The following is a 115,343-nucleotide window of genomic DNA, read 5'->3' as shown; positions in this document are numbered from 1 at the left end:
ATCGGGAGCATTGCCCAAAAATGCCATCGTAATATGATAATCGGCTGGATGCAGCCATTTCTTAAATGGAAAGTCTGGCTTTAGTTGTTCCGTAACAGCATTTAAATAGGCCTTAATATCATCAGGCAATACTAAAGCAAAGAAAAAATGAGTATTCATGTTCATTTCCATTCCTTCCTGTTTTCCCTTTAATTTTACCATAATTCCCATTGCCTATACCCTTTCTTGGGCCTCCTAATCCCCACAGGAATATTCCCCAATCTACCATACTATGAAAAAAGCCCATGACGGATCATACGCAGTTCCTGGATGTATTTTTTTCAGCTCTGGGTCGATTATAGAAAAATACAGCAAAAAAGGACCAAAAATCGGTCCTCCCCTGCAATTTCCATGTTAGCTGAACAGTGTTTCGTAAAGCAGGAACAAGTTCAGTCCAATGATAAGTACAGCTATAAGCCAAGCGGCGCCCGAGGTGATTTTATGGTTGACCAGGCTGCCCATGATTTTTTTATTGCTTGTAAACATGATCAATGGCACTAAGGCAAACGCGATGCCAAACGAGAGTACAACTTGGCTCATCACAAGCGCTTTGGATGGATTCACTCCCCATAATATTATGAGCAGGGGCGGGACGGTAGTAATGACCCTTCTTAAATAAATCGGAATATGTCTTTTAATGAATCCTTGCATGACAACATCACCTGTCATTACACCAACGGCTGAGCTCGATAAACCGGCAAATAATAATCCTATTCCAAAGAACATCGCGACTGATGGTCCAAGCATGGCCCCGAATTGTTGATAGGCAACATCCAAGTCCTCCACTAGTGCTCCATTCTTATGAAATAGGGCAGCTGAAACGATGACCATGGCGGCATTGATCGCACCTGCAATCAACATGGCGATGACAATGTCAATTAGCTCAAAACGATAAATCCTTTTTCTTTCCAAATCGTTTACTCCGACTATCCTTCTTTGAGTCAAAGAGGAATGAAGGTATATCGCATGTGGCATAACGGTGGCTCCAAGCATGCCGGCCGATAGTAAAATGCTGTCCACTCCGTCGAATTTTGGAGTGAAGAGTCCTAAAACAACGGCTGAAGTGTCAGGTTTTGCATAAAAAACTTGAGCGCCAAAAGCTATCACAACGACAAATATCATGACCGTGATCAGGGCTTCGAATGTTCGATATCCCCTGCGCTGGATTTCCAGAATGGCAAAGGAACTAATCGCTGCTATGATTGCCGATGTGATCAACGGTAAGTCAAATAGTAAATAAATCCCTAGTGCGGCTCCTATGAATTCAGCTAGGTCGGTTGCCATTATAACGGCTTCAGCCTGAATCCATAATAAGAAAGATGTTTTTTTCGAAAATTTTTCCCTGCATAGCTCCGGAAGGTTCTTTCCAGTGGCTATCCCCAATTTAGCTGATAGTGATTGGATTAGCACAGCCATTAAATTGGAGGCGAAGATAACCCATAATAACGTATAGCCATATTTAGATCCGGCTGTAATATTAGTCGCATAATTCCCTGGATCAATATAGGCAACAGCTGCTATGAAGGCAGGCCCCAGATAGGGAAGCAGATTTTTTATTCCTCTCGAAGAAGATTGATGCAACACATCGGACATATCTATTTCTACTCCTTTTACACGTAACTCAAATTGTTGCAATAGGTAAACTTTTTAGGTTATTAGCAAGTATATTCCTGGTTTTTTAAAATGTCAAAAGAGAGGATTGCATATCGATGTAATTAACGTGATCGGGAATTCGGGGAAGGCCATCTCGCTTCCGGCTACACAGATAAAAAAACCCCCTTGCCATTAGTGGCAAAGGGGCATTCCTCTATTTAACGGAACCGCATTGCTTCTCGATTTCCTCGGAAAACAGTTTCTGCAGTCTTTGAGTTATCGGACCGGGTTCCCCGGCTGCAATCGATTGGCCATCGACATTAATGATGGGTGTCACTTCGACGCTAGTGCTTGTATAAAGAACTTCATCGGCTGCCATCATGTCCTCGACCGTGAAGGCTTCTTCGACATAGGGAATCCCATGATCAGCGCAAAGCTTCAGCATCACCTGACGGGTAATTCCATTCAGGATCAAGTTTGTGGCCGGATGCGTTTTAAGTTGACCATCCACCACGATTGAGACATTTGACGAACTTCCCTCCGTCACCGTACCATCACGATGCTGGATCGCTTCATCACAGCCGGCTTCCACCGCTTGCTGTTTAGCCATTATATTTCCCAGTAGATTTAAACTCTTGATATTACAGCGCAGCCAGCGTATATCGTCGGTGGTAACAGCATTGACCCCTGGCTTCATTTTGCCTGTATAAGGCATTTCCTTTGTATAGGCGACAAAGGCCGGTTCCACCTCTGCAGTTGGAAAAGAGTGTGTACGCGCAGATACTCCTCTTGTCAGCTGCATATAGACGATACCGTCCTTCAGTTGATTTTCAGCGATCAGCTCTTTCATGCGGGTTTTGATTTCCTCTACAGTAAAAGGAACTTTCATCTGAATCAACTTCGCACTGTCCATCAACCGGTTCAGATGCATATCCCCTGTAAATAATTCGCCATTATAAACCCGAATGACTTCATAGACGCCATCACCGAATTGATATCCCCTGTCTTCAATATCTACCTTTACTTCGGACCTGCTTTTAAGGTCGCCGTTAAAAATGATTTTTCCCATGTCTTTCTCCCTCTTTGCCTCTTATTTAGCCAATTCATGAATGGCACGTGCATAAATGGACGTAGCCTTAAGCATATCCTCAATATCAATATATTCATCTTTCTGATGCGCAATGTCTTCGCTGCCTGGGAAAAGCGGGCCAAATGCAACGCCTTCTTTCAATGAACGGGCATATGTGCCGCCGCCAATCGAAAGAAGCTCGGCTTTATCACCTGTCTCCGCTTCATACACTTCCTGCAACGTCTTGATCAAGAAGCTTTCACTGTCCACATAATGCGGAGTTGAATGCGAATTGGTCTTCACTTTCAAATTATATGCCGCAAGCCTTTCTTCCAGCGCCGCCTTTTGCTGTTCCCACTCAAACGTGACCGGATAACGCATGCTGAAGCCGATCGAGCTGTCGCCTTGTTTAGAATAATTGAAAACGCCGGCATTGATCGTCAATTCTCCTGTTTGCTCATCCGAATACGCCACACCTAAATTATTTCCGCGGGAATCTTCGAACAAACGATCCTTGATGAAAGTGAAGTAGGCTTTCGCATGCGGATCAAGAGTGAGATCAGCTAAAAATACGGCTAAATGCAGACCTGCATTTCTTCCGTTGTTCGGCTCCATCGCGTGTGCCGAAACACCATTCATTTCAAGCAGCACTTGATTTTTTTGCGGAACGGCTTGCCCCTCCAATGAGTACTTTTGCAAATAATCCTGATAGTTTGCAGCCACTTCAGCAGTGTTGTCCGTTTCCACAATAGCCGTCGCAAAATCCGGTACCATATTCGTCCTTCGACCTGAAGAAAACTCGATGACATTCACATCTGAGTTCGTGCCATTTCCTGCATCGGCAGGATGGATAACCGAGAAATCCCATATTCCTTTTTCCGCACTGATGATCGGGAAGTCAGCATCTGGTGCGAAGCCGATCGAAGGCATTTCCTCCACTTCAAAGTACCGGTCAACGCAGCGCCAGTTCGATTCTTCATCGGTTCCAATGATCATCCTTACACGTTTGTTCAAAGGTTCTCCTAGCTCCCGGACCAGCTTCATCGCATGATAGGCAGCCATAGTCGGCCCTTTATCATCGATTGCCCCACGGGCATATATGCGGCCATTGCGGATTTCAGCACCAAACGGATCCGAACTCCAGCCATCTCCCTCTGGTACCACGTCGACATGGCATAAAATCCCGATTAACTCCTCGCCTTCCCCCATTTCGATATGACCAGCGACATTATCGACATTTTTCACAGTAAAACCGTCTTTTTCGCCTAATTGAAGCATGAAATCAAGCGCTTCCTTCACCCCTTTACCGAGTGGGGCCTCCTCTGTCGGGTGTTCTTCATCAAGTACACTTTTTATTTTCAATAAGTTTTGTGTGTCAAGCAATAAGTCCATTTTCCGTTTTTCAACTTCTTCTCGCCAATTCAATTCACTCAAAATATGACAACTCCTCTTTTATATATATTTTTCATTTTATCACTTTTACTACCACATTCGCCAAGCCTTGCTACCTATTCTTCGTATTCCCGCATTATTGCTAACATCAAACTACCGATAAAATTCCTTACAAAAATAAAAAAACACCCTCTTTTATTAAAAAGAGGATGATTTCATTAGACTATCATTCATTAACACTGTTACTTTTCTGTTCAGTCTTGGGATATATAATGCTAAAAACAAAGAACGTCCTAAACTGAAAGCCAGGAATGCAAGCCATAAACCATGATTGCCATGATTGCTGACTGCTGCGTATTGGACTATTAAAAAAGCCATCAGTGCCAGAAGCATAGAGTTCCTTACTGGAACGGCTTCAGTCGCACCGGTAAACACTCCATAAAAAATGAGTCCGATAAAGGCACTGAATGGGAATAGGACTATCCAAAGTCCATATTCATGGGCCAATTCGATGACGCCGGGAATATCCGTGAATAAGAGAATGACCTCATCGCTGAAAAGATAGTAAGATGCGGCAAGTATGAACGAGGCATACAAGCCCCACCGCGCCGATAGTGAGAGTGTTTTTTTATAAAGGTTTATATCTCTCGAACCAATCGCCTTCCCGACCAGAAGGCTTGACGCGTTCGCGAAGCCATCAAAGCAATAGGCCATCAGATAATGGATTTGAATGAGTACGGCATTGGCCGCAAGGGTCTCTGTCCCGAAAGTCGCTCCCTTGGCCGTAAAAAGATTGAAAACCGTGATCAGGCAAATGGTCCTGATGAATAAATCCCTGTTGACCACCATCATTTTTTTCAGGGAAGCCCGATCGAACCCCTCCCGGAATGAAAAAGATTCCGGTACGTTAACCGCTTTCCGGATGACCCACAAGCCCAGTAAAAAAGCGGAAATCTCTGATATCAGTGAAGCGGCAGCAACCCCTGATACAGACCATGAAAAACCATTAACGAAAACGAGGCATAAGATTATATTCATCACGTTCATGAAAACTTGAATGAACAAAGACGTTTTTATCCTCGATTTCCCGATTAACCAGCCTAAGATGACATAATTCAATAGAGCAAAAGGAGCGCCCCATATCCTGATGCCAAAATAATCTGCGGCAAAGGCGGAAACGTCCGATTCCGGACCGATTGCGCCTAACGATACATTCAAAATGGGCTTTTGGATCACGATAAAAAGCAGACCGATGATCGCTGCAATGAAAAAAGGCCGAATCAAGGCCATCAGGGTTTGCTTTTCATCCCTTGCCCCTTCCGCTTGTGCAGCGAAGGCAGATGTACTGACCCGAAGAAAACCAAAAAGCCAATACATCGTATTAAAAATTATCGTTCCGACAGCCACCCCGCCAATATAAGCGGGATCACTCAACTTTCCAACCACAGCCGTATCGACCGCACCGAGCAAGGGCGTACTCATCGTCGAAATCGTAAGCGGGATGGCCAAGGAAAGATATACTCTGTTATTCATAAAATGATGACCTCCTATGTACATAAAAGTTCTGAAAAGTTAGAAATGGAATGTCGTTATAAAAATTTGTATTCAAAGTACAAAAAGATTGCAGTATTCAATTTTAATCACTAGAATTGTACATATGGTGCTCCCCAACATGCAAGAGATGCCTCTACAAGATTACTTATGGAACGTTTTAAATAGAACGGGTAAAAGCCATTTAAATATGCCTAATTTACGTATCAAAATTTAAAGATTGAAAGATTGATATCGCTTTCAACCCGCAGGGGTTATGGGAAGTCCATTTTTATCCAGCAAGAAAAAGGCATTTCGCAAGCCGGAAAATAAAATGCTTGACGGATTCCTGAAGGAGTTATAGTATTGCTCGTTGATAATATAACTTTTGAACTATGCTTGAACATATATTCATCGTTATAACAACTAATTGGGAGTGATCATGATGGGAAGATTGACTGATAAAGTAGCCATTATCACTGGCGGAGCATCTGGTATGGGCAGGGAAATGGTAGACCTATTCAAAAAAGAAGGAGCTCAAGTCATTGCTGCCGATATCAATGAAAAAGCTGTAGCTGCCGTAAATGAACTGGATAACGTCCATGGAACTGTACTTGATGTATCTTCAGACGAAAGCTGGAAAAAGGTGACGGATGAAGTTATCGCTAAATTTGGCAAAATCGACATTTTGGTAAACAATGCCGGCATCTCAACGGAAAAAGGCATTAACGATACGACTTTGGCCGATTGGCAGCTAATGTTAGGCATCAATGGATTCGGACCATTCCTTGGAATGAAACACGTTGTTCCTCACATGGCTAAAGAAGGGAAAGGCGCAGTTGTAAACATTTCTTCCTTTACTGCTCAAATCGGAATGGGCTTAAACTCTTATTCAGCTTCAAAAGGTGCCGTCCGTGCTATTTCCAAGGCTGCCGCAACGCAATATGGCCGCATGGGCGTCCGTGTCAATGCCGTATTCCCTGGTATCATCGAAACACCGATGACTCAAAAATTAGAAGAATCAAAAGAGTTAGTGAACCAAATGATCAAGGCTACTCCATTACAACGTTTGGGTCAGCCGGCGGATATTGCAAATGCCGTGCTTTATCTAGCATCCGATGAAGCTTCATACGTAACTGGTGCCGAGCTTGTCATCGACGGCGGATACTCCGCTCAATAATAAAAGCAGAATGGAAAATCCCGTTTCTAATACTCAGAAACGGGATTTTCTGATTCAATAAAGAAATTTTGTAAGTTGTAATGAGTTAAGTTAACACACCGATGAAATAGCCAAAAGTCGTAAATACCAAACACCAGCTGAATGCCCCTGCTCCTGCAAAGATAAAATACTTTCGTTTCCCCATTCCATTCATACCGGAAATGTAACTGGCGAAGTGACGGACTCCTGGAATGAAATAGGCTATGATAATCGTCCATGGACCGTATTTATTGAACCATTTCTCCAATTTTTCCAACCTCGCGGGGGTCATTTTGATCCACTTACCATACTTCCTCAAAAAAGGCTTCCCCACCTTTTTCCCGATGAAATAACTGACAAGCATCCCGGATATCGAGCCAAGGAAACTGACAAGGAATGCTCCCTGGACATTCAAAACGGAAATGGATGACAAATAGCCGACAAATGTCATCATGAACTCATCAGGTACCGGCAAGCCAATAATCCCAATGGCCAACAATCCATATATCGCAAAATAACCATAGTTTGATATTAAATCTTTTACTATATCCATCTAAAGTACTCCATCTCAGCACCCTTTATTAAAGTAATCCATTTTCTTAGGCGGGCCTGGGTAACGTGATTACTTCTTTTTAATAGGATAACCTAATTTAACCCAAATGAGTTGATTTTCACAAAAAAATAGAAAAAAAAGAAGAATGGACACGTTTTTTGTTGAAATACCTGTATGACAGTTTCCTCTTTACGGATGAAAATCGGCAACAATAAAAGCGGACTCGATACCTGAGTCCGCTTCTTCTTATTTCACAATCTTTATTTCATTGATCGGCCAATACACTAGATTCGCCTTGCCCACGATTTCATCGACGGATATCGTGCCAATTTCACGGCTATCCAAACTATTTTGGCGATTGTCCCCCATAAGGAACAACTGGTCTTCCGGCACTGTCATGCTGCCTGTAATATCTTCGAGCTTGAAGGATTCAGTCAGCGGCATACCTGATGCCATCTGATTCTTATATTTGTCCAAGTATGGTTCTTCATAAGCCTTCCCATTAATATAAAGCGTATCGTCTTTATATTCAATATGGTCACCTGGCAGACCGATAACCCTTTTTATATAATCTTTATCTACCGTTGCATGAAAAACGACAATATCAAACCGGTCTATATTATCGATATTCGTTCCAAACTTGGTAAGAACAATTCTTTCGTGGTCTTGCAGAGTCGGCATCATTGACTCACCGTCCACGACAATCGGTGCAAAAATATACGTTCGAATTAAAAAAGCTAGAATGACTGCAATCAATATCGCTTTTATCCATGAAAAAACTTCTTTTCTTTTTTCCAATCGAAGTCCCTCTCTCTGTTTTTTATTCATGCCATTATAACATAATCCTTTCATGATCACTTCATACAAATACCCACATTTTACACATTATCATTTACTTCCATTTTTCATACTGGATTTCGATGCTTTCCCACTCTATTTCCCTGCGCTGCATTTGGGTTGGACAAATCGCATTATATGTACGGACTTTCTCATTTATTTCATCCATTCGTTTCATCAATTCAGATTCAGTTCCATTCATTTTTTTCAATCGAACCAATTCGGCTAGCTCTTCCCGAATTTCTTTTTGCCATTTTATCCAAAGCGGTAGGAAGCCGGCATCCTTGGCCTTCGTCAAGAAGTTGTCATATATATTTCCCGACAGTGCCGACTCCGGAAGCGGTTTACCAAAGCCAGGATTATTCTTCAGCCCGCCTTCTCTTTCATATTCCTTAAAGATTTGATCCATCCAGTTCACATGCCCGTGTTCTTTGCCCATAAACAATCCCCTTTCAGATCACTCTTCATTACATGTTTTTACAATTATAACATTTTCATCAATATTCACTCCACCCTTGAAGACACTTTCTACTATTATATATGCCTATCTTTCAGCCAAACACATTCAGGCATCAAAAAAAAAGGATTCCCCTATTCAGGGAATCCTTTTTGGCCTTCTATTTAACGGTGATTTTCCTTTTTACTTCCGCCTTGTTCTTCGATTTATCCGTAACTGTGTAAGTCAATGTATAGGTGCCTTTTTTCTTCGTATTCACAGTCCCTGTTATTTTGATCTTACTTGTTAAGCTTCCATCAAGATTATCTTTTGCGGATACACCTGATTTAGTATTGAATGTCGAGTTATACGCAATGGATTTGCTCTTGGCACCGGAAATGACCGGCTTTGTGCTGTCTACCGTGATCTTTCTTGTGACAGTCGCAGTATTTTTCGATGAATCAATGATTGTATACTTTAATGTATACGTACCTTTTTTCTTTGTATTCACCGTACCTGTCACCTTTATTTTACTTGTCATGTTGCCATCCAGGTTATCTTTCGCAGATACGCCCGATTTAGGGCTGAATGTCGAATAATAGCCAACGGTTTTACTATTGGCTCCCGAGATGACTGGCTTGGTGCCATCTATCGTGATCTTTCTTGTGACCGTCGCCGCATTTTTCGATGAATCTGTGACCGTATACTTCAATGTATAGGTCCCCTTTTTCTTCGTATTGACTGTACCCGTCACTTTGATTTTACTTGTCAAATTTCCATCGGCATCATCCTTGGCACTCACGTTTGTTTTTGGATTGAATGAAGAATTAAGTTTGATGGTTTTGTTCCCGGCACCTGAAATCACAGGCTTGACTTGATCATGAACGGTTATTTTCCTTGTGACCTTGGAAACATTCCCAGCTTTGTCAGCTACCGTATAAGTCAAATTATAGGTGCCCACTTTCTTGGTATCGACCTTACCTTCAACGCGGATGACATTCGTTAAGTCACCATCTTTATCATCCTTCGCCTTTACGCCGGTTTTAGGATTGAAAGCTGAGTTGAATGGAATTGATTTACCGGCAGTCCCTGAAATCACAGGCTTATTCGTATCCTTGACAATCGATGGCCGATTGGAGATGTAAGCCGATGAAACATACCCCTTAATACTCTTATCTTCCGTTTGTACGGGATAAAAGACAAATTTATTTCCCTTAGATTCGTGATAGTCAAAATCCCCTGTGATGATCAAGCTTGTATTGGGCGGAACAGTTACTGCACCTGCCGTAGTGCTTATTTCTTTCCTGATATTCGCGCTCTCTGTCGTCACCACTTTGTCTCCTGCCCTGAACCAATAAACAGAGTCATGCGTTTGATCTGTCAAGGTGTATTCAAGATTTTTAAAGACGATATTTTCCTTGCTGTCCCGATCATATTGAAAGTCAGAAGTTTTGAATGGATATTTTGCCAGTTTCGTATCATTCAAATAACTTTGGTTTTCTATCTCAGCAAAAACTTCCTCTTGGTACGCATTCACATTTATTTTCCCGTTTTCCTGGTAAAGGGGACTGTTCACAGGTTTTGTCCCATTGTAAGCCATGACAGGGAAATACCAATTTTCGATGACCCTGCGTCCTGCACCTTTGATCTTGGGCAAATCCCTTCTTGAATACATGCCACTCAGGACCTCGACACCTGCCCCGATATTGTAGACTATATCATTTTCCAGCTTTTTCTGGTCATACCCACTTTTATTGGTAAGCTGCATTAGACCGATGCCGCCATCGTCGGATATAATCGGTTTACCATCCTCATTAAATTGCCTCCAATCCCCGTTTTCCTGCGTAGCCACCGCTTTTACCACTTCAGGGGGGATTTCAGCTTCTATTGCCGCATTCGTCAGTAAGCAGTTGATCTGCTTATGGGAAGGATTTTCATTGGGTTGAATCTCACCGAATGATGAACACGCATTGGTTATTCCAGACTCCGCAAAAGCCTGTCCATTGAACAAACCAAACGTTAAACAGGTCAGTGCCCCAATCTTCATTAAAGGTATCTTCATCGATCGAACTCCAGTCTATTTATATTTAAATCTATAATAATAGTAACATGATAGACTGGTGATTTCAGGTATAATAAGGTATTTTCTCCTAAAATATCCTTACAGCATAAAAGGAGCTTACCCGCATTATCGGGAAAGCTCCTTTGTTTTCAAATCACAAAACTATGTATGATGCCGGATCATTCGATCACTTCCACCGTTTCCCTCGGCTTCCTTACAAGGCACATGATACCCGGTATGATGAAGAAGATAAGCGGCCAAACATGAAAAATCGTCAGAATGCCCGTAATGATCAATAAGATTCCGGCTCCCTTCGCCTTGCCGCCCTTTAATAGAAAGATAGCGATCAAACCGCCTGCCAAGGCAATGAACAGCGATATGATCCCCACCCAAAGCATGCCCATGAATAACTTGATTGACATATCTACCTCAGACGAGGAAAACTCAGAATCTGACATTAATGAGTAGTCCATCATTTCTTTCAAATCGATACTGTTGAGATAGACGGCCGCTATGATCGTCACGATTAAAAAAATCGCAGCGATACTCACGCCTATGATACTTAATACGTATTCCCATGTCCGTTTCATTTACTTCGCCTCCCTGGAAAAGTCACGTATATATAATACCCAATCTGTGAAGGAATAAAAGACTTTTATTCCTTACTCCTCAAAGTTGAGTGTCCATTTGGTGAATTCGTCCAAATCCGTTTAACGCTCCCCCTGCCTCGCCCTCATTCATCCTTCTTTTTCAATCGTTCATGTAATTCATCTCTTTTATTTTCCAGGTTATTCATTTTTGTCATATGCTTTATAAAGAAACGGACCGCCTTCACAACCATAAAGAATAACAGAACAAGTAGGGCAAGGTAGAATAATTGCCATAAAATATCACCAATATTAAACATGAAGTCACCTCCTGTCCTTGAATGAATTCCGGCCAATAAAAGCAGTAAGTGAGGGCTTTTCGTACTCCGTGATGTCCCGTAATTAAATGATAACACGATTGGCCCCAACACTGAACGCCAACAATATTAATAGAAGGTGAATAACGACGCCCTCCAAAGGAAATAGACTCTGTTTTTATCAGAGTCTAACAAACATTCCTATTCACGATCAAATCCACCAATTGTTCGACAGACGGTTCTTTCGGCATCATATCAGATGTAAATCCATAGTCTTGAAGTCTATTGCCGGTACTTTCCCCGATCACCCCGATGGAGGCTTGTTTTAGCAGCGCTTCAACATCCACGTCTGCCTTGTTCCCATATTGCATCAGCATATCGACTGAATGCCGATTCGAAAATAGTACCGTTCCTACAGCTTTCCCATCCAGCATTCTCGGAAAGATTTCAAGGAATCTTTCATCGACAAATTTAGCGATTGATTGAATATAGTCTCCGTCCCCATGTGCCGGATCTCTAAGATCTCTATTTCGATCCCCAACAACTAACAGTGTTCCGGTATCCGGCATCCCGGATTTGAGCTCGGCCGTCAGACCCCGTTGCTGTAAAGCCTTTTTCGATTTCCTTGATAACACATATAGTTTTGAAGAAATCCGACGGAAATCAATAGCTTGTTCAATGAGTGAATCCAAGAATCCATGGACACTTTCAGGCGAGGTGAAGAGAATTCGATCATACGAAAGAAAAGCGAGCAGCTGACTTTCTTCTATTTTCACTTTTGCCGCATTCCATTTAGGAAACTCGATAACTTCGCCGCCAAGTTCATACAGGGCTTCCGCCAAGGCACTTTTTGCCGTCCCCGTCCGGGCCACTAAAAACCGTTGTCCATAAAGCGGCTTCCTTTCGAACCATTGCAGTTTTCCCCTTAGTGAAATGATATCCCCGACCAAGGTGATTGCAGGATTGCCAAGCGACCTTCCACTTACCCGTTCGACGATATCATCCAAGGTCCCCTCGACACTTTCCTGTCTTCCATAAGTGCCCCATTGAATGACGAGTGCCGGTGTATTCCCTGGCTTTCCATGATTGATCAAATTCCCGCGGATAGACGGAAGGTTGGCCACACCCATATAAAAGGCAACCGTATCTATACTCACAAGCCCATTCCAATCTATATCCTTCTTCGTTTGGTCATGGCCCGTCACCATCGCAAAGGAACGTCCGTAATCCCGATGTGTGACGGGGACTCCTGCGTACATGGATGCAGCAATGCTGGACGTAACCCCCGGAATGACTTCGAATGGGATTCCCTCATCTTTCAACGATTCCGCTTCCTCCCCGACTCTTCCAAAAACGGCAGGATCACCGCCTTTCAAACGGACGACCCGATGCCCTTCCAGTGCTTTGGAAACAAGCAGCTCATTGATTTCCCCTTGGCTGATGCCAGTAGCATAAGGTGTCTTGCCACAATATATCAATTCACAATCGAAGGCGGCAGCCTCCAACAGTTTGGGATTTAGCAACCTATCATATAAAATGACATCCGCTTTTTCAATCGCTTTTTGGCCTTTTACGGTAATCAGGCCTTCATCACCCGGACCTGCACCAACAAAATAAACCTTGCCCTTGGTCATGCCGCACTCACCCCTATCTGCTTGCCATTCCCTGATAATATTTCACCAGCTCCACCATCGCACTGCCCATCCGTTGATCTTCAGGATATATAACCCGCTCAATCCCTTCATCGATCACCACCTGCGCCGTTACCTTTCCGACCGCAAGAGCAATTACATCTGATGCAAACAGGCCGACTATCTTATCCTCCACGCCTTGTTCACGGACAAATCTCATTAAATTTCGCGGCTGGGGTGCACTCGTGAACACAACCGAATCGATTTTGCCTTCAAGGATTTCTTGGATCAGCTGCTGCATCGTTTCTTTTTCAGGCGCTATATGTTCATATGGCAGGATTTCTTTATGTTCCACTTTTTGTTCATCCAGCCAATTCATCAAAAGAGGCGCCGGATCGCCGTGAAGCTGCAAAGCGGCCTTTACACCTCCAGGCAGATGGCCTTCCAGATTGCGAACAAGCCCTGCCGTACTGCCATCATCATCACGGATTAATGGCTGCAGGCCAAGCTTTTTCAGCATATTCACCGTTTTATAGCCCCTAGCTGCAATTTTCATAGACTGCAAAGCCTCTATGAAACGATCTCCCGCTTCCATCTTCACTGCCGTTTTATATAATAATTCCGTCCCCACTCCCGTCGTGAGAATTATCCAATCGAACTCCCCTGCCATCAACCGGGTGACATCCTCTTCCAAATGGGAATCATCAAGGAAAACCGTCCCCTGTGCCGGGCGAACAAGCGGGACTCCCCCAAGATTTTGAACGATTTTACTAAGTTCTTCCGTCTTCCGTGCCCCCAATAAAGCAACGGTCCTGCCATCAAGCTTACTCATCCATGCCCCTCCTATATGTACATTCAATTAAATCCATCTCACCCATTATACAAATTTTCAGTCTTTGAAACTATAAAAAACTGATTCCATATCAAAAACAACGCTTTTTCTTTCTTTTATTTTATATAAATTTAGTGGAAAGATGGATTAGCAGCATTTTGCTTTTCATAAGTCCCGCCCTCATAAGTTTGGAGCAAATACTCTTTAGTTTTGGGCTTTTACTCGTGAGTTTGGAGCAGATACTCGTGAGTTTTGGGCTTTTACTCGTGAGTTTCCAAAAAAGCAAAACATGGCCTGCTTCAATTCCCTCATCTTATCTTTTCAGCCAGTACAAAAAAGCTGCCTTCAGGACAGCAATTTTCAATGATTTTGCCTTTGTTAATTCTTATTTATCGCCCTTTGGGCAATATGCTCCTGTTCTTTTTTTACAAAAACATCATATTGAGTGGTTTCATGGCGATTCTGAAAGTTTTCAGTGCCTAAATTCATAGGAGTTTTCGTTTTGAATGGTATCCCTTCCCTTTCCAGTTTCGCAACCGCCTTATAATAATTTTCATTCCCGAATGCTGTATAAATACATGTCCAATTTTTATAGGAAATTAGTTTGGCAATTACTGCACATGCAATCACGAAGACTAGTATTCCAATCATTGTATACATCTTTTAACTCCCTTTCATTTCGGACTTTTTTTGGAAAAGCCACCCTGTACACTATATTCTTTGCCATACATGACATTTCCTTTTTAAGTAAAAAAAGGAGACCCCAGTTTGAGGTCTCCTTCTTCATCTTCTATTTTTCCTTTACGTTACAAGAACCGTCCGTACAAGCGTCGCCTGTTGCTGGATCATTCACGATCGTAAGCGGATTTTCCTCAGCCCATACTTTTTTTAGCGTATCGAGGAATGCTTCCGTTGGCTGGGCGCCGGAGATTCCATATTTGCGATTAATGACGAAGAATGGGACACCTGTAATTCCAAGCAGGCTTCCTTCTTGCTCATTTCCCCTAACCTCTGCCGTGAATGCCGTTCCTGCCAGCATGGACTCCGTCTCGGACTTTTCAAGGCCAACCTCTTCAGCCAAACTTGCCAATGTAGCGTGATCGCCAATATGTTTGCCTTCCGTAAAGTAAGCTTTAAATAGTCGTTCATTCATTTCTTTCTCTTTACCTTTTGATTCAGCAAAGTGCATCAAGCGGTGTGCATCGAACGAATTCGTTAAGACCACTTTGTCCAAATGATAATCGAGTCCCAATTCTTTAGCCTGTTGAGTCAGGTTTTGGCTGTTCGCTTCCACCTGCGCTTGAGACATGCCGTATTTCTTGGCCAGCATTTCATTTTGAGTCATATTGATATCCCGCTCAGCCTCTGGGTTCAACTCAAAACTGCGAAATGAGACCTCTACCTGATCTTTATTTTCAAACTGCTTTAAAGCCTCTTCGAATCGACGCTTACCTATATAACAGAACGGACATTGATAATCCGACCAAATTTCCACCTTCATGTAAATACCTCCTCATTTTAAATGCAATTGCATTAAGCACATTATATAATCCTGGGTATCCTCTTGCAAGGATATTAGCCCAGACACTCGTTTTCAAAATTGGTGAAGTCGACTTTTTTCATGAATTCTTCCAAGGTATAGCCCTTTAGCAGGCGCAATGTTTCCTTTTCGGCTTCGTTCATGATTTCCTCCAAAGCCGTATCCAGCTGTTTCCCAATCTCTCCGCATTCGCTCGTTTCCATACAAACAAGACATTCCGGCCGTACCGCTTGATACACATCGGCCAAAGTAAGCTGAGAGGCAGGCACCTTCAAACTATAACCGCCTTCCCGTCCTTCCTTTGTTTCGACGATCCCCGCAGCTGCAAGCTGTGCCATCACCCTTCTTAAAAAAGTGGCGTGTGACTTCACCTTTAAGGCGATTGCCGAACTTGTCAGGAGCTTTTCGCTTTGTGCGAGACAAACCAAAGAGTGAACGGCAATGGCAAACCGCGGCGGTCCAATTTGATTGTTTCGATTACTTGAAGACAAGATTATCCCCCCTTACACTCTTATCCATGGTAAGGCCATTATACTATGTTACTTGCTCCCGAACAAATGCCGCCGTTTCTCGATTTTTTCGACTGCAGCGCACGATTTTACGTCCGTTTCCGGGTTCCGCTAAATAATATCCCCCTTTCGGCACCGAAACCCGGCAAAGTATCCTTTTGCCGGGTTTTCCAATACTACTGAATGATTTGTACATTTTCATATAAATAAGCTTCTTCCGGTGCCTTTATTTTCTTCGAATCTTTTAAATCGATCACCGGTACGGGTTCCCCTTTATAGCTTCCTTTTTTTAATGTCCCTGTAATCGTATACCAATCATTCGTCTTCATTCCTTCCACATTCCCGTTGACCATATATCCGTATAACGTCGCATCGACCACACAGCAGGACATGGAGAGGCGGGAGATGGCCATTTGTTTTTTCGTAAATGTATCCTCACGGTATATGAATCCGGAAATCTCTATTTCCTTCCCCTCGATCGTATCGAGGTTGTTCAGTAAATCATCCAGTACTTCAAAATAATTATCATCGGTTACGGAGATTTTCTCCCCATTCGCATGTTTCCCTGAATCATATGAACTTACCATCTGTGCCTGCTGCTTCGCCATCCCCCTTTTCGCCAGCACTTCCCCGCTTAATGTAAAGTCGGTCAGGATGAAGCCCAGAAGAATCGGAAGGAAGAACAAACTATATTTCAGGACCAGTGCGGAGGAGGAAGACTCCCCATTCGATCCGCAATCACAATGTTGTTCACCCTGTTTTTGTTTTTTCATTCGGAGCAGGCTGATCACTAAAAAAGCAAAAAGTGCCGCCAATGCATATGGGACCATCTTGGGTGCAATCAATTTCGTTAAATATCCTGAAACATACAATTTAAAGATCATGAGGCCCAATCCCAGCAGCAGCAACCCTTCAAGTCTTTGGATAAAAAAACGTTTCATCAGAAGCCCCCCTTACTGATCAATCCGCCTGCAATCAGGCATAGGCTGAAGACGACTGCGAAAATAAGCAGGACATACGTGACGACGAAGCTCCGTTTAAAACAGGACATCATGATCAAAACATTTTTCAGATCCAGCATGGGACCAAATACAAGGAATCCCAGTATCGAGCCTGGCAGAAAACTATGGGAAAAGGAGGCCGCTACGAATGCATCAGCTGATGAACAGAGTGAAAGCACAAACGCAATTCCCATCATCAACGCCGTGCCTTTTATTGGCGCCTGACCAATATCGGCCATAACGGACCGATCCATGAACACCTGAAATAGACTGGCAAACAAGGCCCCGAGGATAAAGTATCTGCCGACCATAAAAAACTCCTGCGAAGTATGATCAATGAAGCTTGTCCATTTACTGGACTGAATATTATGTTCATGCCCTTGTATCAGTTCCACCTTGTCCTCTTTCACCACATCTTTTGTGCTGAATATATGAATGAATAAACCTGCGATTATGGCCGTCAGGACACAAAGGATGATTCTTCCATATAGAATGGACGGATTATTTTGGAACGCATAATAAGTTGAGCCAAACACGATGACATTCAATATTGGGGCTGTTACGAGCAAGACCACACCTGCATGGACCGGGACACCCTTTTGAATCAATCTCCGGACGACCGGGATGATTGCACATTCGCAAACCGGAATGATCAGCGCCGCCGCTATCGCGGCAAAAATGGCCGTCAGGGGTCTTTTGGGTATCATCCGCTGAATGATTTCTTCACTGATGAACAACTGGATGAATGATGAAGCAATGGCCCCGAGGAACAGGAAAGGAATCGATTCTAAAAACAATCCCAAAAACACGACGAACACAGAGTGAAGCATCGGGTAGTCGGAGAAATCAATCGCTTTGGGAATGAACACATCGCCTAGAAAAAAGAATGCCAGCAGCAAAAACAGCAGAATCAATAACAGCAAATTTCCCGTGTAGCGTTTCAAAAGCATATTTAACCACCTCGCAAATCATAATAATTACGATTTAAGTTTGGATTCGGTCTAGTATATGCTTTTGATAGGGTGAACAGAACAGAAAAAAAGAGAATGGAAGACATTTCCCCCCCTCATTTATTCCTTCGATATAGATCCCTGCTCTTGTAACCTTCTCCTAAAATCGTTTTCATTTCCTGGCGCCGTTTCACTTGTGTCGCCTCTTGTTTTGCACTATACACGTAACGGGCCCAATCCTTGCGATACCCTGGCGTAAGTGATTGATAGAACGCAAGCAAATCAGGGGAGTCCTGCAAATCTTTCTCAATTTCAGAAATCATGCCGATATAATCATCTACTGATTGGCTTGCTTTGGTAGATGGACGGTTTCTATTTTTTGAGTCTACTTTCATTCCGACTACCGTAAAGACATCATCCAACCCAACCATACGCGCAAACTTCAGGTCACTCGAGCCGACATACCCTTCATCATCCGCACCAAGGCCCTGCATCAGATCATTACGATGAATATATGTAGCATATTTTTTATTCCCCTTCTTGGGGTACGCCAAAAATATATAGCCGTTTTTACTTAAATGATTTTTCTCAATCACCTTATCCACGATTATCTTTAAAGAATCCATATCCAATACAAAGGCAAATCATCCGCTTAACGTAATTTAATGGAACCGCCATCCACCATGATTGTTTGACCAGTAATATAATCAGAATCCTCACTTGCCAAGAATACAGCTGTACGTCCGATGTCACTTTCAAGCTCACCAAGTCTTCTTAGCGGAATTTTCGCAAGCATTTTTTGATAATATTCTGGTTGCTCCTCTGCCCATTGAAGCATGCCTGGTGATTTGGCAATCGGTGAAATGATATTGACATTGATGCCGAATGGACCGAATTCATTTGCGGCAACACGGGTAATTCCACGGATTGCTTCTTTTGCTGCTGCATACGAACCTTGATTGACATCACCATTGATCCCGGCACCTGATGCAAAGTTGATGATTTTGCCCTGTGTTTCTTTTAAATAAGGCAACGCAGCCTGCATGAAGTAGAAGGTTGGATAGAATCCGGTATTAAAGGATAAATCCAATTCTTTTTGTGTTGTGTCAGCAATGGAAGCCATTCTTGATGCGTGTGCATTATTTACCAAAATATCAATTTTCCCGAATTTATCAGCCACTTCTTTAACGATTGAAGCCAATTTGTCAAGCTCTGTAAGATTAGCTTGGATGAATATGGATTCTGGTTGATATGCTTGTAATTCCTTTATGGTTTGGTTCCCAAGCTCTTCATTTAAATCGATGATCGCCACTTTTGCTCCTTCTTTAACAAAAGCCATGGCCATACCTTTACCAATACCGCCAGCAGCCCCAGTGATGATAGCGGTTTTCCCTTGAAGTCTACTCATTTTTCTATCCCCTTTTTAATACATGTATTTTTTGAAATGCTATGAAATGCTATGAAATGCTCCTCTATGCATATTTTTATATCCGTATCATGAATATGCACATTAGCATGAACCCATAATATAAAACGTTGACTTGTAAGTCAATCAAAAAAGTATTTGCTGAAGAACGAGGATATCCTCCCTTTTCTATCGAAATAAGTTAGTGAATGTTAAAAAGCCCCATCACTATTTTTTTTGATAAACTTATATGGTAGAGTGTTTATGAAACGGAAAAATTTCGTAACCGGTCTTTTTTTTAAAATAAGCCCATTGCAACAATGATGAAATATTATTCAGCAAGTGAGGAATCAACGATGGCTCCAAAAAACGATGAACAATTTAAGATAATCCGAGATCAACGCTATGAAGAAATCAGCAGTGCTGCACTGAAGATTTTTGCACGCAAGGGCTTTGCTGCAACGAAAATCAGCGATATTACTTCATCCGTGAATTTAAGTCATGGACTGTTTTACCATTACTTCAAATCAAAAGAGAATATTTACGTTTCCATTATCTTGAACGTACTGGATATGTTTATCGAAACAGTGAATGAAGCGGAAAATAGAAAAGGCACACCGTGGGATCAACTGGTTTGGTTCACTGAACTTACTTTTTCCGGTTCACCAGAGGAAGCCTTGGACCGCCGTGTTCTTGTTATTGAAGCTCAACATTCTGACACGCTATCCAGTGAGATTAAACAAGAATTGAATCAAAAGTATGCCGCAGCCATGAGAGGGATTGCCCGTATTATCAGTAAAGGACAGCAGGATGGAATTTTTGTGGATGGTGATCCATTGGAACTGGCCATTTACTTCATTTCACTTAATCAAGGACTTTTATTATGGAATTCAAAAGATATCCATCCCATTAAGGTTTCCGTTAACCAAGTAATGCGTCAATTACAGGCATAAACTTAAGTAATGTGCATAGGCATTAGGGTAACAACGCTCCTGAAATAATGATTCTCCTGGAAATACAGACCTGACTCCAGCTCTGTATTTCTTCCTCAAAATTATGAATACCAATGAAACATTAGAAACCATGCTTCAAAACATAGTGTCACACTCCTTCAATCATCATGAATCCACTTTAAATCAGGTGTATTTTCCGTAGTTTTTATGCATTCTTTATGCAATCAGATATCCCTTTTTTTTTCCTAGATCAAAAAATTCAGTGATGCTTTCATATGAAGTGTCACAAAAGGGGAGTTCTCATGAATTATATCGAGTATGATTTGCTATTTGAATCAAGAAAACAGTTAATTGAGGAAATTACGGAGTTGGATGAAAAAACGCTCCACCATAAGCCTGTGCCTGAAGTATGGAACATCGCCCAAATTTGCCATCATTTATATCTTACGGAGCAGGTTTTTACCGAAGTTATAGCAAATGGCATTCGGGAAAGGGATTTTAATAATATCATTCAAAAAAACATTTACTTCGTTACTGATAGAACAAGGAAATTCTCATCCCCTGAGGCCATTTCACCCTCTTCAGCCCCATTTCAATTATCGAGCCTCATGGATTTGCTGGCAGAATCAAGGGATCGATTATTACAGGTTCTTTATGATATGGATTCAGATATCCTGTTAAATAGAAAGAAAGCCAAACATCCCCTGTTCGGGGACCTCTCATTGGATCAATGGATTGAGTTATTATCCTTACATGAACAAAGGCATATCAAACAGATTCAAGAAATAAAGACCGCCCTTATATAAGCCTTTCATGACAAATTAGATAATCAGCCGGAGACTTTTTAAACAAAACAAAGAGACCACGTCATTTTGTGGTCTTTTTTCATGCATGCTATGAAACGAACGTGACTGTCGGGGGCTGCACCAAGTTGATAGATTGGCAGAGCCCCTATTTCCCTAACCAGCATTCTAGTATCAAGATGATACTTTTAGTTTCCTTTTGATTTGTGTTGCGAAGATTTCAAGACAGATTGCGATGATCAGGATAAAATAAGTGATTGCTCCAATTTCACTCAAGTCAAAGTAAAATCCACTTGCCATGAACATATCGAAGCCGATTCCTCCTGCGCCTGCCGCTGCGCCCATTGCGACCGCCACTGCAAAATTGATTTCAAAGCGCATGAAGGTCCACGAAATGATATAAGTGATCGAAGATGGAATGATGACTTGGAACACGATCTGCCACCAATTCGCTCCGCTTGCTTGCAGGGCCTCTATAGCTCCTTTATCAATTTCCTCGAAGGATTCCGAGTAGGCCTTCACAAGGTAACTTATGGAGTGAAACGTCATCCCTATAACGGCCGCTACACTGCCCAGCCCTGCTGCGACTGCAAAAATGAGGACCCATAACACGGTAGGAACGGCTCTAATCAGGGCAACCGATCCCTTTATGATAATCGATAATGGCTTGGACGAGATATTTCCAGCCGCTAAAAGTCCCAACATCAGGGCAATGATCGCACCAAATATTGTTGTCAAGAAGGCTAAACCTAGTGTAATCGACACCTGATAAAGCGCTTGTGAAAAGGTAAAGTGCTTCAGATGCGGTTCAAAAAACATGGTCTTCAAATTGTCGGCAGTCAATGACAGCGCGTCCCACAGTTTAACATCCTTATAATCAAAACTGGAAAAAGCGTATATGGTCAAAACTGCCAGTACCAGCATACTTAACCTAATCGCGATTGAAGCTTTCGAGAAGGGCTTTTTCGATAATCGTTCAAGTAGCATTTTATCTAAATCCTGGCCAGTAGGAGCAGGAAATGGTTTGATTGGACCTTCTGCCTGCATTATAAAATCACCCTCCTCACATAATTTGAGATCAATTCAATAGATAATATCGAAATGATGATCGTAATGACGACAAGGCTGGCAATGTCATAACTCAAGTTTTTATAGTACAGATTAAACGTAAAACCAATGCCCGATCCTGTAAGCAGCCCGACCAATGTTGCATTCCTGATATTCGTTTCAATCATAAAAAGTACCCAGCTGATCATTTGCGGAATTGTCGAAGGAATAACAGACTGCGAAATGACGGTTAGATAACTTGCGCCGGTTGTCTGCAAAGCTTCTACAGAGCTTGAACTCACTTCATCAATCGTTTCAATAAAAGCTCTTGTTAAAAAACCGAAAGATCCGAAAAACAAGGCAAAATAACCAGTCAAGGAACTTTGTCCAAATGAGAATAGCAGAACTAATGCCCATATTGAGACATCAATATTTCTAAATAAAACGGCTATCCCACGGCTAAAACCTCCAAAAAATGCATTCACCCTTGTCGTATTGGAACCCAATATCGCAAATACAAAGGCCAATATTCCCGCTAATGTGGTTGCAGCAACGGATATTAAAAGTGTTTCTTTCAGCTTTACCAAAATGTCTGGGAGTTTGGCAAGGGAATCCTTTGTTGGATAGAAATTCGATAACGACCATTGTATGGCCTTAGGAACCGAAGTAACCCCTTTTGCTATGCTGAATTCTGTAATGATGATGGAAATTGCCGTCGCAGCCCCAATAAGCAAAAACAATAGTAGTGAATTTCTTCTCTTTTTTGCAAAAACATCAGCCGGCATGGGAACCTCCCAAATCAAAAATCAACTTTCCTTCATCTGATCCATAGATCTGATGGATATCATTTGAGGTTATATTTTGAGTTGTGCCATTGAAAACAACCTTGCCGCTATTCACACCGATGATTCGATCCGAATACTTAAGGGCAACATCGACTTGATGCAGGTTGACCACTACTGTGATTCCCATGGAAGTGCAGATATCCCTTAAATGGTCCATGATCACTTTGGAAGAATTCGGATCAAGAGAGGCAATCGGTTCATCGCATAATAGCAATTTAGGATTTTGGATAAGCGCCCGTGCAATGCCAACCCGTTGCTTCTGTCCTCCGCTCAACTGATCGGACCTTTTATAGATTAGATCTTCAAGACCGAGAATTTGGAGCAATTTAGCAGCCTGAAGTTTCTCCTCTTCACTATAAAGCCCAAGGATTCCAGCCAATGTAGATTTATAGCCTAATCGTCCATGCAGGGTATTTTCAATCACACTTAATCTATTTACGAGATTGTAATGTTGAAAAACCATCCCTATTTTCCTGCGTACTTTCTTTAACTCCCTTTTATTCACCTTGTATACATGATCATTATCAAAAATGATTTCTCCGCTAGAAGCATCGATCATCCTGTTGATGCATCGAAGGAGAGTTGATTTCCCTGCTCCGGATGGCCCTATGATCGAAACGAACTCTCCTTCTTTCACAGTGAAGTCAATATTGGATAACGCCTTTGTACCATTTCCAAAATGTTTTGAGACATTTTTCACTTCCAATAATGTTTTCATGTATGATCCTCCTACAAATTACTGCCTTTATTTAGATAATTCCCGAATTGGATTGAACCAGTCATCCTCGACTTCTACCAATCTTTCTTTTCCGCTCACCCGTTTAAATAGACCTGATAACTTAGAATCTTCCGGTACAAAAACTTTTTCGTTATTAGCTATTTCATCAGACATCAACGTTTCAAGAATTTTTTCACGTGTTTCCTCACTGACTAATTCGGTGTTAACAACGAAAAGTGCATTCAAAACTGGAGTCACTGAAATGAGTGAGAATGTCTTACCCACAACTGTGTTGAAGGGTTCAGCTGCATCCTTCTTTACCTTATACACAGCACCTGCTTTATTCTCTTCCCCATCAGCCAGCTCCACATAATTATTGACACATGTATCACAAAAAGCTGCCACTTCCGCTTTCCCTGTCAAAAGATTTACAGCCGAACCTTGGTGTGAACCGCCATAAAGCACTTCACTGAAGAATTTATCTTTCCCGCCTTCCAATAAATCCTCGGCCTTTAATTCCTTGAATTTATCTTGCTGTGAAAAATAATCAACGATTCCGGTGGAAGGAACTTTGAAGCCGGATGTAGAGCTATTTGATACGAAAGAGAACTTTTTCCCTTGGATACCGTCTATTTTGTATTCGCCGTTCATTTTATAGTCATCTACATTTTGGACAGCCAGCCAGCTATTATAGACTGCATCATCCAACGTACCTGATTCACCGCTTGGAACAACCAGGGGTTGAACACTATCGTTTTTGTTGTTTGCTTCAATATATCCTTGTGCACCCAGGAATGCTAAATCTGCGTTTCCATTAGCAATGGCCTCGATTGCAATGTTATAATCCGTAGTTGTCTTATGTTTGACTTTCTTTCCTGTGGCATCTTCCAAGATCTTCCCGATTTCATCGCGGGCTTCCCCTAAATCTTCCCCGGATTCATTTGGCAGCCATGCTACGGTCAATGTATCATCTTCATTTGCACCTGTTGAACTACTAGAAGAACAGCCTGTGAACACCAGTAAAATAACTAACATCAATATGGACATCATCGATTTTTTCACGTTAAATCTCCCCTCCAATTAAAAGATCATTTCTCATTACAGCCACTTCACATATAACCATACCGGTACAATACTAACCTGCCATTAAGGGGGCTGAATATTCAGTAAAGTTTATGTGAATTCATCGTTAAATTTTTTGAATAGTTTGAGTAAAACAGCCATTCTGCATGCTATATTCTCTAGTTACTAACCGATTCATGAACTCCAAGTCATGAAAAATGCCCAGCATTGTCGTTCCTTCATTCATTAGCTGTTCCATCAGGGTTTTCACCTTCACTTTAGAATCTTGATCCAAACTTGCTGTCGGTTCATCCAACAGGAGGAGCCGCGGCCTTTTCACCATTGCTCTTGCAATATTTAACCTTAGCTTCTCTCCTCCTGAAAAAGTAGCAGGGTAACTGTCCCATAGCTCTTTTCCTATTTCAAAGTGGCCGAGGATTTTTTCTGTTTCGATATTGGCCATTTCCCTGTTTTGTCCCATTTCAAAGATGGCCCCAGTAACGAGCTGCCTTGCTGTCGTTCTTGGCATGACATTTAAAAATTGGGATACATAGCCTATCTCATGCTTACGCAGGTAAATCATTTCCCTTTCTGTTGCTTTTGCTAGATTAATCGCACCAAAGCGGGAAGAGTCATACCAGATGTCTCCTTCTTGAACCCGATAAGTACCATAAATCGATTTTAGGATCGTTGATTTTCCGCTGCCGCTCTTGCCTGTAATGCCAATGAATTCGCCTTTTTTCACGGTGATCGTAATATTGCTGACCGCATGGATATTCTTGCGTTGATTATGTAAAATAAAAGACTTGGATAAATCATTGATCTCCAATATGTTCTCCACTTTGCCACCCGCTTTCTAGAATTTATATCCTGTAATTCGTTTTTTGAATCAATTTCCCATCTACAATCACAGTTGTTATTACAGGGAAATCACCAGAAATTTTTTCAATAATAAGTATGTCAGCCTTTTTCCCTTCGCGAATCGATCCAATTTCGTCCTCCATCTTGACTGCCTTTGCGGGATTAATCGTAACCAGCTTGAGCATATCGACAAGATCCATCCCATGGTTTTCGACTAATTCAAACATTGAATGGAGAAGGGCTGAAGGGTAATAATCACTGCATAATATGTCTATGCTTCCATCCTGAATGGCTTCAGAGGCACTTAAGTTCCCGCTGTGAGAACCTCCCAAAAGCACATTTGGTGCACCGGCTATAGTATACATCCCCATATCATGGGCCTTACGGGCAATCTCAAGTGTGATTGGAAATTCACTTATACTCGTTCCAAAGCTGTGAACCAATTCAAGCTTCTCTATTGAATCATCATCATGTGAGGCAACGGCAATATTGTTTTCTCTTGCGAGCAGTGCGATCTCCTTCATTCTTTCAATCGTCAGCTTTTCTTTCACTTGATGAGTCCGGATCATGACATCAATGGCTTCATCACTATAATCGTTATACCCTCTTAAAGTGTTTCGATAAATCTCTAGATGCCGATACTGTCCTTGTCCTGGAGTGTGGTCCATGAATGAGACCAGATGCACTTTCTTTTCTAAAACATATTCTCTTAGACTATCAATATCATCCAAATTATCGATTTCATAACGTGCATGAAACCGGTGACGCACTAGGTGCTTCATCCTATGTGTTTGATCGATCAAATCAATAAGCTTTCTTACATTCTCCGGCTCCCGAATGGGCTTATATGCGTATTCAGTGGATTTATAGAGCGATAGAGAGTGAAACATGGTCGTAATCCCGTGCGTAATCAATTCCTTTTCCGTTTCTCTTAAGCTCAAATTAAAATTCATTAAAGAAGTCGGGCGCGGCGCAGTCATATGTTCAATATAATCTGAATGGAGATCAATGAAACCTGGTGAAACATATCCGCCCATAGCGTCCAGCACTTCCATCCCAGGACTTCTCTCGATTTCTCCCACAGGTGCAATCCGGCAAATTCTATCATCCTTAATAAAGAGATCATGGTCCATCAGGATCGAGTCTTCCGTTATTATTTTTCCATTTTTAATCAGTAACAATGTCTCTTCCCCCATTTTCGGTTTCGTTTCTTTTACAGCAGCGAGTGTACTAATTGCTGGGTATAAGGATGCTGTGGATCTTCGAGTATTTGATCTGTTAAACCTCGCTCGATTATTTTACCCTCCAGCATAACGAGAGTACGGTCTGCAAGCATTCGGATTACACCCAAATCATGGGATACCAATAACATGCTAATATTCAAATCTCTTTGGAGGCCTTTAATTAAATCCAATACACTTGCTTGTACTGATAAATCTAAACCCGTGGTGACTTCATCCAAAAGCAGTATGGGAGGATTGTTGGACAATGCTTTGGCTATCTGGACCCTTTGCTGCATTCCCCCTGAGAAATTCCTTGGTTCTTCTGTCATTCGATGAATCGGAATATTGACTGCTTCAAGGAGTTCGGCGCCTCTTGATTCCATGCTGCCAACATGTCTGTTCCCGGCTGAAATCAACTTTTCGGCAATATTGCCGATCGAGGAAAAATCCATTTTCAACCCTAGAATCGGGTTTTGATAAACCTTCCCCATCAAGTGGTTTCGAACGTATCTTTTCTTCTGGGCAGACTCCATGAATACATTCTTTTTTCCTTCCTCAAAGCCAGCTACATACAGTTCTCCATCGGTCACTTCTTCATCAAAATACAAACTTTTCATTAAAGTGGATTTGCCGCTGCCGCTTTCCCCTACAATTCCAAGAACTTCACCGTGATACAAATCGAATGTCAGATCTCTGCAGGCATAAACCGTCCCGCATTCGTGACAATAGTTTTTCGTCACTTTTCCTGATTTCATATGTTTGCATGCCGAACATCCGTTACCATACTGTTTGCTCATTTGTTTAACTGATAATACGGGAACCTCAAGCACAGACATTTAATTCACTCCCAATGATTGTTTTTGATTGACCATTTCAAGGCAATTGCTTGTATCATTGCATTGGAAATATGTTTCCCCTGATTCCTCATCAACAAGTTCATCCAAAAACACATCATTGGAACCGCAGAGGATGCAAGAATGATTTGCAAAGGACTCGATTTCAAATTCATAATCATCAAATGCCAAAGATGATACATTTGTATATGGGGGTAATGCATATACCTTTTTCTCCCTGCCTGCACCTAACAAAATGAGTGCTTCATTACCGTCCAGTTTGGCATTATCGAATCTTGGTATCGGGCTTGGTGCCATGACATACCTGTCGTGAACCATCACCGGATGGTCTGCATCCGTCGCCATTATTCCGTACTTCATAATTTGTTCAAATAATATAAGCCATGCTCCGCTATACTCTCTCTCAGCATGCAGCTTTTTCGTTTCATGTTCGCTCGGCTCGAAATTCCTTAAAGGTTCCGGTAACGGAACTTGAAGAACTAATATCTGGTCCCGATGCAGCGGCACTTCCGGCACCCTGTGTCTTGACTGGATTAAAGAGGCTTCTTTTGTACGATCCGTTGTCCTCACCCCAGTGGTATCAGATACGAGTTTTTTTATGTTAACGGCATTAACGGATTCATCCGAGCCTTGGTCGATCACCTTAAGGACGTCATCCTTTCCGATCAATGACAATGTCAACTGCAGGCCGCCTGTGCCCCAACCTCGTCCAATAGGCATTTCCCTTGAAGCGAATGGGACTTGATAACCGGGAATGGCAATCGCTTTCAGTGTTGCCCTTCTAATTTCCCGTTTCGACCCTTCATCAAAGAATGCAAAATTATAAGTCTTATTCATGCAATCCAACCTCCTGCTCTGGTGGTCTTATCTTTTGACTTCCGAATGCTATCAAGCTTGGATTGGAACGTAACGTAATGAGGCATCTTCAAATGGGAGATGAAACCCGTCGATTCCACTGAATCTATATGATAAAGAACGAATTCCTCGTTGTGACTTGGAAACTCCTTGTTTGGTTTTTCCAAGCAATTATCCAAGATGCCCATAGCGATTGCTTTCGTTTCATTTTGTCCCATGCACATGCCATAGCCAACTTCAAACTCTATTTCCTTTTTGCCTTGTTCTTTTTCTACCGTAAGCGGAATGAGCATCTCTGCCTCAGTTGCTGTGAAGTCCCCAATATAATAGCTATCTTCCTCCTGCCCTTCGTCCAGCAGCGGGTGATCGAGATGGACGGGCAGCTGGCCTACACGCAGCTCTCCTACTGTCGGGTGCAGTGCACCATATCCACGGATGACTGCATAAGCAAGTGATGTAACTGCGCCGGTTTGGCCCCTTGTTAAAATTTGCAGGCGTTCACTCCGCATTGAAGGAAACTCCAGACTTTTCCTTGTCACATCCCCAGGCTGCAAATCATTGTTCTCACAGCTTGCTAATAAGCCTTCACTTCTTAAGTAGTCCAAAACTTTAGGCAGGGAGTTTAAATCAGCACTATCATTTTGATTTTCTGTTAAATGATCTTCCTCTTGAAAAGCCCGTAACCAATCTTGAATGCTTATATCCGATTCATTTTCCAGCTCCGAATCTAGTAACCGATGTGTATAATCGGTCGTGGCACCTAAAATCTGTCCGCCAGGCACATCCTTAAAACTAGCTGAAATCCGCCGTTCGACTTTCATATTTTCAGAACTGATCACCCGTGAAACATGTTTTCGCGGCAAAGTGGATCGATAGGCTCTCAAGAGGAAAACAGCTTCTTCCGGATTGCCTTCAGCCTGTTTAATGGCAAGTGCAGCCAGTGATTGATCATACAAACTGCTTTCTGACATAACCTGATCAATCAATCCTCTCATCCCGGCTTCTATCTTATGCAGTTCTATGGCCGTCCCTTTTTTGACCCGTTCATACTTTAAGCGTTTGATGGATTCCTCAATCGCCTTTGTTCCGCCCTTTACTGCAACATATCCCATAAAATCTCACCCCCATTTTCTCTAATTTGAGTCGTTCTCGGCAAAGCTATTAAACGATCTTGTTGATCAACAAAATACATATCGATTCCTAACGGGAATTCCATGTTTTTTTCGTTCCTTGCAGCCAGCCAGGCGGAGACATTCGGGAGACTTAAGAATGATTCGTCTTGAATTCCCGGTCCTGAAAGGATCATTGAGTCCCCTTTCGTAACATCCGGTACTTCTAGAATGATCATCGCCGATTCATGAGGGTTCAAAAGATTTCCTACCTTTGCTTTATTCAAGGCTTCCTTCATTTGCTCTTCGGAGGCATCATGTAAAATAAAGATAAAATCCGCTTCCGGCAAATCAACAGGCTTTGAATAAGTAAGCTGATTGATCATTCTTGACACGGCCTCCTCCGCCTTTGAAATGACCTTAAATGACACTTCATGGTCGAGTACCGTTCGTGCAAGCAGGATGGTCGAAGATAAGCATTCCATTTGAACATCCGACGTCCTGGCCTCCCTATCCAAAACCACTAAAGTTCCAGGTCTTGAAGTCGCCGTTACAAGCTTTCTATAAACAGTTTGTATATCATGAACTACATCCAAATTCATTGCTTTCCCCCCTCTTATTGAACATCCATTGTTTCGAAGTTAACCTTGGTTCTTAAGATCGATCGATTAAACTCTTGAAGATTTTTCTGTATAATCTTCTTCTCATTTTCTAAAACATGTGACCATGACCTTGTTTCGCCAAGATCAGCCTCATAAGCGGCATCAATGATCGCTAAACTATGTGCCAGTTCTTCCCGCTGTCCCTTAACGATACCAATCCCGATTGAATCCTGGATTTGTACCGTGCATTCTGTCACCAGCATTTCCCCTAGATAAAACAAGCTCTTTTTTGCCGTTTCCCTTGTCTTTAGCAACACAAGGGCACTCTCTGGCTTTTGAATGACGGTAACTTTATATTTCATGGCTATTTCCTTGGCAAATTCCTTCGCAATGTCCTCAGAGCCTTGAATCAAAATCTCGGTTCTTTCCCTTCTTCTCATTCCATTGGCCTCCAATGTTTTAGTTTCAAGCTAACATCTTCAATGTATCTTGTTGCCAAGTGAACGTACGTTAAGAAAGAGTAAATCTTTGTATGAAATTTGTTAAACCGGACCTGCACTATTCAAATTTCGTGCTTTACTCGTGAATTCGGAGCACTTACTCGTGAGTTCCGTACCTTTACTCGTGAATTCGGGGCATTTACTCGTGAGTTTCGTACTTTTACTCGTGAATTCAGAGCATTTACTAGTGAATTCGATCGATATCTGGAATGGAAGTTTTTATATAACATATGTGAAACAATCGCTCCGATAGATTATGACCGTGTGCTCAAGGACTTGATTACTCCGCTTATCCCGGCATAATGATTCCACTTGCAAAAGTGGAATCAAACTTGAACACTGCAAAATATCCCGTTCGAAAAGAGTGGGAAAAATCACATTCAGCGTGCTCCTGCTGGATCCGAACTCTACAAAGCCACGCTGCCGATAATATTGAAACATGGAGGTTATATCCGGACCGTCCTTTTCTATTTCAGGAAATGTTGATTTTGCTACAAAAGATGTATGGAGAGCAATCGGGAAATCGTCCATTAACCTAAGCCTGCCAATTTTAAAGACCTTATCATCACTTTCCACCTCAAGGCTTCGAAAAATCTTCTGATCATAAGAAATTTCTTCGCAAAAAATAGTACTCGTTTGAAAGGAAAACTGGAATTCCTTCATTTTCTCGGTGAAACTGACATCTCCGGATAGAATTAACGGAATTTGTTTCTTGGTTTCCTGGACATAACTTCCTTTACCTTGCTTCGAATAGATAAAGCCTAAATCTTGAAGCTGCTCATATGCTTTCCTGACAACCATTCTTGGTACATTAAATTGATCGGCGAGTATATGCTCTGAAGGTAACTTTTTATCCAATTGAAAGGTCCCACTCTTAATTTCAGATATCAAATGATCCACTAAAAAGTTTTTTTCCGCCAACAAAAATCCCCCTTTACATATAATTTCCTTGTTACCGTCAGTGTAATGAGAAAATATGAAGCTATCATGATTTTCTTGTAAAAAAAAAGTCCTGGTCAATTACCAGAACGAAAGGAAGCACTTATTTTATCGATCTTTTTCCATACAATCCCCTGCATGTTCATTCTTTCAAATTCCTAATCCAGCATGTAAGCATGCCGCTCTCACAGCAAAATTCCTGGTTTCATAGATCGATATTTTTCAATACCACATCATTAATGGCCATGCTTTTTTTCCTTAATTTCAAAGCATTCACACATTCCGTTCCAGGGCTCATACTGCCAAGCCGAATCGGCTTCTCCCCATAATCCCCATGAAAATCCGAACCTCCTGTTTTAATGAGATTATATTGATCTGCATATGAAATCGCTCTTTCCTCTTCTGCATGACCATGATCCGGGTGAAGAACTTCAATCCCTTCAAGCCCTGCTTTTACAAGATCAGGGATAATTTCGAAGCTCCCGTATTGTCCAGGATGAGCAAGGACCGGGACGCCTCCGGCAGCACGAATCGCCTTCACAGCCAGTATTGCATCCACATACTCCATAGGAATAAAGGCAATGCCCGGCTCTTCCCCATTTTGGCCGCGGCTGAAGATTTTCTTATACAAATCTCCATAGATAGAATCCGTATACCCCGATTCCCGAAGCGCCAGCATAATATGCTGTTTATAAACACCGGTTCCTCCCCTGAATTTAGATACCTGATCCCAAGTTATTCGATATCCTGCATGAATCAGCCGTTCCACCATTTTTTCAGAAGCTGCATTCCTCTTTTCAATCAGTGGATTACATAAATCCTCAAGGGCCTTATGACCAGGCTCAACAAAATAGCCCAAAATATGTACACGCCTTCCTCTTGCAAAGTCATAACCGGAAACTTCGATACCAGGGATGATTTCAATTCCTATTTCCTTACCCCGTTCCACCATCTCTTGCAATCTCATTGTTGTATCGTGATTCGTAATCGCTAAATGGCCAATGCTCTCCCTTTTTGCAACCTCCAATAATTCTTCAAAAGAACTGGAACCATCTGAAATGTTCGTATGACAATGTAATTCAACCTTCATGCCAATCCCCCCATTCTTATTCGTTACCCATTTTCATTTTAACTTAGTGCCATGTCGGTCAACGTTAAGATGATGTAAAAAAACGTAAAGGTGTAAAAGTCGTCCTGATTGGTGAAAATACTTAAGTATTTCAGACTGTAGACAAAAAAATACCAGTTAATTCCAGAAACCCACTCCCTTTCCGCCGACTGTCTGCCAAGCCTCCTCGACTTAAACGTCTCCGGGGTCTCGGCCAGCCAGTTATTCGGCAGGAGTGTCGCACATTTCTTCCATCCATTAAGGATTAAAAAACATGAAGGATAAACTAGTCTTAAATAAGGTTTGGAATAAGACGAACCTGCAGTTTTTTCTTTAAAAAATTCCAGTTGATTTCAGAAATCCGCTCCCTTTCCGCTGACTGTCTGCCAAGCCTCCTCGACGCAAGCGTCTGTGGGGTCTCGGCTAGCCAGTTATTCTGCAGGAGTGTCGCACATTTCTTCCATCCATTAAGGAGTACAGGAAAAAAACATGAAGGATAAACTAGTCTTAAATTGGGTTCGGAATAAGACGAACCTGCAGTTTTTTCTTTTAAAAATACCAGTTGATTTCAGAAATCCTCTCCCTTTCCGCCGACTGCCTGCCAAGCCTCCTCGACTTAAACGTCTGTGGGGTCTCGGCTAGCCAGTTATTCTGCAGGAGTGTCGCACATTTCTTCCATCCATTAAGGATTAAAAAACATGAAGGATAAACTAGTCTTAAATAAGGTTTGGAATAAGACGGGCCAGCAGTTTTTTCTTTTAAAACACAAAGGTGATTGGAACGGAAGGGACGAGACTCCTGCGGGAAAAGCGTGGCATGGGAGACCCCGCAGGCGCGCCGAGGAGGCTCCCGCCCGCGGAAAGCGAGTGCCTGGAGTGGAAATCAACGTTCCCATTTTACAAACCAAAAAAAATGTTGGCAAACAATTATTATCTTGTTTGTAAACAAAGGGGTTCTATCTAAATAAAACAAAGGTGCTTGGAACGGAAGGCACGAGACTCCTGCGGGAAAAGCGTGGCTTGGGAGACCCCGCAGGCGCGCCGAGGAGGCTCCCGCCCGCCCGCGGAAAGCGAGTGCCTGAAGTGGAAATCAACGTTCCCATTTTACAAACCCACAAAAAAGCTGTCGGCAAACAATTATTATCTTGTTTGTAAACAAAGGGTTCTATCTAAATAACACAAAGGTGATTGGAACGGAAGGTACGAGACTCCTGCGGGAAAAGCGTGGCTCGGGAGACCCCGCAGGCGTGCCGAGGAGGCTCCCGCCCGCCCGCGGAAAGCGAGTGCCTGAAGTGGAAATCAACGTTCCCATTTTACAAACCCCAAAAAAATATTAGCAAACAATTATTATCTTGTTTGTAGACAAAGGGGTTCTATCTAAATAAAACAAAGGTGCTTGGAACGGAAGGGACGAGACTCCTGCGGGAAAAGCGTGGCTTGGGAGACCCCGCAGGCGTGCCGAGGAGGCTCCCGCTCGCCCGCGGAAAGCGAGTGCCTGAAGTGGAAATCAACGTTCCCATTTTACAAACCCACAAAAAAGCTGTCGGCAAACAATTATTATCTAGTTTGTGAACAAAAGGGTTCTATCTAAATAACACAAAGGTGATTGGAACGGAAGATACGAGACTCCTGCGGGAAAAGCGTGGCATGGGAGACCCCGCAGGCGTGCCGAGGAGGCTCCCGCCCGCCCGCGGAAAGCGAGTGCCTGAAGTGGAAATCAACGTTCCCAAGTAACATGTTCATTCGTCCTTTTCAGCTCCCTACCCTGTTACGGATTTCCCATCAAGTTGAAATAAAATCAGAATAAAACCAATAAAAATTTTGACTTACTGTCAAAAATGATGTACATTACCTAATGGGCGAACAATTTTTATTAAAAAAGACAAAAATATTCGTATATAGAGGTGCTTAACATGGAAAACGTGTTTGATTATGAAGATATTCAATTAATTCCTGCAAAATGTGTAGTAAATAGCCGTTCTGAGTGTGATACATCCGTTACTTTAGGTAAACATACATTCAAGTTACCTGTAGTACCTGCCAATATGCAAACAATCATTGATGAAAAGATTGCCATTTACTTGGCTGAAAACGGTTACTTTTATGTCATGCATCGTTTTGAGCCAGAAAAACGACTGACTTTCATTAAAGACATGCATTCAAGAGAATTGATCGCTTCCATCAGTGTCGGCGTTAAGGAAGAAGAATACGGATTCATCGAACAATTATCGAATGACAACATTGTGCCTGAATACATTACGATAGATATTGCACACGGACATTCCAATGCCGTGATAAAGATGATACAGCATATTAAAAAACATTTACCTGAAAGTTTTGTCATTGCAGGAAATGTGGGAACTCCTGAAGCGGTACGTGAATTGGAACATGCCGGTGCAGATGCTACAAAGGTGGGAATTGGACCAGGGAAAGTATGCATCACTAAAATCAAGACTGGATTTGGAACGGGCGGCTGGCAATTAGCTGCACTTCGCTGGTGTGCAAAAGCGGCAAGCAAGCCAATCATCGCTGACGGCGGCATTCGCACGAACGGTGATATTGCCAAATCAGTTAGATTTGGAGCTTCAATGGTCATGATCGGTTCACTATTTGCCGGACATGAAGAATCTCCAGGTCAAACGATCGAGAAAGATGGAAAGGCCTTTAAAGAATACTTTGGTTCAGCTTCTGAATTCCAAAAAGGTGAAAAGAAAAACGTTGAAGGCAAAAAGATGTTTGTCGAGCACAAAGGATCTTTGGAAGATACGTTGAAGGAAATGGAACAAGATCTTCAGTCATCCATTTCATATGCAGGCGGTACCAAGTTGGAAGCCATCCGGAATGTGGATTATGTGGTCGTTAAGAATTCAATCTTTAACGGTGACAAAGTTTATTAAGAAGGAACATAATAAAGAACGGCCTAATCAATGGATTAGGCCGTTTTTTATCATTACACCTTTTTAACAAATTGGGATTTTAATTTCATTGCACCAAAACCATCAATCTTGCAATCAATGTCATGATCTCCATCAACTAGACGGATGCTTTTGACTTTAGTGCCCATTTTTAAGACGGATGAGCTCCCTTTCACTTTAAGATCCTTGATTACCGTAACGGTATCACCATCATTCAAGGCGTTTCCATTAGCATCTTTGATAACCTTCTTTTGATCACCATTTTCGTTTTCCGCCTCCATCGTCCACTCATGGGCGCATTCCGGGCAAACAAAAAGACTTCCGTCTTCGTATGTATATTCTGAATCACATGCAGGGCAATTAGGAAAATCAGGCATAAATTCACTTCCTCCATTCATTATGCCAATTTTAATATAATAATGGTTTACATACAACCAGTAGTCTATTACCTCCCCTCCTCTAGAACCTATAAAGGTTTTACTATATACTTTTAAGAAAAAGCTGGAAAGTGCGGTGAACCCATTGTTTAAACTATTATTGATAGAAGATGATACGACGTTATTCAATGAAATTAAAGATAGATTGGCGCAATGGTCTTATGATATTTACGGAATCGGCGATTTTAGTAAGGTGGTTCAGGAATTCACGGACATAAAACCTGATTTGGTCATCATTGATATACAGTTGCCGAAGTTTGATGGATTTCATTGGTGCAGAATGATCCGGTCCCATTCCAATGTTCCCATCATCTTTTTATCATCACGTGATCATCCTACGGACATGGTGATGTCCATGCAGCTTGGAGCTGATGATTTTATTCAGAAGCCTTTTCATTTCGATGTACTCATCGCGAAGATACAGGCCACCCTACGCCGTGTCTATAATTACAATACGGAAAAGATCGAATTGAAAACCTGGTGCGGCGCCACCGTGGATTACGAGAAGAACACGGTTTCGGCCGAGACAGGCACAATCGAATTGACGAAAAATGAAATTTTCATCTTGAAAAAGCTCATTGAACAGAAAAACAAGATCGTAAGCCGCGAAGAATTGATCAACAGCCTATGGGATGACAAACGTTTTATAAGCGATAACACCCTTACTGTTAATGTGAACCGTTTACGAAAGAGGTTGGATGAACTGGGTTTAGGTCATTATATTGAAACGAAAGTCGGACAGGGCTATATCGCCGTGGAAGAGGCAAATGCATGATCAGAAAATATCTCGTGGAAAGGTTCAGCTGGATCACCTTTTACATCCTTCTTCATCTATTCATTATCTTTGTCGCCTATCTTGATTCAGCCATTCCGTTAAAGCCCATACTGTATATTGTTTTTTTATCCTTGCTCATATTCAGTATGTTTCTGATATTCCGCTATAAAAAAGAAACATATTTTTATAAAAGTTTAGAAGTGCGGGAAGACAACCTGGATATAACGAATATAGCCGAACCAGAGAGCCCTTTCGAAAAAATCATAGAAAACAGCATCATTAACCAAACTGAATTATTGAAGCAGTCCGCTGCAATCGGTCAAATGACTTTAGAGCAGGAGAAGGATGAATTATTATCTTGGATTCATGAAGTGAAGACACCATTGACGGCGATGCATTTAATGATTGACCGCTTGGATGATGAATTGCTGAAATCACACTTGACATATGAGTGGCTGCGCATTCATCTTCTTCTTGATCAGCAGCTCCATCAAAGGCGCATGCCTTTCATCGAAAATGATTTGTATATAGAGAAAACCGATTTGGAAACAATAATCTTTGATGAGATTAAAACGCTGCGATCATGGTGCATTCAAAAAGGAATCGGCTTCGACATACAATTGGACGTAACCGAAGTGCTTAGTGATGCCAAATGGCTGGCCTACATCATGAGGCAGCTCTTGACCAACTCCATTAAATACAGTGAAAACTCAGATATCACAATTTGTAGCCATGAGCGAGCCGGACAAACGGTTCTTGAAGTGCAGGATTCCGGACGGGGAATTGACCCAAAGGATTTAACCCGCATATTTGATAAAGGATTTACATCCACGACAAACCATCGTGACAATGCGGCAACCGGCATGGGGTTATATTTAACCAAGAATGCGGCCGAGTCCCTTTTCATCTCCATTGATGTGAAATCAGAGCTTGGAACCGGGACGACCGTTACCTTGACCTTCCCAAAAAGAAATGATTTCGTGAATATCACAAGCATGTGACAAAAGTGTCACATGCTTTTATTCTTTGTTCGTCCAAACGAAGGAAAAGAAATACATGGCCTTTTATAATGAGGATATAGAAAAAAAGGAGTGTATCCAAATGAATATATTAGAAGCGAAAAAAATCCATAAAAGCTATGGTAATAAATTCAATAAACAAGAAGTATTAAAGGGTCTTGATATAAGCATACAAGAAGGCGAATTCGTAAGTATCATGGGTGCTTCCGGTTCAGGAAAAACGACTTTGCTGAATGTCCTTTCCTCGATCGATAAAATCAGCAACGGCACCATTACGATCGATGGTAAAGAGATTTCAGGGATGAAAGAAAAGAATTTGGCCGAATTCCGTAAGAACCACTTGGGCTTCATTTTCCAGGAATATAACCTATTGGACACATTGACTGTCAAAGAAAATATCCTTTTGCCTTTATCCATTACAAAAACGCCCAATAATGAAGCGGCACAAAAGTTTGATAGCGTGGCGAAGGAACTGGGCATATATGAAGTGAAGGATAAATACCCAAATGAAATTTCCGGTGGTCAAAAACAGCGTACATCTGCAGCGCGGGCTTTCATCCATGATCCAAGCATCATATTTGCGGATGAACCGACTGGGGCGCTTGACTCCAAATCAGCTTCCGATTTACTGAACAAACTGAGCGAAATGAATAAAAAACACAAAGCGACCATCATCATGGTAACCCATGATCCCGTGGCCGCCAGTTATTGCAGCCGAGTCATTTTCATTAAAGATGGACAAATCTATACCCAATTGAATAAAGGTGAAGAATCCAGACAAACCTTCTTCAAGGACATCATGAAAACACAAGGTGTATTGGGAGGGGTTCAAAATGAGCATTAATCAACTCATCTTGCGAAATCTGAAAAAGAATCTGAAGAACTATTATCTGTATGTGTTTGCCCTGATCTTCAGCGCTTCCCTGTACTTTGCCTTTGTCACCTTGCAATATGACCCAGCGCTGGATAAAGCGGAGGGGACGGTAAAAGGTGCCGCCTCCATCAAGGCTGCATCAATCCTGCTTGTTGTGATTGTTTCCATATTCCTTTTATATGCCAATAGCATTTTCATTAAAAGACGCAGTAAAGAAATTGGCTTATTCCAATTGATAGGCATGACGAAGAACAGGATATTCCGTATCCTGAGTGTGGAAAACCTAATCCTGTATTTCTGTTCCGTATTCCTCGGAATCTTTGTAGGGTTTGCCGCTTCAAAATTGATAATCATGATCCTATTTAAAATAATGGGTGTCGAGGCAATCGCGACTCTTACATTTTCTTTTCAGCCGCTAGTGCAAACCTTGCTCGTTTTTAGCGCCATCTATCTTTTAATCATGTTGATGAATTATGCCTTCATTAAAAGGCAAACCATTCTATCATTATTTAGAGTGACTTCCATGACGGAAGGAAAAGTGAAAAAGGTTTCGATGGTCGAAATGATCATCGGGATATTCGGGATCGCCCTAATCATTGCTGGCTATGTCATTTCATCCAAATTATTCGATGGAGCTTTTACACAGATGACCGAGCTTTTCATGGCCATGATCGTCATTCTGGCAACCGTCATCATCGGTACCTACCTATTCTATAAAGGATCCGTAAGCTTCATCTTTAATATCGTCCGTAAAAAGAAAAATGGCTATTTGAACATCAATGAAGTATTATCCCTTTCATCCATCATGTTCCGGATGAAATCGAATGCGATATTATTGACGATCATCACGACCGTTTCCGCTTTGGCAATCGGTTTATTATCATTAAGCTATATCTCCTACTACTCAGCGGAGAAAAGTGCACAAAGCAGTATCCCAACCGATTTTTCGATGACGGATAAGGGAGATGCAGATGCATTCAAAGAAGCATTATCAGACAGTAAAATTGATTATGACGCAAAGGTGATTGACGTCATTCAAGTGGATGTCAATGTAAAGGAAATAATGGAAACGAGCCTCGAAGGAGTGAACTTCGATTCGGACATCATGACCGTTCCCGTCATCAGTGATGAATCCGTTAAAGGAATCAACCTCGCTGAAGATGAGACCCTTTTCAGCGGATACAGTAGTATGATGGAGAAGGTCATATCCTTGAAGGATTCCGGAAAGATTGAACTGAAGGGCAAAAATGAAGTGATTCCGCAAACATATATGGGTTTGAATGATGATACCTTCCTGTCCTATTACTTCACGAGTGGCGGATTGCCCGTTGCCATTGTAGACCAAACGATATTCGACCGTTTGAAAAAGGATGTCGACCCGAAAATCCAAAAAGTATCATCCGTTAATATCGGCATTGATGTGAAGGATGAAGCTGAACTTGAAAAAGCGAATGATCTATTCAATAAAATGAGTTTTAAAGAAGAACATGTGAATGATTCCCAATTTGAAATGTTCAACACCCAGAAGAAGAATATGGGTCTTATCATGTTCATCGTCGGCTTCTTGGGATTAACCTTCCTCATCACATCCGGTTGTATCTTGTATTTCAAACAAATGGATGAAAGTGAAGGGGAAAAATCCAATTATACGATTTTAAGAAAACTAGGATTCACGCGTGGTGACTTACTAAGAGGAATCCAAGCAAAACAAGTTTTCAATTTCGGCATTCCTTTAGTCGTCGGGCTTCTCCACAGTTATTTCGCAGTCCAATCAGGATGGTTCTTTTTCGGGACCGAAGTTTGGACACCGATGATCATCGTCATGGCATTATACACGGCACTGTATTCGATCTTCGGAATCCTATCCGTATTTCATTACAAGAAGGTCATCAAAGAATCTCTATAATTTCGAAGATACTAAAAGCTCCAGGGCCAATGAGGCCCTGGAGCTTTTAAACTGTAGAAAAATCCGAAGAAAAGTCAGTTTGCCTAAAATTTTTCTAAAAAACATTCCAGTTGACTGGAACGGAAGGTACGAGACTCCTGCGGGAAAAGCGTGTCCAAGGGAGACCCCGCAGGCGCAAAGAGCGCCGAGGGCGGACCGCCCGCGGAAAGCGAGTGCTTGGAGTGGAAATCAACGATCAAATTATACAAACCCTCAATGAAGTTCCAGCTGCTTTTTCAGAAATCCGCTCCCTTTAAAGTACCCCAGCCGGTTTCATCATTTCCTTGATCAATTCCCTGTTGCGCTTTTTAAAGATTTCATTATGGGAAGAAACCATCCCCACTCCGTGAGCGTCAGGCTGGATATATTGTTTTGCCTTGTTTACGGCATTTGCTGCATCTTGAAAAGTGCCTGCTATCAGGTTCAATTTACCTTCATGCTTAAGGATATCACCGGCTGCGTATATCCCATCCATCGAGGATTCACTTGAAGGAGTACCTTCAATATAATAGTTGTCAGCTATGGCAATGTCCACTTTACTATTTCGAAGCAGCGATGTATCACGCTCATAACCATGATTGATGATGACTTCATCGATCGGTAAGTAAGATACCTCTCCCGTTGCGTGATTCGTCAGTTCAACATGTTCAATTGATTCATGATCATCGCAGGCGATCAATTTTGTAATCGTCGTATTCAAGAAACAAACAGCAGTGCTTTCCATCAATTGCCTTGCTTGTGATTCATGTCCTGCTAAACTATCTTTCCTGTATGTCAGGTACACCTTTTTGGCGATGGGTTCTAATTCATTTGCCCAGTCTATTGCAGAATTCCCGCCGCCTGAAATGATCACCGTCTTATCCTTGAAACGATTGAAAGACTTGACAGTATAGTTTAAATTGGAGACTTCAAACCGTTCTGCCCCGTCTATTTCCAACTTTTGCGGATTTAGGATTCCGCCGCCAACCGCGACAATGATCGTCTTGGAAAAGTGCACTTGACCTGAAGCCGTATGTAAAACGAAGATCCCTTCTTCATTACGTGTGATTGATTCCACTTTCTCATTCAAAACGACTGTTGGATTGAATGTTAAACCTTGCTCCACTAGCTGCTCAATTAATTTTTCCCCAGTAGTGGGTGTCAGCCCTCCAACATCCCAAATCATTTTCTCTGGATAGACATGAATTTTCCCGCCCAGCCGTGGCTGGTATTCAATCAATTTAACTTTCATTTCTCTAAGTCCGCTATAAAAAGTGGAGTAAAGGCCTGCTGGCCCTCCCCCAATAATCGTTACATCAAATAAATCCTGCTGTTCCATCTACGTCCACTCCCCGGTAATCAATTGTGATTGATTATCATTCTCAGTTAATCGTACACTCTTTTCTCACTTTTTACAATAAGCAGTCGAGTTAAATTTCAAAAAAAAAATCCTGCACGCGTATGTATAAGATTGAAAAAAAAAGTGCAGTCATCCTTCATCCCTACTCAAGGATGAAAGATGCTGCACTTTTTTTGTGATGAATGTTAGTTTGAACGAGGTCTTTTCCCATCTGCGATAAGAAGGTTAATGGTATCTATGAGTTCAGGTAGTTCCTCCATCGTTTTGATGGTGTAGTCTGCCCCGTTTTTCATAAAGGTATCTGCCGTTTTAGAGATGAGATCTTGTTTATCTCTTTCTGGCAAACTCGTATACTCATCCAAACTCAATCCCATCTCAGAGCTTCCGACAATGACTCCGACCGACCATACCCCAGCATTCACTCCCTCTTGCATATCGGAAATGGTATCGCCTACCTTCACTACTTTCCATGATGCCGCTAATTTCAATTTTTCCATATTCCGATAGATCATGTAAGGGTATGGCCTTCCAATCGAATGGGTTGCATCCGGGGTTACATGGAAATCCGGCCCATATCCTTTTTTCAAAGCATTTGCTGTGACGACCTCCATCATTGTATCCGTATAGCCCGTTGTCGACCCAATCTTCAGGCCGCGATTCCTTAATGCTTCCACCGTCTCGATAACCCCTGGAATGGGATCTGTATAATCCGCCAATGACATCATCAGCGCCGGTTCGAATTCAGCATATAGTTTTTCAACGTCTTCCTCATTGAATGGCCTTCCGTATTGTTCCTCCCATAACGAGGATATCCTTGGCATGGTCAGCATCGCACGAATATGGTCGATTTTCAGCATGCCCATCGGAGCTCTGGCTTCCTCCATCGTCACGTCCAGTCCAGCATTCTTAAAAATATCCACAAAAACATTCACTGGTGCAAAACATCCAAAATCCACAGCTGTTCCAGCCCAATCCAAAATGATTCCTTCTACCTTATTCATACTGTCACCACTTTCATATATTTTTCTACGATCCTGCCAAGTTCCTCGATATCTTCTTCATGGATTTCGCCAATATTGCCGATCCGGAATGTATCTATGTCAGTCAGCTTTCCGGGGTATATTACATAGCCCCTCTCTTTGATGAAATTGTAGAAGTCCCCAAAATCAAAGGTTTCAGTTGGAAAAAGGAAAGTTGTAATGATAGGCGATTGTTTATCAGGTGAGATGTATGCATGAATGCCCAATTTCCCCATCAGCTCCCTCAGCCTATCATTATTATTTTTATAACGGGTGAATCTGGCTGGGATGCCGCCTTCTTCCGTTAATTCTTCCAGCGCTTTAGCAAACGCGGCCACTACATGTGTTGGAGATGTGAAACGCCATTTCCCATCCTTGTCCATCTCTTTCCACTGGTCATATAAATCCAGGGACAAACTGCGGGCATTGCCTTCACAAGCCAACAATTTCTCAAGCTTTGCAATGACGAAACCAAAACCAGGGATTCCTTGAATGCATTTATTCGCACTGCTGATCAAATAATCAATTCCGAGTTCAGGCACATTCATCTCCACTCCGCCAAAGCTGCTCATCGCATCAATGATCAAGGATTTCCCTTGTTCGTTTGATATCTTCGAAACGATCTCTATCGGATTTAAAATCCCTGTCGTCGTTTCACAATGAACCATCGCTATATGTGTGATGTCGCGATCATCCAGTAAAATGTTCCGGATTTCAGCTTCCTTTGGATATTCATTGTACTCTACGCCATATTCAACATGATTCAGGCCGATGCACTCCGCCATTTTCACAATCCGTTTTCCATATGCTCCATTCGTAATGATCAGCACTTTATCGGTTTTTGAAAGTGCAGTCGTCAGCACAGACTCTACAACAAACGAGCCGCTTCCCTGCATAAGTACAGCCGTATATTCTCCGTTTGCAGCATATGCCAATTCAAGAAGCTGGGATCTGATTTTTTGTGTGATTTCTTTATAATCATTTTCCCACGTGCAGCGGTCAACAAGCATTTCCTGTTTCACCGTACTTGTAGTGGTCAGCGGTCCAGGCGTCAATAGTTTATAGGTATTCATTTTCCTTCACTCCTCACTGTATTTATCATTGTGCTGATTTAAAGAACTCTTGGTGCTGTTTCAATAATTCGACCGTTAGGGGCTGATTGAATTTCATAGGGTGGGCCGGTTTATTCTTTTCCGTTACCTTTTCACCTTCATAAAGTGCGACCGGGTAATGTTTCAACAGTTCTTTTCTAGCATCTTTACTGATCGTTTCTGCCATTTTCATCGCTAAATTTGTTTTAGCTTCATTATCTTTATTCACGACAGCCACCGATTCCGTGTAGGAGAAATTCCCCTCAGCCGGATCGACGAATTTGATCGGTAAGCCCGACTCTTTAGCCATCACGGCTTGATAACGTAAACCAAAACCGGCAGCCACTTCCCCTGCTTGAACTTTATTGATCGGGCCTGAACCTGAGCTCTCAAGATGCGGACCGCTATTTGCTATTAAATCATGGAGAACCTTTTTGCCCTCTGCGTCACCGTATTGACTGATTATTGCTTGAACTAACAGCCACCCTGTTGAAGAGTCCAGGATATTAGGAATTGAAACGAGCCCTTTATATTCCGGCTTTGTTAAATCCTTAATCGAGGTAGGCATCGGCAGGCCTTTTTGTTTAAGCACTTCCGTATTCACAAAAATGGAACCGGTATTGGCCAAAATCGGTGTATAATAGGCTGGTTTTTTTTCCAATGCTTTTGTACTGAATGACAGGTCCTTGAACATGGAGTGCTGTTCCTGTGCGCTTTCAATGAAATAGGAACTCATCGTCACGACATCAGCCTCGATTTCATCTCCTTCTGCGAGCAGTTTCCCTCCTAATTCAGATGAGCCTAATGATTGAAGGACATATTTTTCTTCGTATCCGGCATCTTTCAGCGAAGTCTCCATTGCGGCAGTGGCTTCTTCATCGCCATTCGTATAAATGACCACCTTTTCCTCATCCGCTTTGCCGCTGTTACGGCCCACCAATACAAATACCAAACTTAGAGCAACTAAAGAAAGTAAGGCTATCTTGATCGTTTTAGACATAATATCCCCCTCATTAATGTTTGAATTGTCTTTTTTGATAATGATCACAAAGCAGCTTCACGACTAGATTTGTAAAAAAGATAAGTAGAGACAGGATGAATATTTCATTGAATTTGGCAAAATGCTGAAGCTCTTTAATTTTACTGGCCACTAATGTGGTTTGGGCCGTGACCAAAAAGATGATTCCGCTGATCGTCACCATACTATTGATGAAATAGTAGCTGAACATCTCGATTACCGTAGATGCCGAGTTAGGCAGAATGACACGATAGATTGTCCTGATCCAGCTATCCCCCAATAAATTCCCGGTGGTTTCCCAAGCAGGGTTCATTTTGGATAAAGAGTTCTTCGCCATTAAATAGGGTGTCGTAAAGAAGTGGACCATGTTACATAGAATGATGATGGCAAAGGTCCCCTTCCAGCTGCTGCCGTTGAACAGCAGCAAATACGATAAACCCAACACCATTCCCGGTACTGTATTCGACAGCATCGAAATGACATCCATTGATGATTTCCCTTTAAGGGGCGTCCTGACATTCAAGACCGCCGAGCTAAAGGCGATGAACGTTCCCAGTACGGCCGTCATCAAGGCAACGAATAAGGAGTTTTTATAGACTGCCGTTAAATCGCTCGATTGGAATGTGTCGATAAAATGCTTTAAGGTGAAGGTGAGATCGTAAGGGAAACTAGTTAAAAATGGTGCAATGAACATGACTGCAAATACAGAAAACATTCCTATTAAGACCAGCAGCGAAATACCGCCAAAACAGATATCCCTCCCTTTGTGCTGCGTCAATTCAATATCGCTGAACTTGTCATAATGAAAATTAAGTTTTTCCAGATAGTTTAATAGGAAAACACTGAATACTACCGGAATGAGCATGAGAATGGCAATCACTGCGCCATTATTGAAATCAGGGATGGAACCCAGCATGACTTGATACAATTGCGTCGCAACGACGGAGTAGGTCCCGCCGACCGAAGCCGGTATCCCAAAATCGGTGAAGCTCAAGATGAAGGAAAGTACAAAAGCTCCACCTAAAGTTCCTGACAATGGCCGTATGATCGTATTCAAGAAACTTCTTATCGTTCCGTCACCCATTAATTTTGAGACGATGATGAACTTTTTATCCATGTACTTGAAGGAATTATTAATGAGAAGAAAAGCTGATGGCAATGTATAGATCACATAACCTATCAATAATCCATTAAATCCATATATATCGAAGAGATTCCTTCCAAAAATCTTCGTTATGATTCCTTGATTGCCGAAAGAGTAGATGATCGCAAACCCGAATGTGATTGTCGGAAGCAGCATCGGAATAAGGATCCCGGTTTTAATTACACTTTTTAATGGCCTATATAATCGGGTGCAATGGATGGAATAGGCCAGGAAAAAGGCTAAAACGGTCGTAATGACGGCTGTGAGTCCCGAGATTTTCACACTGTTTCCAAATGACTTCATCAGCTCAGCATTTGAAAGGACCGTTAGATAATTCGCGAGATTGATTCCATCTGCCGTTTCAAAAGAACGGACGAACAACATGCCAAGCGGCAAGAAAAGAAAAGCGGCAAATAGCAGTAAGATAGGTATATAAATGATTCTCATTGCCGGTTTTACATCAGGCATACTTTTCACCGAATAAGTTATAAATATTTTCTCTCTTTATCTCCAGCTGTTTAAGAATGAATTCCTTAACAAAATCATTGGCTGGCTGATTGATGATTTCTTGCGGCGACCCAAATTGAGAAATATTCCCTTGATTAATGATCAAAATCTTATCCGACATCGTCAAAGCCTCTTCCGGGTCATGAGTCACTATGATGGTCGTCAGCTTAAATTCGCGGGCAATGGATTTGATGCGTTCCTTTATCGATTCCTTGATCACACCATCCAAAGCACTCAGCGGCTCATCAAGTAAGAGGATTTTCGGCTTCATTACAAGAGTCCTTGCGATCGAAACCCTTTGTTTCTGACCCCCTGATAATTCGCTGATCCTTTTTTTCAAATGCGGCGTTAATTCCAGGAAATCGATGTATTCCTGAAGCTCTTCCTTGGAAACGGACCCCTTCCTGTTCCTCAATCCATAAACGATATTTTCATAGGCATTCAAATGCGGGAAAAGAGCGTAATCCTGGAAAACGATATTAAATCCCCGGTCTTTCATGGGCACGTTACTCAAATCGGTATCATTGAAAATGATTTTTCCATGATTGATACCCGTCAAGCCCAAAATTATATGTAATAAAGTAGTTTTGCCGCTTCCACTTGGTCCTAATAGTGAAACGATCTCCCCCGTTTTAATTTCAAGATTTATATGATCCAAAACTGATTTTCCATCGAATTGCTTGCTAATATTTTGTAGTTTTAGCAAACCGTTCACCTCCTTTAATACACCCTTAGTATAAAAGCCCTTTGTAAACCGAATTTGAGATTTTTGTAAATACTCTGTAAATATTGAACATCTTTTTACTAAATTGATACTAACTGTTGACCAACTAATGATATTTTTATCATCTATATGTTGAATATGTTCGCGGTAAACAGTACACTTAAACTGAATATCAGGAAGATAGATATGAAGAATAGGCGGGTGTAACTTATGCTTCCTCTTGAAAGGCAAAAGAAGATCATCGAGTTATTAACGATTAGAAAAGTGATGAAGATTGCCGAGCTTACTGAAGAAATGCAAGTTTCCATCGAAACAATCAGAAGGGATATAAACCTTCTTACAAGGCAAGGAAAAATTGAAAAGATCTATGGAGGCGTTAAGCTGGTTCAATCGAAGTTTGGGGAATCGACGATAGATGAAAGGATGTTCAGTCAATTAGAAGAAAAGGAAACCATCGCCCAAAAATGCAGTGAGTATATCGACGATGGGGATTGCATTTATATCGATAGTGGTTCGACAACCTATCAAATCGCTAAATATATAAAACAGAAAAAGAAACTGACCGTGATAACCAGTTCGATTCCTGTTATAAATGAGCTCATTCATAGCGATATCGAGATATTGATCATAGGCGGGAAAGTCAGGAGAAATGAACAATCCATCGTTGCATTCGACTACTTATTCAACTTCAGTGAATTGAATATTTCAAAAGCATTCATTTGTGCGAGTGGCATAACCGTTGAAAAAGGCATATCCGACTATAATTTAGAAGAAGCGAACACACGAAAAAAAATTATTGATTTATCCCAAGAAGTCTTTGTTGCCGCTGACAGCTCCAAGTTCGGCAAAGACGTGACCATCGCGATATCGTCACTGGATAAAATCGATTACATCATTACTGACGATCATCTGCCTAAAGATTTCATCTCTTCGTTTAAAGAGACCGGCACACATTTGATTCTTTCTTAAAAGCAAGAAAAAAAACGGGAACTATACAGTAGTATAATTCCCGTTTTTGAGGTTCAGCGAATGCAAGTGCATTCGGTTAAAGGACGTTTAGCAAGTCTAATTTGGGCGATCATCTTCGGGAAATCAACGTCTAAATTTGTACAAGCAAAAAAAAAACTGTAGACAAATTCGATTTTCATCGAGTTTGTCTACGTCTGAAATGCCCTTTCATTCCGGGGCATTTTCATGATCCAATTGATTAATTTACGAAAAGATATAACTTCCTATGATATTCCTCAAATGCCTGCTGGTCCTTTTCCGTGTAGTCCATCCACTTCACTTTCTTGCATCTTTCCTCTAATCTCTCATTCAGTTCATCTTCTATTTCATTCATGAAACGGATGATTTCCCCATAGGGCATATTGAAATGACGGGCTGCAAGCCTGGGCGGAGAATGCTTTACCAGCAATCTCATGAATTGATCGACCGTGTCCGCCTTCGATGCAAGATAATCTTCTTCGTTCACGATGAATTCATACACTTGTTTTTTGACGCCAGAAAGTCTGGTTACTTCGTCGCGCAATAAAAACTCCATTAATCTATCGTTCATATGGCTCTACCTCGAATTGGTTTATATTTAAATCCTCTTGGATATGTATAAAAAGTCTATAGTGCCCGATACCTCATTATGACATCGTAACGGCAAGCCATCAAGCAATTCCTCCATCAACACATAAAGCGTAATAATTACGATTTAAGGACCGTTTTAAGTAAAATAACATGTATATGCTTTAAAAGTCAACGTTTGTGTTGTGTGCATAGTAAGCATTCTTTATTGGCAAAATATGAGCATGAACAAATGGAACAACTCTTTATTAATTTTGTATAGGCAAAGAGAATAATTTTGTTAAAATTTGATATAATAAATGTAATATTTAGTCAATTAGTATCTTTTCCTAGAATTTGCTTTTGCAAAGGGGTAGAATGAAGTTAATGACATCTTATTTTTTCTAATGTTTCCGAGGAGTTATAGGGTGGGTATAGCAAGTACATAGTGACAGCTGGAATGCTGTCCGACATATCGGTTGTTTTCATTTGTTCAAAATAACAATGAAAAGAATAAGGAGTGATTTTTTGAAACCTTCAACAAATCGCATGTTAACCCGTATTAAATCCGTTTATATGTTCATTAGCAATAACGGTACGGTTTCTACTCAAGAGCTTGTAGAAGAATTTGGCATCACTCCTCGAACTGTGCAGCGCGATTTAAATGTCTTAGCATACAATGACCTTGTTCAAAGCCCAAGCCGAGGCCTTTGGACGACAACAAGTAAAAAGGTGAAGATGTCATCGTAAAAAGAACGACCACCCGAATAAGATCGATATGTAAAATACTTTGAGGCGGACAATATTGTCCGCCTCATTTTTTGTGTCCAGCTATCATTCAGCCGGTTGGCCCGCCTTTAATTGTTCAAGCTCCTCCGCCGTCAACTCACGGTATTCACCAAGCTCGAGTTCCTCATCAAGCTGTAAACTCCCCATGGAAAGACGTTTAAGGTAGACGACACGTTTGCCAACGGCCTCAAACATCCGCTTCACCTGATGGAACTTCCCTTCCATGATCGTTAGCTCGATATCCGATGTCAGGCCTGATTTTAAAATGTTCAATTCTCCTGGTTTTGTTTCGTATCCATCATCCAAGGTCACCCCGTTGCGGAATGCCTCGATATCCCGTTCCGTTACTTCGCCATCAATGACCGCAAAATATGTTTTAGGGACATGTTTCTTTGGGGAAAGCAGTTGGTGGGCAAGCTTTCCGTCATTCGTGATCAGCAATAAACCTTCTGTGTCCTTATCAAGACGTCCTACAGGAAATGGCTCGAATACCGAATCTTCCGGCTCCAAGATGTCGATGACCGTTTCTTGGTAGTTATCTTCCGTTGCCGACAATACGCCCGGCGGTTTATTCATCATTAAATAAATGAATTCCCTGTATTCAACCCGTTCACCATGAACCGTCACGTTTTCCGCATCAGGGTCCACTTGTTCCTTCGGATCCTTAATCAGCCTTTCATTAACCTTGACGGCGCCGGATTTCAGGAGCTTTTTCACTTCTTTCCTGCTGCCATAACCAATATTGGATAAAATCTTATCTATTCTCATCGTTTCCTCCTAAAGCCTTTTTCAGTAAAAAGCCTTGCCCACTTTAATGACAGGCAAGGCCAATATATTTTAATCGGGGATTCACCATTCAATACCCTTTTTTTTACACATCAAACTTCCAGCTTACAATCCTAATTTAGCTTTTAACCGATCGATCCGGGCACCGAACAAACGATGGGCAAGTTTGCTTTTCAAGGAAAGAGCCGCATAAATGAGCGCTCCAAAAATTGCACAAACGGCCACGATCAAAATCGCCTGGAAGCGCCCTTCCGTTGTAAGCCATAGCGATAATAAACTGTTCATGCCCCAGGCAGCCAGTCCCATTATTATTGAAAAAACTGTGATCAAAACAGATCTTCTGATGGTAAGGCTGTAACGATATCCAGTAAAGTAGGTAATGACATACAAATTCAGCAGCACGGCAGCCAAGTAGCCGAATGCCGTAGCGTAAACGGATCCTTCCGTTTCAAACAACTTGATCAACGGGATATTCAAGCTCAATTTGATTAAAAAGCCCACAAGCAGGCTGAGCACTGTATATTTTTGCTGATTGATCCCTTGTAATACAGCGGCCGAAACGGAAAAAAGTGCAAACAAGATGGAAACGGGCGCATATGCCTTCAGGACACTGATTCCAAGTGGATCATGGCTGTAAAAGGCACTATAGATTGGATCGGCCAGCACAGACATGCCAACGACTGCTGGAATCGTAATGAACAACAAAATTTGAAAGGCTTGGTTCAGCTGGCGGTTGAACTCGTTTGAATCCTCGCTTACATATGCCTTCGTCACCGAAGGAAGAAGCGCCATTGAAAACCCGGTTGCAAGCGTCATCGGAATCAAGACAAGCTTCTGGGCATACACATTCAACACCCCTAGTGCATCCTCAGCAACATGCTGCAGCCCGATCGACGACATCGCCTTATTGAAAGACAATAAGTCAGCCAACTGAAACATTGGCATCGCGATTCCGACGAATATGAAAGGAATCGACGAAAGGAATATTTCTTTATAAATCTCCTTCAGGGAAATTTCCATCGTTCCCCTGTCTTTCTTCATCAAGCTGTCCAAATATGGTTTTTGTTTTTTCCAGTACCAAAATAACACCACTAAACCGCCGACAGCCCCGACCGTCGCCGCGAAGGTAGCTATTTGGATGGCTCTCACTAACTCTCCGTCAAGGACATTCAAAACAACATACACACCGGCCAGAAGGAACACGATGCGGACAATTTGTTCGACAACCTGGGAGATGGCCGTTGGTTCCATCGCTTCATGTCCTTGAAAGAAGCCGCGGATGATGCTCATGAACGGTACAAAAATCAAGGCGAAGCTGACTGCCCGAATGATCTCCGTGACATCCGCGACATCTTCCGGCTTGACCCCAAAGACTCCAGTAAACAGCGGGGCCATCGTATAGAGAATCAAAAAAGCGAGAAAACCGGTGATAACCATTAATTTCAGGCTCGATTTAAATAACTTCTCACCGACTGCGTATTCCTCGAGCGCATTATACTTCGAGATGAATTTAGATACTGCAAGCGGCATGCCTGCCGTTGCAAAGCTAATGAAAATGGTATATGGAACGTACCCATATTGATAGAGGGTAGCCCCTTTATTCCCAACCATATGTTCAAATGGGATGACATAAAATAAACCAAGAACCTTGGAAATGATCGCTCCCAGCGTTAATATAAAAGCCCCTTTTAAAAACTTAGATGACATCTAATCCCTTCCTGCCTCTGTCAGTTACGTTTCACACGCTCTTTATCTTATCATATTAAAGTATTTTTTCTATAGAAAACTACATTCAAGTTTATCGTTTTCGAAGATAATACACAAACAAATAATTCCTTTTTTTCTACATTCGCAATCTGACGGGCTCTTGCTATATAATGAAGGGACTGAAAATGATAAAGTGGTGATCAATTTGAAATATGATGTAGTGGTAATTGGCGGCGGTCCTTCCGGATTGATGGCAGCAATAGCGGCCGGGGAAAAAGGTGCCCATGTATTGTTAGTGGATAAAGGCGAGAAGCTTGGAAGGAAACTTGCAATCTCGGGCGGCGGACGCTGCAACGTGACGAACAGGCTCTCAATCGATGAAATCATTCAGCATATCCCTGGAAACGGGCGATTTCTATACAGTGCTTTCTCAGAGTTCAATAATGAGGACATTATTCAATTCTTTGAAAAATTGGGCGTGGCTCTAAAAGAAGAGGACCATGGCCGGATGTTCCCTGTCAACGATAAAGCGCAAAGTGTCGTGGATGCCCTTCTGACGCGCCTGTCGAATTTAAAAGTAACGATCTACAAGAACTCTCCAGTTGCGGAAGTTCTCTATGAACATGGAAAAACCAGCGGTGTCCGGTTAAAAGATGGCCAGACCATTGACACGGATGCAGTCGTGATTGCAGTCGGCGGGAAATCAGTTCCCCACACCGGTTCAACGGGAGACGGCTACGCATGGGCTAAAAAGGCGGGGCATACGATTACCGAATTGTTCCCGACTGAAGTTCCCGTACTTAGCCATGAAACATTCATTAAAGATCGAACACTTCAAGGTCTCGCACTTCGCGATGTTTCATTGAGTGTCCTTAATCCAAAGGGCAAGGCCCTTATCACACATAGAATGGATATGCTCTTCACCCATTTTGGCGTCTCCGGTCCAGCTGTTCTAAGATGCAGCCAATTTGTCGTGAAAGCGATGAAAAAATGGAACCTGTCGGAAGTGACCATGAAACTCGATGCCCTGCCGGACCGAAACAAGGAAGAGGTTTTTCAAGACATCATGAAGGAAATAAAAGCCGAACCGAAAAAAGCCATTAAAAACACCTTAAAAGGTTTAGTTCCTGAACGATACCTTCACTTCCTGCTTGAGCGAAGCGGCATCGATCTTCAAGAACAAGGGGCGACGATATCAAATGAAAAAATCCGCCGCTTTGCAGAATTATGCAAGGACTTCCAATTCGGGGTGCACGGCACCCAGCCGCTAGAAAAAGCCTTCGTAACAGGCGGCGGCGTATCCGTCAAAGAAATACATCCAAAGGAAATGGCATCCAAACTAATGGACGGACTGTATTTCTGCGGTGAAATTCTGGATATACACGGATACACAGGCGGTTACAATATCACATCGGCATTAGTAACCGGCAGACTCGCCGGCATGAATGCTGCCATGTCTGCCCGTTCATAATCCGTAAAAGAGGCTGATCCGCTTGGATCAGCCTCTTTTACGGCGATTTCGTAAGCCTATACATCGTGTTCGTTAGGCTTTGATTCTGGTGTAGGTACTCTTGTTTGGGCCTTCACTGTACTTTTTCGACCGAACCCGCGCCCGCCTCTACTATCCGGCTATGCGTTTAAAATATTTCTGGATGATAGCGATATGCTTCGAGGTCAATGGTATTCCGGCCCGTGAACGTGATGCCTTCACTCTCGAGCATCGCCTTCTGGTGTTCTGCAGCGCCCTCCGCTTTTATCCCGATTTCACCTTTGGCATTGATCACCCGGTGCCAAGGAAGGTCATGTTTTTTGCTGCTAGAATGAAGGATCCTTACGACCTGCCTTGCACCGCGCGGACTTCCGGCGAGCTGTCCTATTTGACCATATGTCATCACTTTACCGGAGGGGATTCGTTGTATGATCTGAATGACCCGTTCAGTAAAACTTTCCAAATAACTCGCCCCTTTTATTCTATCCGTTTGCTAAAATCGTGATTTTTTCATCGGTAATCAGGATCCCATGATGCTTGATCAAGTTTGTTTTAAGCTCGGCAGGCACTCTGCAGTCATCGTATGCACATACAGAAATCAGTCCTCTTTCCTTGATCAATTTGTCGATCCCTTTTTCATATTCGCCTATCGCAAAGCTGACTTGATCGTCATGGCCCCATTCAACATGGCCCCAAGTCCGAACGTGCTGATTGCGTTTAGTGTATATATCGATATTTTCCAAGAAATAATGCACCATCGTCGAAGGATGGAAGTCTCCCTGAAAACAATAAAAATCAAAATTATTCATAAGATGCACTTGCTCCAATTGCTCCTCATTTAAATGAAGCTGCAATTTCTTGTACACGAAAGGAAAGATACGGTCGTTTTCGACGACCAGGATATGGTCTCCCTGTTGAACACCGGCAATGATGAAAGTTGCCTCATTTTCAATGTATGACTCCAATTCATTAAAACAGTATAAAATATGCCACCATCCGATTGCTGTATATTTTCTATTAGTTGTTTCATTTTATTATCCAAAATGGATCTCTCCTTTAAATACACCGGTCCCGCACTATGTATTATGTATAACTTTACCCATTATCTCCGTGTTTGTAAAATTCATAGAAGAAAATAATCAGTTTTTCCTAATGTCATGTTAAGATCTGGAATTTAGTTGAGTCGAATTGTGGCTGCTTTCAGTCCACTCTTAGAAAGACCTAGGCAGCCCAATCCGGCAGACTCCGTACTTCATGCATTTTCCCTTTTGATGTTCACTCTTAAATCACGGGATAATACGGCACATAGCGCGGGTTATAATAATATGGCGGTCTTGGTCCAATAAGCGGCAATTCAAATGTATTTGGGTTGGAGTCATATAACAACTCCACTTTTTCATCAGATTGTTCGACCAATAACCACTTCACTTCTTCGCTATAATAATATGGCATATAGAGGCCTCCAAAAACTTTTTTCTACCCTTCAGCATATTCGAGCCGCACGGCAACGAGCCCGTCCCGATACATGTTCTTCATGCACGGCATATGCCTGATCATCATAAAGTAATCCGACTAAATTCTTTTTTAGGAGGACCCCTCATGGCAGAAGATAATAAAAAGAAATCATCCGGTAAAAGCTATCCCATGCATCCGAATTAAGGGAAGATCACCCGTTATCAAGACGTACCCATCACGGTTCCGGAGCAACGCCAATTTCTCCAACCTGGTGTAGAAAAATTAATGGTGCCCAGGCCCATCATCGAAAATCCCAATTATAGGGGCAGCGGGAAATTAACAGGTAAAGTCGCATTGATAACTGGCGGAGACAGTGGGATTGGCGCTGCGGCTGCCATCGCTTTTGCTAAAGAAGGGGCAGATGTTTCCATCGCTTATTTGGATGAACATGAGGATGCCAATCGGACTAAAACGAGAATTGAAGAGCTTGGGCAACGTTGCTTACTGCTGCCTGGGGACACTTAAGGGATAAACAGCAATGCATCAATATCGTGGAAGACACCATTGAAACATTTGGAAAGCTCGATATACTTTGTAACCACGTAGGCATTCAATTTCAGCAATTAAGCTTGCTTGATATTACGGATGAGCAATTCGATGATACCTTCAAAGTGAATATCTATTCCCACTTCTACACGACGCGTGCTGCCCTTCCCCATTTAAAAGCTGGGTCCTCCATCATTAATACATCTTCTGTCGTGACGTTCAATGGGAATAAGCAATTAATAGATTATACGGCGACTAAAGGGGCCAACATGGGTTTTACCCGTGCCTTGGCAAACAGTCTTGTCGATTAAGGCATCCGGGTGAACGCCATTGCGCCCGGAAGGTTTTGGACACCCCTCATCCCGGCAAGTTTCTCGGCAGACGAAGTGACACAAGTCGATAATCCGATGGAGCGTCAAGGCCAGCCATTTGAACTGGCTCCCACCTTTGTCTATCTCGCCTCTGATGATTCCCGTTTTGTGACAGGACAAACACTTCATGTCAACGGCGGGGAAGCGACATCGTCCTAATTTCCACAACGAACATGCCCCCTTCCGAGGAAGTCAAGACGGAAAAAAGACTACCTTTGATTGCCCGTCAGCAAGCAATAGGTAGTCTATTATTGATTATCGGGCCAACCGGCCTTTATTTTTTTTATAGATGATCATCGCACTGAAACAGTAGATCTGTTCCTCTTCCTCTTCACCTGTAGTGGCGACATTGTATTTGATATCGACAATTTGATTATCACGAATGTCTTCCAGGAAAAAGTTCATTTCATCCTCTAGGTCCTTTTCATGCTCATAATCAAATAATTTTACTTGTATCATCGGCTCTCCCCGCCCTTTTACTATAATGATAGTTATTGTGCAGGATGCCCTTTTTACTTGATTTTTATACTTGATTTTTTAGTGAAGCGGATAATATTTTAACCACTTCATCCCCGACTTCCTCTGTAGAAGCTGCCCCGCCCATATCAGGAGTCAGCACCTTTTTATCGACCATCGCCTGTTCAATCACGTCCAACACTTTTGCACCCCAAACCTCATGTCCAAAGAAATCGAGAATCTGACTGGCGGACCATATGGCCGCAAGTGGATTGGCGATGCCTTGATGTGCTATATCCGGGGCTGAACCATGAATCGGTTCGAACATCGAAGGATAAATCCGTTCCGGGTTTAAATTGGCACCGGCCGCCAGTCCCATCCCGCCTGCAATGGCAGCACCTAAATCCGTTATGATGTCACCGAACAAATTGGAGGTGACAACGATTTGAAACCGTTCGGGCTGTTTGACAAAATACATGCTTGCCGCATCGACCAGATAGGAATTCGTTTCTACTTCCGGATACTCCTGTCCAATTTCTTCAAAAACCTGATCCCAAAAAACCATTGAATAATTCAATGCGTTCGCCTTGCTTATGCTCGTTAGCGTCCTTCCCGTCTTGCGCGCCAGTTCATAAGCATACCGGATGATCCTCTCGGTTCCCTTTCGTGAAAAGACCCCCGTCTGCAGGACGACTTCTTCCGGCTTGCCTTTAAAAAGCCAATCACCTGCACCGGAATATTCCCCTTCACTGTTTTCACGGATGACAACCATATCGATTTGGTCACGAGTCACATCTTTTAATGGACAGGGTGCACCTTGAAGCAATTTAACGGGTCGAACATTCACATATTGGTCAAATCCCTTTCTGATCTTCAGCAGAAGTTCACGTAAGGAAATATGGTCCGGGACACCAGGATAACCGACAGCCCCCAAATACACGGCTTCAAACTTCATCAGTTGTTCCAGTCCATCGTCGGGCAGCATTTTGCCGTGCTCAAGGTAATATTCACAGCCCCATGGAAAATAGGTGAACTGGAAAGAAAAATCACCGGCAATGGCCGCCACTTCTTTAAGGACCTTTACACCCTCATTAATCACCTCAGGGCCAATCCCGTCACCCGCAATGACCGCTATTTTATGAACATTCATTCTTCAAATCTCCTTTTTCTATATTTTCTGACTTCAGCACCCTAATTTTAACATATAACGTTTGAATCCCCGTAAATAAGGTTCATATAGAAAAAAGAGTCCTTTCATGATGAAAGGACTCTTTGTTTTCATGCCTTCAAATATGCACGTCTTTCCGCATATTCACGGCATTGTGAACAAACCATGATCTTTTTTCTTTCTTCATTCAAATAAGCCGTCACATTCTTGGATTTACGCTTACAAAAGTAACAGGTCTTTTTGAAGAACTTCACTTAACGATGACTTCACCGTCCCATTCAAGCATTCCGCCAACCATGTTTGCCACTTTATATCCTTGTTCCTGAAGATAAAGGCATACATTTTCACTGCGGCGTCCTGAACGGCAGATAAAGATATATTCTTTTTCTTTATCAAAATAGTCAAGGTTCGCCGGGATATCATTCATGCGAATATGTTTCGCGCCTTCGATCATTCCCTCTTGCACTTCTTCGTCTTCACGAACATCGACAAGCTCCATCGCTTCTCCTGCCTCAAGCTTGGCTTCCACTTCTTCCGTTGTAATGATTTTGATTTCTTCCATAATTAGCACCTCGAATTATCGTTTGATTTATCTTTTTCATTATAGCAAAATTTCCAGTCAAACATCACGTAATGGATTCGCGTATGCAAATCCCCTCATGCACTGAATGAAAAAAGCCGGCGAATTTAATATTCGCCGGCGTTTTAAAAATCCGTATCAATGCTTGAATCCCAGTTGATATTGTTTAGGGATCTCCGTTTTTATATTCAAAGCTTTAGATGCTTCAAGTGCCCAATAAGGGTTTCGCAGCATTCCTCTGCCGACGGCAACCAAATCCGCTTCTTCATTACCTATGATTGAATTTGCAAGAATCGGATCATCTAATCGACCTACAGCAATCACCGGAATATCCAAAGCTTTTTTGATTTCCCTGGCCAACGGAGTTTGATAGCTGGCATGGGTACCAGGTCTTCCGTCTGCTCCAATCGGGCCTTCTCCTCCAGAGCTTACATGGAACATATCGACGCCTGCTTCTTTAAAGACTTGTGAAAATGCAATGCTTTCTTCAATACCATATCCGCCTTCAACGTATTCTTTTGCAGAAATGCGCATGATTAAAGGCATATCGGCAGGCATTTCGCTTTTCACTGCTTTAATGACTTCCACTCCGAATTTAGTCAGGTCTTTTCCATATTCGTCATCACGTTTATTCGTAAGCGGTGATGTGAATTGGTGGATCAAATACCCGTGTGCACCATGTAATTCGATTACGTCAAATCCTGCTTGAACTGCCCTTCTGGCCGATGCCCGGAATTTATCGACCATTCCCTTCACTTCTTCCGTTTCTAAAGCTCTTGGTGTTTTATACGTTTCATCAAACGCAATGGCTGAAGGTGCCACAGGCGGTTCCGCATCCTCCGCTTTACGGCCTGCATGGGCAATTTGTATCCCGATTTTTGCACCGTATTGATGAACTTCCTTAACGATGTTGGAGAAAGCCCCAATTTGATCGTCGGACCATAATCCAAGATCGCGATTAGAAATGCGCCCATCAGGCTCCACATCGGTCATTTCCACTATAATTAACCCCGTGCCGCCAACTGCCCTGCTTACATAATGCTGCTGGTGCCAGTTCGTTGGTATACCATCTTCCGCTTCAACGGAGTATTGGCACATCGGCGGCATGACGATCCTATTTTTAAGTTCAAGTTCTTTTATGCGATAAGGTGAAAATAAATCATTCATCATTCTTCATCTCCTTTTTTATATAATGCATGCACATGCATTTATATCATCCCAGTAATACTGTGTCAACTAATCAGATTCCCGAAGCTGCATTGTAAATTCCGATGCGAAATCCATAAAAAAAAGAGAAAGACGGATATCCCGTCCCTCTCCAATTCATACTTAATTAAAAGTCGAAATTATCAGGATCTGGCCCAACACGGTGATTCTGATTCAATCCATCAATTTGGTTCATTTCCTCTTCGGTCAATTCGAAATCGAATACACTTGAGTTTTCGACAATACGATGTTCTTTAGTTGATTTCGGAATCGTTACAATCCCATTTTGTAAATCCCAGCGTAAAATGACTTGTGCAACAGATTTGCCATGCTTGGTTGCAATAGCTTGTAAAACCTCATTATCAAGAAGTTCACCTTGCATCAAAGGAGACCATGCTTCAAGTTGTATTCCTTGTTCCTTACAGAATGCCTGAACTTCTTTTTGAGTTAAACGCGGATGACATTCCACTTGATTGACCATCGGCTTCACTTCTGCATCTTCCATTAAATCTTTTAGGTGGTGAATCTGGAAATTGCTCACACCGATCGCTTTCACTTTTCCTTCTTTATATAGAGTTTCCAAAGCTCTCCAAGCTTCTTTATATTTTCCTTCCACTGGCCAATGGATAAGATATAAATCCAGGTACTCCAAGCCAAGTTTCTGTAAGCTTTTTTCGTAAGCTGCAATTGTCGATTCATAGCCTAAATCGGCATTCCAGACTTTGGATGTTACGAATAAGTCTTCCCTTGAGATTCCAGCTTCTTTTACGCCCTCACGAATCCCTTGTCCAACCCCTTCTTCATTTTCATAAATGGCAGCCGTATCGATGCTGCGATAACCATGTTTAATGGCCACTTTAACTGCATTTACCAGCTCTGGTCCTTCTTCCACCTTAAATACGCCCAATCCGAACCATGGCATTTCAACGCCGTTATGCAATGTAGTTGTATCTTGTAAATTCATTTTCACTCTACCTCCAAATTTTTCTTTATTGTTTATAGATTGTAATGCGCTTTTAGTATCAGTATCATTACATCCCTTCAAGGAACCTTCCATCATTCACTGAAGGGATGCAATGATACTTTTCATTGATACCCTATACGCATAGCATGCTTTTTCTAACATGCATCACTTTTTTTAATCCTATGCTATTTTGTCCGTTCCCTTGGTACGGTCATTACTTTCCAGGGCCCGGCTCCAGCCTGTTAAAATCACTGCTGCAAACACCATGACTCCACCTATCCACGCTGTATGGATCAATCCGATCGAATCCGTTATCACCCCTCCTAAGTAGGCACCAATGGCGATACCCGCATTGAAGGCGGCAATATTGATGGCTGACGCCACGTCCACTGCACTCGGCACGAAACGCTCCGCTAACATGACGACATACACTTGAAGCCCCGGAACATTCATGAATGCAAACAATCCCATTAAAATGATCGTAATTAAACCAGCTACCTTGAACGGTGCCGTGAAAGTCAACACCACAAGTACAATGGCCTGAATAAGAAACATATAGAATAGGGCATTAATAGGATTGCGATTGGCGAATTTCCCGCCAAGGGTATTTCCTATTGCTATAGCTACTCCATATATTAACAAAATCAAGGCAACAGTTCCTTCTTTAAACCCTGTCACTTCCTGAAGTAACGGTGACAGGTACGTGAAGACAACGAATGTACCGCCATACCCTAACGCTGTAATGATGAATACTAGCAGCAAACGCCCATTCGTCACCAATTTGATTTGGTCACGGAAAGTGGTCCGTGCCGCTTTTCTTAAATCCGATGGGACTAGGATGCCGTTTCCGATGAAAGCGATCAAGCCGATTGCCACAATGATGATGAAAGCGAATCTCCAGCCGAATTGCTGACCGATGAAGGTTCCAAAAGGAACTCCGGTCACCGTTGCCACCGTCAGACCTGTAAACATGATGGCGATGGCACTCGCCCTGCGGTTTTCAGGGACCAAATCAGCGGCAATCGTAGCGCCGATTGACATGAAGATACCATGTGCAAGCGCTGAAATGACACGCGCGATCAATAATACACCGACCGTGGTCGCAGAAGCCGCTAATGCATTTCCGATAATGAACACGACCATTATCCAAAGCAATAAAGTCTTTCGCGACATATTCGATGTCAGTGATGTGAGGATAGGTGCCCCGAACATGACCCCCAAGGCGTATAAAGACACCGTCAGTCCCGCCGTCGTCACTGTAATGTGTAAATCTTTAGAAATGAGTGGTAATAATCCCACGCTGATGAACTCAGTTGTTCCAATTGCAAAGGCACTTATCGCTAAAGCCAGCAATGCCCATGTACTTCTATTTTTATTTGAAATCATATCCTCTTCTCCTTCTTGTCATTTTGTACTATCATTGAAATTGCCTGAGCAACTTTTTTTATAAATGGTACAGTGGAATTCGGTGTGCAAATGTTATTATGAGATATAATACAAATAAAAAACAGTACGTACTTTAAAGTGATATAGGCACCTTTTAGTACCTATAAAATAAGGAGAGTATGCAAACCATGCAAAAAAAGAAGTACAATATATCCGTTGAAGCAACACTGGAAGTACTGGGCGGGAAGTGGAAATGCGTAATCCTCTGCCATCTGACCCACGGAAAAAAGCGGACTAGTGAATTGAAGCGCCTAATGCCGAACATCACCCAAAAAATGTTGACTCAACAATTGCGGGAGTTGGAACAGGACGGTGTCATCAATCGGATCGTTTATAACCAAGTCCCCCCAAAAGTGGAATATGAATTAAGTGAGTATGGACAAAGCCTGGAAAGCATCCTATCCGCACTATGTACATGGGGGGAAAACCACATAACAAGGGTGTATGGTGATAAGTTTTCCGTTCTCGAGGAAAGTGTCTTGAATGATCAATTGAAGTAATCCCAAATGAAAAAGATTAGCGCAATGGCTAATCTTTTTTTGTTTATAAAGACTTAACTAATAATGAAAATTTCACCTTCGAAAGAGGTACCTGTTTTATTCCCCTCTTTATTTTTGGTATAATATGTAATGCCAAATCATTTAAATTTTTTATTTTGTAATCGACGAAGTATAATGGGGAAACCAAGGAGTGACATATGAAAGTCTTATTAGAATTGTTACGCATCATATTAATATTCTGAGTAGCTGGAACAATCATTTCGAGCATTGTAAACGGCATATATATAAACATAGGAGTGACTCAGTATGGCTGGCTAGGCTCGATTGCGATACTGCTTTTATTATTCGTCTGGTATAGAAATAAACTTCAGTTCAGTGGCTGGTATTCGGGAAAAGGGAAGGAAAAGCTTCCAAAAATGGTCTCGCAAATACTCATTATGTGTTCACTATTTTTGTTAGGTGCCCCACCTGTTTTAAGTGTGCTGCAGATGATCTTTCATTAATCGGGATTCTATATCCTGGATAGAGCAGGAGTGAACGATTTGCGTAAATTGTTTAATATTGTGGTCCTCATACTCCTACTCTCTGGATTATGGTATGGCTATGGTAAAGATATTCAGGAGTCTGGATTTAAAGCCGGGGTTAGTGCCCTTGCATCAGATGTTCGTTCAGTTATAAACGGGCCCGAGGTTACGACAGCCTTGGAAAAACTGAGTACTGGAGTCAGCAGCCTGATTGGCTCGCTGACGGAAACATTGGATACCGCTTCTGAAAAAGAATCTCAGGAAACGGAAAAAGTGAAAAAACCAGCACTGGAAGCACCTGCTGATGCATCCTTTTCAGTCCGTAATATCGAAATTGGCGACACGAAGGATGATGTAGAAAAAATGGCCGGTGAAGCTAAGCGGAATACGCGGAATGAATATGGCGTGGACTGGTTTGCCTATCACGAAAATTATCAAAACTTCTTCATGGTTGCCTACGATAATAACAATAAAGTTGTTGGTTTATATACGAACCAAGATTTGATTTCCTCAAATGAAGGCATTAAACGCGGTACACCAAAAGAAACCGTGACCGGGAAAATGGCGGAGCCTGTCACAAAACTGCTTAAAGGAAACGTCTATTACCAGATTCGAAGTGACGGCGGCGAATACGATATGTTCGAAATGGATAATAGCTATGTGACCATTTTTTATGACAAACATGAGAAAAATACAGTCACGGCAATCCAAATCATCGACGCAAAACTCGAAAAGCAAAAGAGCGGCTATTTTGCAGAAGCCGGCCCCGGATTAAAAAAGGGCTTTGAATATCAATTATTCGATTTGACCAATGCATCACGGGTCAATCATGATCTCTCCGTGCTTTCATGGGATAAACAAGTGAAGGTCACTGCACAGGACCATAGTGCCGATATGGCCGTGAATCAATACTTCAACCATACAAACCTTGAAGGAGAATCCCCTTTCGACCGGATGGAAGATGACAAAATCAATTTTCGAATGGCGGGGGAAAACCTGGCTGCCGGTCAGAATAGCAGTATCTTTGCCCATGAAGGCCTAATGAATTCCATTGGACACAGGGAAAACAAATTACAGAAAGATTTTGAATCCCTTGGTGTCGGAGTTGCCTTCGATGAGGAAAATAAACCATATTATACAGAGAACTATTTGACGAAATAAACGAAAAAGCTGTGCATGGAAAATCCTGCACAGCTTTTTCAGATGGGACATCCAAATGGTTGCCCATGTTTTAAATCACCAAACGAATAATCCAACGACCATGGCACTTAGTAAAGAAACAGCCATCCCGCTAACCAACAGCTTCCAAACATTCCTTCCGATAATGTTCGATTTCTCATCATTGAGGATGGAATTGAATGTTCCGTAGATCATGCCCACTGTACTGAAGTTGGCAAATGACGTCAAATAAGTGACAGCGACAGCGACTGTATGCGGAGGCAGTGTACTGACTTTATCCTTTAGATCGAGCAAGGCAACGAACTCATTCGTGGCAAGCTTGATTCCCATCAATTGAGCGACATACATGGCATCCTGTCCAGTTAACCCAAGCAGGAATGCAAATGGACTAAAAATGACAGAGAAAATCTTTTGAATGGTCAATCCATCCACGAAGAAGCCGAAAATGCCGTTTACGCTGGCCGTCAACGCCACATAGCCGATAACCATTGCCATGATGACGAAGACCATTTTGGCCCCAACCAACATACTGTTGGAAATGGTGGAAAAGAAATCTTTACGTTCCTCTTTAGAAGGTACATAAACGACGTCTTCTTCTTTACTGACATCGACGGGATTCAGCATATTAGCTATCAGCAAGGCATTTAAGCAGTTCAAAGGTATCGCTACAAAAACATAGGTTGCCGGTACCATGGACAGGTAGGCTCCAATGATTGAACCGCTGATGCTGCTCATGCTCATGATTCCAAATGTCAAAAGACGCTGATCCTTGATCGCACTGAGTTGAAGGCGGAGTACGGCAAGTGCCTCCGTATTTCCAAGGAACATCATCTGAATCGAAAAGAAACTCTCAAGTTTCGGCAAACCGGATACTTTTGAAATGAGCCATCCCACTTTATCAATGATCCACGTAAGTATACCGAAATACGATAAAACATCAAAAAACGTGATAATGAAGATAATCGGCATCAATGCGCTGAAAAAGAAATCCACTTGTTCATTTGCCATAAGCGAAGGAAAGACAAAAGAAATCCCTTCATTCGCACATTCAATCAACCAGGTAAAGAATGAAGCGATCAGATTGATGACCCATGCCCCTATTTTTGTCGATAACATGAACCATGTGATAAGCAATTCAAGAACCAGCAAGGTAAGAATGGCTTTCCACTTAACGTTCCTTTTATTAGGTGAACAAATGTAAACGATACCCATTACAACTAAAACACCTAGTATATTCAATAAGAAAAGCATGCTTTCATCCCCTTTAGCTATATCATTTCCCATTCGTTTTTTTTATATAAAAAGCCCTCACCTTTTTACACCTTCAGCCGCAGCAAGAAAGTGTGAAAAAGTAAGAGCTTTCATCGAAGCATGTTTTTTAGGATCAAGCTTTTTTCAAGCGAACCAACATTAACCTGTTCATCTCTTCTATTTTCATACTTCCTTGTAGTCCGGCATTACGGCTGCCAGGTAGAAACTATCAGACCATTGTCACTGATATTATACAAGGATATTTTTTAAATAAATTTCTCAGGAAAGATATCATTTTAAATCAGTTTATTTTTAATTACAATACGTTTTAAAGTTGTTATATTAATATAAATTTTTCGAAAACAGTCAATAAAGTCTCCGAAGGGCCAATGTTGGGTAATACTTATGAAGGAGCGGGCTAAAACTATAATCGGCCCCCTCTAAAGAGGCCCATTACTTCTCCTTTATTGGAAATTAGGACGTGAATTTTTGTGGATTTTTTTAATAGCCAGGAAACTCTTACTGCAATCCAGTGGATCTTAAGAGCCATTATTTCCTACTTTTTTTTGCTTCTATCGGTTAAATTGATGGGGCAACGGTCCATTTCGCAATTAAGATTACTTGATTTCATAATGGCTTTAATTATTGGAAACATTCTTGCCCACCCTTTATCTGATGAACAGTTAGGTTTGAAGGGCTCCATGATAACAACCAGTGTATTGATCATTTTATATATAATGAGTGTGTTTGCGGGACTTAAGTGGGGAAAACTCCGAAGGTTTTTTGACTCAGATCCCTTTCCGCTTATCGAAAATGGACAAATCATTTACAAAAGCTTAGCAAGGGCCAGAATCTCCATCGATGTTTTATTATCGGAATTAAGAAAAGAAAAAGTCGAAGATATTCAAAAAGTATCCCTCGCGCTATGGGAACCGGGCGGTACCATTTCATTGTTTTTAGATCCCCAATATGAAGCAGTAACCCCAGCAGATATGCACCTGGCAACAAATGCCTTCACTTTTCCTAAAACGATTATTAAAGAGGGAATGATTGATTCTAAAGAATTGAACCGGGGCGGTAAAGACGAAGCATGGCTGAAAAACAAAATCAAAATAACATATAATGCCGACGTGAATGATATTTTATTGGCAACTCTTGATAATAACGATACCTTAAAGGTCTTTTTCTACAAATAGATGCGCAGCCAAAACAAAAACCCCTCAAGTATAGTGTAAAGCCTACTTACGACTGTAGGCTTTTTACACGTTCAACTTAAAGGGGATCAAAAATATCGCTTATTACTCCGACCAATTCAGTGTATTCAAGAACTTATACACATCTTCATACACCTGTTCACGTTCCTTGCCCAATGTGATAATATGGCCAGACTTTTCATACCAAATCAAGTGTTTATGCTGTGTATCGACTTCATTGAAAATCGCTGTAGCACTCTCCGTATAGTCCGGATCATCCAAACGACCTTGCAGAACAAGAGTTGGTGATGTGATTAAATCTAAATTTTCACCTGTCTCATTTATAATGTTCAACACATCTTTTAGTTGAGGCATAGGCTCTTCTTCAAGCAGCTTCACTTCTGCAGCAATTTGGTCTGCATCTTTGCCCTCAAACTTCTTATACGCCTGTGCATAATTGAGCAAGCGGTTCTTTTGCCGATCGATACTTTTTCCTTGCGTCGGAGCGCACATTGAAACTACCCCTTTTACAGGCAATTCAATTCCCACTTTTAATGAAAACACTCCCCCTAAAGAAATTCCTACAACTGCAATTTCCTCATAGCCTTCTTCTTTTAGGAAATTATAGCCATTAACTACATCTCCCCACCATTCCTTTGGACCAGTTTTAGCAAGTTCCTCGGCTGATACTCCGTGCCCACTATAAAGAGGTCCGTGGCAAGTATAGTCGAGATCATTTAAGTACTTCCCTAATTTCTTCATATCTCCTGTACTTCCGGTAAACCCGTGAAGCAGAAGAACTGCTCTCTTTCCACCTATATATGTGAATGACTCAGGTGCTTTCACTTTCATCTATCTAGGACCTTCTTTCTTTGCTCTTGTTGATAAATAGAATCTAAATGATTTTCGAAAAAAAATCAATTAATACCCCTTGAGTAGTGATTCTTCTATCCTATTCCGTATTTTCATTAAAACAATTAAATCATGTATATAGTATCCTTACCACACTCTTCACAACTCATCCGTTCCGAAGCACATTTTACTATGATTAAATTTATTTAGCAATCGTCATTTAACCATTTTTTTTAAGAAAAGTAAAATGCACCTTGTGATACGATGTACAACGTAATACACTTTAAAAATGAAAAGGAGGAGATTTTATATGGATAAAGAATTAATGAAGGGAAGCATTGACCTCCTTTTGCTTTCACTTCTTTCACAAAAAAAGCTTTACGGCTATGAAATAACCAAAATCCTGAAGCAAATGAGCAAGGGCAACTATGAAATAAGTGAAGGCACCCTCTACCCTGCCCTTAAACGATTAGAAAAAAAAGAATTCATAAAAGGACATTGGAAAGAGTCCGAATCAGGCCGAAGGAAATATTATCATGTCACCGAAAATGGACAAACCGAACTTGAGCGGAAACGCGAATGCTTTTTCTTCCTGGAAAAATTAGTTCGAAAAAGCGCAGAGCAATTCTAAACCAAATAAAAAGCTTCCTGCACCCATTAATGGAACGGCCCAGGGAGCTTTTTTTGCTGTTTTACTCGTGAATTCATGCGGCACTCGTGAGTTTGGACTGTTTACTCGTGAATTTTGTACTTTTACTCGTGAGTTTCGCACTTTTACTCGTGAGTTTCGCACTTTTACTCGTGAGTTTTGCTGTTATACTCGTGAGTTTCGCACTTTTACACGTGAATTCGTACTGCACACTTAGTTTGCACTGTTTAATCGTGAGTTTTTCACGTTTACTCGCGAGTTTCGCACTTTTACTCGTGAGTTTTGCTGTTTTACTCGTGAGTTTCGCACTTTTACACGTGAATTCGTACTGCACACTTAGTTTGCACTGTTTACTCGTGAGTTACTTCAATCACGAAAAAAAAGGACCTAATCAGGTCCTTTTTTTGTCTATTCCTTTATGCTTACGATAATTGGCGCAGGAAAGCTTCATGCATTCCCCTTGTACATGCGGACCATATTTTTCACGAAAGGCCTCGAGGCAATAGCATTTTTCTTCTTCTTTTTTGGTTCCATCCATCGAGTGCATCCCTCCTAGCATTTAACTGGAGACTACACGTTTCTCCAGTTCTACGTTGATTCGTCCCAACAATACGGCACCAATGGACTGAATGATCGTTTTAACGATGATTTGGCCGATGACCGCAGCTGGTACTGCTTCCCATGGCAATATATTGGCACCCAGAGGACTTAGGCCAATCACGACAAATATTACTGAATCGAAAAATCCTCCAACGATCCCGCTGTAAAACACCCTCCAACTCATCGGGAGCTTTAAACGGGTATAAATTTCCGTATCCGCTGTTTCTGCGACCACGAAGGATAATGCGGAAGCAAACACAATCAGTAACGTATCTCCTAATAAAAATGATACACATGCAGATAAAATAAGTGCAGTGACGATGCATATATAGGTCTTCGCACGGCCGAATTTATTCTGGACCAGATCTCGGAAGATGAAGGTTCCCCCGATGAGCAATGTCCCCATCGGGATGATGAACATGCCAAAATGTAATGGCGCAAAAGCTGCTGTAACCACATTCGCCGTGATGATGGATACTAAATACAATAAAATTCTTAACATTTCTTAATTCTCCTTATACAGAAAAAACAGCACCCTAAGAATGAGCCCTGTTCTCCTTAGTTTTTTTGAGAGGGTAGCTAGAACCTCTTCCGCCCGGGCGGATTATCATTTTCCTTATTCATCGTAGCTTGAAAGCGGTTGGAAATCAAGAAGTTTCCATACCGTCGATTTTAGTATGTATTCGCTGATACCGATTGATTTAGCCATTTACTTCAATGGCCCTGTTTCCCCCTTTTGCCGATTTCTGTCGCATAAAACTGCTTGACCGTCTGTATACAAAAGCCGAAAATCAAAGATAGAGTCTTGTACCTTATTTGGCGAGGAGAAAAAGAATGATCAAAAAAACTACGTTTGTCTATCCTATTTATATCGCAACCACACCAGAGAAGCTTTGGGAAGCCTTGACGAGTGGTGAAGTCACGAAGAAATACCACTTCGGATTACAAGTACAGTCTGACTGGCAAGAAGGGTCAGCCGTTAAATATTTGCTGGAAGATGGGCGGATTATCGATCATGGGCATGTACTTAAATGCGAGCCGTTGCACCTGCTCTCGTTTACATGGATCATGGCAGGAGACGAAACACCTCGCGAGCAGCCTACACGGGTCACTTTTGAATTACAGAAAATGGACGATTCGACTGTGAAGTTAATTCTTAGGCATGAGGAGCTATTGGAGACGGATTTCGTATATGATGACAACACCTTTGAAGGCTTGAATAATGGATGGCCAGCCCTTTTAAGTAACCTGAAGAGCTTGCTTGAAACTGGACGGACCCTCCCGCCCATATCAGTAGACTGGAATAATTAAACGGAAACTATAAAAACACATTGAAAGAGAGTTGAGTTAATAATGGATACCCAAATAATCACGAAATTTAAGATAATCAAGCCAGCTAATGAAGTGTTTGAAGCCATTGTGAATCCTGAAAAAATCGGGAATTTCTGGTTCTCATCAAGTTCGGAAAGATGGGAAAAAGACAGGACGCCTACATTGAGATACAACGAATACGATGCTGAAGTGGTCATTCATGTATTGGAAGTAGAGGAAAATAGGAAAATCGTGTTTGCATGGGGCGGAAATGATCAAGAAACGATTGTTACCATTACACTAAAAAAGTTGGATAAAACGAGTACGATCATTGAAGTGAACGAATCTGGATTGAGTGAAGACGACCCTGAAATAATAAACAAAATGATCGGACAAAAAGAAGGTTGGGTATATACATTAACCTGTTTAAAGGGTTATTTAGAAAATGGCGTTACTACTTTGAGAGCATCATTAGTTTTTTAATAAATTGCATAAACCCTCAATAAACTGGGGGTTTATCCTTTGCAACACTGGTGAAACAAATGGCAAAATCCCACTTAAAAAACAGTACTTTTTCATTCGACCTAATAATTGACATTTTAAAATCAGTGAGCTATCATCCTAATTAACCAGTGGTCAATTAATAAGGAGGTGACAAGATGTCGCCAAGGAAATCGGCAGGTCAAGAATTATCCAGGGACATGGTTTTGAATGAAGCTAGAAACCTTTTTGCAGCGTTAGGGTATTCGAATGTCTCGATGAGGCAATTGGCTAAATCATTGGATTGCAGTCATGGAGCCATTTATTATCATTTTAAAAACAAGGCGGAAATATTTTATAGTTTAGTGAAAACGGATTTTTCCGTTTTAAATTCTTTAATCGATGATATCATCCTGTCGGAAAATGACCCTTCTGTAAAAATGGAAAAGATTTTATTGTGCTTCTTGGAGTTTGGTTTAACCCAACAGAATCATTATTCCATCATGTTTTTATCGAAGGAAAAAGAAATTCAGCAGTTACTTCAATTCGATTCTAATAAAACATACGAAAAGCTAATCCAGTCCTTGACGGATCTAACGGAAAACAAACTGAATCCTGCATCCATTTGGTCGATTTTTCTTTCTCTTCACGGATTCATAACTTTTTATATTAATTCTGAGCTATCTTATCAAGATGTAAAAGGTTTAGCCTATTTTCATGTAAAAAATATCACCAAGAACATCATATAATTTTTTCGGACACTATTGACCAATGGTCAATTAAACTTTGGAGGTTATGAAATGGTGAAGAAATTCCTTCATATTGAAGGACTTATGGTCCTTTTAGCGGTGATTTACATCTATTCGTTATATGAATTCAGCTGGTGGATTTTCCTTTTGTTGATTTTGTCCCCTGATGTTTCCATGCTGGCCTATCTGATCGATGATCGGATTGGAGCAAAGGTTTATAACGCATTCCATACTTATATCGTGTCCATCTTCATGATTTTGTTAGCCATATTCCTAAAGTCGGATGCATGGATGATGATTGGTTTAATTTGGACCGCACATATAGGAATGGATCGCTTATTTGGATATGGCCTTAAATACACATCATCCTTCAAAGCTACACACATGCAAAGGTTGTAATATGCTTAAAAGGCAGTGTGATTAAACATCACACTGCCTTTACTTTACACGCCCCGCTTGTTACCCCATATATAGGTATGCAGCTGGGGCAGGACTTTCACATCATTCAATTCATCATCTGCTATCACTCTATCAATTAACTCTTCGTACTTCTTCAATAGGCCGCTGATCAATTGACGATCATCCGCCGTCCTGCTGTCGTCATTGCCGACCTGCAGATAAAAAGGAATATCCGGGTAACGCCCATGTACATGTTTGGCATATTGATAATCTTCCTCGTTAAAGACGACGATTTTCAATGAAACATGGTTTTCTGGATTTCGATTGGCAAGATTCGAGATGATTTGGTCAAGCACCGTAAAGTCCGTGTTCATTCCAGAGCTCGGCGGCTTAGGTGAGATAGTCAGCTCATCAATATCGAGAAACCAATCCTGCCATCGGCTTCCTTGTGTTTCTACACCAATTTTCATTTTATTTTCATGTAAGATCGCTATCAAGCCGTTTAGGTTTTTCAGCAGGGCCGGGTTTCCCCCAGATATCGTCACGAAGGAAAAACTGGAACCCCCAATTCGCTTCAGCTCATCCCATATTTCATCGGCAGTCATCTGAACGGTATCTTCCTTACCTGTGCCATCCCAAGTAAATGCGGAATCACACCAGGAACATGAATAATCGCAGCCGGCCGTCCGAACGAACATGGTTTTTTGACCAATGACCATTCCCTCTCCTTGGATGGTCGGCCCGAAGATTTCCATAACCGGAAGTTTACTCACTTTCCATCCACTCCCGTCTGGCTTCGGCATAGCTTGTCGGCGTTTCGTACAGTCGAACAAATTCGACTCTAGCACCCTCATATTCTTTTAATGAAAGGGCTTCGGCCATTTTTTCATAGATCCAGACAACCATATTTTCAGCTGTTGTATTCATGAGCGGCAGGGTTTCATTCAAATAACGATGATCCAGGTGGATTTCGATTTCATTTTTCCATATATCCTTGATGTCACCAAAATCTATCATCAACCCGCGTGAATCCGTATACCCGCTCAATCCGAAAATGACTTTATACGTGTGGCCATGCAGGTTCTTGCATTTCCCTTCATAGTCATGCAGATGGTGCGCCGCGTCAAAGGTGAATTCCTTACTCACGAGAACCCTCTTGTTTGTATACTTCAATTGGCTGCGCTGAATATCTTCATCTATTTTTTGGAGTTTATCCACTATCTTAAAACCGTACATCATGAAAGCACCTTCCGTCTGCTTACATAGTCATCCAGTCCTTTTTTCCGCAGATTACATGCCGGACAATCTCCACAGCCATCGGAGATGATTCCGTTATAGCAAGTCAGGGTCTTTTCGCGGACAAAGTCGAACGCGCCAAGCTGGTCAGCAAGCTCCCATGTTTCCTCTTTATTAAGCCACATTAGCGGCGTATCAATCACGAATGACTGGTCCATCGATAAGTTTAAGGTCACATTCAACGATTTAATGAATACATCGCGGCAGTCAGGATATCCGCTGAAATCCGTTTCACAGACTCCTGTGACAATATGTTTAGCGCCAATCTGGCTCGCCAGCACTCCGGCAAACGAAAGGAACAGCAAATTCCTCCCTGGCACGAACGTCGACGGCAGCTCCCCTTCTTCTCCGTCCGACACTGCGATATCACTTCTTGTCAATGCATTCGGTGCCAGTTGGTTCAGCAGCGACATGTCAAGGATATGATGGTTCACGCCCAATTCCTTGGCAATGTTTTGAGCGCATTCGATTTCCAAGCTATGCCGCTGATTATAATCGAACGTCACCGCTTCCACTTCCTCAAATCTCTCCAATGCCCAAAACAGGCACGTCGTACTGTCCTGCCCTCCGCTAAACACAACCACTGCCTTTTCTTTCTTCTTCATTTCTATAAAACTCCTTTTTACGGAAAAAAACAGCACCCTAAGAATAGAGCACTGTTTCTCCTTAGTTTTTTTGAGAGGGTAGCTAGAACCTCTTCCGCCTTAACGCGGAATATTATATTTTTCCAAGTCAATAGTAACTTGAAAATGATAAGAAATCAAGATGTTTATATAAAGTGAACATTAAACCTGGTGGAAAATTTGGTTAACTTTTCATTACTTAAAAATCACATTAAAAATACGATAAAAAGAGTGAATAAAATATCGATAAAGGGGTCCAATAATTTGAAAAGCATTAAATCAAAGGTATTGGTGGCATTTTCACTCATCATATCTTTATGTGTCATCTTAGGAGCATTCAACATTTATAGCAGCAACAAGTCACTGGCATACTCCCAGGATATCATCGAAAGGGAACTTCCGCTTCTTATCCAAGACGAAAAGCTCCTATATAATCTAGCACAAAGAACCGCATTCGTCCGGGCCTATATTCTATATGGCGACGAGAGTTATAAAGAAAGGTTCTTACAATATACCGAAGAAAGCCAGGTCATCCAGGAGGAACTCCTAGCCTTAAGCGATTCTGATAAAACAAAGGAATTGATCGAGAAGAGCGTGGATTGGAGGACGATGATTGTAGAACGGGTATTTATCCAGTATGAAAAAGGAAATGAAGAACGCGCTAAAGAGATACTCAAAAATGAAGTGGCGCCAATCAGCAATGAAGTAATGGAGGGTTTCAAGGAGCTTGCTTCTAAACGCGAGGAATTGATTGTCGCTTCAGGTAAAACCGTCATCGAAAGCGGGAAATCGGTCAAGACGACAAGTATCATCTTATCCATTGCAGCAGTCCTTATCGGCCTTGTGCTGGCGCTTGTTACTGCCAACCTCATTACCACCCCCCTCCTTAAAATTAGGGACAGGATGAAAATGGTGGCTGACGGAGAGCTGAATCATGAGCCCCTGGAGCAAAAGTCATATGATGAACTGGGCGAATTAACGGTCTCCGCCAACCTAATGCAGAAAAACCTTCGTGATACGATCGAAAAAATGCTCGTTGTTTCGCAATCCGTTACCAACCAAAGCGAGGATCTGAATCAATCAGCAAATGAAGTGCAGCAGGGCAGCAAGCAAATAGCGTCTACGATGTATGAACTTTCGGAAGGTTCGGAGTCACAAGCCAGCCGGGCAGCCGAAATGGTTCGCATGATGGATGATTTCACTGGCAGGATCGAGTTGGCCCACCTGGAAGGAGCGGATGTGGCTAGAAGTTCAACCGAAATCCTTTCCTTGACCAAGGACGGCACCGCTTTAATGCGCAGTTCGGTCCAACAGATGCAAAGTATTGATGGGATTGTCAAAAATGCCGTAGAGCAAGTGAAAGAGCTCGATTCTCAATCACAGCAAATCTCGCAGCTTGTGCAGGTCATCAAAGATATATCCAATCAAACCAATCTATTGGCGCTGAATGCAGCCATAGAGGCCGCTCGTGCTGGTGAACATGGCAAGGGCTTTGCCGTCGTCGCCGATGAAGTGCGGAAACTCGCTGAAGAGGTCACACACTCCGTTGGGGTTATCACCAATATTGTCTCCGCCATTCAAACGGGTTCAAAAACAGTCGTCCACTCCCTGGAAGATGGTTATACTCAAGTGGATGAAGGCACGAAACAGATCACACTCACAGGCCGAACCTTTGAAACAATCAATCACTCTGTCGGGAATATGGAAATGAAAATACAGCATATTACCGAAGAATTGAACTATATCTCCACAAATAGCAAAAAAATCAATCAGGCTATCGAAGATATCGCTGCCGTTTCTGAAGAGTCCGCGGCAGGAATCGAACAAGTCTCAGCCTCCGCTCAGCAATCCAGCTCTTCGATGGATGAAATCACGAATCATGCCAGTGAACTTGCATCTTCGGCGGAATTGCTGACTGCACAGGTTAAGAAATTCCAATTATGACACTAGCAAGTTCCCGCTACTTGAATGCGGGAACTTGCTTTTTTTCTCCTATTATAAGCGTTGTTTCATTTTCGTATATTCGGGGAATATATAACTATACACAATAATGAACCATTAAAAAAGCAAATCTATCAAAAGCGGCTGGAAGTGAATATTTTCCTTTGTTTTCAGAATATTTAGTGTATAATGAATATAATTAAAGGAATATTTTAACTTAAATAATGATTACTTCCAATACCTGAAAATCCTGTCCTGTCCTTTCCTTTCAACACCATGCACGGGCCCATATGCTCAGTAAATATCGATTGCATGCTTTCTCTCGAATCAAACCATTCACAACTTTATTCACACAAAAACATATTTTCCACTCCAAATTTGTAAAAAAAGGTTAAACTTCACCAACGATATGTTACTATTAAACTAAGACCTTTTAACCCCATAAGGAGGAATTCATATGAAACGTTTTTTCAAATTCATCGCAGATTTTAAAGAAAGAAAAGCACTGGAACGGGAAACCGAAGAATTCTTTCGCAAAGAATACGAAAATTATATGAAGATGAATCCTGACAATCAAGGAAAAAGAAGGAGATTAGCTCCTAGACTTTATGTGATTGATGGCGGTAAAAAGGGCTCCAACCTTGAGATTTCTGACAGAAAGAAATCCAGTTAACCTGATTCCTTCCATTATCAGCTACCCATGCTGTAACTCAAGACCCACAAAAGTTAAATCTCTCCATGATTAACGGAGATCCGTGACCATTACATTCATTTACAATATATAAGCCGAAAGCTCAGATATACCTCTGAGCTTTTTTATTTTTCATTCTTCTATAAACACTATATCTATAGAAGAAACTAGGTATTTTTTAAAAGAAATGGGTTAACTTTAGTTTATTTCATGTTTTAGGTAAAAGTTCAATTATAGACCCACGGGTATTTACCAAGGAAAAACCGAAAAATATTTTTAAAAAAGAGATGTGTTCTTTTACTCATCTTTATCCATATTCAAAAGAGTTCAACTAATTGAGTCGTTAGATGCAATATTTCACATTGAATGACAAATGCATAAAAATTGTAACGTTTATGTCAAACAATGGGTATAAACAATTAATAAACTGTAATAAACCTCACTTTTAAAAATTAATTATTATTCAAATATAGCCATTATGAATTAGGTTCAAATACTCATAAAACTATTTTGCTTTTGACCAAAATGGGTTTTTATTAAACTTTCCATAATTTAGTGCAAATAAAACCTCGATTCCCTCGATTTTCAGCCATATCTTTGTACTCATAAAACAATTTATCCCATTAGATACTATTACACTCTAATATACATATATTTGAAAAAGTTGACGATAACTATATTACGATAGAATAATTGACTCTTGCCTATTAAGTTTAAAATCATGTAGTGTGTATTCAGTAATTCAAATATTTGAAAAAAAGAGAGGTTAAAAAATGGCACCAATATTTATTTGTGCGATCTTTTTGCTTGGCTATGGCATTTTTGAACAAAAACGCCATCAGAAGCGTCTCGACTCCATCCCGGTACGTGTGAATGTGAATGGGATTCGAGGGAAATCGACTGTAACGCGTCTAATTACAGGTGTGATCCAGGAAGCTAAATACAAAACAGTAGGTAAAACAACCGGAACATCAGCAAGAATGATCTATTGGTTTACCGACAAGGAAAAACCGATTGTACGACGCCCGGAAGGACCCAACATAGGAGAACAACGGCGTGTAGTTAAAGAAGTTGCCGACTTAGGCACGGAAGCACTGGTTTGTGAGTGCATGGCCGTACAGCCTGACTATCAACTAATCTTTCAAAACAAAATGATCCAGGCAAACATTGGGGTCATCGTGAATGTATTGGAAGACCATATGGATGTCATGGGACCGACATTGGATGAGGTTGCTGAAGCCTTCACTGCTACCATTCCCCATAATGGTCACTTAATAACCATCGAAAGTGAATATTTGGACTTTTTCAAGCAAATTGCCAAAGAACGCAACACAAAAGTAATCGTTGCAGACAACTCCAGAATATCGGAAGAGTTCCTGCGTGAATTCGACTATATGGTATTTCCTGATAATGCATCACTGGCCTTGGCCGTTGCTGAAGCATTGGGCATTGATGAAAAAACGGCTTTTCGCGGCATGTTGAATGCGCATCCCGATCCAGGTGCCATGCGGATCACCAAATTCGGAGATCCCATCCAGCCAACTTTCTTTGTCAATGGCTTTGCTGCAAATGATGCGTCATCGACGCTGAACATATGGGAACGTGTCAATACGTTCGGATACAGCACAGAACCTCCTATCGTCATCATGAATTGCCGTGCCGATCGTGTGGACCGTACTGAGCAGTTTGCAAGAGATGTATTGCCTTACATAAAATCTGAAATCGTCATTGCCATTGGTGAAACCACATCACCGATTACAAGGGTATTCGAGCAAGGTAAATTGGATACTAAAGAATATTGGGATTTAGAAAACTGGTCAACTGAAGAAATCGTGGCCCGTCTCCGCCCATTGATGAAAAATCGCATCGTCTACGGTGTCGGGAATATTCACGGTGCAGCGGAACCATTAATTGAAGCATTCATGAAATCTAAAACAAAGCAAAAAGCAAGTTAAGTAGGAGGAACCTTAATGTTTGGATCGGATTTATATGTAGCCCTAGTACTGGGAGTAACGCTTAGCCTTATATTTTCAGAAAAGACGGGTGTCGTACCCGCAGGACTTATCGTGCCAGGTTATTTGGCATTAGTATTTGATCAATGGGAAATCATGCTGACCATTTTGATCATTAGTGTCGTAACTTATTTAATCGTCACCCACGGCCTTTCAAGATGGGTGATTTTATATGGAAGAAGAAAATTCGCCGCCATGATGGTGACCGGGATTTGCTTGAAACTCCTATTGGACTTAGTCTACCCTGTCATGCCCTTTGAAATATTCGAGTTTCGGGGAATCGGTATAATCGTACCTGGATTGATAGCGAATACCATACAAAGACAAGGAATGCCATTGACACTTGGCAGCACGCTTTTATTATCCGGTTTAACTTTCGGTTTAATGAACGTGTATTACCTATTCTGAGGTGCAAAAAATGAAACGGACTTTAAATGCAAAAGAAAAAACACTTATCTTTATTAAACGCACGAAGAAAAAAAATCTTAAATACACTGGAATCATACTACCTATATTACTAATCGCTTTAGTCATTACCACTTGGATGGGACGGGCTGAGGAAGTGAAAACAGTCGCAACAAAATCCGATCAACCATTGACGATGACAATGGTCGGTGATGTGATGATGGGACGTTATGTTGAAGAAGTGACGGAAAAGCACGGGTATGAATACCTCTTCCGGTATATAAAACCCTATTTTGCCAATTCGGATTATGTCAGTGGGAATTATGAACATACCGCTTTAAAAGAAGAGGTATCTAACTACAAGGAAGCAGATACGCCCATCCGGTTAAACTCCAATACTAGTGGTGTGGAAGCCGTTAAAGATGCTGGCTTCTCTGTGGTGTCATTGGCAAATAACCATATGATGGACTATGAAGAACAAGGACTCCTTGACACGATTGATGAATTCAAAAGTGAGGATATGCACTATGTCGGTGTTGGATCGAACACTGCGGAAGCAAAAAACAGCATCGACTATGCGGATGTTAATGGCGTACGTGTTGCAACACTTGGCTTCACAGATGTTTACGGTAAGGATGCCGTATCAAAAAATGATAAAGCCGGACTATTGAACTCCAATCCTGATTTATTATTTGAAATGATCGGCAAAGCAAGGAATGCCAAGCAAGGCAATGCAGACTTGGTTGTGGTGAATATGCACTGGGGACAAGAGTATTCAACCTCAACAACCGATCGGCAAAAAGACTTGGCTAAAGCTATCATCGATGCGGGCGCTGACATCATCATCGGGCATCACCCCCACGTGCTTCAATCGTTCGATGTTTATAAGGATGGAATCATTTTCTATAGTCTAGGAAATTTCATATTCGATCAAGGCTGGACACGCACAAAGGATTCAGCCATGGTTCAATACCATTTAGCGGAAGACGGAAAAGCTACAATCGATGTCGTACCGCTGCAAATTGAAGAAGCAACACCAAGGCCAGCTACCTCTTCCATTGACAAATCACGTGTTTACCGGCAGTTGACGAAGGAAACGAGTGAAAAAGTCCAGTGGTCTAAAAAAGAGGATCGCATCGAGATTACCTTGGATCACAAGAAGGTAATCGATCATAAGGCACAGCGTGAACAAGAGGAAAAGGCAGCAATGGAAAAGAAAGCTGCACTAGAGAAAAAAGCAGCACAAGAGAAAAAGGCCCTACAAGACAAAAAGGCCGTACAAGCTAAACAACCGGAAATGCAACCCATTCAGTAAGGAACGCTTTATCACTACTATTTGAAGAATGAAGATACACAACTTAGAAGCTCAACGAAAAGGGGGAACAACCGATGATTAACCGTATGACGGGAAAAGTGCTCATATCCCTAAGCTTGCTCATATATATTGCTGGATGTTCGAAGACACCCCCTATTTCTGACACGAATGATCCGATAAAGAGTAAAACGGAACAATCATATGGGGTCAGTTCTTCAAATCCAATCGCAATAGATGTCGGTATGGATATATTGGAAAACGGCGGAACGGCGGCTGATGCCGCCATTGCGGTATCGTATGTATTAGGTGTAGTCGAACCTTATGGATCTGGCGTGGGCGGCGGCGGAGGTATGCTGATTGCCCCGGAATCCGGCGAACCCGAATTTATCGATTATCGTGAATCCTCCCCAGAAGACCCAAGTTCAAGACACGATACAGGGATTCCTGGCTTAGTGGCCGGAATGCAGGTCATCAGTGATAAGTATGGGAGCGTACCAATGGCAGACCTTCTTCAGCCGGCGATAGATTTGGCTGAAGAAGGATTTGAAGTCGACGAATCGTTATCATCACGCTTAGAAGCGGCCCAGCCAAGGATATCCTCCGATGCGACTTCACTTTTCTATCCTGATGGTGATGCCATTGAACCAGGCAAAACCCTCGTCCAGGAAAGACTTGCTGAAACATTGAAGGAGATCCAGCAGGAAGGTCCTGATGGTTTTTATAAAGGGGAAATTGCGCGGGATATTAAAAGGGAATCAGATATCGACTTGATGGATTTAAAGCGCTATGAGGTGAAAGAACGGAAACCGGTCCAAGGAACATTTGCCGGTTATGATGTTTTTACCGCCCCTCCGCCCTTTTCAGGAATTACCGTTCTTGAAATGTTAAAGCTAGCCGAGGAAATGAACCTAGGTGATTCTTCAAGCAAATCAGCTTATATGAAAGTCTTGGGGGGCATCACGGATACTGCTTATCAAGATCGGACCGTCCATGTTGGAGATGGAATAAGTCACTCCAAGGCGGAAAAATTGCTCTCCCCCATTCACTTGGATAATCTTAAAAATAAGATAAAAAGTGAAAAATGGGAAGATAAAGAATCGAATGGTTCCGAAGAACATGAAAGTACGACACACTTTGTGATAATGGACAAAAATGGCACTGTCGTTTCCACAACAAATACGCTCAGTAACTTTTTCGGATCTGGGGATTATACAAATGGATTTTTCCTTAACGATCAATTGAAAAATTTCAGGTCCGGCTTGAACTCTCAAGAGGCATATAAACGGTCAAGAACTTTCACCGCTCCGACCATTCTCAAGAAACCTGGGCGGGAATCGATCGGGATCGGCTCACCAGGCGGTGATAGGATTCCGCAAGTATTGATGCAGGTTCTGTATTCTTATACAGAAAATGAAGGCTCATTGCAGGATATCGTCGACCGTAATCGGTTCGTCTTTGATGGAAAGAAGATTTATACAGAATCAAGGCATTCGGATGAAACCATATCCGACTTGGAAGATTCAGGATATGAAGTCATTCAGAAGATTTCCCCCATGTATTATGGCGGGGTTCAAGGACTCGTTAAAAACGAGAAAAATGGACAAATATCCGGAGCAGGAGATAAAAGAAGAAACGGAAGCTGGAAAGCTCAGCAATAAACAGGCAATCCAGCCCCTCCTTTTCTAAATATCATATGAATTTTAGCGTTGTATAAGGGGATTTCGAATATGAATATCGTAAAAAAAATAACAAGCTGGGTAATACCTGTCCTTCTTGTAGCAGCCCTGCTTGTAACAATGAATACGTTTAAACGGACAGAAACGTTAACACCTGACGAGCAAAAGAAAATAGAACAATATACAACAGTCGAAAAATAAAAAAAGCTGGGGCATCCCCGCTTTTTTTATTTTTGCCGTCAACGGGTATGGAAGTTCAGATACACTACAGATACGGAGGATTATCATGATTGAAAATAGCTATACCGATTTTTTTGAACTGCAGGAAAATGAACAAGAATACCTTGATTACCGCATCATCGTTCATCACAGGAATCCTGATATTGCAGTTCTAGCCATCCATGGCGGGAATATCGAACCAGGTACGAGTGAAGTTGCAGCCGCACTTGGAGAGAGACTTTGTGCAAGCACCTACCTATTCGAAGGCCTAAAACCAAGGGGCAACCAGGTCCTCCATATAACATCCCGCTTATTCAATGAACCGAGCGGCGTTTCGATGGCAGCGAATGCTCAGACCACCCTTTCGATCCATGGCCACTACGACGTACATAATGCGCTGGTTTACATTGGCGGAAGGAACGAACCATATAAGAACCTTATCCAGCAATGCCTCAACAAAGCCGGCTTTCAAACTGATCATGCACCTCAGCACCTTTCAGGCATGAATGGAAACAACATCACCAACACATCCAAAACGGGTGCAGGCGTGCAATTGGAACTTTCCGCAAAGCTCAGAAAAAGCTTTTTCAAAGGTGATGACTTTACCAGTAAGAACAGGGTCAATCACTGTAATCTTCTTAAACGGTTCGTTACTGCCATTGAAAAAGCGACTCTTGAATATAAACAGGTTGAAGACCTTCTTTAGTCCATGAGGCTTTCAACTTGACCGAAGCTTTCGAATTTCTCGGCAAAATAACCTGACGAAAGGTTGGAAATATGAACGCCTGCGTTTTCCGTTGTATGGAGAAAACGTCCATCACCCAAATAAATACCTACATGGGTCACACCTAGCCTTGTTCCTGTGTCGCTAAAAAATACTAAATCCCCTGCCTTTGGATTATCAATTTTGGGCACCAATGAAAAGTATTCCTCGGCGGAACCTCGTTTTACCGAAAGGCCCTGCTCCTTCATGACCCAATATATGAAGCCGCTGCAATCCATTCCGGTCATTGGATCGTCTCCCCCGAAAACATAGGTGAATCCGCGTAAAGTGTATGCATACTTGATGACATCATATGCCTTATCATATGCAGCCTCCTGGTTTACATAAAACGGATATAACGGGTTGCTGTATAGTTGAAGATACTGCCCTTGCATCAACTCATCGGTATTTAAAGCGTTACGACTTTTGATCGTACTCATGGAAATACTGTAATTCTCCGATATACTTTTAAGCGTTTCTCCCGTTTGGACGATATGCTCTCCTTTAGGCGTATATGTTTTGTACGCCACTTGGTATTTTGCAAAGTAATCTTCTGTAGTGGATCTCACCTGAACCGTTTCCGCACCATATCCAGAATTGACAAATTGGTTATTGCCGACATAAATACCCGCAGTCACCACTCTTAAGCTGTCTTTTTCCAGAAAGAATATTATATCCCCAGTTTTCGGAGTGGCTGTATCCATCCCTTGCTTGTAAAAACCATCTACTGTCAAACGGTCAACCGGCACATTTTGCCGGGAAAGCACCCAATGAATCAATCCGCTCGAATCGAATCCTTTTTCAGGCGTCTCCTCTCCAGCTGTCTTTTTAAACCCTATGAAAGATCTCGCATATTTCGCAATTTTTTTTCCTCTCTCCGACCATTGATAGATGGAAGGAGTATACGCCGTTTGAATGATTGTCAACTTTTGGCCCGCAAATAATTTATCATCCGGTAAACCATTCGTCTTCATCAATTGTTCAGCCGATATATCATATGTCTTAGCAATCGATTCCACCGTTTCGCCAGAGATTACAGTATGCACAGGATCTGCAGCCTCGGCCTTTAAACCAGGTAAGAAAGTGAAACTAACCATGAATACCAATGTCAGTATCATACAGCTTATTTTTCCATTAAACATTTTAACCTTCCTTTATATGCTGAAATATTTATATATTTACGATGTTCATGTAAATCCCATCATACGAATCTTCTATCCTATCATCCACTCAATCAGATGCACCTTAATGCTCACAACAATAATATTATCGGTAAAAATAATGAAACCTTTAGCCTATTTTTTACAAAAAACCAACAGTCGGATTCAATAAAACACATAAAAGCAAATCATTATTCCTATACCTCATCGAGAAAAGTTGGAAATCGAAGAATTCCTAGAGGATTTTGTTTATCTTGGCAGTATGGGTAAACGTAGATTAAAGAAATCCCGGTCATGATAAAGTCGTGCATATACGGCTTGCCATTTATGATGAGGATGACGAAATAGGAGTGAACACTTTGATAAAAATGGAAGATATGCAGCATAGTTTTGGAAGGGAAACGTATTTGAGATTTTGCATGAGAACAAACGGAAATTGATTACGAAGGCGATGGGTTATTGATCAGGAACCCAAACCCATTGGTACACCCATCATCTAGCAGAAGTAAATAAGGGGAAAGCTAAATGGCATTCCCCTCTCGTTACTATGAATCTATCGCATATAAATTTGTGAAGCTTCTAATATCCGTGCCGACTTGTCCGATTCCTATATATTATTCCCCTTTGTAAAAAAAGCATGGATACTTGACCCGATCCTCTAAATTATACTTTTGTGCTTCTATTGATTTTGTCCACCATAGAGAGACGTCCCAGCGATTCACCTTTCAGAATGATGAAATGGCAATCTAACAAAAGAGGAAACCACTGTAATGGCCTCCCTTTTTGCAACACTTGTTATTCCCTACTTCTCTATCTGGAATTCCCCTAGCGTCTGCTCCAAATCATTTATTAACTGTGTAAGCTGCTGTGTATATTGAGCAAGTTGATTGGAAGAAGCAGCTTGTTCCTCCATGGATGATGCAATTTCTTCTGATGAAGCTGTCGTTTGCTGTGATACGGCGGTGATTTCTTCTATCACTTTAATAACCGTTTCTTTTTGTTGATTGATGCTTTCAATGGATTGTGTTTCTTCCTGAATCGAATTGGATATTTTCCCGACGGAATCTTCCAGCTCTTTCATGGCTTCACTTACCGTGTTCACGGCATTTTTCTGATCCTTGCTGATTTGATTCGTTTCATTTGTCGTTTTCAGCAATTCCTCTATATCTGACAGAATGCTTTGGATGATTGCTTGAATATTTTTTGTAGCTTCTTTTGAATCATCAGCCAAGCTCCTTACTTCATTCGCCACGACAGCAAAACCTTTGCCGGACTCACCTGCCCTTGCAGCTTCTATAGATGCATTCAAAGATAATAAATTGGTTTGTTCCGATATTTTCGAAATGGCATTCGTGACATCTGAAATGGTTTTTGATTTTTCCACAAGTCTTAAGCTCATGCTGGTGACTGCAGAAAACGCCACTTCTAATTTATGGTATGACGCTTCCAAACCACTTACCTGTTGTTTCCCTGACTCTATTTTTTCAGATGCAAGTTCCAATACGGACTGGGTTTCCCTTGATTTTTTTGATAACCCATCGATTTCTCCACTAAGGACCTGGATCGTACCCGCACCGTGCTCCACCTGTTCAGATTGATTCGAAGCACCCGCTGCAATCTCTTCTATCGCGCGTGAAACATCTGTAATGGCCGCACTATTTTCAGCAGCTATTTGGCTTAAGCCGGAATTGGCATTTGTCACCGATTCCGCATTGCCATTTACCTTCTCAACCAATCTTCTTAATTTCCCTAACATCGAGTTATAGCTTTTGCTCAAGTCCCCAATCTCATCATTGGATTTAATGGCAAATTCGGTCACTAAATCCCCATTCGCCGTCTTTTCTATGATTTTTTGGAAGTCGGCCATGATTTTCGTTAACTTTCCTGCTAGATAAAGAGCACATACCATCCCGAATAAAAGACCTAAAATACCTGATACCAGTACAATTCTAGTAATGTCACCCAGCTTGGATTGCAGTATTTTGTCTGGTGTGAGCGCCAACACCTTCCAGTTCACTTCAGGGACCGTACTCCATTCACCTGTGTAATCTTCACCATCCAACGTCAAGGGTTGGTTCGCTTTTCCGCCCCCATTATACATGTCGGCCACCCACTTGAACTCTGAACTGAATCGGTCAGTGTCCATAATGAAATCCTCCACACCTTCTTCCATGCCGCTTTTGTCAGGATTCATATTCTTCCCGTCCATATCCTTCATGAATGAACTCACGATAAACCCTTGTGAATCCAATATCACCAGATTGCTAGTGGAATCTTTTTCGATGGTTGACCTCATTTTCCCGATTGTCGCAAGGTCGATATCATAACCCAGGGCCCCTGCCATTTTCCCGTCCGATAAAACGGGCGTGACAACGGAAGTCATGATCATTCCCGAACCTCCATCTTTATACACATCCATCCATTTCGTTTCTGGTCTTTCGGTCAGCTGCGTATAAGTCTTTGTCTCCCTGGCATCCTGTTTGAAATCCATTTGGGGAGAAGCATACAAGGAACCATCCGATCCATCCATATAATAAACGGAAATTAAATCCTCATTGTTCTTTTGAAAAGCCTCTAACGTTTTTTGGATATCCTTGATTGAATCACCGTTCTTGATCTGATTGGAAACCAGCTGTGATAATTGCTCTAGCGAATTTTCATACGTGGCCATGCTCAAATTGATTTGTGCCGCTGCATTTTGGGCCGAGCTTTCGTTGATGGACGTACTATCTTCCTTAAAAATGGAAGTCACCTTTGCCCCCATTATCGAAACGGATACGACGATCGCGAGAAAAACGGATGTACATATAAATAGTAACCATTTTATCCGGAGCGATATCCTTCTCTTTACTTTTTCTTTCTTGTCAATCGATGAACTTCTCATCAATACTTTCCCCCTTTTATTTGGCCTGCAAATGCCCTTATGTGTGAAAACAAAGATTCAATCTATGCTCAAAATGGATCCTTCCTAAATTACGATCACTTACTTTATTTTTCCACATAAACATACTATATACCTATCAACCCCTTGTCAATCACCAATAACGGATAAATTAATAGGTCTAAAGTTCGCATTCCATTTTCAAATAAAAAAACCCTTGGATTGTATAGAATCCAAGGGTTTCACATAGGGGATATTAAGTCAGCAATAAAACGCGATTTAGCGTAATGCTGCTGCTAAGCTTTCTCCGAATTCTTTTGCGCCATCCGGACCATCACCCGTTATGATATCACCATGCGCAACGACATGCTGTTTTACATATTCAGCGGAATTGGCTTTCAATTCGTCAATTTGAACATCAACTGGGTAACAAGCAGCTTTACGTCCAGAAAGTAAACCTGTTTTCGCTACAGTGACAGAACCTGCACAAATTCCCGTTACAAGAACTTTTTGTTCATGCGCTTGTTTCAAAAAACTTTGCAGTTCTTGGTTACCCCATAGATGATCATTCGTACCTGATCCCCCAATTACTGCGATTGCATCATAATCACTTGCTGAAACTTCAGAAAAGATCACCTCTGCCAAAGCCTTGCCTTGATAGTCACCAGTTATTTCTCCTGTTTTCGTACTGGCTATCGTCACTGCCACGCCCGCATTTTCCAATACTTCCTTCGGCTGAAATAATTCATCTTCATTAAAACGTTCTGGTGGTATAATTAGTAATGCTTTTTTACTCATATATATTGCCTCCTGAATTGAATTGTCTGATGACACTCAAATTGTAACGCTCGTAATCGGCGCTGTGAAGAATGCACTTTTATGTGCGGAGGTTACCTTAAGGTTACTGGTAAAATAAAAAAGGAGCTAATGTCCATGTCAGAAACATTAAGAGATGAAATCAAAGAAAAGATCTTAAACGGCTATTATAATTGCGAAAAAGAACTTACTTTATCCATATTCAGCGGCAAATGGAAAATCGTCATTCTATGGCATTTAGGTGTTGAAGGCCCGCACAGATTCAGTGAACTTCAAAGGCTTTTTCCGAAAATATCCCATAAAATCTTAACGAATCAATTACGTGAACTAATGGAAGACGGCATCGTCCATCGGGAGGTATATCCCGAGATCCCTCCAAAAGTCGAATATTCCATGACTGAACTTGGAATGACCTTGCTGCCGATCGTTGAAATGATGTATGAATGGGGAAAAAACAGGATGAATGAAATTAAACAAGAAATGCATGTCAGTGAAAATGATGGGAATAAATAATGCATTCGTGACCCGAAAAACAAAGCCCATCGTAAAATGTGAGCGTTGCCTCCAGACACTCGCTTTCCAAGGGCCGGGACCCCACTAATGCATGCTGTGAAGGCTTGGCAGGCAGTCGGCGGAAAGGGAGCGAATTTCTGAAATCAACTGGAACATTTATTAAGAAAACTCTAGGCTAGTCTCATCCCAATATTCTTAAGACTAGATTATTCTTCATGTTTTTTTACTATAACCTTAATCGATGGAAGAAATTTGCGACACTCCTGCCGAATAACTAGCTAGACGAGACACCGCAGACGCTTGCGTCGAGGAGGCTTGGCAGACTGTCGGCGGAAAGGGAGCGGATTTCTGAAATCAACTGGAACATTTACTAAATAAAAAACTAGACCGACATTAGAATATCTCGGTCTAGTGAATTCGAAGCTGATTCTTTTCATGAAAAGGAAAGGTGATAACTCATTTTACTTTTTACCCGGCTTGGTGAATTGCTGACCAATTGCACCTATTATTAAAATGATGATCGAAATGAGACTGTAGTCCTTAAAAAAGGTCGTAAATGGAATTTCCAGAAATATGAACGCCATCGTAATCAATCGTCCTATAAGCAGAATCATTCCGATAACTACCATCCAATTAAATAATTTCCCCAAAAAACCCATCTTTTCCTCCTTCCCTAATCAATGATGAATTTCATGGTATCATCTTTCTACAAGAATAAATATCCGGCATGCTGAAAAATCCTTCAGCCTGACATGTCGTTCCGTGCCCCATTACTCGGAGGCATCTTTGGAGATAGGTTTTCCGGCTTCGATCAACACTTTGCTGCCCAGTAGGAAAAAACCTTGAATGAACAGCAATATACCAGTTCCTATAAGGAGCCATTCTATTTTAATGATGTCGGATATCGGTCCGAATATAAGCATTCCCAGGGGCATCATGGAAGTCGAGATCATTCCTAAAACACCAAATACCCTCCCAAGAAGATCACCCTCGATCTTCTCCTGTAACAAGACCATGGACGGCGTATTAAAAATGGGCATCGCCAATCCCACTACCCCCATGATGATCAAGTAAATCCAGAAAACGGGGATGATTCCAAGAGCGAAAGTACAGGCACCAATTATAAGGCTTGCAAGTGTCATCGTATGGATCTTGTTTTTAAAGCCTCCCCAGGAAGCCATGAAAACCCCGCCTAGCATCATACCGATGGCAAAGGTGATTTCTATCGCAGTCAACCGCCAAACATCATTCCCGAAAGAGCGTGTGACTTGAAGCGGTGTTAGGAATGCAACTGGTGCGGCAAGCACGAAGAAAAATGCGAAAAACATAAAGAACTTCTTAAGAAAGTCGTGATTCCTGATATAACTGAAGCCTTCTTGCAAATCGGTGAAATAGCTGGTTGTTTGCTTTTGTAATGCCTTCGCATGTGCTGGAATTTTCAAAAAGGCCAGCAATGTGAAGATGGCAATTGCAGCTGTAATCACATCAATGAAGAAAATGGTTTCGATTGAAGCCATCGTAAGCAGCGCGCCGCTCACCATGGGGGAAACGAGCATCACTAGCGCTTGAATGCTTCCATTTGTCCCGTTCACCTTCGTAAGCTTATCCTCTGGCACAAGTTGCGGGAGAATGGCCCCGACTGCAGGAGTCTGGATTCCAGTTCCGATTGCGCGGACAGCGGACATGACGAAAAGCAGCCATAGCTCATCGTAGCCGATTAAAAACAAGATGGCCAATATGAGCGTTGAAATGGCAATCAAAGAATCCGAAAGAATGATCAGTATCTTCCGATTATAGCGGTCTGCCCATACCCCCGCGATTGGGGAGAGTATGAAGGTGGGCACGAAACCGCAAACGATGGATATCGTCATCATGACACCCGACTGTGTATTCAATGTGATATACCACATGATGGCATACTGGACCAAGGACGAACCAAAGAGGGATATCGTCTGACTGCCTAGAAAAAGGGTGATATTCTTTTTCCAATTGTCCTTTACTTGTTCATTTATTGATTTCATCTCTTAAACACCTCAATCTATTTTCAATATTTGTTCTTAATGCCCTAAAAAAAACACAGGCTATTTGCCTGTGTTTAGAGTAAATGGATCAGAACCTATCTAAAGAAACCTGAGAGGATGACTATTTTCACGATAAAAAATCAATCTCCCACTGGCCTTCGGTTTGGTCAATACAATGAAGAATCTTACATCTATCCAAAATGACCCTTGGATAGGTAATGTAATTCTCCCTTTATATAAATTCTTCCATTTTAAATTCAACTGGAATCGTGAAAACCTATGATCACAAAGGTTGCCCCGGCTACAGCTGGACACAAAAAAAGAGGTTGGGTCTCTTTTTTCTTAAATGCGTAAAATGAAGGTTTCCTTAAAAATAGACAGACCATTCCCATTTCCCCTGCGGACGGCAGAGCTCTTGAACGTATTCAATTAACGGTTCAAAGATTGGAAACGCAGTCTGATATATGTCACAAGGAAAACCTCCATTTCTTAAAAGTTAAAGTCATCTTAACATGGAGCCAACTGGAATATCAATAAAAAACTTCCTTCATGGCAGAAGCATCACTTCGGCTTTGGCCGAAATTCATTGTTCCGCTTCCTTATGTATCCTGCTGCCTGTCACACATCCATTATCCATCCATTCGTTTGACGGCAGCCGTATATTCCTTATGCCATTTTTCCCATTCATCCATTTGGAAGTCCTGATGGTGTCCATCAAGTAAATCACTAAACATATCAAGGCAAATATGCCAGCCTGCCAAATCTTTTGATGTATGATCATTAACTGGCGTAATGGATTCTTTCAATACCAATGAGCATCCATCCTTTTCAGGGGATACCTCGAAACGAACCCAGCCGTCCCCCCATTCAAAATCTAAAACGGCAGATTCCCGGAAGTCCCTGATCTTCATATCAAAAGATTTCCCTGACCCATCATTGAAATTGAATTTTATCGTCCCATCTTTTCGGAGGTCCTTCATTTCCAGGTTGGACATCCACTTTTCCAACTTATCATTCTCCGTTAAAGCACCCCATACCTTTTCAACCGAATGATTGAGCAGGCGATCGAATCTTGCGATAATCCCATTACCATCTTTTTCGATTGAAGCTTGCACTTGGATTCCCCCCATTCAATTCGTTACCCGAGATTATTTTTATAATAAAAAATGGTCGGTTGGAATTCACCATTTGCAGATTTCGCATATTCAGGAATCCTGCCTGCCTGAATATATCCCAATGAGGTATACAGGAGATTTGAAGGATCTCCTTCCCTCGTATCCAGGACCAATAATGTCCGCCCTTCCTGTTTGGCCTTCTTCTCAGCCTCTAGCATGAGTGAACGTCCTATGCCATTTCTTCTATAACCAGTATGCGTCATTAATTTTGCGATTTCCGCTCGATGGCCGCCATTTTGCTTTGAACATAAATGTAACTGTACACTCCCGACAATCTTACCCTGTAACTTAGCGACCAACAGAATCACATCAGGATGCATTGCACTACCCCAGTAATCAATGGCCTCAGACTGTTTCATGGGTGGTAAGAAACCGATGGACGCACCATCATCCACCACTTGCACCAAAAGGTCGGACAGTTCATTAAGATGGTCTTCGATTGATGTTATTTGTTCGATTTTCACATCGGCGTTCACAGTAATCACACCTTTCTCAGTCATATTCACCATCCCTGGCGCTTTGATAAAGTAGTAATGTGAGCCAGATGATGGCGTCCGTGCCATGCATAAATTCCTATATTTTCACCGACTGTCACCTCTCCTGAATCAGGATGGATGAATGTTCTGCTCAGGTCATCTGCATGAAGACCCGATAAAAGTTTGCCCATTCGAATATGTATACCTTCGATTAGTGATAGAGAAACATCAATCGGCAAATCATAATCAGGCAGCTCTGCCCATTTCCCCTCCTCATACGGTTTAATGACAGGACTTTCTTCCGTAAGGGCCAATTTGAAGCGAATATACGCGTTCATATGACTATCAGCAACATGATGCACCACTTGGCGGACCGTCCATCCTCCGGGACGATAAGCCGTATCAAGCTGTTCATCATCCATGTTCCCTACTGCTTCCCGCAGAACCCGAGGCATAGCTTCAATCTCGTTGAGCCACCCTTCGGCTACACCACTAGTAATTTCCCCGTCAAACTGAAACTTCCCAATCGGGTATCTTAAATCCATCTTCATTCCCCCTTGATGTTCAATAAAAATAGCATCTATATATATTCTTTCTCGATTAAGACAAATCCTTTTTCCGGCATACTTTGCTTTGCTCTCCTGCTCATCATTAACCATCAGGAAATTTAATCCATATCATTAGCACGTATACTATTTCCACATTAAGCAACCATAACAAAAGAATGGCATCTGCATCAATCCAATCTTTAAACAATGGAAATGGGGAAAGGATCATCTTGAAGAAAATTAGTTCGATACAAACCCTTAGCATCTTCTTTTTATCAATCGGCCTTCTTAATCACGTTATTTTGATCCCTTTCCTCCTATCCACCGGCGGAAGGGATGCTTGGTTTTTTACTATCATTACGATTGGGTTGATCCCGATATGGGTCTACATATTATCGAGGATAATCAAGAATATGAATAATCAATCCCTGACGGATTGGCTTGAAAATAGATTTGGGAAACATATTAAAAATATCGCTTTATTCTTTATAGTGATTTACCTGATCAGCCTTGTATTGGCTACCACAAAGGAAACGATAGATTGGATCACTACAACCTTTCTTTTTGAAACCCCAAGTTTGGCCATAATCATCCCGTTTACACTGCTATGCATATTCCTTGTCCATTCAGGTATGCGCTCCATTGCCATTAGTTCTTCCGTATTATTGCCCGTAGTCGTGTTACTTGGCATTTTGGTTGCGACTGGAAATATACCAACTAAAGATTATAGTCATCTTCTTCCCCTTTTTGAGAATGGCTATTTTAACGGTATTAAATCCTTTCAATATGCTGCATATGGTCTTATGGAACTGGTTTTACTCACCTTTTTTCAGGAAAAACTTACGGATACGATTAGTCGCAAGACATTGGTTTTCTTATGTATTGGTTTAGTTTTTCTGGTTTTCGGCCCATTAACGGCTGGAATCGCTGAATTCGGACCGACATTAGCCGAAGCCATGAGATACCCTGCCTATGAACAATGGCGTTTGCTGACAATTGGTAAATATATTGAACATACAGATTTCTTTTCCATTTATCAATGGCTTGCTGGGGCCTATATCCGAGTTTCCCTAGCATTATTCTTAATAACTGAAGTCTGTAATAGAAAAACGAACAAAATGAAAGTAGGAATTCTCTTCGCTGTAGGTTTTCTTATGGTTATCGTCTCCACCGTTCCCTACAGTAATTTCAAGTTCTTGCATATAACCCAAACTTTTTACTACCCTGGCGCTTTATATTTCTTGATCATCTTGTCCACCTTTTTATTTATCGGCACGTTCATTAATTCTAAGGAGGGGAAAAAACATGAGAATGAAACGATCCAAAAATGAGCCAACCCTGCCTGAATTAAAGGAAGAGACTTTTCGGGAGTTATTCAGTTCAAGTTCAGATATCATGTTTGACACGATTTATATCGGAGAAACCGAAAGACCCATTCCTGTCCTTATTTTTTATTGCTCGGGTATGGCCGATATCAGTTTATTGAACGAGGGAATTTTGGAAAAGTTAAATAAAATGATGGAATTGGATGAGAGGATCGATGCGGAAGAGGCAATCAACAAGCTAAAACCATTGGTAGATTTGACGAAAGTGACTATTGATAGTGAATTTATTAGTGTCCAACAGGAGATTTTCTCTGGGAATGCCCTATTGTTCATACCGTCAAGCCAAAATTTATATTCACTAAATTTGTCCAAAGTTCCGAACCGGCAGCCTGAGGAGTCTTCTTTCGAGGTCTCGGTAAGGGGTCCAAGAGATGGATTTGTCGAGGATTTATCCATGAATACCGCTTTAATCAGAAAACGTCTGAAAACTAAATCGCTTGTCTATGAAGACTTTATCGTTGGCAGGCGCAGTCAAACGAAAGTCGCTCTAATGTACATGGATGACATTATTGACATCGAACTGGTCAAAAATGTAAGGTCCAAGCTTAACTCTATTGATATTGATATATTGGTGAGCAGTCAACAACTGGAGGAATTGATTTCAAATGCTAAATATAGTATATTCCCACTCACTCATTACACGAGCCGCCCTGATTTTGTAGTGGAAGCACTCAATCAAGGAAGATTCATTCTGATCATCGACGGTATGCCTACCATAATAGTGGCTCCTTCTACCTTACTATTGCAAATAAAAACTGCAGAAGATTCGAATCTTCCATATCTATTTGTAAGCCTTGAGCGACTTCTTCGTGTTTTAGGGATTGGAATAACGATTTTATTGCCCGGGTTTTGGATATCCATTTCCGCTTTCAATATTGAACAGGTGCCGTTTCCGTTACTAGCCACGATAACCCTTTCAAGGCTGGGACTCCCCTTATCTGCCACGATGGAATTCATTCTCATGCTCATTTTATTTGAATTATTCCGTGAATCCGGAGTCAGGTTACCTAAAGCGGTTGGGCAGACAGTTGCCGTTGTAGGCGGTCTCATTGTCGGTGATGCCGCGATAAGGGCAGGACTGACCTCACAAACCATGCTTGTGGTCACTGCCGTAACCTCTGTCGCATCTTATACACTTGTAAACCAGTCTTTAACATCTGCCGTCACTGTACTCCGTATGTTTGTTTTGTTACTAAGCTGCATTTATGGAATCTACGGCATGATAATCGGTTTACTCACCATTGTCACTTTATTATCCAGACTGGATTCCTTCGGGGTTGCTTATCTTGATGGGCTAAACCCGCCAAGATTCATTAAAATACTGGATTCATTAGTAATGAGGCCATGGAACTCCCTTAGCAAGCGATCCTTGGCGGCTCAAGATAAGACCAGAAAGGGGCAGTAGCTTCATGTTCCGCATCTGTAACTTTTTGTTGACCCTTCCTTTAATCTTTTTACTTTCGGGTTGCTGGGACGAAAAAACGATCCAGGATTTTCATTATATAACAGCTATAGGGATAGATTACAAAGATGGGGAATACGTTGTATATACGCAACTTGTAGACTTCGCTGCTGTAGCTAAAACGGAATCGAAGCCGACTCAAGCCCCTCCCGTATATGTAGGGAAACAAAAAGGACGGTCCATTTCAATCGCCATTAATCAACTAATGCGCAATACTCAACAGTCTCTCTATATAGGGCATGTATCCACATTTGTAATCAGTGAAAATGTTTTGAATCGGCAAAGCACAGAAATAGTGGATTATATTTACAGAAACCAATTGCTTAGATACTCAGCCAATATTTTTGCCACAAAAAGTTCAATGGATGAGCTATTTTCCATTAACGGCTTTTTTAATTTGTCTCCTTTATACACGACATTATATTTTCCGGATGATGTATACCGGATTAGATCATTCATCCAACCCATTACGGTCCAAAGGTATTATTCCAATCAGCGGGAAAAAGCATCTACAACCATTTTACCCTCCATTTCCTGGAACGATAAAGTTTGGAAGGAAAAAGATAAAAATCGAAAAAGTCTCTATATGGATGGTGCATTTGTCATTTACTATAAAGTGTCCCAGCCCTGGTTCTCGGAAAAAGAATTGAGCGGTGTCCGCTGGCTCACTAAAAGGACCAACAAAACTCCAGTGAACATTACCATGAATAAGCAAGACATCTATGCCTCTTTCTCCCATCCGGATCATAAAGTAAAACCAGTTTTCAAGAATGGGAAATACAAGTTTGTGATTGAAATTGATGTATCCGGCATAATCCAAGGACTGGACACACAAATAGAAATGGATAAATTAAAAAGAAAATTTGAAAATCAAATAAAAAAAGAAATCCAAACAACGTTTAAAACAGGGCTCCAAAAGAACGCAGACCCTTTAAACTTAGGCAACACCCTTTATATCAAAGAAACAAAATACTGGCAAAAGAATCATATGAACGAGCCGAAGGATTATTTAGATAAGGATTCAATACATGATATAAACGTAAAGGTACATATCCTAAACACAGGCGGATTAGAAGATAAGCCACTCGAGTAAAGTTGGCTTAACTCACGAGTATTTGCTCCAAACTCACGAGTAAATTGGCTTAACTCACGAGTATTTGCTCCAATTTCACGAGTAAAACAGCTTAACTCACGAGTATTTGCTCCAATTTCACGAGTAAAACAGCTTAACTCACGAGTATTTGCTCCAATTTCACGAGTAAATCGACTAAACTCACGAGTATTTGCCCCAAACTCGCGAGTAAATCGACTAAACTCACGAGTATTTGCTTCAAACTCACGAGTAAACGCTGATATCTCATGAGTTTGCTGCTCATCTTGGGTTTATAGCCCTCTACATGATGAAAAAATCAGGATGGTGCCTTTTTGAGCTCCATCCTGATTTTTGGGGCTGGAAAATGCGGTCCGGAATTTGGCGGATAGCATGGTTAAATGGTAAATTTAGAGTATTCTAACATTTGGGGGTCCATTTATGAGCATACAGAAGGCTACATTACATGAGCTGGAATCACTGACGGAACTTTTTGATTTATACAGGGTGTTTTATGAGCAAACCTCTGATCCTGGTCGTGCAAGGGAGTTTTTAAGGGAAAGGCTGACAAATGGGGAGTCTGTGGTTTTTATGGCGTTTGATGAAGGAAATCCAATTGGTTTTGTACAATTATATCCTTCTTTTTCTTCTGTGAGTATGATGCGGTCATGGGTATTGAATGATTTATTCGTGAAGGAGTCCTCCCGTAAAAAGGGATTTGGCGAGGAGTTATTGAACGCGGCCATCGCTTTTGCACGTGAATCAGGTGCTAAAGGGGTTGCACTGGAGACAGGCAAGGATAATGTAAAAGCGCAAAGACTTTATGAAAAGATTGGTTTCGCCCGTGAATCGAACCATTTTTATTATTTCGCCATTTAATTTAAAAAAGTGTAGGGAAAACCTTCCCTACACTTGGATGCTATTTATCTAGTATATTAATTATTTAGCAGTTTCCATGCTGGCTTGAATTTCTTTAATTAGAAGTTCGGCACCTTCTGGGCTAAGTATTAATTTACCGTCAGCAAGTTTCATATTGTCATCGGAAACGTCACCTGTAACCTGACAAGTCATGTTTGGTTTATATTTTTGAAGGATGATGCGCTCTTGTTCTACATAAATCTCCAGAGCGTCTTTCTCATTAATTCCTAATGTTCGGCGCAGTTCAATTGGAATGACTACCCGCCCTAATTCGTCAACTTTACGTACAATACCTGTAGATTTCATTTAATTTACCCCACTAACTTTATTGCGAATGTTGCATTTATACATTTCGTCACCATTCGACATTATTTGCACTTCTATTAAGATACCACTACCTACCATATTCGTCAATTCTCGTATCTTCATATACTATCTGCCTCTATATGATTTTTATATAAAATATTAGTAATTCCTCCATAACACGCGTCACGACAACGTTTATCGCTTCTTCCTTTGGTATATATTTCTAGTTTAAATACAAAAATGGAAACGCCTTCATTCAATTCCAACAAGCTTTCTTTTCATTTCATGTCGAATCATGAAGAATGAATTTCACTAGCTTAAAAGAATCCTGTTGATTTTCTTTTGCTTTTGAAGGACAATTTAAATTGATCGCTTATAATATTTAGAAAATTCATTCTGCTTTCATTCCTGAAAAATTTTTCAGAAAGCCGAAACGATTGCCATCCTCCCAGAGTCTTACTGACTCATAAAACAGATTGAGGTGAGTCAATTGCGTCCGATTATATTAGGTATTTGTTCTGCTTTCTTTTTTGCATTTACGTTTGTTTTGAATCAGGCCATGGAGCTGTCTGGCGGAAGTTGGATTTGGAGTGCTTCGCTGCGTTATATCTTTATGGTGCCCTTTCTGTTGTGTATCGTATGGAGCAGAAAAAACCTGCGTCCCCTTTTACAAGTGATGAGAGAAAAGCCGGGTCCTTGGCTGCTTTGGAGTTTTGTCGGATTTGGGTTATTTTATGCTCCTTTATGCTTTGCGTCCGCCTACTCACCTGGCTGGCTGATCGCCGGCACTTGGCAAATCACGATCATTTCGGGTGCGCTCCTTGCGCCGCTGTTTTTTGAAAATGTCCAAACGAAAGATGGGATCGAAAGGCAAAGGGGAAGGGTTTCTGTGAAAGGCCTCCTCATGTCCATGATCATTCTGCTTGGGATCATCCTGATGCAACTGGAACATACCAAACACATTTCAATGGCCAATCTTTGGCTGGGAGTGATTCCAATCGTCATCGCCTCATTTGCATACCCTTTGGGAAATCGCAAAATGATGGAAGTATCCGAAGGCCGTCTGGATGCTTATCAGCGGGTTTTGGGAATGACTTTGGCGAGTCTTCCATTCTGGTTTTTGCTTTCCTTGTACGGTTTCTTTACAGTAGGTGCGCCGACGAAGATGCAGAGTTTCCAATCCCTTTTGGTGGCACTATTTTCTGGAGTCATCGCCACGGTCCTTTTTTTCATGGCGACCGATTTGGTACGCGGAAATATGCAGAAATTAGCTTCAGTTGAAGCAACACAATCGATGGAGGTCCTTTTTGCCCTTGCTGGCGAATTACTATTCCTATCTTTACCGATTCCTTCTCCGTTATCGTGGTTCGGCATCTTTATCGTCATCATGGGAATGATCTTGCATAGCTATGTATCTCATAAAAAAGAAGGTCCATCCCCGAAACGGACAGTGAATGCCTAAATAGCAAGCCAAAAAAGCCCCGGATAAGACTTCGGGGCTTTTTTGAGCTAAAAACAGAAGCGGACTACGTTCTTTTTTTCCATTGACAGGTCATGATCAATATACTCTTCACTTGGGCTCGCTTTAGCCAATTTACTTCTCAGATTACTCATATGGACGTTCACCGTATTCTCATCCCTTAAATAATCATCTCCCCAAACCGCTTCAAACACATTGGCTTTCGAAAATATTTTTTGAGGATAGGAAATAAGTAATTCCAAAATGGCGTACCCTCTTGCCGTTAGTATTATCTTCAAGTCATTTACGAAAACTATTTTCGTATCAGTATCCACAGTAATGCCTCTATACGTAAGCTGGTTCTTTTCCTCTATTCTTTTCATGGTTGAAGATCTTCTTAAATGAGCATCTATTCTTGCCATTACTTCTTCAATATCAAATGGCTTCGTAATGAAATCATCTGCCCCAGCGCGCAATCCATTTATTTTCGTTTGCTGTTCTCCTTTTGCGGATATAATCAAAACAGGGACATGATGATGCTCCCTAATTTTACGAAGAACTTCCTCCCCGTCCATTCCTGGCAGCATTAAATCCAACAACACCATATCCCATTTCTTTTTCTCCACGTACAATATTGCTTCCGTCCCTGAAAATGCCGGCTGAGGGACATATCCACTTTTTTTCATCCAAAGCAATCCGCTAATATCATTATCATCTTCAACAATTAAAATATGTACCTGCTTCTCCATAAGAGCCACCTACTTTCCCTCTTTAATCTATTTCTTATATTAGCATTCTTTGTTAAGATCCGAAAAATTGACCTGAAACCCCACAAATTCTTAGCCGATTACACTACCATATCTATCCCTACATTATTTGTTGATTTCCACTCCAGGCGCTCGCCCCGCAGGAGTCTCGTACCTTACGTTGCGTTATTTAAATAAAAGGCTGTTTTCACATACTTTGTTGCTATTTACCAGGTAGTGAGTTGTGGTTGATTTCCCCTCCAGATGCTCGCTTTCCGCGGGGCGGGCGGTGAGCCTCCTCGGCGTAAACGCCTGTGGGGTCTCACCTGTCCCGCTGCTCCCGCAGGAGTCTCGCACTTCCGCTCCAATCAACCTTAAATAGTTTCGTTTTAAAAACAACAATCTTTACGAAAAGAGCCAAATAAAGCATCAAACGTTACGGGACATATGCGGATATTAGGGAAAAATCGGCATCGCAGCTAGCAAAACTTTTACCTTGAGTAAGTTCAAAAAGTATGTATAATAAAAGGTAATTGCATATGTCAAAGGTTTTCTAGGGTTCCGCAGTGCGTTTCATTGCTGGTCTGGTCCGAGAGAAAACTCACAGCATGCTGTGTCACGGAAGGATAAAAGCCTGGGAGAAACTGTTTAACAGTTATCTCTTAGGCTTTTTTGTTTTTTTGGTAAAGAATAAAATCGGAGGTGCGTTTTACATGAGCACAAACTGGATTAAAGTATTCATTGCAGCTTTTTTTGAAGTATTTTGGGTGATTGGCTTAAAACATGCGGATGACTTTTGGACTTGGACTGGAACGGTCATTTCGATCATCATCAGTTTTTACTTGATGATAATGGCTGGCAGGAAGCTTCCTGTCGGAACGGTATATGCCGTTTTTGTCGGCATGGGGACAGCCGGGACCGTTTTTTCCGAAATCATTTTCTTTGGAGAATCCTTCAAGCTGAGCAAAACGCTATTGATCCTCCTCTTATTATCAGGGGTGGTCGGCTTGAAGCTAGTGACGGATGATAAGGCTGAGAAAGGGGATGAATCATAATGGCTTGGGTCTCTTTAATCTTAGCGGGGCTTTTTGAGATGTTTGGGGTTGCGATGATCAATAAATTGCACAAAGACCGAAATTGGCAATCCTTGCTGCTGTTATTCATCGGATTTGGAGCAAGTTTCCTGTTCCTTGCTTATGCCATGAAAACCTTGCCGATGGGAACGGCTTACGCAATCTGGACAGGAATCGGCGCATCAGGCGGAGCGATAATCGGGATGCTCTTATACGGGGAATCCAAAGATTGGCGCAGGGTCGTTTTTATAGCCATGGTCCTTGGCGCAGCAGTGGGATTAAAACTTGTTTCATAGGAATGACATAAAAGCATAGAAAATCAAAGACGACACAATGTGTCGTCTATACTTATTTTTATCTAACTTGAATAATTATCTTATAAAAATTGACCCTCATCCATCACAGCGGAATCTTTCCCCTTAACTTGTTTTAACGTCGCTACTATAAGAAAGCTGACAATCACCAGTAAGAGCCATGAGCTTACCTTCCCTAGATGAACGAGACTCCATGCATCGGTTTGGTTTGGATATTCCCAAGCTCCAAAGAACGTTGCGATATTTTCGGCTATCCATATGAAAAATCCGATGAGTACAAAAGAAAGTGCGATTGGCATACGATAACGGGTTCCACCAACTTCGTATGTGACCCATGCTCGCCAAAAGACGATGATGACAAGTCCAGATAGCCACCAACGAACATCCATCCAATAATGGTGGGTGAAAAAATTCAAATAAATCGCAAGCGCAAGAGATACAACGACCAAAAACGGCGGCCACTTGATCAGTTCAACCTTTAACCTCCTCCACGCCTGGCAAAGATAACTCGCTACACTTGCGTACATGAATCCGCTATACAGAGGCACTCCAAATAACTTGAAGTATCCTTCCTCTGGATAAGTCCAAGAGCCCATATGTACCTTGAAAAGTTCAAGGGCAAGACCAATAAGGTGGAACAAGGTGATGACCTTTAGTTCATCACGTGTTTCAAGTCCGGAACGCAGCATCCACCACTGCATTAGAAGGCAGATGATGAGCAGCCAGTCATACCGCGGCAGAAAGGGAAGCGGGATGAATTTTGTAATAGCCAAAGAGGCAAAAATAACGGCCGGAAACAAGCATGATAGGGCCTGCTCCCAACCAAAACGAACGAGTTGTTTTAATGCTCTCATGATTGGTGCCTCCATTTTTTCATCTACATTCATGAGTAACTCCCCTTTATAAATCTTAATCTTGAGTGCCTTCATCATTTCGGTATTCTAAAATATCCCCGGGTTGACATTCTAAAGCCTTACAAATCGCATCTAAAGTTGTTAATCGAATCGCTTTTGCCTTGCCATTTTTCAATATGGAAAGATTAGCCATCGTTATTCCAACTCTCTCGGAAAGTTCTGTAACACTCATTTTCCTTTTAGCCAACATCACATCAATATTGATTATAATTGCCAAGTTATTCACCTCAGACTATTAAGTCATTTTCTGATTTTATATCGATGGCTTCTTGTAAAAGCCTTTGAAGAACAGCAGCAAAGACTGCAATCACCATTGAAGCAAAAATAACGACCATTCCGATTAATATGATACCTGGGGCGTCGTCCCTTTCCGCCATGAGATAAAAGAGCGGCATGCCTGCTACATACAAGCTGCTTATTGTGATTGCACAATTTTTTATAGTCTTTAAGGCTCTTACAGATAATTCCGAGAAAGCTTTGTTCTTGTCAATATAGCTTAAAAGTTTAAAGGCTTGATATAGAGCAAAGTAAAAAGGTATTGCCGATGCATACAAGTCGATTAAAACGAGATATTTCAAATAAGCCATATCCGGATATAATTCTGCTGCAAAATTCGCTATTCCAGGCACCACGAAGATGCACAAAGCAAGAACTGGAATTCCAATAAGAATGACAGCCATCTTTAAAAAGAGTGTTGTTCCTAGTTTCATAAAAAGCACCTCACTTATTTATTGTCCATTTAATTTAACATACGTTTTATCGTTTTACAATAAAACATTGTTGTTTTTTATTATATTATTATTGTTAATAAAATATCCTATTCTTTTTAAAATGGTTGTTTTCACATACTTTATTCCCTATTTACCAGGTAGTGAGTTGTGGTTGATTTCCACTCCAGATGCTCGCTTTCCGCGGGGCCGGCGGTGAGCCTCCTCGGCGTAAACGCCTGTGGGGTCTCACCTGTCCTGCTACTCCCGCAGGAGTCTCGCACTTCCGCTCCAATCAACCTTAAATAGTTTCGTTTTAAAAACAACAATCTTTACGAAAAGTGCCTTAAAAATAAAAAAGCATTCCTTTGTAAGAGGAATGCTCCATAACTGAACTATTTATTTATTACCTTCGGCTAAACCATTATATCATCAGGATTTCCCTGATATCCTCTTCTGTAAGAGCAGATGACGACTTGTCTCCAGGGTCGATGATTTCTTCAATAAGATGTCTCTTTTTCTCTTGGAGTTCATTCATTTTTTCTTCGATTGTCCCACGGGCAATAAGCTTGATGACTTGAACCTCATTTTTCTGCCCCATTCGATGGGCACGGTCCGCGGCTTGTTCCTCAACAGCCGGATTCCACCAAAGGTCATATAGAATGACTGTATCGGCACCCGTCAGATTGAGACCCGTACCGCCCGCTTTCAACGAAATGAGGAATATATCCCGTTCTCCTGCATTAAACCGATTACAGATTTCCACACGTTCCTTTGATGGGGTTTGGCCATCCAGGTAGAAAAAGGGTTGTCCTTTCAAGGCCAAATCCCTGCCGATGATTGTAAGCATTTTTGTAAATTGCGAGAAAATCAGCACCCGTCTTCCAGAATGCTTCGAATCTTCGACAATTTGCATCAGTTGCTCATATTTTGCTGAACTGCCTTTATATCCGTCCACAAACAAGGCGGGGTGACAGCATATTTGCCGAAGCCGGGTCAAGCCTGCAAGGATCCTGATCCGATTTTTGCGAAGGGTATCCTTGTCCAGGTGTTTTAGCGTATCATGCCGCAGCTTGGCCAGATAAGCGCCGTACAGTTTCTTCTGATCGGGAAGCAGTTCCATCGATTCCAGCGACTCGATTTTTTCCGGTAATTCCCCTAGTACGTCCTCTTTCATTCTCCGCAGTAAAAATGGACGGATCCTGCGGGAAATCTGCTTCCTTGAGAGGTTGCTATACTCCTTTAACCCCATGAATAGTTCAGGGAATACGACGTGGAAAAGGGACCAGAGTTCTTCTAGTGAATTCTCGATGGGCGTACCAGTCAACGCGAAGCGATGTGCCGCTTTTATCTTCTTGGCCGCTCGTGCCGTTTGTGTCATCGGGTTCTTAAAGGCCTGTGCCTCATCGAAAAACACCGTATGGAAGTCCTCTTTTTCAAACGACTTGATGTCTTTCCGAAGCAATGGATAAGAAGTGATCACTACATCCACGTCCTTCATTTCTTTAAGCAGCTTCGTCCTTTCCGTCTTGTCTCCATCCACGATGACGGCTTGTATATCAGGAGCGAATTTAGTGAATTCACTCAGCCAATTGTAGGTCAATGAAGATGGGCAGACAATAAGCGCCGGAACCCTTTTCTTACGGATGTCAGGTAGCTCGGATAAAATGAAGGTGATGCTTTGCAGTGTTTTTCCCAGACCCATATCATCAGCAAGAATCCCGCCAAAACCATATTGTGCAAGGACTTTCATCCATTTGTAGCCGTTTTTTTGATACTCGCGCAAAATCGGGTCCAGACTATTTGGCACCGTGAACTCTAAGGCGCCCGGATTCCTGATGTTATCCAAAAACTGCTGGAATGATTCTTCCATCGTGAATGTCTGGCCATCATTAACGGAGTCAAGGAGCTGGAGCCCTTTTACGATTGGCATGTTCAGTGTGCTTTCCAGGTCTTCATCCTGTACGGGCAGTGCATTCAGAAAACGATTGATTTCCTCGTATTCCCTTGTTTCAAGGGAAAGCAGCGATCCATTCCTTAAACGATAGTATTTCCTTTTTTCTTCAAGCGCGGCTAAGACCTCACGTATTTGTTTATCTGGGATATCATCCATTTCAAATTTGAATTCGAGCCAATTAGTACGCTCTTTTTTAATTTTCACCCTAATGCGCGGTGCAGCATTTCCACGGGAAATTCGGTTCCTTACAGCGGTCGTGGCATAGATTTGTACCAGCTTCTGGAGTTTAGGAACGATATGGTATAAGAACTCATACTCCAACTCTTCGTTATGCAAGAAATAGCCTCCTTCCGTCTTGGCAAACTGGCTATCCTCCATCAGCTTTATTATCTCCGCCTCTTTCTCAACATCCCTCATAACCTTGGATTCCTGTTTTTCCAAAGGGTTGATCACGATATTTTCATAATGGAATTCCAGCCCGGCAAGCAGCCTGTTTTTCACTCGATCCAAGTATAGCTTTGCAACCAGCGGTGTCTTCAAAAACAATTCGGTGATGGATCTTGCTATATGGACTTCACCAAGTCTTTTCAAGCCTGGTACCACCTTGTCCAGGAATAATTCCAGCTGGTCATGATGGATTGGAATTTGATTCATCCCCGAATCCTCCATCATTTGCTTTAACTCTGAAAGGCGTTTGAAATCCTCATTTTCGAGCTGAACCAATTTCCCCTCAAATAGGACCAATGTGTATGCATTCATGACGATCATCTCGTGCAGCCTTTTAATATTCAGATGATAACCTTTTACCTCGCTTTCGGTAAAGTCAAACTGTAAAGGAAGCGGTCCGTTTGATAAACGAAAGCCATTGAATGTAAGCCCGCCATAGGCAAGCTTCACCATTGGCGCCGCTTCAAGGATGGGGACAAGCCTTCGAAAAGAAGATGGAGGCAAAAGTAATAAGTGATCGGCCAATGTATATTCAGATTTATCCGTCAGGGCGTCCACATAGACTTTTTCATCCGATATCACTGTAATAAGCTCCTGAAGCACGGAATCATTTTCATTCTGAAAACAATGCAGCACCGGGTCATATATAAATGAAGGGGACACTTGGGCAGGCTTCCCTTCTTTAACTCGCTTCAGGAAATCCCGGACATTCGACACATTGAGAGAACCGATTTTCATTTCCAGTCCTAACATATATTGTTCCATTCCCATCCATACTGGCTTACACGTAAATTCCGTTTCAAGCATCGTTCTTTTTTCAAAATGGCTCTGATGACCGCTTTTCCGTCCAGACTGATTATTGAAAAGGGTCAGCAAGCCCTCTGACAGCTTCTCATGGGCTGTAGCATCAGAACCGGCAGCATGCAGACCTTCAGGAACCGTTCCATCTCGCTGATGGTCGTAAACCGACAGCAGGACGGCTGCAATATGCTGGCAATCCCTGTGGAAGGAAGCTAGCGCAGGACAGCTGCATTTCGTCTGAAATCCGCCGACTGCATCCACTTCAATCGTGACATGGAAGTCTTCCTTGCCTCTAACCGATGCTTCACAACCATCATGACGATAGCTTTCAAATGTCACTTTATTTGCACGATGAAAAGCTTCCCCTCTTTTAAAGGAGACGGCCCCGCACATGTCTTTTATGATTTTTCGATTCAATTTGATATCCAAATTGCCGTCCTCCTCCCGGGGGGTTTTTGTTGAATGGTTTTACATTCCGCTGAAAATATCTCATTTTATCATCATACTATGAAATGGGTTTACAGGGTTGTAAAAAAGCAAAAAGACAAACTCCCCCATTCGGAGTTCATCTCTTTTTCAGCAACGGGAATTTGCAACTTCATTGTTGTCCTTTGACCTGGTTCTTTTTCTTTTTTTTTCGATAAAAGAAGCTGAATACAAGGAATGCAAGAAGAATGAAAAAAAGGATAAGTTCAGAGGGGTCCTTCACCAAAAATGGGTTAAAGGCATGCTTGATTGAATTATCCAGATCAAATCCCAAAAGAATATCCATACCTAAAGATATGACCACTAAAGGGATCAGAAGCAAAAGCGTAATACCGAAGAATTTCATTTTTGATCAACTCCGCCTTGGAACTTATTTTGGTGCTGGCCTTTCCTTTTTTTCCGACTCTTAAAAAAGGCAATGATCAAGAGAAGCAACGGGATGATCACCTGAAATGGCAGATGGATGTAATTTGGTACGACATCTAGCCCTTCATAGATATGTTCCGTATAGCTGCTTGCCATAATAATCGAAATCAATAAAATGACCATGCCAACAGGGTACGCAAGTCTGGAGGGCTGTTTAACATTGAAAACATTCGCCGTACCCGTTACCGCTACATAAGTTAATACACTTATCTTGATGAACCCGCCAATCAACAACAAAAACAAGAAGTACACATCGAGACGTTCAAGAAAGCCAGCGACCTCTATGGACTGAATGAGGGTAAGAAGAGGGTATTGCGAACGTGTCGTAAGGTCCACACCAAGTACAGCAACATTCACAGCCATTATTACCGCGAGAAAAATACCGCTTGTCGCCAAGCCCCCTATCCCAATTTTTTTCAGTCGCTGAGGTTCGTTCAAATAAGGAAAAATCATTAAAAACACTATGATCTCGCCAAATGGAAAAAATACGGTTTTAGTGAAACCCATTTTCACCATCTCTGTCCCGCCCATTTCAAAAATGGGTTTTAAGTTGTTTAAATGGATCATGCCTGAAGCAATAATCAGAAGCATGAAGGTCATTAAAAGTAAATTCTCCAAGACAAAGAATAGTTCCCCCGTCCTCGCCAATACTTCTATCCCTTTACGGACCGTATACACCACGACTAAAATGAATGCAGCGTTCGCAACAAATAACGGAATTTGAGGATAGGCAAAAGTAAGCAGTGTATCTCCGAAATCCCTCAGACACCTTGCAGAAAGATAGATGAAATAAAGGATGTATAGAAAAGCTACGATCCTGCCTAGAAAATTCCCCAATATATGTTTTACAAACTCTGTTAACAGCTGCTCAGGGTAGTATTGAAAAAGGCCATAATAAACGAAAAATAATAAAAATCCGCCTATCATCGCAATAAGGATGACTAGCCAAGCAGCCTGCTTGGCTTCACCTGCAAGCGGAACCAAAAGTGCACTGCCCATTTCAAACATGAAAATAAGGACGAACAGCTGGTAACCGCTGATTTTTGCCTTTTCCATGAGAATGCCACTTCCTTTCCATTATTGATCTTTCTTTTTTAAATTTGAAAGAAATGGCTTATTACGTAATCCGGTACGGCGAATGAAAGTTTCTACCTGCACATCAACTTCCAGTTTAGGAAAAGTATCGTCGTCCCAGTTTTTCTCTAGTTTCTTCCATTCTTTCGGATGGGATTCGTGCATGAGCTCCCCAAAGCCAAAAATATCGGATTTGTTTTTTTGTGCCTGAACGATCGCACCTTGCATCTCCTTCTTCAATTCTTTCGCTAACTTCTTTTCAATATCTATCAGAACATGCATATCGGTTAGATTCAAAGGAACATTCACCTCCCGGATATCTCCCTCTGCACGGACCTTTATCGATATTTTCGGTTTGCCGTTTACCAAATTTACCCCGACGTTGCTTTTTTGCCGAATAACTGAATAGGTGATTGCGTCTTTTTTACCCTCCCAATCAAGGTTTAAATGGGTATTTTCGATCCTATCCAATACCCACATTGATCCTATTGCCTTATCACCATCCAGCCAGTCAATCAATTTTCCATCTTTAAAAACACCTATCCCTGCTGCAGTAGGGTTTGCCTCAATATCCGAGGACATAGTATTCTCCATTTTATCTTCCTTACCCGCGTTTCCTTTCACGGTAAAACCGCTTATTATCGGTTCTTTTCCGGTACTAAGCAGATTCTTGATCACCTCTTGGAGATTGATGCTAATACTTTTCCCCTGGGTTTTTTCAGTGGTTTCAATCGTCCTAATGACTTTTTCAGCAGATACCTTATCGATTGCAGTTAACGTTTCGACAATATCCCTTGCTTTCACACCCCGGGCAATCACGATCCTCGTAGTTGCCCTGAATTCCGGTGAGCGCTCAAACGCATCGAAAATATCGTTGAGGCCCTCCTCTTTTGCTAGTTCCTCACCGATGACAACCAGGTTGGCATGGGCAAAATACATATCCCGCGAAATCTTGGTTGAAGCGATGCTATCCAGTTCAAGCACATTATTTGCGGTGGCCCTATAAATGGATATCGGTGGATTTGTCCCGCCGCCGCCCTGAAGAGCTCCCGCTACATTGCTTGGATTGATGATTTGGAACGTTCCCACTAACTTTCCTTCTTTATTTCTATCGAGTCCAACCGCCGAGACGATGGCCATTTCGTTTAACTCTGTTTTATCCCAACAGCCTGTGGTGAATGTGGTGGCGATTAACATCATCAAGAGCGGAACTAATCTTTTACGATTCATTGCCTTCACCTTTTTTCTCGTCAGAAGTTTTCATTCCGCGCGATTCAGGAGGCAATGGTCTTTGATTCTCGCCTTCCCTTATGAGATTATTTTCGTTGGTTAAAAATTTAGGCCTTTCCTTGAATGCCCACATAGGTCTTCTGAAGAATGTATCTCCCAGCCCTTCAGGATTCAGAGGAGCGAGCGGTGTCATATAAGGAACTCCAAGTGAACGCAGGCTGCATAAATGGACGATGAGAATGATAAAGGCTAAAATCATCCCATAAAAACCTAAAGTGCCGGCACAAATGATGAATCCGAACCGGACAATGCGGGCAGAAATCGCTATGGAATAAGAAGGGGTTGCGAAACTGGCAATCGCCGTGATCGAGACGATGATGACCATTGCCGGCGATACGATACCAGCCTGGACGGCCGCCTGCCCAATGACCAGTGCCCCGACAATGGACATCGTCGAACCAACAGCCTTTGGCATCCGAAGACTTGCTTCCCGTAATATTTCAAAGGTCATTTCCATAAGAAGCGCTTCAACGACGGCAGGCAAAGGAACCGTTTCCCTTTGGGCCGCTACAATGACCAGCAGCTTCGTTGGAATCATTTCCTGATGAAAAGTCGTGGCTGCAACATAGACAGCTGGCCCGACTATCGAGATGATGAAAACGATGATCCGTAAAAAACGTGTGGCAGAAGCAATGTCGAAGCGATTATAGTAGTCTTCGACAGATTGAAAAAACTGTACGAATATTGCCGGGGCCACCAAGACGAAAGGCGTTCCATTAACGAATATCGCCACTCTTCCTTCCAGAAGATTTCCCGCAACCATATCCGGTCTTTCTGTATGGTTAAGGGTTGGGAATGGGGTCATGACCTGGTCTTCTATCAATTGTTCAATATATCCTGATTCAAGAATGCTATCGATGTTAATTCGATTTAAGCGCTTCTTGACCTCCTCGACAATCCCTTCCTTGACAATTCCATTTATATACATGATGGAAACGTCCGTTTTTGTCACCGTGCCTATTTTCATCGACTCTATCCATAAATCCGGGGTATTGATGATCCGGCGTAACATGGCGATGTTCGTTCCATTCGATTCCGTAAACCCTTCCCTTGATCCCCGGACAGTCAAATGCGTGCTTGGCTCCTGAATCGAGCGCTTCTCTCCTCCTCTTGTACTGGCAACCAGGGCGACGTTTACTCCATCAACAAAAATGATGCTGTCCCCTGATAATAATGTCAAAAATAGCCTTTCCCAGTCCGTGACCTTTTCTACGCCACCGAGGGAAACCACGTCCTCAGAGATAATTTCCATTGCTTCCAGTGGAAGTATGTTTTTTGACAGGTGGGGATTTTTCATGATTGATTCAATTATAAAGTCCGTAACGCTAGGATTATCAATCAGACCTTGCACATACAAAATAGTTGTTTTTATCTCCGGGTTTTGCCCGATTTTCAACGTACGGATAATGATGTCGGGACTTTTTCCCGTCTTTTTCTTCACGATTTCCAGATTGGCAGAAAGGGAACTTTCAATATAATCAGGCGTTTTGCTTTTGGATTGACTTTCATCTTCCTTTTTCTTTTCACGTTGCTTCACTTGTCTCTTTTGTTTGAAAAAAGAAGCCATAGCACCGAACCTCATTCCTTTTTCGTTTCACTCATTTTGTCCAAAGCACTCCCCCTTTATTCTGGGTTCAGTTTTCTTCCTCCAATAAGAAAAAGGCTGTCGCAATGACAGCCTTTAATGGTCATATTCGGTTAGGGAATGAATGCCGATGATAACGGCCCAATCACTTCAACTGAGATTATACTTTGCCTTTATTCCTTCTAAAAATCAAAACAACGAAAGCGATCAATAGCAAGGCCAGTATCGCATATACGATGTTTGAATAAATGTCCATGTACCCTACAATATCTTCCCACGAAGAGCCAACAGCTGCCCCGATATTCACCAAGATGATGTTCCAAATTAATGTTCCGGATGTTGTGTAAATCAGGAAGAGCCAAAAGCTCATATGGGACATCCCTGCTGGAATCGAGATCAAACTTCTGATCAGCGGAACCAGCCTGCAGAAAAACACGGTCCATGACCCGTATTTGTCAAACCATGAATTCGCCTTATGGACGTCCGATACCGTTAACCGAAGAATATGGCCCCATCTTTCCACGAACCTTTCAATGACCTTCACATCAAGAAGTAAACCAATTCCATAAAGGACGACTGCCCCTGCCACAGACCCTAGAGTCGAAGCGATCACGACACCGATAATCGTCATATCCGCTTTTGTCGTCATGTAACCGCCAAAAGTAAGAATGACCTCAGACGGGATCGGCGGGAAAATATTCTCCAATGCTATTAATAGAAAGATTCCCATATACCCAAAATCATTCATGAATTCCGTAATCCAGTTTTCCATTTAATACGCTCCTAACTTTCTTGAATCAACAGCTGGCTTGTTACCTGCCGGCTGCCTATCTTGCAATAACCTTGCTCCCTTTATTAACGATCTTTGTTCTTCCGCCGGTCTTGATACCTTTGGAAAAACCAGATGGAAATCGCAATCCAACAACCGCCCGCCAAATACCCGGCAATGATATCACTTGGATAATGGACCCCCAAGTATATTCGGCTAATACCTATCGAGAGGATCATCATCATGCTGAAAAGAATCAATAGAATCCTTGCCCACCTAGCCGCAATGTGACGCCATAGCAGAAATGTAAGAATACCGTATAAAGAAAATGCATTCATGGCATGTCCACTTGGGAAACTGTATCCCCCTATATCGATGAGTCGATGTAAATCGGGCCGGGCGCGTTGAAAGAATAGCTTAACCATCAAATTGAGAAGAGGTGAACCCACCATGACTGCAGTGAATAAGACTAGTTCCAAACGATGCCTCAAAACCCTATATAAGAAAAACAAAATGACCAAGGAAAGGATGATCAGTAAAGCGGTTGAACCTATGTAAGTAAAGAACTTCATGATGTCCGTCAGAAGAGGGGATTCCCATCCCTGCACTACGGAAATCACATCTTCATCAAATTTCAGGTATTCATTTGCACTTATGGTAAATGCCATGAAACTGAACCCGATTAAAGAAAGTACACTTATTATAAAGGCAATGGTTAATTGCTGCTTTAATTTCATAATAACATCCTTTCACTTATTAAAACTGTTTCATCTGGAAATTTCTATTTTATCATATCTTCTTCATTGCATGGTGGGTGTAAATCATCGCCCGCCAACCTAATTCGGGGAACATGCCTGGACACAAAATTTTCTACTTTATCATACTACTCTATTCGTCATTGTCACCTCAACTTCAGGTTACTATAAGATTTCCTGTCGAACGTTTCAAGGAGTGGCAGGAACATATTTAACGCATACCATTCAACATGCAAAAAGAAAAAAACCTTATGCAGGTTAGGGCACAAGGTCTTTCGTTTTTTACATGCGGCTTGCCTTAAGCGGTAGTGATGTCAAAGTTTGCCCTGTCGCTGAATCGGTAAGATTCTCTTCTAACTGGAACGATGGCACCGCTTCAATATGCTTGAATTTCTTCAGGAATGCAGTAAGCGCAATCTTCGCTTCCAGCCTGGCAAGCGGTGCTCCCAGGCAGAAATGAGGGCCATTACCGAATGTGAGATGTTTCTTATTATTAGGGCGGTGGATATTAAGTGTGAAGGGGTCTTCAAACATCTCTTCGTCCATATTAGCTGCACTCATCCAAACAACCACGCTATCCCCTTCTTTCAATTCCACTCCCAATAGATCGTTATCTTCCTTTACAGTGCGATCCAATTTAATGAGATTGAATCGGAAACGGAGCATTTCTTCGACCGCCTGCGGAACTAAATCCAGGTTTTCATGTAACTCTTGATAAACTTCTTTGTCATCATATAGCAGCGAATAAAAGCTATTGGCCAATAAATGACTGGTTGTCTCGACTCCTGCACCTAAAATCAGCATGGTCGTCCGGACAACCTCATCATCCGTAAACATTTCCCCATCCACTTCTGACTTCAATAGATCTGAGATGATATCATCCGCCGGGTTCAATCGTTTTTGCACAACAATCGGATACAAATACTGATAGTATTCTTTTGCTGCCACTTGCTTCAATTTATCTACTTCTTCTTGTTTTTCCCTATCAAAAGGAAGGAATAAGGTATCCACCCATTTCTTAAACAATAAACGATCTTTCGAGGGAACGCCCATCAAATCGGCCATGACAATGATCGGAAGCGGACTCGCCAATGATGCCACAATATCGATTTCCGTTCCACCATCCATTTGTCCAATCAATTCATCTGCAATTTCCTGAATGCGAGGTTCCCAGTTTTGAAGACTTCTAGGTGTGAATGCTGCTGCCAGCAGTGAACGGCGTTTTCTATGATCAGGTGGATCCGATTCCGTGATTTGGATCTTTTCAGGCACAGAACCTTCCTCACTATCCGTTCCAACCGATATCGTAGTCCGATTCCGAACACTTGAAAAATGTTTATAATCACTGAGAACCCGTTTCACATCTTCATATTTAAAAACATTCCACGTATCCGTTCCTTCGTGATAACTCACGGGGTCATTTTCTAACATCCTTTTACACCAAGCGTACGGGCTAAATTCCTCCGTCCGTGTTTTAAACCTAGTGATTTCTTTTACTGCAATAACTTCTTTCATGATACCGACTCCTCCCACTTCTCAAAAGTTACCTAACAAAAGGACCGAATGTTCAGCATTCTCCATCTCCGTCGATTTGTTATAGGGTCGAGCATTCCTGATAGACTTTTTCACCAAATCCTTAAATACACATCTATTCCATTATAGGGTAAAAGACCGAAACAAACCATGCATCTTCCATACCAGCGGCCTTACATGAAATTTGCCCCACAATCCCGACACCCCTATGTAAAACTGCTTATTTTTGACAATTCCCTTCCTTTTTCTATTTTTTTATGTCTCTCAATCAATGCTAAAATCCAATCCTCTTTTTCCAAATTCGGAAAGAGCGCTTTCCACTAAGTTATTTCAGTATAAATTATTTTATAATTGCCGGAGTTTGTGGAATCACGTTGCTTTCCACTCCAGGCACTCGCTTTCCGCGGGCGGTCCGGGAGCCTCCTCGGCGCTCTTTGCGCCTGTGGGGTCTCCCTTGGACACGCTTTTCCCGCAGGAGTCTCGTACCTTCCGTTCCAACTGGAAAGTTTTTCAAATAATAAAAACTGCGACAACATAGGGTTCGGAATGGTCTCCTGCCGAATGCCCATCAAGCTATTACAGGTGATAACCATGATTTAAAATAAAAATATTATTTCTGAAATCAAGTTCTTTAAATAAAAAAAACTGCAGGCAAACTCGTTTTTCTTCGAGTTTACCTACAGCTTGAACGCCTGCACGATGCCGCCGTCAATTTTTTCCCCTTTTAATCAGTTCATGCAAATCATCCATTTTCTTTTCCATGATATCCAGTCTGGTTTTACGGTGCTTGATGGAACGGAAAAGGGATACGGTCCCAACGATGATCAGGATTAGAAATAAAAGGCAAAACAATTGGTATACCAGATCCGCAATATTATACCCACTCACTATGTAATCCCCCTAAATGGCATTCTCAATATTCTATTATACACCAGGCAAAATGAACAATTTAACCTTTTTAAGGAGAAACGGGAATAAAAAACCGATAGCCTTTTGCTACTGATTGCAGTTTGTAGACAAAAGGGGTTCGGAAAACGTGACTTTTATCAAATGATGTTCCCAAACCAACACCTTCAACTCATCAGGTATGGTTTCTAACTAATTTTTATAACAAAGCTGATTGGAGAGGAAGGTGCAAGACTCCTGCGGGAAAAGCGCGTCTAGGGAGACCCCGGAGGCTCGTGGAAAGCGAGTGCCTGGAGCGTAAATCAACGTCCAAATTGTACATGCCATAAAAAAACTGTAGACAAAGTTGATCTGACCCAATAAAGTTAGACATATAATTTAAGCAGCTTCTAAGACCTGAGTTCGGTATTCTATCGGACTCAGGTCTTTTAATTTTACC

General features: G+C 41.8%; 118 protein-coding genes, 1 pseudogene and 4 riboswitches (1 of these 123 running past the window's edge). Of the genes and pseudogenes, 37 read left to right on the top strand and 82 right to left on the bottom strand.

Annotation, left to right across the window (positions count from 1 at the left end):
• The 5 genes from thpR to ACZ9AO_RS20250 all read right to left on the bottom strand — a co-directional run.
• On the bottom strand, nucleotides 1-210 hold the start of the coding sequence (gene thpR, locus ACZ9AO_RS20270; RefSeq protein ID WP_251539815.1) for an RNA 2',3'-cyclic phosphodiesterase. 399 nt of this gene lie to the left of the window's left edge; 210 of the gene's 609 nt are visible here — the first part of the coding sequence; it begins with the start codon at nucleotides 208-210; the stop codon falls past the left edge of the window.
• Nucleotides 211-393: 183 nt separating this feature from the next.
• On the bottom strand, nucleotides 394-1,632 hold the full coding sequence (locus tag ACZ9AO_RS20265) for an Nramp family divalent metal transporter (protein ID WP_476110081.1): 1,239 nt from the start codon (nucleotides 1,630-1,632) through the stop codon (nucleotides 394-396).
• A 214-nt stretch (nucleotides 1,633-1,846) separates the two neighbouring features.
• The gene (gene dat / locus ACZ9AO_RS20260) at nucleotides 1,847-2,701 is read right to left on the bottom strand and encodes a D-amino-acid transaminase (protein WP_476110079.1); all 855 of its coding nucleotides are present in this window, start codon (nucleotides 2,699-2,701) and stop codon (nucleotides 1,847-1,849) included.
• Nucleotides 2,702-2,722: 21 nt separating this feature from the next.
• On the bottom strand, nucleotides 2,723-4,135 hold the full coding sequence (gene pepV / locus ACZ9AO_RS20255) for a dipeptidase PepV (RefSeq protein WP_034309301.1): 1,413 nt from the start codon (nucleotides 4,133-4,135) through the stop codon (nucleotides 2,723-2,725).
• Between the two features lie 156 nt (nucleotides 4,136-4,291).
• Nucleotides 4,292-5,626, bottom strand: coding sequence for an MATE family efflux transporter (locus tag ACZ9AO_RS20250; RefSeq protein WP_251539818.1), 1,335 nt, complete (start codon nucleotides 5,624-5,626; stop codon nucleotides 4,292-4,294).
• Between the two features lie 442 nt (nucleotides 5,627-6,068).
• Between ACZ9AO_RS20250 and ACZ9AO_RS20245 the strand changes: the two genes are divergently transcribed.
• On the top strand, nucleotides 6,069-6,803 hold the full coding sequence (locus ACZ9AO_RS20245; RefSeq protein WP_476110077.1) for an SDR family NAD(P)-dependent oxidoreductase: 735 nt from the start codon (nucleotides 6,069-6,071) through the stop codon (nucleotides 6,801-6,803).
• 85 nt (nucleotides 6,804-6,888) lie between these two features.
• Here the strand turns inward: ACZ9AO_RS20245 and ACZ9AO_RS20240 are convergent, their stop codons facing one another.
• The 15 genes from ACZ9AO_RS20240 to ACZ9AO_RS20170 all read right to left on the bottom strand — a co-directional run bounded on the left by ACZ9AO_RS20240 (nucleotide 6,889) and on the right by ACZ9AO_RS20170 (nucleotide 19,484).
• The gene (locus tag ACZ9AO_RS20240) at nucleotides 6,889-7,374 is read right to left on the bottom strand and encodes a DedA family protein (protein WP_251539819.1); all 486 of its coding nucleotides are present in this window, start codon (nucleotides 7,372-7,374) and stop codon (nucleotides 6,889-6,891) included.
• A 246-nt stretch (nucleotides 7,375-7,620) separates the two neighbouring features.
• Nucleotides 7,621-8,172: a signal peptidase I gene (gene lepB / locus ACZ9AO_RS20235; protein WP_251539820.1), complete on the bottom strand. Its 552-nt coding sequence runs from the start codon at nucleotides 8,170-8,172 to the stop codon at nucleotides 7,621-7,623.
• A gap of 94 nt (nucleotides 8,173-8,266) precedes the next feature.
• A complete protein-coding gene (locus tag ACZ9AO_RS20230) occupies nucleotides 8,267-8,650 on the bottom strand; it encodes a DnaJ family domain-containing protein (RefSeq protein ID WP_251539821.1) in 384 nt (127 codons plus the stop codon).
• Nucleotides 8,651-8,828: 178 nt separating this feature from the next.
• Nucleotides 8,829-10,709: an immunoglobulin-like domain-containing protein gene (locus ACZ9AO_RS20225; RefSeq protein ID WP_476110074.1), complete on the bottom strand. Its 1,881-nt coding sequence runs from the start codon at nucleotides 10,707-10,709 to the stop codon at nucleotides 8,829-8,831.
• 179 nt (nucleotides 10,710-10,888) lie between these two features.
• Nucleotides 10,889-11,299 (bottom strand): DUF4064 domain-containing protein, encoded by a 411-nt coding sequence (locus ACZ9AO_RS20220; protein ID WP_251539823.1) that lies wholly within the window; start codon nucleotides 11,297-11,299, stop codon nucleotides 10,889-10,891.
• 143 nt (nucleotides 11,300-11,442) lie between these two features.
• Nucleotides 11,443-11,616, bottom strand: a complete 174-nt coding sequence (locus tag ACZ9AO_RS20215; protein ID WP_153246136.1) for a hypothetical protein — start codon at nucleotides 11,614-11,616, stop codon at nucleotides 11,443-11,445.
• Between the two features lie 185 nt (nucleotides 11,617-11,801).
• Entirely contained in the window at nucleotides 11,802-13,247 is a 1,446-nt protein-coding gene (gene cobA, locus ACZ9AO_RS20210; RefSeq protein WP_476110072.1) for a uroporphyrinogen-III C-methyltransferase, read from the bottom strand.
• A gap of 13 nt (nucleotides 13,248-13,260) precedes the next feature.
• The gene (locus tag ACZ9AO_RS20205) at nucleotides 13,261-14,076 is read right to left on the bottom strand and encodes a uroporphyrinogen-III synthase (RefSeq protein WP_476110070.1); all 816 of its coding nucleotides are present in this window, start codon (nucleotides 14,074-14,076) and stop codon (nucleotides 13,261-13,263) included.
• A gap of 378 nt (nucleotides 14,077-14,454) precedes the next feature.
• Nucleotides 14,455-14,736 carry a hypothetical protein gene (locus ACZ9AO_RS20200; protein WP_251539827.1) on the bottom strand — a complete coding sequence of 94 codons (282 nt, stop codon included), beginning with the start codon at nucleotides 14,734-14,736 and terminating at the stop codon, nucleotides 14,455-14,457.
• A 130-nt stretch (nucleotides 14,737-14,866) separates the two neighbouring features.
• A complete protein-coding gene (locus ACZ9AO_RS20195; RefSeq protein WP_095394304.1) occupies nucleotides 14,867-15,577 on the bottom strand; it encodes a DsbA family oxidoreductase in 711 nt (236 codons plus the stop codon).
• A gap of 74 nt (nucleotides 15,578-15,651) precedes the next feature.
• Entirely contained in the window at nucleotides 15,652-16,107 is a 456-nt protein-coding gene (locus tag ACZ9AO_RS20190; RefSeq protein ID WP_251539828.1) for an RrF2 family transcriptional regulator, read from the bottom strand.
• Nucleotides 16,108-16,301: 194 nt separating this feature from the next.
• A complete protein-coding gene (locus tag ACZ9AO_RS20185; protein ID WP_063594433.1) occupies nucleotides 16,302-17,066 on the bottom strand; it encodes a TIGR03943 family putative permease subunit in 765 nt (254 codons plus the stop codon).
• Complete coding sequence (locus ACZ9AO_RS20180; RefSeq protein WP_476110066.1) at nucleotides 17,066-18,076, bottom strand: permease; 1,011 nt, start codon at nucleotides 18,074-18,076, stop codon at nucleotides 17,066-17,068. The genes ACZ9AO_RS20185 and ACZ9AO_RS20180 overlap by 1 nt, the downstream gene beginning before the upstream one ends.
• A gap of 116 nt (nucleotides 18,077-18,192) precedes the next feature.
• Nucleotides 18,193-18,702: a YdeI/OmpD-associated family protein gene (locus tag ACZ9AO_RS20175; RefSeq protein ID WP_251539849.1), complete on the bottom strand. Its 510-nt coding sequence runs from the start codon at nucleotides 18,700-18,702 to the stop codon at nucleotides 18,193-18,195.
• Between the two features lie 26 nt (nucleotides 18,703-18,728).
• Complete coding sequence (locus ACZ9AO_RS20170; RefSeq protein WP_251539830.1) at nucleotides 18,729-19,484, bottom strand: SDR family NAD(P)-dependent oxidoreductase; 756 nt, start codon at nucleotides 19,482-19,484, stop codon at nucleotides 18,729-18,731.
• A 353-nt stretch (nucleotides 19,485-19,837) separates the two neighbouring features.
• Here ACZ9AO_RS20170 and ACZ9AO_RS20165 point away from each other — a divergent pair, with 353 nt between their 5' ends.
• Both ACZ9AO_RS20165 and ACZ9AO_RS20160 read left to right on the top strand, forming a co-directional pair.
• The gene (locus ACZ9AO_RS20165; protein ID WP_251539831.1) at nucleotides 19,838-20,434 is read left to right on the top strand and encodes a TetR/AcrR family transcriptional regulator; all 597 of its coding nucleotides are present in this window, start codon (nucleotides 19,838-19,840) and stop codon (nucleotides 20,432-20,434) included.
• Between the two features lie 302 nt (nucleotides 20,435-20,736).
• Nucleotides 20,737-21,240 carry a DinB family protein gene (locus tag ACZ9AO_RS20160; RefSeq protein ID WP_057276759.1) on the top strand — a complete coding sequence of 168 codons (504 nt, stop codon included), beginning with the start codon at nucleotides 20,737-20,739 and terminating at the stop codon, nucleotides 21,238-21,240.
• A gap of 171 nt (nucleotides 21,241-21,411) precedes the next feature.
• Here ACZ9AO_RS20160 and ACZ9AO_RS20155 read toward each other — a convergent pair whose 3' ends face one another.
• The 13 genes from ACZ9AO_RS20155 to ACZ9AO_RS20095 form a co-directional block, all read right to left on the bottom strand.
• A complete protein-coding gene (locus ACZ9AO_RS20155; protein ID WP_251544342.1) occupies nucleotides 21,412-22,224 on the bottom strand; it encodes a PhnE/PtxC family ABC transporter permease in 813 nt (270 codons plus the stop codon).
• A gap of 59 nt (nucleotides 22,225-22,283) precedes the next feature.
• Nucleotides 22,284-23,069 carry a PhnE/PtxC family ABC transporter permease gene (locus ACZ9AO_RS20150; protein ID WP_048685583.1) on the bottom strand — a complete coding sequence of 262 codons (786 nt, stop codon included), beginning with the start codon at nucleotides 23,067-23,069 and terminating at the stop codon, nucleotides 22,284-22,286.
• On the bottom strand, nucleotides 23,059-23,847 hold the full coding sequence (phnC, locus tag ACZ9AO_RS20145; protein ID WP_048685586.1) for a phosphonate ABC transporter ATP-binding protein: 789 nt from the start codon (nucleotides 23,845-23,847) through the stop codon (nucleotides 23,059-23,061). The genes ACZ9AO_RS20150 and phnC overlap by 11 nt, the downstream gene beginning before the upstream one ends.
• A 27-nt stretch (nucleotides 23,848-23,874) precedes the next feature.
• Nucleotides 23,875-24,909, bottom strand: a complete 1,035-nt coding sequence (locus tag ACZ9AO_RS20140; RefSeq protein WP_476110062.1) for a PhnD/SsuA/transferrin family substrate-binding protein — start codon at nucleotides 24,907-24,909, stop codon at nucleotides 23,875-23,877.
• Nucleotides 24,910-25,036: 127 nt separating this feature from the next.
• Nucleotides 25,037-25,750, bottom strand: coding sequence for a phosphonate C-P lyase system protein PhnL (locus ACZ9AO_RS20135; RefSeq protein WP_251544327.1), 714 nt, complete (start codon nucleotides 25,748-25,750; stop codon nucleotides 25,037-25,039).
• 22 nt (nucleotides 25,751-25,772) lie between these two features.
• Nucleotides 25,773-26,951 carry a phosphonate metabolism protein PhnM gene (gene phnM, locus ACZ9AO_RS20130; protein WP_251544330.1) on the bottom strand — a complete coding sequence of 393 codons (1,179 nt, stop codon included), beginning with the start codon at nucleotides 26,949-26,951 and terminating at the stop codon, nucleotides 25,773-25,775.
• A 32-nt stretch (nucleotides 26,952-26,983) separates the two neighbouring features.
• Nucleotides 26,984-27,829 carry an ATP-binding cassette domain-containing protein gene (locus ACZ9AO_RS20125; RefSeq protein ID WP_476110059.1) on the bottom strand — a complete coding sequence of 282 codons (846 nt, stop codon included), beginning with the start codon at nucleotides 27,827-27,829 and terminating at the stop codon, nucleotides 26,984-26,986.
• Nucleotides 27,830-28,684: an alpha-D-ribose 1-methylphosphonate 5-phosphate C-P-lyase PhnJ gene (locus tag ACZ9AO_RS20120; protein ID WP_476110057.1), complete on the bottom strand. Its 855-nt coding sequence runs from the start codon at nucleotides 28,682-28,684 to the stop codon at nucleotides 27,830-27,832.
• Complete coding sequence (locus tag ACZ9AO_RS20115; protein WP_476110055.1) at nucleotides 28,681-29,814, bottom strand: carbon-phosphorus lyase complex subunit PhnI; 1,134 nt, start codon at nucleotides 29,812-29,814, stop codon at nucleotides 28,681-28,683. The genes ACZ9AO_RS20120 and ACZ9AO_RS20115 overlap by 4 nt, the downstream gene beginning before the upstream one ends.
• Nucleotides 29,796-30,413 (bottom strand): phosphonate C-P lyase system protein PhnH, encoded by a 618-nt coding sequence (gene phnH / locus ACZ9AO_RS20110; RefSeq protein WP_476110053.1) that lies wholly within the window; start codon nucleotides 30,411-30,413, stop codon nucleotides 29,796-29,798. Before phnH ends, ACZ9AO_RS20115 begins: the two co-directional genes overlap by 19 nt.
• Before the next feature lie 14 nt (nucleotides 30,414-30,427).
• A complete protein-coding gene (phnG, locus tag ACZ9AO_RS20105; RefSeq protein ID WP_048685602.1) occupies nucleotides 30,428-30,853 on the bottom strand; it encodes a phosphonate C-P lyase system protein PhnG in 426 nt (141 codons plus the stop codon).
• A gap of 279 nt (nucleotides 30,854-31,132) precedes the next feature.
• Nucleotides 31,133-31,834 (bottom strand): GntR family transcriptional regulator, encoded by a 702-nt coding sequence (locus tag ACZ9AO_RS20100; RefSeq protein WP_249595081.1) that lies wholly within the window; start codon nucleotides 31,832-31,834, stop codon nucleotides 31,133-31,135.
• Between the two features lie 223 nt (nucleotides 31,835-32,057).
• The gene (locus tag ACZ9AO_RS20095) at nucleotides 32,058-32,942 is read right to left on the bottom strand and encodes a PHP domain-containing protein (protein ID WP_476110050.1); all 885 of its coding nucleotides are present in this window, start codon (nucleotides 32,940-32,942) and stop codon (nucleotides 32,058-32,060) included.
• A gap of 716 nt (nucleotides 32,943-33,658) precedes the next feature.
• Here ACZ9AO_RS20095 and ACZ9AO_RS20090 point away from each other — a divergent pair.
• The gene (locus ACZ9AO_RS20090) at nucleotides 33,659-33,904 is read left to right on the top strand and encodes a hypothetical protein (protein ID WP_476110049.1); all 246 of its coding nucleotides are present in this window, start codon (nucleotides 33,659-33,661) and stop codon (nucleotides 33,902-33,904) included.
• 968 nt (nucleotides 33,905-34,872) lie between these two features.
• The gene (gene guaC / locus ACZ9AO_RS20085) at nucleotides 34,873-35,856 is read left to right on the top strand and encodes a GMP reductase (protein ID WP_034309334.1); all 984 of its coding nucleotides are present in this window, start codon (nucleotides 34,873-34,875) and stop codon (nucleotides 35,854-35,856) included.
• A gap of 53 nt (nucleotides 35,857-35,909) precedes the next feature.
• Here guaC and ACZ9AO_RS20080 read toward each other — a convergent pair whose 3' ends face one another.
• Nucleotides 35,910-36,251 carry a zinc ribbon domain-containing protein YjdM gene (locus ACZ9AO_RS20080; RefSeq protein WP_251541810.1) on the bottom strand — a complete coding sequence of 114 codons (342 nt, stop codon included), beginning with the start codon at nucleotides 36,249-36,251 and terminating at the stop codon, nucleotides 35,910-35,912.
• Between the two features lie 145 nt (nucleotides 36,252-36,396).
• Here ACZ9AO_RS20080 and ACZ9AO_RS20075 point away from each other — a divergent pair, with 145 nt between their 5' ends.
• The 4 genes from ACZ9AO_RS20075 (at nucleotide 36,397) to ACZ9AO_RS20060 (ending at nucleotide 40,885) form a co-directional block, all read left to right on the top strand.
• On the top strand, nucleotides 36,397-37,086 hold the full coding sequence (locus tag ACZ9AO_RS20075) for a response regulator transcription factor (protein WP_063594448.1): 690 nt from the start codon (nucleotides 36,397-36,399) through the stop codon (nucleotides 37,084-37,086).
• Nucleotides 37,083-38,087: a sensor histidine kinase gene (locus ACZ9AO_RS20070; protein WP_476110046.1), complete on the top strand. Its 1,005-nt coding sequence runs from the start codon at nucleotides 37,083-37,085 to the stop codon at nucleotides 38,085-38,087. The genes ACZ9AO_RS20075 and ACZ9AO_RS20070 overlap by 4 nt, the downstream gene beginning before the upstream one ends.
• Before the next feature lie 100 nt (nucleotides 38,088-38,187).
• Complete coding sequence (locus ACZ9AO_RS20065; protein ID WP_048689374.1) at nucleotides 38,188-38,949, top strand: ABC transporter ATP-binding protein; 762 nt, start codon at nucleotides 38,188-38,190, stop codon at nucleotides 38,947-38,949.
• Nucleotides 38,939-40,885 (top strand): FtsX-like permease family protein, encoded by a 1,947-nt coding sequence (locus ACZ9AO_RS20060; protein WP_476110044.1) that lies wholly within the window; start codon nucleotides 38,939-38,941, stop codon nucleotides 40,883-40,885. Before ACZ9AO_RS20065 ends, ACZ9AO_RS20060 begins: the two co-directional genes overlap by 11 nt.
• A gap of 292 nt (nucleotides 40,886-41,177) precedes the next feature.
• On the opposite strand, the gene ACZ9AO_RS20055 is transcribed toward ACZ9AO_RS20060, so the two are convergent.
• The 6 genes from ACZ9AO_RS20055 to ACZ9AO_RS20030 all read right to left on the bottom strand — a co-directional run bounded on the left by ACZ9AO_RS20055 (nucleotide 41,178) and on the right by ACZ9AO_RS20030 (nucleotide 47,748).
• Nucleotides 41,178-42,242 carry an NAD(P)/FAD-dependent oxidoreductase gene (locus ACZ9AO_RS20055; protein ID WP_476110043.1) on the bottom strand — a complete coding sequence of 355 codons (1,065 nt, stop codon included), beginning with the start codon at nucleotides 42,240-42,242 and terminating at the stop codon, nucleotides 41,178-41,180.
• A 206-nt stretch (nucleotides 42,243-42,448) separates the two neighbouring features.
• The gene (gene phnX, locus ACZ9AO_RS20050; protein ID WP_251541817.1) at nucleotides 42,449-43,264 is read right to left on the bottom strand and encodes a phosphonoacetaldehyde hydrolase; all 816 of its coding nucleotides are present in this window, start codon (nucleotides 43,262-43,264) and stop codon (nucleotides 42,449-42,451) included.
• Nucleotides 43,261-44,355, bottom strand: a complete 1,095-nt coding sequence (gene phnW / locus ACZ9AO_RS20045) for a 2-aminoethylphosphonate--pyruvate transaminase (protein WP_251541819.1) — start codon at nucleotides 44,353-44,355, stop codon at nucleotides 43,261-43,263. The genes phnX and phnW overlap by 4 nt, the downstream gene beginning before the upstream one ends.
• Before the next feature lie 25 nt (nucleotides 44,356-44,380).
• Nucleotides 44,381-45,373, bottom strand: coding sequence for an extracellular solute-binding protein (locus ACZ9AO_RS20040; RefSeq protein ID WP_476110041.1), 993 nt, complete (start codon nucleotides 45,371-45,373; stop codon nucleotides 44,381-44,383).
• A 13-nt stretch (nucleotides 45,374-45,386) separates the two neighbouring features.
• On the bottom strand, nucleotides 45,387-47,003 hold the full coding sequence (locus ACZ9AO_RS20035; RefSeq protein WP_476110039.1) for an ABC transporter permease subunit: 1,617 nt from the start codon (nucleotides 47,001-47,003) through the stop codon (nucleotides 45,387-45,389).
• Nucleotides 46,996-47,748: an ABC transporter ATP-binding protein gene (locus tag ACZ9AO_RS20030; RefSeq protein WP_048689392.1), complete on the bottom strand. Its 753-nt coding sequence runs from the start codon at nucleotides 47,746-47,748 to the stop codon at nucleotides 46,996-46,998. Before ACZ9AO_RS20030 ends, ACZ9AO_RS20035 begins: the two co-directional genes overlap by 8 nt.
• A 228-nt stretch (nucleotides 47,749-47,976) precedes the next feature.
• Between ACZ9AO_RS20030 and ACZ9AO_RS20025 the strand changes: the two genes are divergently transcribed.
• Nucleotides 47,977-48,735, top strand: a complete 759-nt coding sequence (locus ACZ9AO_RS20025; protein ID WP_251541825.1) for a DeoR/GlpR family DNA-binding transcription regulator — start codon at nucleotides 47,977-47,979, stop codon at nucleotides 48,733-48,735.
• A gap of 238 nt (nucleotides 48,736-48,973) precedes the next feature.
• On the opposite strand, the gene ACZ9AO_RS20020 is transcribed toward ACZ9AO_RS20025, so the two are convergent.
• Nucleotides 48,974-49,324: a hypothetical protein gene (locus tag ACZ9AO_RS20020; RefSeq protein WP_034309343.1), complete on the bottom strand. Its 351-nt coding sequence runs from the start codon at nucleotides 49,322-49,324 to the stop codon at nucleotides 48,974-48,976.
• Between the two features lie 524 nt (nucleotides 49,325-49,848).
• Between ACZ9AO_RS20020 and ACZ9AO_RS20015 the strand changes: the two genes are divergently transcribed.
• A complete protein-coding gene (locus ACZ9AO_RS20015) occupies nucleotides 49,849-50,070 on the top strand; it encodes a DeoR family transcriptional regulator (RefSeq protein ID WP_034309346.1) in 222 nt (73 codons plus the stop codon).
• Between the two features lie 84 nt (nucleotides 50,071-50,154).
• On the opposite strand, the gene ACZ9AO_RS20010 is transcribed toward ACZ9AO_RS20015, so the two are convergent.
• Both ACZ9AO_RS20010 and ACZ9AO_RS20005 read right to left on the bottom strand, forming a co-directional pair.
• Nucleotides 50,155-50,877 (bottom strand): pseudouridine synthase, encoded by a 723-nt coding sequence (locus ACZ9AO_RS20010; RefSeq protein ID WP_063594460.1) that lies wholly within the window; start codon nucleotides 50,875-50,877, stop codon nucleotides 50,155-50,157.
• A 123-nt stretch (nucleotides 50,878-51,000) separates the two neighbouring features.
• A complete protein-coding gene (locus ACZ9AO_RS20005) occupies nucleotides 51,001-52,602 on the bottom strand; it encodes a putative polysaccharide biosynthesis protein (RefSeq protein WP_063594461.1) in 1,602 nt (533 codons plus the stop codon).
• 205 nt (nucleotides 52,603-52,807) lie between these two features.
• Between ACZ9AO_RS20005 and ACZ9AO_RS20000 the strand changes: the two genes are divergently transcribed.
• On the top strand, nucleotides 52,808-54,073 hold the full coding sequence (locus ACZ9AO_RS20000; RefSeq protein ID WP_034309353.1) for a BaiN/RdsA family NAD(P)/FAD-dependent oxidoreductase: 1,266 nt from the start codon (nucleotides 52,808-52,810) through the stop codon (nucleotides 54,071-54,073).
• A 166-nt stretch (nucleotides 54,074-54,239) separates the two neighbouring features.
• Here ACZ9AO_RS20000 and ACZ9AO_RS19995 read toward each other — a convergent pair whose 3' ends face one another.
• The 3 genes from ACZ9AO_RS19995 to ACZ9AO_RS19985 all read right to left on the bottom strand — a co-directional run bounded on the left by ACZ9AO_RS19995 (nucleotide 54,240) and on the right by ACZ9AO_RS19985 (nucleotide 55,543).
• Nucleotides 54,240-54,494: an MGMT family protein gene (locus ACZ9AO_RS19995; RefSeq protein WP_053537337.1), complete on the bottom strand. Its 255-nt coding sequence runs from the start codon at nucleotides 54,492-54,494 to the stop codon at nucleotides 54,240-54,242.
• 79 nt (nucleotides 54,495-54,573) lie between these two features.
• A complete protein-coding gene (locus ACZ9AO_RS19990) occupies nucleotides 54,574-55,077 on the bottom strand; it encodes an MEDS domain-containing protein (RefSeq protein ID WP_476110136.1) in 504 nt (167 codons plus the stop codon).
• A 295-nt stretch (nucleotides 55,078-55,372) separates the two neighbouring features.
• On the bottom strand, nucleotides 55,373-55,543 hold the full coding sequence (locus ACZ9AO_RS19985; protein ID WP_164855101.1) for a hypothetical protein: 171 nt from the start codon (nucleotides 55,541-55,543) through the stop codon (nucleotides 55,373-55,375).
• A 213-nt stretch (nucleotides 55,544-55,756) separates the two neighbouring features.
• Between ACZ9AO_RS19985 and ACZ9AO_RS19980 the strand changes: the two are divergent.
• Nucleotides 55,757-56,622: pseudogene (locus tag ACZ9AO_RS19980) on the top strand (SDR family oxidoreductase).
• A 96-nt stretch (nucleotides 56,623-56,718) separates the two neighbouring features.
• On the opposite strand, the gene ACZ9AO_RS19975 reads toward ACZ9AO_RS19980, so the two are convergent.
• The 6 genes from ACZ9AO_RS19975 to ACZ9AO_RS19950 all read right to left on the bottom strand — a co-directional run bounded on the left by ACZ9AO_RS19975 (nucleotide 56,719) and on the right by ACZ9AO_RS19950 (nucleotide 62,223).
• A complete protein-coding gene (locus ACZ9AO_RS19975; RefSeq protein WP_476110034.1) occupies nucleotides 56,719-56,922 on the bottom strand; it encodes a sporulation protein Cse60 in 204 nt (67 codons plus the stop codon).
• 64 nt (nucleotides 56,923-56,986) lie between these two features.
• Complete coding sequence (locus tag ACZ9AO_RS19970) at nucleotides 56,987-58,069, bottom strand: tartrate dehydrogenase (protein ID WP_476110032.1); 1,083 nt, start codon at nucleotides 58,067-58,069, stop codon at nucleotides 56,987-56,989.
• 268 nt (nucleotides 58,070-58,337) lie between these two features.
• Complete coding sequence (locus ACZ9AO_RS19965) at nucleotides 58,338-58,649, bottom strand: rhodanese-like domain-containing protein (protein ID WP_476110030.1); 312 nt, start codon at nucleotides 58,647-58,649, stop codon at nucleotides 58,338-58,340.
• 156 nt (nucleotides 58,650-58,805) lie between these two features.
• Nucleotides 58,806-59,834, bottom strand: a complete 1,029-nt coding sequence (locus ACZ9AO_RS19960) for an NADH:flavin oxidoreductase/NADH oxidase (protein ID WP_476110134.1) — start codon at nucleotides 59,832-59,834, stop codon at nucleotides 58,806-58,808.
• A 166-nt stretch (nucleotides 59,835-60,000) separates the two neighbouring features.
• The gene (locus ACZ9AO_RS19955) at nucleotides 60,001-60,843 is read right to left on the bottom strand and encodes an aldo/keto reductase (protein WP_476110028.1); all 843 of its coding nucleotides are present in this window, start codon (nucleotides 60,841-60,843) and stop codon (nucleotides 60,001-60,003) included.
• A 174-nt stretch (nucleotides 60,844-61,017) separates the two neighbouring features.
• Entirely contained in the window at nucleotides 61,018-62,223 is a 1,206-nt protein-coding gene (locus tag ACZ9AO_RS19950) for an MFS transporter (RefSeq protein ID WP_251541837.1), read from the bottom strand.
• A 188-nt stretch (nucleotides 62,224-62,411) separates the two neighbouring features.
• Here ACZ9AO_RS19950 and ACZ9AO_RS19945 point away from each other — a divergent pair, with 188 nt between their 5' ends.
• Together ACZ9AO_RS19945 and ACZ9AO_RS19940 are read left to right on the top strand one after the other, a co-directional pair.
• Nucleotides 62,412-62,783 (top strand): winged helix-turn-helix transcriptional regulator, encoded by a 372-nt coding sequence (locus ACZ9AO_RS19945; RefSeq protein WP_063232600.1) that lies wholly within the window; start codon nucleotides 62,412-62,414, stop codon nucleotides 62,781-62,783.
• A 542-nt stretch (nucleotides 62,784-63,325) separates the two neighbouring features.
• Complete coding sequence (locus ACZ9AO_RS19940; protein ID WP_476110025.1) at nucleotides 63,326-64,468, top strand: CAP domain-containing protein; 1,143 nt, start codon at nucleotides 63,326-63,328, stop codon at nucleotides 64,466-64,468.
• A gap of 75 nt (nucleotides 64,469-64,543) precedes the next feature.
• On the opposite strand, the gene ACZ9AO_RS19935 is transcribed toward ACZ9AO_RS19940, so the two are convergent.
• The gene (locus tag ACZ9AO_RS19935) at nucleotides 64,544-65,737 is read right to left on the bottom strand and encodes a nucleoside transporter C-terminal domain-containing protein (RefSeq protein WP_251541840.1); all 1,194 of its coding nucleotides are present in this window, start codon (nucleotides 65,735-65,737) and stop codon (nucleotides 64,544-64,546) included.
• Nucleotides 65,738-65,913: 176 nt separating this feature from the next.
• Nucleotides 65,914-66,014, bottom strand: a riboswitch (purine riboswitch).
• Nucleotides 66,015-66,228: 214 nt separating this feature from the next.
• Here ACZ9AO_RS19935 and ACZ9AO_RS19930 point away from each other — a divergent pair.
• Nucleotides 66,229-66,933 carry a DUF421 domain-containing protein gene (locus ACZ9AO_RS19930; RefSeq protein ID WP_476110023.1) on the top strand — a complete coding sequence of 235 codons (705 nt, stop codon included), beginning with the start codon at nucleotides 66,229-66,231 and terminating at the stop codon, nucleotides 66,931-66,933.
• A 102-nt stretch (nucleotides 66,934-67,035) separates the two neighbouring features.
• On the opposite strand, the gene ACZ9AO_RS19925 is transcribed toward ACZ9AO_RS19930, so the two are convergent.
• Nucleotides 67,036-67,782 carry an alpha/beta hydrolase gene (locus tag ACZ9AO_RS19925; protein ID WP_034309382.1) on the bottom strand — a complete coding sequence of 249 codons (747 nt, stop codon included), beginning with the start codon at nucleotides 67,780-67,782 and terminating at the stop codon, nucleotides 67,036-67,038.
• A 310-nt stretch (nucleotides 67,783-68,092) separates the two neighbouring features.
• Here ACZ9AO_RS19925 and ACZ9AO_RS19920 point away from each other — a divergent pair, with 310 nt between their 5' ends.
• Nucleotides 68,093-68,413, top strand: coding sequence for a PadR family transcriptional regulator (locus ACZ9AO_RS19920; RefSeq protein ID WP_095392775.1), 321 nt, complete (start codon nucleotides 68,093-68,095; stop codon nucleotides 68,411-68,413).
• A 409-nt stretch (nucleotides 68,414-68,822) separates the two neighbouring features.
• Here ACZ9AO_RS19920 and ACZ9AO_RS19915 read toward each other — a convergent pair whose 3' ends face one another.
• Together ACZ9AO_RS19915 and ACZ9AO_RS19910 are read right to left on the bottom strand one after the other, a co-directional pair.
• On the bottom strand, nucleotides 68,823-68,969 hold the full coding sequence (locus ACZ9AO_RS19915; protein ID WP_153246159.1) for a hypothetical protein: 147 nt from the start codon (nucleotides 68,967-68,969) through the stop codon (nucleotides 68,823-68,825).
• Nucleotides 68,970-68,990: 21 nt separating this feature from the next.
• Nucleotides 68,991-69,533, bottom strand: a complete 543-nt coding sequence (locus tag ACZ9AO_RS19910; RefSeq protein ID WP_048687567.1) for a VUT family protein — start codon at nucleotides 69,531-69,533, stop codon at nucleotides 68,991-68,993.
• 50 nt (nucleotides 69,534-69,583) lie between these two features.
• Nucleotides 69,584-69,626, bottom strand: a riboswitch (PreQ1 riboswitch).
• 239 nt (nucleotides 69,627-69,865) lie between these two features.
• On the opposite strand from ACZ9AO_RS19910, the gene ACZ9AO_RS19905 reads away from it, so the two are divergent.
• From ACZ9AO_RS19905 to ACZ9AO_RS19890, 4 genes are all read left to right on the top strand, one after another.
• Nucleotides 69,866-70,342, top strand: a complete 477-nt coding sequence (locus ACZ9AO_RS19905) for an SRPBCC family protein (protein ID WP_476110020.1) — start codon at nucleotides 69,866-69,868, stop codon at nucleotides 70,340-70,342.
• Between the two features lie 42 nt (nucleotides 70,343-70,384).
• The gene (locus tag ACZ9AO_RS19900) at nucleotides 70,385-70,825 is read left to right on the top strand and encodes an SRPBCC family protein (RefSeq protein ID WP_476110019.1); all 441 of its coding nucleotides are present in this window, start codon (nucleotides 70,385-70,387) and stop codon (nucleotides 70,823-70,825) included.
• Between the two features lie 176 nt (nucleotides 70,826-71,001).
• A complete protein-coding gene (locus ACZ9AO_RS19895) occupies nucleotides 71,002-71,571 on the top strand; it encodes a TetR/AcrR family transcriptional regulator (protein WP_476110018.1) in 570 nt (189 codons plus the stop codon).
• A 51-nt stretch (nucleotides 71,572-71,622) separates the two neighbouring features.
• Complete coding sequence (locus tag ACZ9AO_RS19890; protein ID WP_048687561.1) at nucleotides 71,623-71,970, top strand: DUF4260 domain-containing protein; 348 nt, start codon at nucleotides 71,623-71,625, stop codon at nucleotides 71,968-71,970.
• A gap of 44 nt (nucleotides 71,971-72,014) precedes the next feature.
• Here the strand turns inward: ACZ9AO_RS19890 and queE are convergent, their stop codons facing one another.
• The 3 genes from queE to queC are packed head-to-tail and all read right to left on the bottom strand — an operon-like array spanning nucleotide 72,015 to nucleotide 73,871.
• Nucleotides 72,015-72,743, bottom strand: coding sequence for a 7-carboxy-7-deazaguanine synthase QueE (queE, locus tag ACZ9AO_RS19885; protein ID WP_476110015.1), 729 nt, complete (start codon nucleotides 72,741-72,743; stop codon nucleotides 72,015-72,017).
• Nucleotides 72,736-73,206, bottom strand: coding sequence for a 6-carboxytetrahydropterin synthase QueD (queD, locus tag ACZ9AO_RS19880; protein ID WP_034309398.1), 471 nt, complete (start codon nucleotides 73,204-73,206; stop codon nucleotides 72,736-72,738). Before queD ends, queE begins: the two co-directional genes overlap by 8 nt.
• The gene (gene queC / locus ACZ9AO_RS19875) at nucleotides 73,206-73,871 is read right to left on the bottom strand and encodes a 7-cyano-7-deazaguanine synthase QueC (RefSeq protein WP_161922259.1); all 666 of its coding nucleotides are present in this window, start codon (nucleotides 73,869-73,871) and stop codon (nucleotides 73,206-73,208) included. The genes queD and queC overlap by 1 nt, the downstream gene beginning before the upstream one ends.
• 55 nt (nucleotides 73,872-73,926) lie before the next feature.
• A riboswitch (PreQ1 riboswitch) is annotated at nucleotides 73,927-73,969 on the bottom strand.
• A gap of 184 nt (nucleotides 73,970-74,153) precedes the next feature.
• On the opposite strand from queC, the gene ACZ9AO_RS19870 reads away from it, so the two are divergent.
• The 8 genes from ACZ9AO_RS19870 (at nucleotide 74,154) to ACZ9AO_RS19835 (ending at nucleotide 82,854) form a co-directional block, all read left to right on the top strand.
• Complete coding sequence (locus ACZ9AO_RS19870) at nucleotides 74,154-75,833, top strand: methyl-accepting chemotaxis protein (protein ID WP_476110012.1); 1,680 nt, start codon at nucleotides 74,154-74,156, stop codon at nucleotides 75,831-75,833.
• A 454-nt stretch (nucleotides 75,834-76,287) separates the two neighbouring features.
• On the top strand, nucleotides 76,288-76,503 hold the full coding sequence (locus tag ACZ9AO_RS19865) for a hypothetical protein (RefSeq protein WP_063594475.1): 216 nt from the start codon (nucleotides 76,288-76,290) through the stop codon (nucleotides 76,501-76,503).
• Nucleotides 76,504-77,294: 791 nt separating this feature from the next.
• On the top strand, nucleotides 77,295-78,476 hold the full coding sequence (gene pgsB / locus ACZ9AO_RS19860) for a poly-gamma-glutamate synthase PgsB (RefSeq protein WP_048687556.1): 1,182 nt from the start codon (nucleotides 77,295-77,297) through the stop codon (nucleotides 78,474-78,476).
• A gap of 15 nt (nucleotides 78,477-78,491) precedes the next feature.
• The gene (gene pgsC / locus ACZ9AO_RS19855; protein ID WP_048687555.1) at nucleotides 78,492-78,941 is read left to right on the top strand and encodes a poly-gamma-glutamate biosynthesis protein PgsC; all 450 of its coding nucleotides are present in this window, start codon (nucleotides 78,492-78,494) and stop codon (nucleotides 78,939-78,941) included.
• 10 nt (nucleotides 78,942-78,951) lie between these two features.
• The gene (locus ACZ9AO_RS19850; RefSeq protein ID WP_476110010.1) at nucleotides 78,952-80,253 is read left to right on the top strand and encodes a CapA family protein; all 1,302 of its coding nucleotides are present in this window, start codon (nucleotides 78,952-78,954) and stop codon (nucleotides 80,251-80,253) included.
• 74 nt (nucleotides 80,254-80,327) lie between these two features.
• Complete coding sequence (locus ACZ9AO_RS19845; RefSeq protein WP_476110009.1) at nucleotides 80,328-81,911, top strand: gamma-glutamyltransferase family protein; 1,584 nt, start codon at nucleotides 80,328-80,330, stop codon at nucleotides 81,909-81,911.
• A 69-nt stretch (nucleotides 81,912-81,980) separates the two neighbouring features.
• Nucleotides 81,981-82,130 (top strand): CapE family protein, encoded by a 150-nt coding sequence (locus ACZ9AO_RS19840; protein ID WP_153246158.1) that lies wholly within the window; start codon nucleotides 81,981-81,983, stop codon nucleotides 82,128-82,130.
• An 85-nt stretch (nucleotides 82,131-82,215) separates the two neighbouring features.
• A complete protein-coding gene (locus ACZ9AO_RS19835) occupies nucleotides 82,216-82,854 on the top strand; it encodes a poly-gamma-glutamate hydrolase family protein (RefSeq protein WP_251541865.1) in 639 nt (212 codons plus the stop codon).
• Here ACZ9AO_RS19835 and ACZ9AO_RS19830 read toward each other — a convergent pair.
• The 3 genes from ACZ9AO_RS19830 to ACZ9AO_RS19820 form a co-directional block, all read right to left on the bottom strand.
• Nucleotides 82,851-84,053, bottom strand: a complete 1,203-nt coding sequence (locus ACZ9AO_RS19830; RefSeq protein ID WP_476110006.1) for a C40 family peptidase — start codon at nucleotides 84,051-84,053, stop codon at nucleotides 82,851-82,853. The two genes, ACZ9AO_RS19835 and ACZ9AO_RS19830, sit on opposite strands and share 4 nt — an antisense overlap.
• 820 nt (nucleotides 84,054-84,873) lie before the next feature.
• Nucleotides 84,874-86,955 (bottom strand): methyl-accepting chemotaxis protein, encoded by a 2,082-nt coding sequence (locus tag ACZ9AO_RS19825; RefSeq protein ID WP_476110132.1) that lies wholly within the window; start codon nucleotides 86,953-86,955, stop codon nucleotides 84,874-84,876.
• Between the two features lie 276 nt (nucleotides 86,956-87,231).
• The gene (locus tag ACZ9AO_RS19820) at nucleotides 87,232-87,750 is read right to left on the bottom strand and encodes a DJ-1/PfpI family protein (RefSeq protein WP_048687548.1); all 519 of its coding nucleotides are present in this window, start codon (nucleotides 87,748-87,750) and stop codon (nucleotides 87,232-87,234) included.
• A 135-nt stretch (nucleotides 87,751-87,885) separates the two neighbouring features.
• Here ACZ9AO_RS19820 and ACZ9AO_RS19815 point away from each other — a divergent pair, with 135 nt between their 5' ends.
• Complete coding sequence (locus tag ACZ9AO_RS19815) at nucleotides 87,886-88,281, top strand: winged helix-turn-helix transcriptional regulator (protein WP_048687547.1); 396 nt, start codon at nucleotides 87,886-87,888, stop codon at nucleotides 88,279-88,281.
• A gap of 461 nt (nucleotides 88,282-88,742) precedes the next feature.
• On the opposite strand, the gene ACZ9AO_RS19810 is transcribed toward ACZ9AO_RS19815, so the two are convergent.
• From ACZ9AO_RS19810 to ACZ9AO_RS19790, 5 genes are all read right to left on the bottom strand, one after another.
• Entirely contained in the window at nucleotides 88,743-88,940 is a 198-nt protein-coding gene (locus ACZ9AO_RS19810; RefSeq protein WP_251541870.1) for a hypothetical protein, read from the bottom strand.
• Between the two features lie 111 nt (nucleotides 88,941-89,051).
• Nucleotides 89,052-90,302 carry an MFS transporter gene (locus tag ACZ9AO_RS19805; protein WP_476110003.1) on the bottom strand — a complete coding sequence of 417 codons (1,251 nt, stop codon included), beginning with the start codon at nucleotides 90,300-90,302 and terminating at the stop codon, nucleotides 89,052-89,054.
• A 629-nt stretch (nucleotides 90,303-90,931) separates the two neighbouring features.
• Nucleotides 90,932-91,417 carry an SRPBCC family protein gene (locus tag ACZ9AO_RS19800; protein WP_251541872.1) on the bottom strand — a complete coding sequence of 162 codons (486 nt, stop codon included), beginning with the start codon at nucleotides 91,415-91,417 and terminating at the stop codon, nucleotides 90,932-90,934.
• Nucleotides 91,418-91,440: 23 nt separating this feature from the next.
• A complete protein-coding gene (locus ACZ9AO_RS19795) occupies nucleotides 91,441-91,977 on the bottom strand; it encodes a GNAT family N-acetyltransferase (RefSeq protein ID WP_251541873.1) in 537 nt (178 codons plus the stop codon).
• A 2-nt stretch (nucleotides 91,978-91,979) separates the two neighbouring features.
• Nucleotides 91,980-92,498: a YfiT family bacillithiol transferase gene (locus tag ACZ9AO_RS19790; protein WP_419721561.1), complete on the bottom strand. Its 519-nt coding sequence runs from the start codon at nucleotides 92,496-92,498 to the stop codon at nucleotides 91,980-91,982.
• A 233-nt stretch (nucleotides 92,499-92,731) separates the two neighbouring features.
• Between ACZ9AO_RS19790 and ACZ9AO_RS19785 the strand changes: the two genes are divergently transcribed.
• From ACZ9AO_RS19785 to ACZ9AO_RS19775, 3 genes are read left to right on the top strand one after another with little or no spacing between them, the layout of a single operon-like run.
• Entirely contained in the window at nucleotides 92,732-93,832 is a 1,101-nt protein-coding gene (locus tag ACZ9AO_RS19785; protein WP_476110001.1) for an endospore germination permease, read from the top strand.
• Nucleotides 93,807-95,291: a spore germination protein gene (locus ACZ9AO_RS19780; RefSeq protein WP_476109999.1), complete on the top strand. Its 1,485-nt coding sequence runs from the start codon at nucleotides 93,807-93,809 to the stop codon at nucleotides 95,289-95,291. Before ACZ9AO_RS19785 ends, ACZ9AO_RS19780 begins: the two co-directional genes overlap by 26 nt.
• A gap of 4 nt (nucleotides 95,292-95,295) precedes the next feature.
• Nucleotides 95,296-96,441, top strand: coding sequence for a Ger(x)C family spore germination protein (locus ACZ9AO_RS19775; protein WP_251541878.1), 1,146 nt, complete (start codon nucleotides 95,296-95,298; stop codon nucleotides 96,439-96,441).
• 133 nt (nucleotides 96,442-96,574) lie between these two features.
• Here the strand turns inward: ACZ9AO_RS19775 and ACZ9AO_RS19770 are convergent, their stop codons facing one another.
• Nucleotides 96,575-96,724, bottom strand: a complete 150-nt coding sequence (locus ACZ9AO_RS19770; RefSeq protein WP_476109997.1) for a hypothetical protein — start codon at nucleotides 96,722-96,724, stop codon at nucleotides 96,575-96,577.
• 155 nt (nucleotides 96,725-96,879) lie between these two features.
• Between ACZ9AO_RS19770 and ACZ9AO_RS19765 the strand changes: the two genes are divergently transcribed.
• Nucleotides 96,880-97,317 (top strand): GNAT family N-acetyltransferase, encoded by a 438-nt coding sequence (locus ACZ9AO_RS19765; protein ID WP_476109995.1) that lies wholly within the window; start codon nucleotides 96,880-96,882, stop codon nucleotides 97,315-97,317.
• 60 nt (nucleotides 97,318-97,377) lie between these two features.
• On the opposite strand, the gene ACZ9AO_RS19760 is transcribed toward ACZ9AO_RS19765, so the two are convergent.
• Nucleotides 97,378-97,662: an AbrB/MazE/SpoVT family DNA-binding domain-containing protein gene (locus ACZ9AO_RS19760; protein ID WP_048677948.1), complete on the bottom strand. Its 285-nt coding sequence runs from the start codon at nucleotides 97,660-97,662 to the stop codon at nucleotides 97,378-97,380.
• Between the two features lie 490 nt (nucleotides 97,663-98,152).
• Here ACZ9AO_RS19760 and ACZ9AO_RS19755 point away from each other — a divergent pair, with 490 nt between their 5' ends.
• Nucleotides 98,153-99,124 carry a DMT family transporter gene (locus ACZ9AO_RS19755; protein ID WP_054399921.1) on the top strand — a complete coding sequence of 324 codons (972 nt, stop codon included), beginning with the start codon at nucleotides 98,153-98,155 and terminating at the stop codon, nucleotides 99,122-99,124.
• A gap of 47 nt (nucleotides 99,125-99,171) precedes the next feature.
• Here the strand turns inward: ACZ9AO_RS19755 and ACZ9AO_RS19750 are convergent, their stop codons facing one another.
• Nucleotides 99,172-99,870: a response regulator transcription factor gene (locus tag ACZ9AO_RS19750; protein ID WP_476109993.1), complete on the bottom strand. Its 699-nt coding sequence runs from the start codon at nucleotides 99,868-99,870 to the stop codon at nucleotides 99,172-99,174.
• Between the two features lie 539 nt (nucleotides 99,871-100,409).
• A riboswitch (guanidine-I (ykkC/yxkD leader) is annotated at nucleotides 100,410-100,510 on the top strand.
• A 70-nt stretch (nucleotides 100,511-100,580) separates the two neighbouring features.
• Here ACZ9AO_RS19750 and ACZ9AO_RS19745 point away from each other — a divergent pair.
• Together ACZ9AO_RS19745 and ACZ9AO_RS19740 are read left to right on the top strand one after the other, a co-directional pair.
• The gene (locus ACZ9AO_RS19745; protein ID WP_202311670.1) at nucleotides 100,581-100,922 is read left to right on the top strand and encodes a DMT family transporter; all 342 of its coding nucleotides are present in this window, start codon (nucleotides 100,581-100,583) and stop codon (nucleotides 100,920-100,922) included.
• A complete protein-coding gene (locus tag ACZ9AO_RS19740) occupies nucleotides 100,922-101,236 on the top strand; it encodes a DMT family transporter (protein WP_034309447.1) in 315 nt (104 codons plus the stop codon). Before ACZ9AO_RS19745 ends, ACZ9AO_RS19740 begins: the two co-directional genes overlap by 1 nt.
• Nucleotides 101,237-101,316: 80 nt before the next feature.
• Here ACZ9AO_RS19740 and ACZ9AO_RS19735 read toward each other — a convergent pair whose 3' ends face one another.
• The 12 genes from ACZ9AO_RS19735 to ACZ9AO_RS19680 form a co-directional block, all read right to left on the bottom strand.
• The gene (locus tag ACZ9AO_RS19735; RefSeq protein ID WP_251541989.1) at nucleotides 101,317-102,108 is read right to left on the bottom strand and encodes a DUF817 domain-containing protein; all 792 of its coding nucleotides are present in this window, start codon (nucleotides 102,106-102,108) and stop codon (nucleotides 101,317-101,319) included.
• A gap of 55 nt (nucleotides 102,109-102,163) precedes the next feature.
• Nucleotides 102,164-102,385, bottom strand: a complete 222-nt coding sequence (locus ACZ9AO_RS19730; protein ID WP_034309451.1) for a helix-turn-helix domain-containing protein — start codon at nucleotides 102,383-102,385, stop codon at nucleotides 102,164-102,166.
• A 10-nt stretch (nucleotides 102,386-102,395) separates the two neighbouring features.
• Nucleotides 102,396-102,878 carry a DUF2975 domain-containing protein gene (locus tag ACZ9AO_RS19725; RefSeq protein WP_251541882.1) on the bottom strand — a complete coding sequence of 161 codons (483 nt, stop codon included), beginning with the start codon at nucleotides 102,876-102,878 and terminating at the stop codon, nucleotides 102,396-102,398.
• 421 nt (nucleotides 102,879-103,299) lie between these two features.
• Nucleotides 103,300-106,509, bottom strand: a complete 3,210-nt coding sequence (locus ACZ9AO_RS19720) for a DEAD/DEAH box helicase (protein ID WP_476109990.1) — start codon at nucleotides 106,507-106,509, stop codon at nucleotides 103,300-103,302.
• A 169-nt stretch (nucleotides 106,510-106,678) separates the two neighbouring features.
• Nucleotides 106,679-106,912 carry a YczF family membrane protein gene (locus ACZ9AO_RS19715; RefSeq protein ID WP_251541885.1) on the bottom strand — a complete coding sequence of 78 codons (234 nt, stop codon included), beginning with the start codon at nucleotides 106,910-106,912 and terminating at the stop codon, nucleotides 106,679-106,681.
• Nucleotides 106,909-108,048, bottom strand: coding sequence for a GerAB/ArcD/ProY family transporter (locus ACZ9AO_RS19710; protein WP_476109988.1), 1,140 nt, complete (start codon nucleotides 108,046-108,048; stop codon nucleotides 106,909-106,911). The genes ACZ9AO_RS19715 and ACZ9AO_RS19710 overlap by 4 nt, the downstream gene beginning before the upstream one ends.
• 21 nt (nucleotides 108,049-108,069) lie before the next feature.
• On the bottom strand, nucleotides 108,070-109,296 hold the full coding sequence (locus ACZ9AO_RS19705; RefSeq protein ID WP_476109986.1) for a Ger(x)C family spore germination protein: 1,227 nt from the start codon (nucleotides 109,294-109,296) through the stop codon (nucleotides 108,070-108,072).
• Nucleotides 109,286-110,923 (bottom strand): spore germination protein, encoded by a 1,638-nt coding sequence (locus ACZ9AO_RS19700; protein ID WP_251541891.1) that lies wholly within the window; start codon nucleotides 110,921-110,923, stop codon nucleotides 109,286-109,288. Before ACZ9AO_RS19700 ends, ACZ9AO_RS19705 begins: the two co-directional genes overlap by 11 nt.
• A gap of 178 nt (nucleotides 110,924-111,101) precedes the next feature.
• Complete coding sequence (locus ACZ9AO_RS19695; RefSeq protein ID WP_063590355.1) at nucleotides 111,102-111,713, bottom strand: DedA family protein; 612 nt, start codon at nucleotides 111,711-111,713, stop codon at nucleotides 111,102-111,104.
• An 83-nt stretch (nucleotides 111,714-111,796) separates the two neighbouring features.
• A complete protein-coding gene (locus ACZ9AO_RS19690; protein ID WP_251541893.1) occupies nucleotides 111,797-112,447 on the bottom strand; it encodes a phosphatase PAP2 family protein in 651 nt (216 codons plus the stop codon).
• Between the two features lie 300 nt (nucleotides 112,448-112,747).
• Nucleotides 112,748-113,983, bottom strand: a complete 1,236-nt coding sequence (locus ACZ9AO_RS19685) for a cytochrome P450 (RefSeq protein ID WP_476110129.1) — start codon at nucleotides 113,981-113,983, stop codon at nucleotides 112,748-112,750.
• A 723-nt stretch (nucleotides 113,984-114,706) separates the two neighbouring features.
• Nucleotides 114,707-114,886, bottom strand: coding sequence for a hypothetical protein (locus tag ACZ9AO_RS19680; RefSeq protein ID WP_034309467.1), 180 nt, complete (start codon nucleotides 114,884-114,886; stop codon nucleotides 114,707-114,709).
• Nucleotides 114,887-115,343 lie beyond the last annotated feature (457 nt).

It is taken from the genome of Peribacillus sp. TE19612 (assembly GCF_056279465.1).
Note: the sequence above shows the minus strand (reverse complement) of the source record. Positions and strands in the feature narration are given on the sequence as shown.

Coding starts and splice junctions, on each gene's coding strand:
- ACZ9AO_RS20265 (WP_476110081.1), bottom strand. CDS start 1,632: ATGTCCGATGTGTTGCATCAATCTTCTTCGAGAGGAATAAAAAATCTG.
- dat (WP_476110079.1), bottom strand. CDS start 2,701: ATGGGAAAAATCATTTTTAACGGCGACCTTAAAAGCAGGTCCGAAGTA.
- ACZ9AO_RS20250 (WP_251539818.1), bottom strand. CDS start 5,626: ATGAATAACAGAGTATATCTTTCCTTGGCCATCCCGCTTACGATTTCG.
- ACZ9AO_RS20245 (WP_476110077.1), top strand. CDS start 6,069: ATGGGAAGATTGACTGATAAAGTAGCCATTATCACTGGCGGAGCATCT.
- ACZ9AO_RS20240 (WP_251539819.1), bottom strand. CDS start 7,374: ATGGATATAGTAAAAGATTTAATATCAAACTATGGTTATTTTGCGATA.
- ACZ9AO_RS20230 (WP_251539821.1), bottom strand. CDS start 8,650: ATGGGCAAAGAACACGGGCATGTGAACTGGATGGATCAAATCTTTAAG.
- ACZ9AO_RS20225 (WP_476110074.1), bottom strand. CDS start 10,709: ATGAAGATACCTTTAATGAAGATTGGGGCACTGACCTGTTTAACGTTT.
- ACZ9AO_RS20220 (WP_251539823.1), bottom strand. CDS start 11,299: ATGAAACGGACATGGGAATACGTATTAAGTATCATAGGCGTGAGTATC.
- ACZ9AO_RS20215 (WP_153246136.1), bottom strand. CDS start 11,616: ATGTTTAATATTGGTGATATTTTATGGCAATTATTCTACCTTGCCCTA.
- cobA (WP_476110072.1), bottom strand. CDS start 13,247: ATGACCAAGGGCAAGGTTTATTTTGTTGGTGCAGGTCCGGGTGATGAA.
- ACZ9AO_RS20205 (WP_476110070.1), bottom strand. CDS start 14,076: ATGAGTAAGCTTGATGGCAGGACCGTTGCTTTATTGGGGGCACGGAAG.
- ACZ9AO_RS20200 (WP_251539827.1), bottom strand. CDS start 14,736: ATGTATACAATGATTGGAATACTAGTCTTCGTGATTGCATGTGCAGTA.
- ACZ9AO_RS20195 (WP_095394304.1), bottom strand. CDS start 15,577: ATGAAGGTGGAAATTTGGTCGGATTATCAATGTCCGTTCTGTTATATA.
- ACZ9AO_RS20185 (WP_063594433.1), bottom strand. CDS start 17,066: ATGAAACGTTTTTTTATCCAAAGACTTGAAGGGTTGCTGCTGCTGGGA.
- ACZ9AO_RS20180 (WP_476110066.1), bottom strand. CDS start 18,076: ATGCTTTTGAAACGCTACACGGGAAATTTGCTGTTATTGATTCTGCTG.
- ACZ9AO_RS20175 (WP_251539849.1), bottom strand. CDS start 18,702: ATGGATTCTTTAAAGATAATCGTGGATAAGGTGATTGAGAAAAATCAT.
- ACZ9AO_RS20170 (WP_251539830.1), bottom strand. CDS start 19,484: ATGAGTAGACTTCAAGGGAAAACCGCTATCATCACTGGGGCTGCTGGC.
- ACZ9AO_RS20165 (WP_251539831.1), top strand. CDS start 19,838: ATGGCTCCAAAAAACGATGAACAATTTAAGATAATCCGAGATCAACGC.
- ACZ9AO_RS20160 (WP_057276759.1), top strand. CDS start 20,737: ATGAATTATATCGAGTATGATTTGCTATTTGAATCAAGAAAACAGTTA.
- ACZ9AO_RS20155 (WP_251544342.1), bottom strand. CDS start 22,224: ATGCTACTTGAACGATTATCGAAAAAGCCCTTCTCGAAAGCTTCAATC.
- ACZ9AO_RS20150 (WP_048685583.1), bottom strand. CDS start 23,069: ATGCCGGCTGATGTTTTTGCAAAAAAGAGAAGAAATTCACTACTATTG.
- phnC (WP_048685586.1), bottom strand. CDS start 23,847: ATGAAAACATTATTGGAAGTGAAAAATGTCTCAAAACATTTTGGAAAT.
- ACZ9AO_RS20125 (WP_476110059.1), bottom strand. CDS start 27,829: ATGTCTGTGCTTGAGGTTCCCGTATTATCAGTTAAACAAATGAGCAAA.
- ACZ9AO_RS20120 (WP_476110057.1), bottom strand. CDS start 28,684: ATGAATAAGACTTATAATTTTGCATTCTTTGATGAAGGGTCGAAACGG.
- ACZ9AO_RS20115 (WP_476110055.1), bottom strand. CDS start 29,814: ATGGGATATGTTGCAGTAAAGGGCGGAACAAAGGCGATTGAGGAATCC.
- phnH (WP_476110053.1), bottom strand. CDS start 30,413: ATGAATTTGGATGTAGTTCATGATATACAAACTGTTTATAGAAAGCTT.
- phnG (WP_048685602.1), bottom strand. CDS start 30,853: ATGAGAAGAAGGGAAAGAACCGAGATTTTGATTCAAGGCTCTGAGGAC.
- ACZ9AO_RS20095 (WP_476110050.1), bottom strand. CDS start 32,942: ATGAAGGTTGAATTACATTGTCATACGAACATTTCAGATGGTTCCAGT.
- ACZ9AO_RS20090 (WP_476110049.1), top strand. CDS start 33,659: ATGAAGGATAAACTAGTCTTAAATAAGGTTTGGAATAAGACGGGCCAG.
- guaC (WP_034309334.1), top strand. CDS start 34,873: ATGGAAAACGTGTTTGATTATGAAGATATTCAATTAATTCCTGCAAAA.
- ACZ9AO_RS20080 (WP_251541810.1), bottom strand. CDS start 36,251: ATGCCTGATTTTCCTAATTGCCCTGCATGTGATTCAGAATATACATAC.
- ACZ9AO_RS20070 (WP_476110046.1), top strand. CDS start 37,083: ATGATCAGAAAATATCTCGTGGAAAGGTTCAGCTGGATCACCTTTTAC.
- ACZ9AO_RS20065 (WP_048689374.1), top strand. CDS start 38,188: ATGAATATATTAGAAGCGAAAAAAATCCATAAAAGCTATGGTAATAAA.
- ACZ9AO_RS20060 (WP_476110044.1), top strand. CDS start 38,939: ATGAGCATTAATCAACTCATCTTGCGAAATCTGAAAAAGAATCTGAAG.
- ACZ9AO_RS20055 (WP_476110043.1), bottom strand. CDS start 42,242: ATGGAACAGCAGGATTTATTTGATGTAACGATTATTGGGGGAGGGCCA.
- phnX (WP_251541817.1), bottom strand. CDS start 43,264: ATGAATAAGGTAGAAGGAATCATTTTGGATTGGGCTGGAACAGCTGTG.
- phnW (WP_251541819.1), bottom strand. CDS start 44,355: ATGAATACCTATAAACTATTGACGCCTGGACCGCTGACCACTACAAGT.
- ACZ9AO_RS20040 (WP_476110041.1), bottom strand. CDS start 45,373: ATGTCTAAAACGATCAAGATAGCCTTACTTTCTTTAGTTGCTCTAAGT.
- ACZ9AO_RS20035 (WP_476110039.1), bottom strand. CDS start 47,003: ATGCCTGATGTAAAACCGGCAATGAGAATCATTTATATACCTATCTTA.
- ACZ9AO_RS20025 (WP_251541825.1), top strand. CDS start 47,977: ATGCTTCCTCTTGAAAGGCAAAAGAAGATCATCGAGTTATTAACGATT.
- ACZ9AO_RS20020 (WP_034309343.1), bottom strand. CDS start 49,324: ATGAACGATAGATTAATGGAGTTTTTATTGCGCGACGAAGTAACCAGA.
- ACZ9AO_RS20010 (WP_063594460.1), bottom strand. CDS start 50,877: ATGAGAATAGATAAGATTTTATCCAATATTGGTTATGGCAGCAGGAAA.
- ACZ9AO_RS20005 (WP_063594461.1), bottom strand. CDS start 52,602: ATGTCATCTAAGTTTTTAAAAGGGGCTTTTATATTAACGCTGGGAGCG.
- ACZ9AO_RS19995 (WP_053537337.1), bottom strand. CDS start 54,494: ATGACATATGGTCAAATAGGACAGCTCGCCGGAAGTCCGCGCGGTGCA.
- ACZ9AO_RS19985 (WP_164855101.1), bottom strand. CDS start 55,543: ATGCCATATTATTATAGCGAAGAAGTGAAGTGGTTATTGGTCGAACAA.
- ACZ9AO_RS19975 (WP_476110034.1), bottom strand. CDS start 56,922: ATGATACAAGTAAAATTATTTGATTATGAGCATGAAAAGGACCTAGAG.
- ACZ9AO_RS19970 (WP_476110032.1), bottom strand. CDS start 58,069: ATGAATGTTCATAAAATAGCGGTCATTGCGGGTGACGGGATTGGCCCT.
- ACZ9AO_RS19965 (WP_476110030.1), bottom strand. CDS start 58,649: ATGGAAGAAATCAAAATCATTACAACGGAAGAAGTGGAAGCCAAGCTT.
- ACZ9AO_RS19960 (WP_476110134.1), bottom strand. CDS start 59,834: ATGAATGATTTATTTTCACCTTATCGCATAAAAGAACTTGAACTTAAA.
- ACZ9AO_RS19950 (WP_251541837.1), bottom strand. CDS start 62,223: ATGATTTCAAATAAAAATAGAAGTACATGGGCATTGCTGGCTTTAGCG.
- ACZ9AO_RS19945 (WP_063232600.1), top strand. CDS start 62,412: ATGCAAAAAAAGAAGTACAATATATCCGTTGAAGCAACACTGGAAGTA.
- ACZ9AO_RS19935 (WP_251541840.1), bottom strand. CDS start 65,737: ATGCTTTTCTTATTGAATATACTAGGTGTTTTAGTTGTAATGGGTATC.
- ACZ9AO_RS19925 (WP_034309382.1), bottom strand. CDS start 67,782: ATGAAAGTGAAAGCACCTGAGTCATTCACATATATAGGTGGAAAGAGA.
- ACZ9AO_RS19920 (WP_095392775.1), top strand. CDS start 68,093: ATGGATAAAGAATTAATGAAGGGAAGCATTGACCTCCTTTTGCTTTCA.
- ACZ9AO_RS19915 (WP_153246159.1), bottom strand. CDS start 68,969: ATGGATGGAACCAAAAAAGAAGAAGAAAAATGCTATTGCCTCGAGGCC.
- ACZ9AO_RS19910 (WP_048687567.1), bottom strand. CDS start 69,533: ATGTTAAGAATTTTATTGTATTTAGTATCCATCATCACGGCGAATGTG.
- ACZ9AO_RS19905 (WP_476110020.1), top strand. CDS start 69,866: ATGATCAAAAAAACTACGTTTGTCTATCCTATTTATATCGCAACCACA.
- ACZ9AO_RS19900 (WP_476110019.1), top strand. CDS start 70,385: ATGGATACCCAAATAATCACGAAATTTAAGATAATCAAGCCAGCTAAT.
- ACZ9AO_RS19895 (WP_476110018.1), top strand. CDS start 71,002: ATGTCGCCAAGGAAATCGGCAGGTCAAGAATTATCCAGGGACATGGTT.
- ACZ9AO_RS19890 (WP_048687561.1), top strand. CDS start 71,623: ATGGTGAAGAAATTCCTTCATATTGAAGGACTTATGGTCCTTTTAGCG.
- queD (WP_034309398.1), bottom strand. CDS start 73,206: ATGTACGGTTTTAAGATAGTGGATAAACTCCAAAAAATAGATGAAGAT.
- queC (WP_161922259.1), bottom strand. CDS start 73,871: ATGAAGAAGAAAGAAAAGGCAGTGGTTGTGTTTAGCGGAGGGCAGGAC.
- ACZ9AO_RS19865 (WP_063594475.1), top strand. CDS start 76,288: ATGAAACGTTTTTTCAAATTCATCGCAGATTTTAAAGAAAGAAAAGCA.
- pgsB (WP_048687556.1), top strand. CDS start 77,295: ATGGCACCAATATTTATTTGTGCGATCTTTTTGCTTGGCTATGGCATT.
- pgsC (WP_048687555.1), top strand. CDS start 78,492: ATGTTTGGATCGGATTTATATGTAGCCCTAGTACTGGGAGTAACGCTT.
- ACZ9AO_RS19850 (WP_476110010.1), top strand. CDS start 78,952: ATGAAACGGACTTTAAATGCAAAAGAAAAAACACTTATCTTTATTAAA.
- ACZ9AO_RS19845 (WP_476110009.1), top strand. CDS start 80,328: ATGATTAACCGTATGACGGGAAAAGTGCTCATATCCCTAAGCTTGCTC.
- ACZ9AO_RS19840 (WP_153246158.1), top strand. CDS start 81,981: ATGAATATCGTAAAAAAAATAACAAGCTGGGTAATACCTGTCCTTCTT.
- ACZ9AO_RS19835 (WP_251541865.1), top strand. CDS start 82,216: ATGATTGAAAATAGCTATACCGATTTTTTTGAACTGCAGGAAAATGAA.
- ACZ9AO_RS19830 (WP_476110006.1), bottom strand. CDS start 84,053: ATGTTTAATGGAAAAATAAGCTGTATGATACTGACATTGGTATTCATG.
- ACZ9AO_RS19825 (WP_476110132.1), bottom strand. CDS start 86,955: ATGAGAAGTTCATCGATTGACAAGAAAGAAAAAGTAAAGAGAAGGATA.
- ACZ9AO_RS19820 (WP_048687548.1), bottom strand. CDS start 87,750: ATGAGTAAAAAAGCATTACTAATTATACCACCAGAACGTTTTAATGAA.
- ACZ9AO_RS19815 (WP_048687547.1), top strand. CDS start 87,886: ATGTCAGAAACATTAAGAGATGAAATCAAAGAAAAGATCTTAAACGGC.
- ACZ9AO_RS19810 (WP_251541870.1), bottom strand. CDS start 88,940: ATGGGTTTTTTGGGGAAATTATTTAATTGGATGGTAGTTATCGGAATG.
- ACZ9AO_RS19805 (WP_476110003.1), bottom strand. CDS start 90,302: ATGAAATCAATAAATGAACAAGTAAAGGACAATTGGAAAAAGAATATC.
- ACZ9AO_RS19795 (WP_251541873.1), bottom strand. CDS start 91,977: ATGACTGAGAAAGGTGTGATTACTGTGAACGCCGATGTGAAAATCGAA.
- ACZ9AO_RS19790 (WP_419721561.1), bottom strand. CDS start 92,498: ATGGATTTAAGATACCCGATTGGGAAGTTTCAGTTTGACGGGGAAATT.
- ACZ9AO_RS19780 (WP_476109999.1), top strand. CDS start 93,807: ATGAGAATGAAACGATCCAAAAATGAGCCAACCCTGCCTGAATTAAAG.
- ACZ9AO_RS19775 (WP_251541878.1), top strand. CDS start 95,296: ATGTTCCGCATCTGTAACTTTTTGTTGACCCTTCCTTTAATCTTTTTA.
- ACZ9AO_RS19770 (WP_476109997.1), bottom strand. CDS start 96,724: ATGAGCAGCAAACTCATGAGATATCAGCGTTTACTCGTGAGTTTGAAG.
- ACZ9AO_RS19765 (WP_476109995.1), top strand. CDS start 96,880: ATGAGCATACAGAAGGCTACATTACATGAGCTGGAATCACTGACGGAA.
- ACZ9AO_RS19760 (WP_048677948.1), bottom strand. CDS start 97,662: ATGAAATCTACAGGTATTGTACGTAAAGTTGACGAATTAGGGCGGGTA.
- ACZ9AO_RS19750 (WP_476109993.1), bottom strand. CDS start 99,870: ATGGAGAAGCAGGTACATATTTTAATTGTTGAAGATGATAATGATATT.
- ACZ9AO_RS19745 (WP_202311670.1), top strand. CDS start 100,581: ATGAGCACAAACTGGATTAAAGTATTCATTGCAGCTTTTTTTGAAGTA.
- ACZ9AO_RS19740 (WP_034309447.1), top strand. CDS start 100,922: ATGGCTTGGGTCTCTTTAATCTTAGCGGGGCTTTTTGAGATGTTTGGG.
- ACZ9AO_RS19735 (WP_251541989.1), bottom strand. CDS start 102,108: ATGAGAGCATTAAAACAACTCGTTCGTTTTGGTTGGGAGCAGGCCCTA.
- ACZ9AO_RS19725 (WP_251541882.1), bottom strand. CDS start 102,878: ATGAAACTAGGAACAACACTCTTTTTAAAGATGGCTGTCATTCTTATT.
- ACZ9AO_RS19715 (WP_251541885.1), bottom strand. CDS start 106,912: ATGAAATTCTTCGGTATTACGCTTTTGCTTCTGATCCCTTTAGTGGTC.
- ACZ9AO_RS19710 (WP_476109988.1), bottom strand. CDS start 108,048: ATGGAAAAGGCAAAAATCAGCGGTTACCAGCTGTTCGTCCTTATTTTC.
- ACZ9AO_RS19705 (WP_476109986.1), bottom strand. CDS start 109,296: ATGAATCGTAAAAGATTAGTTCCGCTCTTGATGATGTTAATCGCCACC.
- ACZ9AO_RS19700 (WP_251541891.1), bottom strand. CDS start 110,923: ATGGCTTCTTTTTTCAAACAAAAGAGACAAGTGAAGCAACGTGAAAAG.
- ACZ9AO_RS19695 (WP_063590355.1), bottom strand. CDS start 111,713: ATGGAAAACTGGATTACGGAATTCATGAATGATTTTGGGTATATGGGA.
- ACZ9AO_RS19690 (WP_251541893.1), bottom strand. CDS start 112,447: ATGAAATTAAAGCAGCAATTAACCATTGCCTTTATAATAAGTGTACTT.